The organism is Pseudoalteromonas rhizosphaerae, from assembly GCF_902498845.1.
GTDB classification, from domain to species: Bacteria; Pseudomonadota; Gammaproteobacteria; order Enterobacterales; family Alteromonadaceae; genus Pseudoalteromonas; species Pseudoalteromonas rhizosphaerae.
On the sequence record NZ_CABVLM010000001.1, the window covers coordinates 461,369 to 576,711 of the forward strand.

Annotated in this window: 92 protein-coding genes (2 of these 92 running past the window's edge); 49 read left to right on the forward strand and 43 right to left on the reverse strand. The window is 39.4% G+C overall.

What is annotated here, in order from left to right; all coding sequences use genetic code 11:
- Positions 1–1,981, forward strand: the 3' portion of a protein-coding gene (locus PSR9079_RS01880) for a TonB-dependent receptor (protein ID WP_179959134.1). 821 nt of this gene lie to the left of the window's left edge; 1,981 of the gene's 2,802 nt are visible here — the last part of the coding sequence; its start codon lies off the left edge, out of view; the stop codon is at positions 1,979–1,981.
- 180 nt (positions 1,982–2,161) lie between these two features.
- Here the strand turns inward: PSR9079_RS01880 and minE are convergent, their stop codons facing one another.
- The 3 genes from minE to minC are packed head-to-tail and all read right to left on the reverse strand — an operon-like array spanning position 2,162 to position 3,952.
- Complete coding sequence (gene minE / locus PSR9079_RS01885) at positions 2,162–2,431, reverse strand: cell division topological specificity factor MinE (RefSeq protein WP_145235646.1); 270 nt, start codon at positions 2,429–2,431, stop codon at positions 2,162–2,164.
- Between the two features lies 1 nt (position 2,432).
- Entirely contained in the window at positions 2,433–3,242 is an 810-nt protein-coding gene (gene minD, locus PSR9079_RS01890; protein WP_149980230.1) for a septum site-determining protein MinD, read from the reverse strand.
- A 5-nt stretch (positions 3,243–3,247) separates the two neighbouring features.
- A complete protein-coding gene (gene minC / locus PSR9079_RS01895; RefSeq protein WP_145235640.1) occupies positions 3,248–3,952 on the reverse strand; it encodes a septum site-determining protein MinC in 705 nt (234 codons plus the stop codon).
- A 169-nt stretch (positions 3,953–4,121) separates the two neighbouring features.
- On the opposite strand from minC, the gene PSR9079_RS01900 reads away from it, so the two are divergent.
- The 3 genes from PSR9079_RS01900 to PSR9079_RS01910 all read left to right on the forward strand — a co-directional run bounded on the left by PSR9079_RS01900 (position 4,122) and on the right by PSR9079_RS01910 (position 6,154).
- On the forward strand, positions 4,122–4,403 hold the full coding sequence (locus PSR9079_RS01900) for a YcgL domain-containing protein (RefSeq protein WP_145235637.1): 282 nt from the start codon (positions 4,122–4,124) through the stop codon (positions 4,401–4,403).
- Between the two features lie 4 nt (positions 4,404–4,407).
- On the forward strand, positions 4,408–5,424 hold the full coding sequence (locus PSR9079_RS01905) for a lytic murein transglycosylase (RefSeq protein ID WP_149980391.1): 1,017 nt from the start codon (positions 4,408–4,410) through the stop codon (positions 5,422–5,424).
- A 436-nt stretch (positions 5,425–5,860) separates the two neighbouring features.
- Positions 5,861–6,154 (forward strand): hypothetical protein, encoded by a 294-nt coding sequence (locus PSR9079_RS01910; protein WP_149980231.1) that lies wholly within the window; start codon positions 5,861–5,863, stop codon positions 6,152–6,154.
- A gap of 355 nt (positions 6,155–6,509) precedes the next feature.
- Here PSR9079_RS01910 and PSR9079_RS01915 read toward each other — a convergent pair whose 3' ends face one another.
- The 4 genes from PSR9079_RS01915 to PSR9079_RS01930 form a co-directional block, all read right to left on the reverse strand.
- The gene (locus tag PSR9079_RS01915) at positions 6,510–7,220 is read right to left on the reverse strand and encodes a hypothetical protein (protein ID WP_149980232.1); all 711 of its coding nucleotides are present in this window, start codon (positions 7,218–7,220) and stop codon (positions 6,510–6,512) included.
- Between the two features lie 30 nt (positions 7,221–7,250).
- On the reverse strand, positions 7,251–7,796 hold the full coding sequence (locus PSR9079_RS01920; RefSeq protein WP_342799424.1) for a DinB family protein: 546 nt from the start codon (positions 7,794–7,796) through the stop codon (positions 7,251–7,253).
- Positions 7,797–8,191: 395 nt separating this feature from the next.
- Positions 8,192–9,055 (reverse strand): DUF2971 domain-containing protein, encoded by an 864-nt coding sequence (locus tag PSR9079_RS01925; protein ID WP_149980234.1) that lies wholly within the window; start codon positions 9,053–9,055, stop codon positions 8,192–8,194.
- A 432-nt stretch (positions 9,056–9,487) separates the two neighbouring features.
- Entirely contained in the window at positions 9,488–10,096 is a 609-nt protein-coding gene (locus PSR9079_RS01930; protein ID WP_149980235.1) for a TetR/AcrR family transcriptional regulator, read from the reverse strand.
- Positions 10,097–10,190: 94 nt separating this feature from the next.
- Here PSR9079_RS01930 and PSR9079_RS01935 point away from each other — a divergent pair, with 94 nt between their 5' ends.
- A complete protein-coding gene (locus PSR9079_RS01935; RefSeq protein WP_149980236.1) occupies positions 10,191–11,072 on the forward strand; it encodes an SDR family oxidoreductase in 882 nt (293 codons plus the stop codon).
- Between the two features lie 508 nt (positions 11,073–11,580).
- Here PSR9079_RS01935 and PSR9079_RS01940 read toward each other — a convergent pair.
- On the reverse strand, positions 11,581–12,123 hold the full coding sequence (locus PSR9079_RS01940) for a GbsR/MarR family transcriptional regulator (protein ID WP_145235628.1): 543 nt from the start codon (positions 12,121–12,123) through the stop codon (positions 11,581–11,583).
- A gap of 285 nt (positions 12,124–12,408) precedes the next feature.
- Here PSR9079_RS01940 and adhP point away from each other — a divergent pair, with 285 nt between their 5' ends.
- Positions 12,409–13,419, forward strand: coding sequence for an alcohol dehydrogenase AdhP (adhP, locus tag PSR9079_RS01945; RefSeq protein WP_149980237.1), 1,011 nt, complete (start codon positions 12,409–12,411; stop codon positions 13,417–13,419).
- Positions 13,420–13,466: 47 nt separating this feature from the next.
- Here adhP and PSR9079_RS01950 read toward each other — a convergent pair whose 3' ends face one another.
- On the reverse strand, positions 13,467–15,881 hold the full coding sequence (locus PSR9079_RS01950; RefSeq protein WP_149980238.1) for a TonB-dependent receptor: 2,415 nt from the start codon (positions 15,879–15,881) through the stop codon (positions 13,467–13,469).
- A gap of 208 nt (positions 15,882–16,089) precedes the next feature.
- Positions 16,090–17,358, reverse strand: coding sequence for a Xaa-Pro dipeptidase (locus tag PSR9079_RS01955; protein WP_149980239.1), 1,269 nt, complete (start codon positions 17,356–17,358; stop codon positions 16,090–16,092).
- Between the two features lie 146 nt (positions 17,359–17,504).
- Between PSR9079_RS01955 and PSR9079_RS01960 the strand changes: the two genes are divergently transcribed.
- The 3 genes from PSR9079_RS01960 to PSR9079_RS01970 all read left to right on the forward strand — a co-directional run bounded on the left by PSR9079_RS01960 (position 17,505) and on the right by PSR9079_RS01970 (position 20,418).
- A complete protein-coding gene (locus PSR9079_RS01960; protein WP_149980240.1) occupies positions 17,505–19,325 on the forward strand; it encodes a DUF885 domain-containing protein in 1,821 nt (606 codons plus the stop codon).
- A 95-nt stretch (positions 19,326–19,420) separates the two neighbouring features.
- The gene (locus PSR9079_RS01965; RefSeq protein ID WP_149980241.1) at positions 19,421–19,918 is read left to right on the forward strand and encodes a YcgN family cysteine cluster protein; all 498 of its coding nucleotides are present in this window, start codon (positions 19,421–19,423) and stop codon (positions 19,916–19,918) included.
- Positions 19,918–20,418 carry an RNA methyltransferase gene (locus tag PSR9079_RS01970; protein ID WP_145235608.1) on the forward strand — a complete coding sequence of 167 codons (501 nt, stop codon included), beginning with the start codon at positions 19,918–19,920 and terminating at the stop codon, positions 20,416–20,418. Before PSR9079_RS01965 ends, PSR9079_RS01970 begins: the two co-directional genes overlap by 1 nt.
- A gap of 71 nt (positions 20,419–20,489) precedes the next feature.
- Here the strand turns inward: PSR9079_RS01970 and PSR9079_RS01975 are convergent, their stop codons facing one another.
- Positions 20,490–22,220: a hypothetical protein gene (locus tag PSR9079_RS01975; protein WP_149980242.1), complete on the reverse strand. Its 1,731-nt coding sequence runs from the start codon at positions 22,218–22,220 to the stop codon at positions 20,490–20,492.
- 600 nt (positions 22,221–22,820) lie between these two features.
- Between PSR9079_RS01975 and PSR9079_RS01980 the strand changes: the two genes are divergently transcribed.
- From PSR9079_RS01980 to PSR9079_RS02030, 11 genes are all read left to right on the forward strand, one after another.
- Entirely contained in the window at positions 22,821–24,092 is a 1,272-nt protein-coding gene (locus PSR9079_RS01980) for a sugar MFS transporter (protein ID WP_149980243.1), read from the forward strand.
- Positions 24,093–24,515: 423 nt separating this feature from the next.
- On the forward strand, positions 24,516–26,405 hold the full coding sequence (locus PSR9079_RS01985) for a methyl-accepting chemotaxis protein (protein WP_149980244.1): 1,890 nt from the start codon (positions 24,516–24,518) through the stop codon (positions 26,403–26,405).
- A 110-nt stretch (positions 26,406–26,515) separates the two neighbouring features.
- Positions 26,516–27,133 carry a DsbA family protein gene (locus tag PSR9079_RS01990; protein WP_149980245.1) on the forward strand — a complete coding sequence of 206 codons (618 nt, stop codon included), beginning with the start codon at positions 26,516–26,518 and terminating at the stop codon, positions 27,131–27,133.
- A 215-nt stretch (positions 27,134–27,348) separates the two neighbouring features.
- Positions 27,349–28,101 (forward strand): DUF3450 domain-containing protein, encoded by a 753-nt coding sequence (locus PSR9079_RS01995; RefSeq protein ID WP_149980246.1) that lies wholly within the window; start codon positions 27,349–27,351, stop codon positions 28,099–28,101.
- A gap of 9 nt (positions 28,102–28,110) precedes the next feature.
- The gene (locus PSR9079_RS02000; protein WP_149980247.1) at positions 28,111–29,478 is read left to right on the forward strand and encodes a MotA/TolQ/ExbB proton channel family protein; all 1,368 of its coding nucleotides are present in this window, start codon (positions 28,111–28,113) and stop codon (positions 29,476–29,478) included.
- Between the two features lie 3 nt (positions 29,479–29,481).
- Positions 29,482–30,009 (forward strand): MotA/TolQ/ExbB proton channel family protein, encoded by a 528-nt coding sequence (locus PSR9079_RS02005; RefSeq protein WP_145235579.1) that lies wholly within the window; start codon positions 29,482–29,484, stop codon positions 30,007–30,009.
- A gap of 50 nt (positions 30,010–30,059) precedes the next feature.
- Complete coding sequence (locus PSR9079_RS02010) at positions 30,060–30,470, forward strand: ExbD/TolR family protein (protein WP_145235576.1); 411 nt, start codon at positions 30,060–30,062, stop codon at positions 30,468–30,470.
- A gap of 10 nt (positions 30,471–30,480) precedes the next feature.
- On the forward strand, positions 30,481–31,086 hold the full coding sequence (locus PSR9079_RS02015) for an energy transducer TonB (protein ID WP_149980248.1): 606 nt from the start codon (positions 30,481–30,483) through the stop codon (positions 31,084–31,086).
- 33 nt (positions 31,087–31,119) lie between these two features.
- On the forward strand, positions 31,120–32,427 hold the full coding sequence (locus PSR9079_RS02020) for a tetratricopeptide repeat protein (protein ID WP_149980249.1): 1,308 nt from the start codon (positions 31,120–31,122) through the stop codon (positions 32,425–32,427).
- A gap of 312 nt (positions 32,428–32,739) precedes the next feature.
- Entirely contained in the window at positions 32,740–34,359 is a 1,620-nt protein-coding gene (locus PSR9079_RS02025) for a hypothetical protein (RefSeq protein WP_149980250.1), read from the forward strand.
- A 72-nt stretch (positions 34,360–34,431) separates the two neighbouring features.
- Positions 34,432–37,155 (forward strand): TonB-dependent receptor plug domain-containing protein, encoded by a 2,724-nt coding sequence (locus PSR9079_RS02030; RefSeq protein WP_149980251.1) that lies wholly within the window; start codon positions 34,432–34,434, stop codon positions 37,153–37,155.
- Positions 37,156–37,421: 266 nt separating this feature from the next.
- On the opposite strand, the gene PSR9079_RS02035 is transcribed toward PSR9079_RS02030, so the two are convergent.
- Positions 37,422–37,829: a hypothetical protein gene (locus PSR9079_RS02035; RefSeq protein ID WP_149980252.1), complete on the reverse strand. Its 408-nt coding sequence runs from the start codon at positions 37,827–37,829 to the stop codon at positions 37,422–37,424.
- A 354-nt stretch (positions 37,830–38,183) separates the two neighbouring features.
- Between PSR9079_RS02035 and asd the strand changes: the two genes are divergently transcribed.
- Entirely contained in the window at positions 38,184–39,326 is a 1,143-nt protein-coding gene (asd, locus tag PSR9079_RS02040; RefSeq protein WP_149980253.1) for an aspartate-semialdehyde dehydrogenase, read from the forward strand.
- A gap of 180 nt (positions 39,327–39,506) precedes the next feature.
- Positions 39,507–41,465 carry a methyl-accepting chemotaxis protein gene (locus PSR9079_RS02045; protein ID WP_149980254.1) on the forward strand — a complete coding sequence of 653 codons (1,959 nt, stop codon included), beginning with the start codon at positions 39,507–39,509 and terminating at the stop codon, positions 41,463–41,465.
- 105 nt (positions 41,466–41,570) lie between these two features.
- On the opposite strand, the gene PSR9079_RS02050 is transcribed toward PSR9079_RS02045, so the two are convergent.
- Together PSR9079_RS02050 and PSR9079_RS02055 are read right to left on the reverse strand one after the other, a co-directional pair.
- Entirely contained in the window at positions 41,571–43,631 is a 2,061-nt protein-coding gene (locus tag PSR9079_RS02050) for a putative bifunctional diguanylate cyclase/phosphodiesterase (RefSeq protein ID WP_310737076.1), read from the reverse strand.
- Positions 43,632–44,021: 390 nt separating this feature from the next.
- On the reverse strand, positions 44,022–44,828 hold the full coding sequence (locus PSR9079_RS02055; RefSeq protein ID WP_179959136.1) for an ion transporter: 807 nt from the start codon (positions 44,826–44,828) through the stop codon (positions 44,022–44,024).
- Between the two features lie 102 nt (positions 44,829–44,930).
- On the opposite strand from PSR9079_RS02055, the gene PSR9079_RS02060 reads away from it, so the two are divergent.
- From PSR9079_RS02060 to PSR9079_RS02085, 6 genes are all read left to right on the forward strand, one after another.
- Positions 44,931–45,176 carry a hypothetical protein gene (locus PSR9079_RS02060; protein ID WP_149980257.1) on the forward strand — a complete coding sequence of 82 codons (246 nt, stop codon included), beginning with the start codon at positions 44,931–44,933 and terminating at the stop codon, positions 45,174–45,176.
- On the forward strand, positions 45,169–45,447 hold the full coding sequence (locus PSR9079_RS02065; RefSeq protein ID WP_149980258.1) for a hypothetical protein: 279 nt from the start codon (positions 45,169–45,171) through the stop codon (positions 45,445–45,447). The genes PSR9079_RS02060 and PSR9079_RS02065 overlap by 8 nt, the downstream gene beginning before the upstream one ends.
- Positions 45,448–45,734: 287 nt before the next feature.
- Positions 45,735–47,624, forward strand: coding sequence for a putative bifunctional diguanylate cyclase/phosphodiesterase (locus PSR9079_RS02070; RefSeq protein ID WP_149980259.1), 1,890 nt, complete (start codon positions 45,735–45,737; stop codon positions 47,622–47,624).
- 154 nt (positions 47,625–47,778) lie between these two features.
- Positions 47,779–47,973, forward strand: a complete 195-nt coding sequence (locus PSR9079_RS02075; RefSeq protein WP_149980260.1) for a YwbE family protein — start codon at positions 47,779–47,781, stop codon at positions 47,971–47,973.
- Positions 47,970–48,488 (forward strand): DUF4240 domain-containing protein, encoded by a 519-nt coding sequence (locus PSR9079_RS02080; protein WP_149980261.1) that lies wholly within the window; start codon positions 47,970–47,972, stop codon positions 48,486–48,488. Before PSR9079_RS02075 ends, PSR9079_RS02080 begins: the two co-directional genes overlap by 4 nt.
- 106 nt (positions 48,489–48,594) lie before the next feature.
- The gene (locus PSR9079_RS02085; RefSeq protein WP_145239144.1) at positions 48,595–49,059 is read left to right on the forward strand and encodes a hypothetical protein; all 465 of its coding nucleotides are present in this window, start codon (positions 48,595–48,597) and stop codon (positions 49,057–49,059) included.
- Between the two features lie 22 nt (positions 49,060–49,081).
- On the opposite strand, the gene PSR9079_RS02090 is transcribed toward PSR9079_RS02085, so the two are convergent.
- The 3 genes from PSR9079_RS02090 to PSR9079_RS02100 form a co-directional block, all read right to left on the reverse strand.
- Positions 49,082–50,344 carry a Y-family DNA polymerase gene (locus PSR9079_RS02090; protein ID WP_149980262.1) on the reverse strand — a complete coding sequence of 421 codons (1,263 nt, stop codon included), beginning with the start codon at positions 50,342–50,344 and terminating at the stop codon, positions 49,082–49,084.
- The gene (locus PSR9079_RS02095; protein ID WP_145239137.1) at positions 50,332–50,745 is read right to left on the reverse strand and encodes a LexA family protein; all 414 of its coding nucleotides are present in this window, start codon (positions 50,743–50,745) and stop codon (positions 50,332–50,334) included. Before PSR9079_RS02095 ends, PSR9079_RS02090 begins: the two co-directional genes overlap by 13 nt.
- 82 nt (positions 50,746–50,827) lie before the next feature.
- Positions 50,828–51,247, reverse strand: coding sequence for a MarR family winged helix-turn-helix transcriptional regulator (locus PSR9079_RS02100; protein ID WP_149980263.1), 420 nt, complete (start codon positions 51,245–51,247; stop codon positions 50,828–50,830).
- Between the two features lie 110 nt (positions 51,248–51,357).
- Between PSR9079_RS02100 and PSR9079_RS02105 the strand changes: the two genes are divergently transcribed.
- On the forward strand, positions 51,358–52,110 hold the full coding sequence (locus PSR9079_RS02105; protein WP_149980264.1) for a siderophore-interacting protein: 753 nt from the start codon (positions 51,358–51,360) through the stop codon (positions 52,108–52,110).
- Positions 52,111–52,350: 240 nt separating this feature from the next.
- On the opposite strand, the gene PSR9079_RS02110 is transcribed toward PSR9079_RS02105, so the two are convergent.
- Genes PSR9079_RS02110 through PSR9079_RS02120 form a run of 3 tightly spaced genes read right to left on the reverse strand, consistent with a single transcriptional unit; the run spans position 52,351 to position 56,254 of the window.
- A complete protein-coding gene (locus PSR9079_RS02110; protein ID WP_149980265.1) occupies positions 52,351–53,307 on the reverse strand; it encodes a sugar kinase in 957 nt (318 codons plus the stop codon).
- Positions 53,308–54,795, reverse strand: coding sequence for a UxaA family hydrolase (locus PSR9079_RS02115; protein WP_149980266.1), 1,488 nt, complete (start codon positions 54,793–54,795; stop codon positions 53,308–53,310).
- A 1-nt stretch (position 54,796) separates the two neighbouring features.
- Positions 54,797–56,254, reverse strand: a complete 1,458-nt coding sequence (locus PSR9079_RS02120; protein ID WP_149980267.1) for a tagaturonate reductase — start codon at positions 56,252–56,254, stop codon at positions 54,797–54,799.
- A 185-nt stretch (positions 56,255–56,439) separates the two neighbouring features.
- Here PSR9079_RS02120 and PSR9079_RS02125 point away from each other — a divergent pair, with 185 nt between their 5' ends.
- The 6 genes from PSR9079_RS02125 (at position 56,440) to PSR9079_RS02150 (ending at position 62,098) form a co-directional block, all read left to right on the forward strand.
- Positions 56,440–57,204 carry an SDR family oxidoreductase gene (locus PSR9079_RS02125; protein ID WP_145239119.1) on the forward strand — a complete coding sequence of 255 codons (765 nt, stop codon included), beginning with the start codon at positions 56,440–56,442 and terminating at the stop codon, positions 57,202–57,204.
- A gap of 23 nt (positions 57,205–57,227) precedes the next feature.
- Positions 57,228–58,070 (forward strand): 5-dehydro-4-deoxy-D-glucuronate isomerase, encoded by an 843-nt coding sequence (kduI, locus tag PSR9079_RS02130; RefSeq protein WP_149980268.1) that lies wholly within the window; start codon positions 57,228–57,230, stop codon positions 58,068–58,070.
- A 41-nt stretch (positions 58,071–58,111) separates the two neighbouring features.
- Positions 58,112–59,089, forward strand: a complete 978-nt coding sequence (locus PSR9079_RS02135) for a TRAP transporter substrate-binding protein (protein WP_246175471.1) — start codon at positions 58,112–58,114, stop codon at positions 59,087–59,089.
- A 9-nt stretch (positions 59,090–59,098) separates the two neighbouring features.
- Positions 59,099–59,587 carry a TRAP transporter small permease gene (locus PSR9079_RS02140; RefSeq protein WP_145239113.1) on the forward strand — a complete coding sequence of 163 codons (489 nt, stop codon included), beginning with the start codon at positions 59,099–59,101 and terminating at the stop codon, positions 59,585–59,587.
- Entirely contained in the window at positions 59,587–60,888 is a 1,302-nt protein-coding gene (locus PSR9079_RS02145; RefSeq protein WP_145239111.1) for a TRAP transporter large permease, read from the forward strand. Before PSR9079_RS02140 ends, PSR9079_RS02145 begins: the two co-directional genes overlap by 1 nt.
- 190 nt (positions 60,889–61,078) lie before the next feature.
- The gene (locus PSR9079_RS02150; protein WP_145239108.1) at positions 61,079–62,098 is read left to right on the forward strand and encodes a LacI family DNA-binding transcriptional regulator; all 1,020 of its coding nucleotides are present in this window, start codon (positions 61,079–61,081) and stop codon (positions 62,096–62,098) included.
- 610 nt (positions 62,099–62,708) lie between these two features.
- Here the strand turns inward: PSR9079_RS02150 and PSR9079_RS02155 are convergent.
- Together PSR9079_RS02155 and PSR9079_RS02160 are read right to left on the reverse strand one after the other, a co-directional pair.
- On the reverse strand, positions 62,709–68,879 hold the full coding sequence (locus tag PSR9079_RS02155; RefSeq protein ID WP_149980269.1) for a pectinesterase family protein: 6,171 nt from the start codon (positions 68,877–68,879) through the stop codon (positions 62,709–62,711).
- A gap of 78 nt (positions 68,880–68,957) precedes the next feature.
- Complete coding sequence (locus PSR9079_RS02160) at positions 68,958–71,921, reverse strand: TonB-dependent receptor (protein WP_149980270.1); 2,964 nt, start codon at positions 71,919–71,921, stop codon at positions 68,958–68,960.
- 190 nt (positions 71,922–72,111) lie between these two features.
- Between PSR9079_RS02160 and PSR9079_RS02165 the strand changes: the two genes are divergently transcribed.
- The gene (locus PSR9079_RS02165) at positions 72,112–73,539 is read left to right on the forward strand and encodes a pectate lyase family protein (RefSeq protein ID WP_149980271.1); all 1,428 of its coding nucleotides are present in this window, start codon (positions 72,112–72,114) and stop codon (positions 73,537–73,539) included.
- A gap of 69 nt (positions 73,540–73,608) precedes the next feature.
- Here PSR9079_RS02165 and PSR9079_RS02170 read toward each other — a convergent pair whose 3' ends face one another.
- The 10 genes from PSR9079_RS02170 to PSR9079_RS02220 form a co-directional block, all read right to left on the reverse strand.
- On the reverse strand, positions 73,609–74,565 hold the full coding sequence (locus tag PSR9079_RS02170) for an alpha/beta hydrolase (RefSeq protein ID WP_149980272.1): 957 nt from the start codon (positions 74,563–74,565) through the stop codon (positions 73,609–73,611).
- A gap of 6 nt (positions 74,566–74,571) precedes the next feature.
- A complete protein-coding gene (locus PSR9079_RS02175) occupies positions 74,572–76,239 on the reverse strand; it encodes a glycoside hydrolase family 43 protein (RefSeq protein ID WP_149980273.1) in 1,668 nt (555 codons plus the stop codon).
- Between the two features lie 3 nt (positions 76,240–76,242).
- Positions 76,243–77,457 carry a glycoside hydrolase family 88/105 protein gene (locus PSR9079_RS02180; protein WP_246175472.1) on the reverse strand — a complete coding sequence of 405 codons (1,215 nt, stop codon included), beginning with the start codon at positions 77,455–77,457 and terminating at the stop codon, positions 76,243–76,245.
- A gap of 107 nt (positions 77,458–77,564) precedes the next feature.
- Positions 77,565–80,114 carry a glycoside hydrolase family 88 protein gene (locus tag PSR9079_RS02185; RefSeq protein WP_149980275.1) on the reverse strand — a complete coding sequence of 850 codons (2,550 nt, stop codon included), beginning with the start codon at positions 80,112–80,114 and terminating at the stop codon, positions 77,565–77,567.
- 49 nt (positions 80,115–80,163) lie between these two features.
- The gene (gene uxaC / locus PSR9079_RS02190) at positions 80,164–81,612 is read right to left on the reverse strand and encodes a glucuronate isomerase (RefSeq protein WP_149980276.1); all 1,449 of its coding nucleotides are present in this window, start codon (positions 81,610–81,612) and stop codon (positions 80,164–80,166) included.
- A 91-nt stretch (positions 81,613–81,703) separates the two neighbouring features.
- Positions 81,704–82,327, reverse strand: a complete 624-nt coding sequence (eda, locus tag PSR9079_RS02195) for a bifunctional 4-hydroxy-2-oxoglutarate aldolase/2-dehydro-3-deoxy-phosphogluconate aldolase (protein ID WP_149980277.1) — start codon at positions 82,325–82,327, stop codon at positions 81,704–81,706.
- Positions 82,328–82,349: 22 nt separating this feature from the next.
- Complete coding sequence (locus PSR9079_RS02200) at positions 82,350–83,819, reverse strand: glycoside hydrolase family 28 protein (RefSeq protein WP_149980278.1); 1,470 nt, start codon at positions 83,817–83,819, stop codon at positions 82,350–82,352.
- A gap of 326 nt (positions 83,820–84,145) precedes the next feature.
- A complete protein-coding gene (locus tag PSR9079_RS02205; RefSeq protein WP_179959135.1) occupies positions 84,146–85,966 on the reverse strand; it encodes a rhamnogalacturonan acetylesterase in 1,821 nt (606 codons plus the stop codon).
- A gap of 225 nt (positions 85,967–86,191) precedes the next feature.
- Positions 86,192–89,215, reverse strand: a complete 3,024-nt coding sequence (locus tag PSR9079_RS02215; protein WP_149980280.1) for a TonB-dependent receptor — start codon at positions 89,213–89,215, stop codon at positions 86,192–86,194.
- Positions 89,216–89,747: 532 nt separating this feature from the next.
- A complete protein-coding gene (locus tag PSR9079_RS02220) occupies positions 89,748–92,462 on the reverse strand; it encodes a TonB-dependent receptor (RefSeq protein WP_149980281.1) in 2,715 nt (904 codons plus the stop codon).
- 423 nt (positions 92,463–92,885) lie between these two features.
- Between PSR9079_RS02220 and PSR9079_RS02225 the strand changes: the two genes are divergently transcribed.
- From PSR9079_RS02225 to PSR9079_RS02235, 3 genes are all read left to right on the forward strand, one after another.
- Complete coding sequence (locus PSR9079_RS02225) at positions 92,886–93,644, forward strand: rhamnogalacturonan acetylesterase (RefSeq protein ID WP_149980282.1); 759 nt, start codon at positions 92,886–92,888, stop codon at positions 93,642–93,644.
- 258 nt (positions 93,645–93,902) lie between these two features.
- Positions 93,903–94,898, forward strand: a complete 996-nt coding sequence (locus tag PSR9079_RS02230) for an LLM class flavin-dependent oxidoreductase (protein WP_149980283.1) — start codon at positions 93,903–93,905, stop codon at positions 94,896–94,898.
- Positions 94,899–95,137: 239 nt separating this feature from the next.
- Positions 95,138–96,118, forward strand: a complete 981-nt coding sequence (locus PSR9079_RS02235; RefSeq protein ID WP_149980284.1) for a patatin-like phospholipase family protein — start codon at positions 95,138–95,140, stop codon at positions 96,116–96,118.
- 83 nt (positions 96,119–96,201) lie between these two features.
- Here PSR9079_RS02235 and PSR9079_RS02240 read toward each other — a convergent pair whose 3' ends face one another.
- Positions 96,202–97,068 carry a DMT family transporter gene (locus PSR9079_RS02240; protein ID WP_149980285.1) on the reverse strand — a complete coding sequence of 289 codons (867 nt, stop codon included), beginning with the start codon at positions 97,066–97,068 and terminating at the stop codon, positions 96,202–96,204.
- A gap of 50 nt (positions 97,069–97,118) precedes the next feature.
- Entirely contained in the window at positions 97,119–97,766 is a 648-nt protein-coding gene (locus PSR9079_RS02245) for a helix-turn-helix domain-containing protein (protein ID WP_246175474.1), read from the reverse strand.
- 296 nt (positions 97,767–98,062) lie between these two features.
- Here PSR9079_RS02245 and PSR9079_RS02250 point away from each other — a divergent pair, with 296 nt between their 5' ends.
- Both PSR9079_RS02250 and PSR9079_RS02255 read left to right on the forward strand, forming a co-directional pair.
- Positions 98,063–99,469, forward strand: a complete 1,407-nt coding sequence (locus PSR9079_RS02250) for an alanine/glycine:cation symporter family protein (protein ID WP_149980287.1) — start codon at positions 98,063–98,065, stop codon at positions 99,467–99,469.
- A 73-nt stretch (positions 99,470–99,542) separates the two neighbouring features.
- The gene (locus tag PSR9079_RS02255) at positions 99,543–100,589 is read left to right on the forward strand and encodes a patatin-like phospholipase family protein (protein ID WP_149980288.1); all 1,047 of its coding nucleotides are present in this window, start codon (positions 99,543–99,545) and stop codon (positions 100,587–100,589) included.
- A 147-nt stretch (positions 100,590–100,736) separates the two neighbouring features.
- On the opposite strand, the gene PSR9079_RS02260 is transcribed toward PSR9079_RS02255, so the two are convergent.
- The 5 genes from PSR9079_RS02260 to PSR9079_RS02280 form a co-directional block, all read right to left on the reverse strand.
- A complete protein-coding gene (locus PSR9079_RS02260; RefSeq protein ID WP_149980289.1) occupies positions 100,737–101,081 on the reverse strand; it encodes a hypothetical protein in 345 nt (114 codons plus the stop codon).
- Between the two features lie 404 nt (positions 101,082–101,485).
- The gene (locus PSR9079_RS02265) at positions 101,486–102,049 is read right to left on the reverse strand and encodes a lipid-binding SYLF domain-containing protein (RefSeq protein WP_149980290.1); all 564 of its coding nucleotides are present in this window, start codon (positions 102,047–102,049) and stop codon (positions 101,486–101,488) included.
- A 376-nt stretch (positions 102,050–102,425) separates the two neighbouring features.
- A protein-coding gene (locus PSR9079_RS02270) for an IS3 family transposase (RefSeq protein WP_138626444.1) occupies positions 102,426–103,576 on the reverse strand; the annotation gives its coding sequence in 2 pieces (ribosomal slippage) (positions 102,426–103,321 and positions 103,321–103,576; 1,152 coding nt in all).
- A gap of 117 nt (positions 103,577–103,693) precedes the next feature.
- Positions 103,694–105,091: a heavy metal sensor histidine kinase gene (locus PSR9079_RS02275; RefSeq protein ID WP_149980291.1), complete on the reverse strand. Its 1,398-nt coding sequence runs from the start codon at positions 105,089–105,091 to the stop codon at positions 103,694–103,696.
- Positions 105,081–105,767, reverse strand: a complete 687-nt coding sequence (locus tag PSR9079_RS02280) for a heavy metal response regulator transcription factor (RefSeq protein WP_024596891.1) — start codon at positions 105,765–105,767, stop codon at positions 105,081–105,083. Before PSR9079_RS02280 ends, PSR9079_RS02275 begins: the two co-directional genes overlap by 11 nt.
- Before the next feature lie 166 nt (positions 105,768–105,933).
- On the opposite strand from PSR9079_RS02280, the gene PSR9079_RS02285 reads away from it, so the two are divergent.
- The 8 genes from PSR9079_RS02285 to PSR9079_RS02320 all read left to right on the forward strand — a co-directional run bounded on the left by PSR9079_RS02285 (position 105,934) and on the right by PSR9079_RS02320 (position 112,415).
- Complete coding sequence (locus PSR9079_RS02285) at positions 105,934–107,748, forward strand: copper resistance system multicopper oxidase (RefSeq protein ID WP_149980292.1); 1,815 nt, start codon at positions 105,934–105,936, stop codon at positions 107,746–107,748.
- Entirely contained in the window at positions 107,745–108,608 is an 864-nt protein-coding gene (locus PSR9079_RS02290; protein ID WP_024606961.1) for a copper resistance protein B, read from the forward strand. Before PSR9079_RS02285 ends, PSR9079_RS02290 begins: the two co-directional genes overlap by 4 nt.
- Positions 108,609–108,630: 22 nt before the next feature.
- A complete protein-coding gene (locus tag PSR9079_RS02295; protein ID WP_016900194.1) occupies positions 108,631–109,038 on the forward strand; it encodes a copper resistance CopC family protein in 408 nt (135 codons plus the stop codon).
- An 11-nt stretch (positions 109,039–109,049) separates the two neighbouring features.
- Positions 109,050–109,955: a copper resistance D family protein gene (locus tag PSR9079_RS02300; RefSeq protein ID WP_029609993.1), complete on the forward strand. Its 906-nt coding sequence runs from the start codon at positions 109,050–109,052 to the stop codon at positions 109,953–109,955.
- A 20-nt stretch (positions 109,956–109,975) separates the two neighbouring features.
- Positions 109,976–110,464, forward strand: coding sequence for a YybH family protein (locus PSR9079_RS02305; protein ID WP_002963268.1), 489 nt, complete (start codon positions 109,976–109,978; stop codon positions 110,462–110,464).
- A 9-nt stretch (positions 110,465–110,473) separates the two neighbouring features.
- Positions 110,474–110,998, forward strand: coding sequence for a DUF411 domain-containing protein (locus PSR9079_RS02310; RefSeq protein ID WP_016900197.1), 525 nt, complete (start codon positions 110,474–110,476; stop codon positions 110,996–110,998).
- Between the two features lie 142 nt (positions 110,999–111,140).
- Positions 111,141–111,650, forward strand: coding sequence for a DUF305 domain-containing protein (locus tag PSR9079_RS02315; RefSeq protein ID WP_016900198.1), 510 nt, complete (start codon positions 111,141–111,143; stop codon positions 111,648–111,650).
- A 33-nt stretch (positions 111,651–111,683) separates the two neighbouring features.
- Complete coding sequence (locus PSR9079_RS02320; RefSeq protein WP_016900199.1) at positions 111,684–112,415, forward strand: MauE/DoxX family redox-associated membrane protein; 732 nt, start codon at positions 111,684–111,686, stop codon at positions 112,413–112,415.
- A gap of 216 nt (positions 112,416–112,631) precedes the next feature.
- On the opposite strand, the gene PSR9079_RS02325 is transcribed toward PSR9079_RS02320, so the two are convergent.
- The 4 genes in view from PSR9079_RS02325 to PSR9079_RS02340 are tightly spaced (at most 28 nt apart) and all read right to left on the reverse strand, a layout consistent with a single transcriptional unit that may run on beyond the window.
- On the reverse strand, positions 112,632–112,958 hold the full coding sequence (locus tag PSR9079_RS02325; protein ID WP_016900200.1) for a DUF6488 family protein: 327 nt from the start codon (positions 112,956–112,958) through the stop codon (positions 112,632–112,634).
- A gap of 28 nt (positions 112,959–112,986) precedes the next feature.
- Complete coding sequence (locus PSR9079_RS02330) at positions 112,987–113,514, reverse strand: hypothetical protein (protein ID WP_016900201.1); 528 nt, start codon at positions 113,512–113,514, stop codon at positions 112,987–112,989.
- Between the two features lie 13 nt (positions 113,515–113,527).
- Positions 113,528–114,223, reverse strand: coding sequence for a HupE/UreJ family protein (locus tag PSR9079_RS02335; protein WP_008467202.1), 696 nt, complete (start codon positions 114,221–114,223; stop codon positions 113,528–113,530).
- Positions 114,213–115,343, reverse strand: the 3' portion of a protein-coding gene (locus tag PSR9079_RS02340; RefSeq protein WP_016900202.1) for an efflux RND transporter permease subunit. The gene runs 2,013 nt beyond the window's last position; the window shows 1,131 of its 3,144 coding nt (coding positions 2,014–3,144); its start codon lies off the right edge, out of view — the gene reads right to left on this strand; the stop codon is at positions 114,213–114,215. Before PSR9079_RS02340 ends, PSR9079_RS02335 begins: the two co-directional genes overlap by 11 nt.

Here is a 115,343-nt window from a genome sequence, read left to right on the forward strand (position 1 = left end):
TGCAATGAGTGCAGGTAACTCAACAGAAGATCGCACACGCGATGGTTATCAAGTTGCTATTCAATGGATGCCTACAGATAAATTAGACTTAAACCTGAACTACTTTGGTGCAAAATTAGATTATGACTCATCGTCGCAGAGCGTATTGTTTGCGGAATGGAATGACAATCATAACCCCTATTACGGCGTTGTTTTAGACGGTGATACGGTCGTAGCTTACGGTAATGCAGATAATGGTTTACTTAATGACAATAACTGGGGAGATGCTGATGTCAATAATGGCGTAGCCGTTCGCCGTGGCTTATTGTCTCCTCAATTAACAGGGAGAGAAAGGATCGGTGGTTCTAAATCAGATAGTTTTGATTTTGAAGCCAAATATTATGGGGATATATTTACTGCTACTTTTAAAATCGGCCATACAGAGGCTGAAGGTGGAACTTCACGGGAAACTTATGCCAATATAGATGCACGCCAAGGATCTGTGAATAGCTGGTTGTGGTCAACCGTGGGTGGTAAACCAAGCTATGAAGTATCGACCGATCTAGCGTCTGATAAACAAGCTTATCAATATTATGACTGGTTTGATTCCTACTCTTCTGAAAATAAAGATACTGAAGATTACGCACAAGCTGATCTGCAATTTGATATCGATACAGGGATTTTTACTACCTTTTTTGTTGGGGCTAAATACCGCAATCATGAAATTAAGGGGATTAAAAATGATTTTCGTTGGGATGATGGCATCGCTGATAACGGCGGTTACCGTGGTTATTTGTCCGGAAACGAATGGTTTCATAACCCAGATTTTCATCCTGATCCAGAAACGTTAGTAAGCAATACCGTGATTGATAACAGTGCCGGAAACACTGGCGCTTTTAACTTTTTAGCATTTGATTTTGCTGCATTAGATAGCTATCTACGCAATAACTTTACGCAAACCGTTGTGCCATCTTTAGCTGGGACATATACACTAGAAGAAAATATTTGGTCTGTTTATGCGCAAAGTAATTTCCAGTGGCAGGACTTTCGCGGCAATCTCGGTGTACGCTATGTCAATACCGATTTAAGTACGCTTACGTATGATGATGTTATTGGTCAAGATAATAATGACACTACGCCTAATGAACGCAGCAGCGATGATGGTGAATTATTACCAAGCTTTAACCTTGCATGGGATGCGAATGAAGATGTTGTTGTTCGATTTGCTGCTGCCAGAACGATGTCTCGTGTAAGCTATTCTGACCTGAGCCAAGCCGAGTCATATGGTCCTCCTGTTAATATAAACTCACCAGACTCTTGGACAGGGCGAGGAACTGGTACATCTGTAAATACAGGCCTAGATCCAATGATTTCTGATCAGTTCGATCTAGGTATCGAATGGTATTACGGTGAAGGCTCAGCACTAGGTGCGACATACTTTACTAAAGATATTGCTAATTTGCCCATTTCTGCTGTTGAAATAGTTCAACGAGAGCATGATTGTTGTAATGGCCCCATAGAAGTTGAAATGAATACTAAAGTTGGCGGTGGTGACGCTCAATCACAAGGGGTTGAGTTGTTTTTTCAACACTCTTTCGAGAGTGGCTTTGGGGTGTTAGCTAACTATACTTTTACAGATACAAGTACCAGCCAAGTGTCAACGAATGGACAAAAAACAGATGCTGAAATCCCAGGAACAGCCAAACACCAATATAATCTTTCAGTGTATTTTGAAAATGATGACTTTAGTGTAAGGGCATCTTATAACTGGAAAGATGATCGTGCAAATGGCATCCATAAAGGTTACAACATGTATACGAAAGATTATGGCCAGTTAGATGTTAATGCGGCTTATAGTTTGACTGAGCAGTTGTCATTAACAGCCTCTGTGGTTAACTTAACTGAGGAAGTTGAGGAAGGTTATTGGAAACAAAGTAATCGCTTTACTTATAACCAGTATTCAGGACGACGCTTTTATTTAGGTGCTAATTATAGTTTCTAAAAATTATAATTTATAATATAAATTTAAAGGGTATTCTTTAGTTTGGATGCCTATTTTATTTAAATTGCAAGGTTTATTAATCAGACTTTAATTAAATAATAAAGCTAAGTAGTTAAAATAAACATTAGATTTTTTATGCTATTAAAATGTGAAAAGGGCGCTGTAATAGCGCCCTTTTAGTTATTTCTTTTCTTTCTCTTCGTCAGGTAAAGTGACGTTGAGTTCTAATACCGCTAAGTCATCTTCGTTTTGATCGAATTGGACTTGAACCGCGTCATTACTGATGTTGACGTATTTACGGATAACATCAAGAATATCCTGTTTCAATTGTGGCAAGTAATCAGGTGTACCACGCTGTGAGCGCTCATGCGCAACAATGATCTGCAATCGCTCTTTTGCTAGTGACGCTGTATTTTTCTTTTCTGAGCGGAAGTAGTCAAGTAGTGACACGTTAACCTCCAAATATCCGTTTGAACAAACCTTTCTTTTCTACATCTAAGAAGCGAAATTCGACTGTTTCACCTAATAAGCGATTAATTGCATCGGCATAAGCTTGTCCAGCATCAGACTCTGTATCTAATATAACTGGCTGGCCTGAGTTTGATGCACTTAATACCGCTTGTGATTCAGGTATTACACCTAACAATTCGATAGAAAGAATATCTTGCACATCTTCAACTGACAGCATTTCACCTCTGGCTACTCGCTCTGGGTTATAGCGAGTCAGTAATAAATGTTCTTTTATGTTTTCAAGTCCTTCTTCAGCACGTTTAGATTTGCTATGCAAAATACCTAAAATACGGTCTGAATCGCGAACTGATGATACTTCAGGGTTCGTTGTTACAATTGCTTCATCAGCAAAGTACATTGCCATCATAGCGCCGGCTTCAATCCCTGCTGGCGAATCACAGACGATATAATCAAAGTCTTTTTTCAGCTCGTTTAATACGCGTTCAACACCTTCGCGAGTTAAAGCATCTTTATCGCGAGTTTGTGAAGCAGGTAATAAAAATAATTTATCTACCCGTTTATCTTTGATAAGTGCTTGATTTAAATTTGCTTCACCGTTTATAACGTTAACAAAATCATAGACAACACGACGTTCACAGCCCATGATCAAATCAAGGTTACGTAAACCGATATCAAAATCTATAATGACTGTTTTATAGCCCTTAAGTGCTAAACCTGTGCCAATTGCAGCACTTGATGTAGTTTTACCTACACCACCTTTACCTGACGTAACGACAATGACTTTTGCCATAAGATTTATCCTTTAACCAAAGCTGAAATTTCTAATGATTCATTTTTTTGTTGGATTTGTGCAGCGTTGCCCCAGAACTCACCTTGCAGAGAATCGCTGATCCAGTAGTTGCCATTTATAGAAACAAGTTCTGCTTCTAATTTTTGGCAAAAAATACGTGCTTCGTTGTAACCTTGTGCGCCTGCTATTGCGCGACCACGTAATGTGCCATAAATATGTACATTGCCATCAGCAATCACTTCTGCACCATGGCTTACCGCACCAATAACGATTAAGTCACGGTCTTTAGCATACACTTGTTGACCAGAGCGCACTGTGCCATTGATAACTTGGGCAGGTAAGTAAACTGTTTTCTCAACAATTGAAGTATTACTCTGCTTTGTAACAGGTTCACTCTTAACGTCTTGTGAATAATTTAAAACTGAGAGCCCAGCGGCTTTGGCTTGCGTATGCTGCTCATCAGAGCCATTACAGACTCCAACAGCATTAAAGTTCATTCGTTCTAATAAAGACTTTAGATGAACAAAATCAACAAGATTATTTTTTATCTCAATTAAATTAACAACAATAGGAGCACCCTCAAAAAAACGAGGGGCTTGGGCAATTTTTATATACAGTTGCTCAGCTAACAGGTTTATATCAGTACTATAAAGATGTAAAACTGATAACGTAAAAAGATTCCCTTTTAGCTCAAAAGTTTGGTCCGACATACACGCTCAATTGAATAGTGTGATCAGAAATCAATTTTAGATAAACGCAGGCTGAATAAGGCCTGTGTTTATATGGATAAGGTGAAATTTCTAATCTAATTTTTCTAACTTATTATGACTCTCATGTTATAGTGTGCAGCACTGTTAAGCAAGATTTTATAGGGTCATAATGCTGACTGCGGTATATAAAAGTAAGAAAAAAGCGGATACCTTCCTTTTTGTAGAAAAAAGAGATGATTTTAGCAAGGTACCGGAACCTTTAATGGCTATGTTCGGTCAACCTCATTACGTAATGTTAATTAATTTAGCAAAACGAACGCATTTAGGCGGGGCTGATTTAAGTTTAGTTGAGAAATCATTAACTGATGTCGGGTTTTATCTCCAGTTACCGCCACCTGAAGCTAACTTACTAGCTGAGCATAGAAAACAAAATGGAGTTGATAGTGACTAAACATATAATGACTAAATTGGCTGCAATTTTATGTAGTGCCTGTATCAGTACATCGGCACTGGCCAAGACCCAAGCACAATTTGATGAATATGTTGCAGGTTTAAAACAAGAAGCAGCACAAAAAGGCTACGATAGTCAATTAATTGAAGATGCCTTCGCTACAGCACACTTTAAAGAAAAGGTAATTTCTGCTGATAAAAATCAGCCTGAAGTTAAAGAAACCTTAGAGACTTACTTACCAAAGCGTGTGCCACAATGGAAAATTGACCGTGCACGAAAGCTATATGCTGAAAATAAAGATATTTTAGAACAAATTGCAGCCGAGTACGGCGTGCAGGCACGCTTTATTGTTGCGTTATGGGGCCTTGAAAGTAATTTTGGTAAAATCCAAGGTGGTCACAACGTTATTTCATCTGTAGTCACGCTGGCTTTTGATGGCCGTCGCGAAACTATGTATAAAAACCAACTATGGGCCGCGCTTGATATTTTAAAGGAAGGGCACATTACTTTAGATAAATTCAATGGTTCATGGGCAGGTGCAATGGGGCAAACGCAATTTATGCCAACCTCATTTAATGCCTACGCGGTAGATTATGATAAAGATGGTCGAAAAGATATTTGGACCACCCAAGTTGATGCCTTTGCATCAATAGCTAACTATTTAAAGCAAGCTGGCTGGAATAGTGATCTTACTTGGGGTCGTCAAATTAAGTTACCACAGAGCTTCGAACCTAGCTATGTATTGCAACGTGGAACTAAAACACGTACTCAATGGTTAGAGTTTTGGGCTGATTCAGAGCGTTCACTAGCTGATTGGCAAGCTTTAGGTGTACGTAAAATGGATGGTACTGATTTACCAGCCGTAGATGTAACGGCGGCATTGGTTATGCCTGATGATATGAATGGCCGTATGTATTTAGCTTATGATAATTACAAAGCGTTAATGCATTGGAATCGCTCATATTACTTTGCCACCAGTGTTGGTTACTTGTCTGATCGCATTGGTTACCCAGCGATTTAATCGATGATAAGTTATTACAGGCGCTAGGTGCGTTCGTTTTAGGCGCGAGTTTATCTCGCGCTTGCGTTTGTAAAAAACATCAATGCAAAATATTTTTAAGTGAATTATTCACATCGAAGTTAAGATACGCTGCGCTATAGATAAGATATTAAACGTTTTGTGCAATAAGGGCAGGGTCAATTATTTTGATGTCTGAAGATAATATTTGACCTCTTTTGTTCTTTTAGGCTATCAATACTTTTGCAGAATCAGCTAACACCCCAAAGCAAAACTCTAAAAATATTCAATAAGGATATATATGGATGAAAATTTAATCGTACAAACAGTTGATCTGGCGCAGAATTTATTTGCAAAAAATTACTGTAACTTCATTAAAGAAAAAGAGAGAACTGTTACCGTATAAGGTGAAGAGTTTGAACTGTTAAGTTTTGAGAAGATGATTGAGTTAACTAACATAAATGACATGGAAGTTAGTGAAGTTCGCGCCTTAAAAGCATATGCAAACACATTAAAAGATGTTTTAGGCCCGACTGTTTATGATCAAAAAGGGCACGGTTGGTCCATGTTGATGTTATCTGCAAGTCTCACTATTGGTAAAAATACCGAAGGTGATTTGCTATTTTTAGATAGACACAATAGTAAAACGCTGTGTATTTTTCGTCACGATGATGCCAGCATATTTAAAACAAAAGTAACTTTGTATAAATTAATTAAAGCGTATTCTGAATAAATTCGTTCTCGTTTTTTAACAGACTCACACAATAAAGCTCATTTAAAATTATATCTGGGCTTTTATCAATACTGCATTCTCACATACATAATTATCAAGACGTAAGTAGCTACGCTTTGCTAAATCCCCCAGTGTCAGAATGTTGTCGCCTCTAACTTGAGGCGACAACTAACTTGAAAAACTCCGCTTTAGAGTAACATAGATTCTAGACTCACGAAGTAGGGGATATTATTACCCAATAGCCAATGCTTATCAGCCAACGACTCGCGCATGTGATATCACCAGTACCAAAAATAGGCGTTTAGAATCGAGTGGTCTAGAGGTTAGAGACCTCCGGCTAACCGATTATGTGCGGTTATTCGTCTAGCCATGGTGGCCTTACATAAACTACTTTACTTACGTAGTCTAAATCTTTAACCCAAAATCGATCTCTACAACCAAGCTTCCATAATTTAGCACCAGCATCCATTGTGCAAGGGGCTAGGTCTTTTTCGTTCGACAAAAAAGGCCACATTAAATAAGTTGCAACTTCGTCATACTTAGTAAGGTAGATCGCCCAGTTTTTTAAGACTTCATAATGCTCCCTGTCATAGGGGAAGTTATCAATCCAATACTCACCAATCGCTTCATAAAGGACACCAAATAGTTCGTTATCAGATATATCAGGGAATTTTATACCTGATGGAGCAATTTCAACTTGAAAGCCGCTATCAATAAAGGCAATAATTTCGGCATTATAGTCTTCCTCTAAAAGGATTGGTCGAAGACTCGATATGTGTAAGGAGACTAAATTCTTGAGTTCCTGATCATCACACCTAATCTGCTCACTCTTTGGTATTCTGTAACCCCACCTAGATATAGAGTCAGTTTCACTTACTATATTTAAAAGCCTATTCCTTATATCTTCGTGTTCATCAAAAACTCTCCATGCTTCATCGTGATCTTCTTCATTCTTAATTCCATCAAAGAAGAAATAATGATCGACCTCATTTTCAATATCAATTGAGTCAGGATCTTCGCTATTTCTCTTTAGGATTTCTTCCAATAGTCTTAATTCTTGATTCATCGCGGTGATCTCAAAAGTATGTTCGCTTTGTTATGCATGCGTTTCCTCCTGAATCTCAGCCAACAGGTCAGTAATCCCAATATCCACGCCTGCCTGCGATAGCAATGTAGAAACTTGGCCACGATGATGAGTCTGATGGTTAAAAAAATGAAGAACTAGACTCGAATATCGTTTGGTAGCGGAGATCCCCTTGGTGTTTTGGTAGCTGAGAATGAAATCCAGATCACTTTCAGATAGCTCGGCTGTCCAGTTGATAATTATCCGATCCAACCAAAACCGGTGCTCCGATAGGCTACCAATGTCATTGAAGGCTATGTGATCCAGGCTCTTTGGATTTGGAATATCAGCTACCTCCTGTAAAGACCGCAAGCAGGCTGGATGGGTAGCAAACCGTTTTAGCCAGATAGTATCACCAACAATGATGTGATTAAGAGTTCCGAGAATGGATCCAAAAAAGGCCCCACGGTCTTGGGCCAGATTAGTTGCACAGAGCTGACTCGAAGCCTCATACACCTTTAAATTCATCCGCTGATTATAGGCCGCCAGCAATTCAAAGTGATCTTTCAGGCTCATCATAGATCCTTATCATGGTTAACGAGTCTGTAGAATTACTCGTTTAAAATTTATTTTTATTGACACATTAACCATAGCCGAGTTGCTATTTTGATTCAATCGATAACTGACTTTCACGTAAAATATAAAAAGAGTGCTTGGTGTTGTTTTAATTGGTATTTTGCAAGGTATTACAGGTGTTTGAGTGGCTTATTTTAGTGGGAAAGGGCTCAAAAAAAGGAATTAACATTGGGCTAGGCAATGAGTACTTAGCTTCACAAGGTTTAGTGTCATTAAGAGATATTTGGATAATATTTATTACGGGAGATGAACCGCCCATTGCACTTCCTGTTAATTAAAAGCGCATGATGGGTGGTGTGGGGGCTGGAGGTTAGAGACCTCCGGCTACCCGATTATATTTACCATTTTGCCATGTTATCAAGAAGATCTTCATGCCCTTCTAATAACTCTGACTTGATTACAATTTGAGCTGGAATTGAATATTTATTACATATGGCAAGTATGCTAGAAACAAACGGTTCACCAGCAAATGGGGATATATAAATACCTTCTATCAAATCCATTGCAAGTGCTTGAACAAATTCTGGCTTAGCCTTGAAATTATTTACATTAGAAGGATCTATATTAGGAATAGTAAATAATCTTACTTCATTCTCATGACTAAAAGAGCTGCGTTTCAATAATGGGGATAAATATCCGTCAGTAACACAGTCTTTAGGGCAAATCTTATCATCATGAAAATCCAAATATTTAACCGCGCCAATTTGAATTAACAAATCCTGATCAAATTTTTCAATGGAGTTAACAAGCGAAGAAATACTAGTTTTAACCGCTATACCTTTGCCATTATCCGAATACAATTTCCACATAGCCTCTGATTCTGATGAATTAGCATGCCAGCAATTTACAGTTATTCCTTTGGTAACTGTTTTGAAAATTTGTTTAATGAGTTCTCTAAAGTCTGGAGTAACACTTTTGATTTTTGATAATTCATTGAGCAGGGCTTGGTTATTGCCAATTTTAACTTTTAATTGCTCTTGCGCATTTTCTAACTCTTTTACTTCAGAACCAAAAATATTTGAGTATGCCTCAAAAACAACTTTGGGCATGAAGCCTTCAAAGGGGTCTGAATTTTGATAACTTTCTAATGGGGTGAAAAATAGCTTGTTACCTTCTAGTAAACTAATCAACTTATCCAATGACATATAACGCCATAAAGGTGTATCAACATTTACGCTTTCACCAACTTTAACTTTTGCCAATTAGACACTCCCCTCTGAGGTAAATATAACAATTTTATAGTGCGCGAAGGGCGGATCTTTCTGCTCCGGCCACACTCATATGTATACTTTACACAGTTTTAACAAATTGCCTAAGATATTACTATTATTAAGTTTTCTAAAATCTAAAGCAAAGCTAAATGGAACAATATACGCGCGTCGCTCATATCATTGAATATCTGAGCAAACAACGTTTGACTACTTAATTAGCTATTATCAATAGCCGGATATTGCTCACAGCCGAACTTAGTTAGAGCACTATGAGTTCAAGTAGGCTTTGCTCTGAATATCAAATTTGACACTAACCAAAATAAATATACATACTGATGCGAATTATTGTGCTGATTTGAGTCAGAAAGTTCTCTTTTCAACCTTTGTTGAAAAAATGTCTTAAAACTGAACAAGCTGGCGTAGTCATTCCAGCACAGAAAAAGCGACTAATAATATCTTTTTCACCGTTTCAGGGGCCACACCTCGAGCTAGCTGTGTCGATGCATTGCTTAGCTGCGCGTCAATATAAGTAGCAGCAAATTCCGATGACATGTCCACAGAAAACTCTCCCTTAGTCTTTGAACGCTCTACCCATTTCTTGAAAAAAACTAATCCCTGCTTTTCAAGAAAATCTATTTGCGCTTGTGTTTCTTTTCCCAAATGTACTCGTGATTCGCGCATTTTTATAAAAAGACAGCCATTTGGAGATTCATCATGACAACTAACTGAAGTGGCAAACGATATAAGGTTATCAAGGGCCTCTTTAAATGGAACGTCACTATTTAGCATCTGCTGCACAGGCTCTAACACTTGCTCCTGATACCTAATCAGGACAGCTTTCATCAAGCCATCTTCATTAGAAAATTCACGGTAAAGACCCGGTTTAGATACACCCGATCTTCTGCAAATTTCATTAAGGGATAAATTACCTATATTGTCTTTCCAGTAAGAATCCATTGCCACATCTAAAACATGATCGCGGTCTAAGGTCTTTGGACGCCCTCTAACGGGCTTAACTGTATTTGAATTCATTTAGTACCACTCGGTATTTTAATTTGACAGGCTGCTCTTTACGGTTTATTGTACCGGCTGGTATTTAATTAGGCAAAGCAAATAGGAAAGAATAATGAACGAAACACAAAAAAGCATCGTTATCACAGGTAGCAGCAGTGGATTTGGTCAAAAGTCAGTAAAAGATTTTGCTGATAAAGGCTATCTAGTGTTCGCTACTATGCGCGGCCCTGAAGGCAAAAACGCTGCAGTTAAAGCCGAATTAGAAGCGTATAGCGATTCTATTCAGGTTGTTGATATGGATGTTACTAACGACGATTCTGTCAAAACCGCCATTGCGAGTGTGCTAGATAAAGCGGGAAAAATTGATGTGTTACTAAACAATGCTGGTGTAATGTATCTTGGCATTACAGAAGCATTTAGCATTGATCAAGCTCGCGAGCAGATGGAAACCAACTACTATGGCGCTATGCGTACTATTCTGGCAGTTTTGCCTGCGATGCGTGAAGCTAAGTCTGGCCTGATCATCAACACCTCATCAATGGTTGGCCAAATTTCAGCGCCTTATTTCTCTACTTACGCAGCGACAAAACATGCTTTAGAAGGCTACCTCCAAGGTTTACGCTACGAAGTAGCACCATTCGGCATCGATGTCGCCATCGTACAACCAGGGCCATTCCCTACAGGTCTAAGTGCATCAGGACAACAACCATCACGCACAGACATACTGGACAGCTACGGTGAATTGGCAAACATTCCTGCCGCTATGTTCGAGGAATTCGGTAAATTTATGCAGAGCGATCAAGCGCCTAATCCACAAATGGTGGTAGATGCCTATTTAGCGCTAGCAGACATGCCTAAAGGTAAACGCCCAACACGCACAGCAGTTGGTTTAGTTTGGGGTGTAGATGAAATAAACGCAGCTAAACAACCTATCCAAGATCGTGTTTTGACAGAAATGCAACTAGACAAGGTGCTAGGTGGTGCTGACGTATAATTTTAGTCATCAGGGGGCAAGTTGTTTTTGCCCCTTTGCTTATCAAGTTACAATTAAATGTACGATTAAATGAATTATTTATCTGCGAGCTTACAGGAACAACTTATCTATTTATTCACCACTGAGCACACAAAGACGCTTCGCGCTGCACAGAGTAAAAATTTTTGGACTTTTATTTACTTCTCGGTGAACTCGGTGTGCTCTGTGGTTAATTTCTTTAGTAACTAGCAACCTAACAAACCGCGTTTCAATAATGTAGTCAGGATTGTCAAAATGATGCCAACATGAGATTAAATTAGGTATTTGTCTGGCTCTAACTAGCACAACTTATCTTTTTATTCACCACAGAGAACACAGAGGCGCTTCGCGCTGCACAGAGAAAGAATCTTTGAACTATTATTCACTTCTCGGTGAACTCTGTGGTTAAATTTTCTTGAACCTTGAACCTTGAACCTTGAACCTAGAACCATAAAGCTCGCTAACTTTACTCTCGTCCCTCGCTAACTCTTCATTTCTTCAATATCTTATCTTTAAAGTCGAGTACTTTACCAATACCTGAGCCTAGCTTCATTAAGCTTTGTAGTTGTTCAGGGCTTAAGCGCTGTAGTTCTGAAGACCACTTAGTGACGGTTTCGAGTAGATCATGAATTTCATGCATTTGTTGCTGGGCAAACTTTTCATCGTCGTTGGTTGCAGGCTCTAACAAATTATCTCTGAGTAAACTTAGAGTAGGGTCAATCTCACGCTTTTTACGCTCTTCAAATACGCGGTTTGCCATATCCCAAATACTGCCAGCGGGTGCGTAGTATTCTTTTCTGTCACCTGGAATATGCTGCACTTTAATTAAGCGCCAAGATTGTAATTCTTTGATACCCATACTGACATTACCGCGAGATATACTCAGGGCGTCGGCGATTTCGTTCGCTGTCATTGGCTCTTTGGTTATGATCAATAAACCACACATTTGGCCGATTGTGCGATTAAAACCCCAACGACTGCCCATTTCGCCACAGTGCATTACAAAGGCAAAGTTCTTATCTGATAACGTCATTGCTTCTCAAGTTTCAATAAATAATGAAATTAATGCTAGCACGCTGAATATGTTTAGCAAGATTTACTGCGCAATACGCTGAATTTTCCTTGGCTGAAGCAAGCCTATGGGATTATGTGTTGGTACTAATAGTCGTTCTTAGTCGTTCAGAACAAGTTATATCACTAAAGTTTGATTTAGATTAATTTTTGCTCATCTAGAGTCGCGTAAGGTGTACACTAATTTACGACAACTAATTTCTTAACAACTACTCAATAACAACTTCGCAACAACAAGGAACGAGCAATGAAAGCAGCCGTTAATAGTACTTACAAAGGCAAATTAGAAATTTCAGATTTACCCATTCCAACCGTTGGAGTTAATGATGTTTTAGTTAAAATAGCCGCATGCGGTGTGTGTCATACTGATTTACATGCCTGTCATGGTGATTGGCCAGTAAAGCCAAAAATGCCGTTAGTTCCAGGGCATGAAGGTGTTGGAGTGATCGAACAGCTGGGTAGCAATATTACTCATTTAGAAATTGGTGATCGTGTTGGCATTCCTTGGCTATACAGTGCATGTGGTCATTGTGAATTTTGTTTAGAAGGTAAAGAGACCTTATGTCTTTCACAGCATAATACGGGTTACTCAGTTGATGGTAGTTACGCTGAATATTGCTTAGCTGATGGGAACTATGTTGTAAAGATCCCTGAAGGCTTAGGTTTTTCAGAAGCTGCGCCATTATTTTGTGCCGGTGTCACAACCTATAAAGCGCTAAAAGTGTCAGGTGCTAAGCCAGGACAATGGGTCGCTATTGTTGGTGTAGGTGGGCTTGGGCATCTTGCGGTGCAATATGCAAAGGCAATGGGCTTTAATGTAATTGCAGTGGATACTGGTGTTGAAAAACTGGCTTTAGCAAAAGAGTTAGGTGCAGATATCACCTTGGACTTTAAAGAATGTGTGCCTAGTGAGGCTATATTTGAGCAGGTAGGGGGCGCACATGCTGTGGTATGTACCGCTGTATCCAAGCCGGGGTTTGAGCAAGCTTATAAGAGTGTTCGCCGTGGTGGAAAATGCGTGTTAGTTGGTCTGCCTCCAGAGGATATGCCGTTGCCTATTTTTGATACTGTACTCAATGGCGTTTCTGTTGTTGGCTCAATTGTTGGCACACGTAGGGATTTACAAGAATGTTTAGAGTTTGCTGCACAGGGCAAAGTTAAAGCAATTATTGAAGAAAAACGTCTTGAAGATATCAATGACATATTTGACGATATGCTCAAAGGTGAAATTAATGGCCGTATAGTAGTCACTATGTAAAGGTAAAAAAGCGCACAAGCATTTTGTGCGCTTTTACAGCTTATAACTTAAAGCTTATAGCTCAAAGTTAGTTTCGCATTGCGTTCTTCGCCTGGCATACCACCTAAAAACATTGCTTTTGAGTAATAAACTTTATTAAACAAATTATTTAAATTTAGCTGTAAGCCCCATTTATCAGTGTTATAACTTAACGCAGCATCATAAATAGTATAGCTTGGTACATAACCATCAGGAATGCCGAATGATGACGAGTTAGTACTACGGTCATCCACGTACTTAACACCTGCACTTACTTTTAGTGGCTGGGCTAGTTCAAACCACTGAGCACTGTATGTTAACCATGTGCTTGCTGTTACATAAGGCACACCTTTTTGACGGGCAGCAAATGTGCTCACATTAGGGTTTTTCTGTTCACGCGCATCTTGATAAACACCATTGATATTGACCTTCCATTGATCATTTAAGTAGGCATTTAAATCAAGCTCAACACCACGAGTTTTTTCTTCACCATTAAAGTAATTTTTTGGGACCGATGGATCTGGCTTTGTATCATCATAGGCAGGGTTTGCATATTCTAAGTTAGTACGTGCAGTGTCAAATACCACGAATGAGGCGAGTACCTGATCATCAAAGGCTTTTACCCTTATACCTAAATCAGTACTAAGAGACTGCGCATCATCACGGTCAGCTTCATTGCCTAAAACAGAGCCTAAAACGCTATACGCAGTGCGACCCTTCGAATGGTTTATAAATATAGACAGGTCATCAGTCGGTTTGTATGTCGCGCCTAAATTATAGGTTAAACCATTATCCGAGGTACTTGCTTCTGGCGTTGCAGCAGCGGCACTGGCGCGGTAACGTGCATCAACACCTAAATGTTCATATTTTTGAGTAATTTCGTTGTATGCAACACCAATACGGGTTGTGAAGCTGTCATTGATATAAGCAACATGTTGCAGTCCTAAGCCCCATGCTTGCACTTTTTTACTATAGTTACTGGTTTTAAGCGGATCATAGTCGCTAAATTGCCCGTCTGACCAAACCGGTGTTCGAATATCTAGAATATAGGGTAAAGAGCCTTGATAGGTTATATCGCCATTTTTATCTTTGAGAATATAGTCTTTATCCCAAATAGAATACTGCGTGAAGCGTATATCGCGGTCTTCATAATTAGCATTGACCAAAAATTCGTTTTCTATATCACCTAAACTAAAGTCATAGCGTAAATCTGCAAAGTATTGCCATGACTTTTCATCGGCCTCTACTTGGCGATATTCTTGACGGCGTGCAGCAAATGGATAAAGTACATCATCAACTACCAATGGCGCACGAGGGTCTTGATTTATGACGCCATTTTTTTGCCGCCAATACACATAATTATAGGCACCTGTTTGTCTGGCAAAGCTCGATTCATAATTACGGTATTGCAGTTGTTGGTTTAAAAATAAATTGTCAGTTATATAGTAATTATGAGTGAGTTTAAAGCGTAACTCTTCACCTTCGTTGTCTTTTGCCATGGGTGAGATAATACCGCGATGACCAAATTTATACGGTGTTAAACCATCAGACGCTGCAAGTGAATTCGCTAATTGTTGGCGCTGCGCATCAGATAATTGCAGCCCAGCAGTGGTTGGATCATTGACTAAATCATCCGCAGTCACTTGGCCGGCGGTTTTGCCATTTACCGACTGCGCATTATAAATACGGATAGGGTGGCCAATTGAATCAACTGCAATGGCATCTTTAATATAAGCGGCTGAGATCATAATATTTTGGCGGTCATTAAACACATATTTTAATGCGCCGTAGATTTCATCGCGGTCATCTTTTAAATCACGGTAGCCATCACTACGTGCTGTTTTTGCATTAACTCGGTATGCTAGATTTTCGGTAATTGCATTGGTGCTATCAATTGATAATGAATAGGTATTCCATTGACCAATTTCCGCTTGTACGTTGTGCTGCTCGGTAAACTGTGGTTTTTTTTCAATCAAGTTAATTACGCCACCTGCGCTGCCCATGCCATATAAACCAGTGGCGGGGCCTTTTAATACTTCTACGGCCTCCACATTGGTTAGTGATCGAGTTGGATTGAATGTGTTTCCTAGGCCCGCACCGCCATACATACCATCATAAGTATAATTTGCACCAAGGCCACGGATCACTAAATTGTCGCCAATTCCGTAGTTATTACCTGCTTGGGTTACACCACTGATATTACGGGCTAAGTCTTGTAAGTTATCAACGCCTTGCGAGTTGATAAGCTCTTGATCGACGATAACGATAGGCGCAGGTGTTTCCATTAACGACATATCAGACTTTGTTGCTAAACCCGAATTTAATACAACATGATTTTGCTTTTGATAAACCGTGATGCGTTCAAGATCGGATTGTTCGGCCGCAGTTGCATTATATGCTGTTAAACAGGCTAGGGTAATTAGAGAGAATTTATGCGTTGTCATAGTCATTACCATTAAAAAATTTTCGTAATGATAATGTGTGGCATTTGTATTTCAAGTTTTAATTACCTAAAAAAGGCAATTATTTAAACCTACCCCAAGCTGCTTACCTTTTGCTTTCAAAATATTAATATATTAACAACGTATTTAGTTAGCTGTTAGTTTAACCCTTGCTTAATGATGGAGTTAGCTTAACGCTAACTCCACACATTTATTTATAAGAAACACCTGCTTTCATCACAAATGCTACATTTTCTAGCAAGGTTATGTCTTGCAGTGGATTGCCTTTGACTGCGATGATATCTGCGGCAAAGCCCGTTTTGAGTTGCCCTAACTGAGTGTCAACTTTCAACAATTTAGCACTGTTGATTGTTGCAGCTTGTATTGCTTGCAGAGGGGTCATACCAAACTCAACCATTCGCGAGAATTGTTTTGCATTATCACCATGTGGGTAAATTGCGGCATCGGTACCAAATACCATGTTAACACCCGCTTTTACGGCACGGCTAAAGCTGTCGCGTTGCTTTTTAGATACTTGACGTTCTTTTGCTAAGTTTTCTTCTGCTACACCATTTTGCTCACCAAACGTGAGGGTATATTCAGTGTTATAAATATCCATTGAAAACCAAGTGCCGTGTTTTTTTGCCAGTTTAATTGCTTCATCGTCAACAAAACTCACATGTTCAACACTGTCTACACCGGCTTTAATGGCTGCGGTAATACCACTGGTACCATGTGCATGTGCAGCAACCGTTAAACCGCGCATATGTGCTTCATCAACAATGGCAGTCATTTCTTCTAATGAATACTGTTGAATACCTACTTTTGTGCCCTTGGAAAATACTCCCCCAGTGGCGCAAAACTTAATAACATTGGCACCGTACTTAATGTTTTCGCGTACTTTTGCACGAACAGCCCATGGGCCATCAGCCACACCTTCGGCAGTGTATTTCATTTCAGGAGGTAGACGGTTGTTGTCACAGTGACCACCCGTTACACCCAAAGAGGGACCAGCAGCCCAGATGCGTGGGCCAATAATATCGCCTGCATTAATGCCGTCACGTACTGCAATGACACTGTAACCTTCGGCGCCCACGTTACGTAAAGTTGTAAAGCCCGCTTTTAAGGTTTTTTCTGCAAAATAGGCCGCTTTAATCGCTTTACGTGGCACTGACTGACCGATACGTTCACTACGAGGGACTGTTGGATCGCTGGTTAAGTGTACGTGCATATCCATCAGGCCAGGCAGAATGGTTAACTCGGGCAACTTAATATGGTCATCACCTTGTTGTAAGGTTGGCATGGTGCCACTACTGATTTTAGTAATGATACCGTCATCGATTTGAATAAGCGGTGCATTAATAAGCTTGCCATTATTTACGTCTAGCATTGCTTTAGCACTAACGTATGTTGTTGCTTGTGCGCTAAAAGCGCTGACACACAATAAGCCCAAAGGGACAGAAAGTGATAATTTATTCATTTATTTTCTAATTTTTGATTATTTAATATAGCAATGTAGCAAGCAGTTTTTAGGCTGTAAACAAAACGCGATAAGTATCGTATTTTCTTTATTTAGCGATTTGAAAGCTGCATACTTGCGCTAACTACTTATACTCAGGGATCATTATGAAAAAATTTAAGTTAACCTTGCTTGTCGCTGGTGTACTCAGCGCTTTGTCTGCGTGTTCAAATACGGCTAATAATAATTTAAACAAGCCACAATCAGCATTAACAAGTGAAACTGCCAGCGCAACAACACAACAATTAAATAGCTTGGTTGAGCAGTACTTTGTGGATTCGTTGCAATTTAGCCCTCTTGATGCAACTTATATTGGCTATAACCAATACAACAACCAATTTACAGCACCGATTACCGAGCAAAACCGAGCTCAGCAGCTTGCTTTTTATAAAGATTATCAGCAACGTTTAGCGGCGATTGACCAGCAGCAGTTAACCGGTCAAGCCTTATTAAGTTATGAAATACTGGCACGGGATTTAGCATTAACAATCGAAGGTTTTCAATTCCCGAGTTACTTATTACCAATTAACCAAATGTCTGGCGCTCACAATACGTTTGCAGGCTTTGGATCGGCGCAAAGTGCGCAGCCATTTGCAAGCTACCAAGATTATGAAAATTTCGTCGCGCGTGCTGAAGGTTTTGTAACTTGGTTAAGCAGTGTGCAAGATGCTATGCAGCAAGGGGTAAATGAAGGCATTGTTTTACCAAAGCCATTAGCTGAAAAGTTATTACCGCAATTTCAAGCGCATATAGTTACCAGTGCAGAACAATCTTTATTTTATAGTCCGATAAAGCAGCTTCCAGAGCAATTCACAGCAGCGCAAAAGCAACAACTCACTGACCAATATAGTGCACTTATTATGGATAAGTTGGTCCCAGCGTATACAAAAATGAGCGAGTTTTTAGCGACCACTTATATACCAAATAGCCGTGCAACAGTAGGTTATAGCGATTTACCAAATGGTAAAGCATGGTATGAATACCAAATAAAGAAAAACACCACCTTGAGTTTATCTGCTGATGAAATTCATGAAATTGGTTTAAAAGAAGTATCGCGTATCCTTAATGAGATGAAAACAGTAAAGGAAACCGTTGGTTTTAAAGGCAGTTTAAGTGAGTTTTTTACTCATTTACGGGATTCTGATGAGTTTTATTTTGATACACCTGAGCAATTAATTGCGGCCTATGAAGCCGTAAAGTTAAAAATTGACGCGCGTGTACCTAAATTATTTAACATTGCCCCCAAAGCTGATTACGTTGTAAAAGCGGTTGAAAATTTTCGTGCTGAGTCTGCAGCAGGAGCATCTTATCAATCACCAGCACCGGATGGCTCTCGTCCAGGAATTTTTTATATTAATACCTTTAATTTAAAAGCGCAGCCTAAGTTTCTACTCGAAACATTGTCAATCCATGAGGCAGCCCCAGGACACCATTTTCAAATCGCCTTACAGCAAGAAGTTCAGTCATTACCTGAGTTTCGAAAATTTGGTGGTTACACAGTGTTCGCCGAAGGTTGGGCATTATATGCTGAAAGCCTAGGTAAAGAATTGGGTTTATTTACCGACCCATATATGTGGTATGGCCGTTTATCTGATGAGCAATTACGCGCTATGCGATTAGTGCTCGATACAGGTTTTCATGCTAAAGGCTGGACTCGTCAACAAGGTATTGATTACATGCTGGCTAATTCCTCAATGGCTTTAAGTGATGTAACCGCAGAAGTTGAGCGCTATATAGCTTGGCCAGGACAAGCATTGTCGTATAAATTAGGGCAATTTAAAATTCAAGAGCTGCGAGATTATTGTAAACAAGCATTAGGTGATAAATTTGATATTAAAGAGTTTCATACGCAAATTTTAATTGATGGTGCTTTGCCGATGCCAATACTAGAAGCGAAAATTAAACGTTGGGTTGATACGCAGCGCTAACTTTTAAACTTGAAATAGCGCAAAGCTGAATGTAGCTTTGCGCGCGGTGCTCAATTAAGCTAAAATGCGCGCTATTAGGGGCACCGAGTTATACCATGTTTGAAAACCAATTTTGGCTTGAGAAATCACTTGAGCAAATGTCACAAAATGAGTGGGAAGCCATTTGCGATGGCTGTGGAAAATGCTGTTTAAATACCTTTATAGACAGCGAAGATGAAGATGAGTTTACCGCCACAGATCAACTTCGCGATGGTGAAGAACTCATTTTTACTAATATTGTTTGCCAATACTTAGATAATAATACGTGTGGTTGTAGTGAGTATGAAAATCGACAAACATTAGTCCCGTCATGTGTAAAATTAACTAAAGAAAACCTCGACAGCATTTTCTTCATGCCGCAAAGTTGTAGTTACCGCCGTTTACACGAAGGCCGTGGTTTAGCGTCTTGGCATCCACTAAATAACGGTGGCAGCAAAGAACTAATGCATACATTGGGTATTTCTGTAAAAGACAAAACAGTAAAAGATTGTGATGTAGCTCTAGATGACTTTGATCTGTATGAAGCTGATTGGCCAACGAGGGATTGCGATTAATGACTGCGAAGATTGGTTTGATCAATCCTAAAAGCCCCTCTAACGTTGGCGCAGTGTTAAGAGCTGCGGGTTGCTATGGGGCTGAACAAGTATTTTTTACAGGCACGCGTTATTTAAATGCTAAAAAGTTTCATACCGACACAAAAAATGTTGTTGAACGCATCCCACTGACTTGCGTTGACGATTTAGCAACAGCAAAGCCCGCAGGTGCGACTGTTGTGGTGATTGAACTAATAGAAGGTGCAACACCTTTGCCTGAGTTTGTTCATCCTGAAAACGCATTTTATATTTTTGGCCCTGAAGATGGCTCTATTAGCAAAGATGTACTGAACTGGTGCGATGAAGTGGTGTATATCCCCACAATCGGTTGTATGAATTTAGCAGCTACCTGTAATGTGGTTCTTTACGATCGACAAGCTAAACTCGGTGGAGTAGAAAGTTCTGATCAAACGATTATTCAAAGCCGCGACACCAATAATAAAATGATATGGCAGAAATAGTACAAACTGAATTGAACAATTGAAAAAGGGGCAATTAATGCCCCTTTTTTCGTTTAATTCCAAAAAAGTTATTACTTTTTAGTAATTTTGATCTCTGAATTAATAACAATCCCTTCATCTTTTATATCTGTTGCAAAATACACAGACATTGTTTGATTTTTTAATTGTTCAAGTTCTTCCGGGATCACTTGTCCTGTCATTTTAAATACTTCGATGACAGGAGTCATTAATGAGCTGAGGTCAACTGCGGAAGTTAAAAATCCATTTTTTTCAAGCTCTTGTTCTGATAATGTATTTGCAATAACCGCTGATTTTTCACCAGTGAATAAAACAATATGCTTTCCTTTTTTAGCTAATCTAATATCAAGGCCAGCAGGTAAAGGATAAGGAATTGCAGCATTGACACTAATTGCATCGCCGTTTTCTGGTATTTCAAGCTCCGCTAATGCAGGTAAAAATCCTTTAGCAGTAAAAAGTAAATTATCAGGATCTGTCGCAGAAAGTGTGATTAGCGCGTCTAAATCTTTGAGTTGTGGCAGTTGATTTGCATCGGCTTCTAAAGCAAGATCTTGAATACTTACACTGACACCTTGAATACCATTAGCCATAGCGGTCATCATTGATAGTGCAGCTAAATTTGAGTCTTGAGTTTGTTGCTGTAAGGCAACAATAGGTGCACACTCAAATTCAGCTTTTTTAAATGTACTTGAGAGTATATTTAAAAGCGGTGGAATTTTTGAAATATCCGCACCATAAGCAAAGCTTAGCATTTGCCCGTCAAGTTTAGTTGTATGCTTAGGAACAAAACCCCGCACAGATTTTAGTGTTTTAATAATATCTGTAGCAGTGCTTTGGAAAATAGCATCAGCTTTAAAATGAGCATCAGAGTTTGTTACTTGTATGTACGTGCTACCGGTTACTGATGCAGGCCAATAACTAACAAGATTGGTAATGTCATTTTGGCATTGTGGTGTTCTAGCTACCTCAAAAGCATTTGGATCACCCAATTCTTTTAATAGTTCATCAAGCATTTCACCTAGGCGTGATGGTGTTCTAGCGGTAATAGCATTAGCAATCTCAACATGGTCTATGTACGCAATAGAGTGGCCATCAAATGAATAATTAGTAATATAGTTTTCAAGTTTAGCGGTTTGCGTCAATGATTTTGTTGGTTTATCAATTGCTAAAGCAAGACGTAAATCTTTAATTGTATTAAGTTTTGTATCAAACGTGATGGTAGCCCAGTTATCTTTAACAGACACAATTAAGTTTAATGTAATGTCATTTTCAAGTACTAAAGGGTACGTGTTGTAGTCAACACCTTCGATGGTTTGTGTTGTGAAGTTAATTCCCGCTTTATCAGCTGAGCTATTAATTGTATTAAATAAAGCCGTTTCATCTTCAAGTTGATAGCGTAATACTGGCATTAGACCAATTGTATAGGCTAGAGCTTTATAATCATCGGCGAATCCCCAGGCTGCTTTTAGTGTTTCATAAGATGACAATGATGTTTGATATTGATCTAATAGAGACGCTAAAAACTGTGCATTGTTATCGTTACTTGCCGCTAAATTTTCGATCAATGGCGTAAAATCGTCTGTACCTTTCATTTGATCTGGAATCAAATTGAAATATTTACTATAGGGAAATGGTTTTAGCTGACCATAAAATAAAGCAGTATCAGCAGGGACGTAATCAAGTTGAGCAAGTTCTAATGAGGCTGTTGAACTGTCAGTTTGTGTATAGATTATTGCACCCGCCGCTACAGCAACTGCGCAACCAGCAAGTAGTTTGGTGTTCATTTGGAAATTCCTTTTTTGTATCAGTACCAAGTGGTACGTTCTGTAGTATTTATGTTTTGTAAAACGATATCATAAAAGTGCGTAGCCTAGCGAGGAAAAGCACTATTAGTGTTGGTTGTAGTGAGGGCACGGTATTATATAAATTATTAATTTTTACTGCGATAAACCGGCAACAGTTGGTTAAGATGCAGATGCACTAGCAAAGCCACTGTTAATCTCACCCAAATAGGCCATTGCATAGTTAAATATAAAACGTTTACAAGAGGCTAAGTGGCGCGTCTATTTATCAAAAAATCAAAAAATCAAAAAATCAAAAAATCAAAAATGGTGGCATCGCCTTTATGGAAGTGCTAAAAGCCTTCCTGATCTTGTTTATCAACACAATTTAGGTGCTAAAAATTTAAATTTGTTTTGATATGTTCTTGTAAAAAATCACTGCTTTGGAAATTAGCCAGCATCTATGTCCATTTCCAGTTAATTATATTCGTTAAATAGCGATACCATTGAATAAAAAGTATGGAACGGTCCAAATATTAGTTTGTGATCTTTTTATTGGACTGTGTAGAATCACACACAACTTGTTAATGGAGTGAAAATCACGTGAGTGAAATAAATATAAATAAAACGTTTGTCACTGAGCAGCCGCAGCAAAATAATAATTACCTGTTACCTTTGACTGCAATGACAACTCTATTTTTTTTATGGGGTTTTATCACAGTACTAAATGATGTACTGATCCCGCGTTTAAAAGGGGTGTTTGATCTTAGTTATACGGAAGCGATGTTAGTGCAGTTCTGCTTCTTTGGTGCTTACTTTATTGTTTCTTTACCCGCGGGGATATTGGTTAAGAAATTTGGTTATAAAAATGGTGTGCTTAGCGGTCTTATCGTGGCTTCTATCGGCTGTATGTTATTTTATCCTGCAGTGGTCGTACATGAATATTGGCTATTTTTAACCGCATTATTTGTACTAGCCGGTGGTGTCACCATTTTACAAGTATCGGCTAACCCTTATGTTGTGGCGCTTGGGCCTGAAAAAACAGCTTCGTCACGGTTAAATTTAGCGCAAGCACTTAATTCATTAGGAACGACTATTGGGCCCTATGTTGGTGGCATTTTGTTCTTTGGCGCAGCAGGCTCATTGACTGCATCTGCGGCGACAGCAGAATCGGTAAAAATTCCTTATTTAATGCTTGCTGCAGCACTGCTTACTATTGCTGTTGTGTTTGCATTTTTAAAATTACCTGAAATTAAATCACACAAAGAAGAACTCGATTGCAAAGCAAAAGGTCATTCTTTAACGCAAGCCCCGCATTTAGTTATGGGTGTGTTAGGTATCTTTTGTTATGTTGGTGGTGAAGTGGCAATAGGTAGCTTTTTAGTTAACTTTTTCGGTGAAGCTCATATTGCAGGGCTCGAAGAGCATACCGCTGCCGCATTAATTGCCTATTATTGGGGCGGGGCGATGGTAGGGCGCTTTATTGGCTCTGCTGCATTACAAAAAATTGCACCATCAAAAGCAATTGCTTTTAATGCATTTGCGGTCATTGCGTTACTTTTAATTACAATCTTCACTGAAGGTGACGTTGCTTTATATGCTGTGCTGTCGATTGGTTTATTTAATTCTATTTTGTTTCCGACAATTTTCTCAGTCGCTATTCAAGGGCTAGGTTCATTAACCAGTAAAGGATCTGGTTGGCTTTGTTTAGCGATTGTTGGTGGTGCATTAGTACCGTTAATTCAAGGCGTTGTTGCTGATGCAATGAATATTCAAGTTAGTTTTATTATCCCAGCACTTTGCTATTGTTTTATCGCTTGGTACGGGTTGAATGTTGTAAAACTTGCGAGCAAGTGGCAACAAAAAATAAACTAAGCTAATAGTAAAACCTCTTTAGATAAATGCATTTGCAGCACTGTAAATGCATTTATTTTCTTATTATTCTCAATGAATCAATCGCACTCTAAAGTAAAACCTCGCAGTTTAGTTCATTACAAAATAACGACGGATATGCACTGAATACGTATTCAATAGCTATTGTTTATAAAAATTACTGGAACCTTCCAATTTTGAGTTTGTTATTTTTTCGGTGCAATTACGACATTGACTGTCTTTACTTATCGATTAATTACTTTATGAATTTGTTATAGGAGTAAGCGCTAAACTAATTTTTTTACCATGCTTTATTATTGTTTTTGGCTATAACATAGCAACTGTTGGCGATAAGATAAGACAAATAGCGTTATTTTTGTTAAAAAGTAGTTAGCTAACAACGATAAAAAAATAAATAGGTGTGTCATGCAAAGCTCGCTAAAATTTACCACTAAGGTAACTATCGCAGCATCTGTGGTATTAGTGTTGGTGCTGGGGTTATTTACCATCAATAACTTTATTTCAATGCGCTCACAAACGCAGCAGCAACTGTCTCTAATATTACAAGAAAGCTCTCAATCGGTTTCACAAAATATTGCTAATTGGCTCAATAATAAATTAGCAATCGTTCAGTCTGTAGCGAAAACGCATCAGCAAAATGACACTAAGGAATTAACTCTTAGCCAACTCAATAGCGCAGAAATGGCAGGTAAGTTTAAAAACACCTATATAGGCAAACCTGATGGTACTTTTGTACTCAATGATCAAACAGTTGTATTACCTGCTGATTATGATGCCACAATCCGTCCTTGGTATAAGCTGGTAGAAAATAAAACCACCACAGCGTTTACGACTCCTTATATAGACGTAACCACCAATGAGCTAACTATTTCAGCGGTTGCGCCCATTTTAAATAATGGCCGTTTTAGTGGCGTCGCCGGCGCCGATATCGATATGCAAACCATCACTCAAATAGTCAACGAAATTGATTTTTTAGGTTTTGGTTATGGTTTTCTATTAGACAGTGACGGTCGCATTCTAAGCCATCCAGATATCAAATTAAACGATCAGAGTATGGCGAAGCTGTTTGGTAAAAACCTTGCTTTAAAAGCTGAGTTTGTGGAGCAAGAAATCGCTGGTATTGATCATCTTGTATCATTTACACATATCAAAGGTATTGAAAATGTAGATTGGTATTTAGGTGTGGTGATCAACAAAGATATTGCTTATTCATCAGTGGCTTCATTTAGAAATATGGCTGCGATATATATGTGTTTGGGAGTTATCGCGACGATATTAATGATGCAATTTTCATTGCGTTATTTGATGCGGCCTATGCAGCGTTTAAACGATGCAATTAAAGATATAGCCCAAGGTGAGGGGGATTTAACTCGTCGTTTAGAGATTGAAAACGATGACGAATTTGGTGAACTGTCAGGTTACTTTAATGCCTTTATAGATAAAATTCATACCTCAATTGACCAAGTAAAAACGACCACGGTTGAACTTGAACGTTCAGTGGAAAGCTTAGTTGAGCAAACAGAGTCGACGCTAACGATGTACAGTGACCAAACTAAACGCACAGACAGCGTTGCAACAGCGATTAATCAGCTGTCATCAAGTGCGATTGAAATATCAAGCAGCGCAAGTCATGCATCAACCCTTGCTACTGATGCGAATACACAGTCAGTACAAAGTCAAAGTACGTTAAATGATAATATCAATGCCATTGGTGTGTTATCGCAAAATATGGAACAAGCACAACAAATTATTAGTAGTGTTGCTGAACACTCTGCAAGTATTGGTCAAGTACTCGAAGTTATTAAAGGAGTCAGCGAGCAAACGAATTTACTTGCACTTAATGCCGCAATTGAAGCCGCTCGTGCCGGAGAGGCTGGTCGTGGGTTTGCCGTTGTTGCAGATGAAGTGCGCCAGTTAGCTCACCGTACTCAGCAATCAACCCAAGAAATTGAAAATACCGTTAGCCAATTACAGCAAGGTTCAGGCAGTGCCGTTGCGGTTATGAAAGCCAGTTTAGTTGAAAGCGAAAATACTGTAAAACAAGCGCAAGCAGCCGGTGAGCAAATGGCAGGAGTAACCAAAGCTATAAAAGCAATTGATGATGTAAATCATAGTGTTGCAAATGCGACCACTGAACAAAATCAGGTAATACACTCTTTAGATAATGATATTCATACAATTAGTGAGTTATCTCAACAAGGTCAGCTAAACTTAAATAACACTTTAGCTGAGTGTACTCGTTTAAAACTGCAATTTGATGAACTTGAAAAAATGGTGCTACGTTTTAAAGTCTAAATGCAATCAGCGATAACTAAAAAGATAAAATAAATGATGCCGGAATCACCTGTAAGCCAAGGATGAAGGGCTAAATAACGTTGTTTCCAGTGAACAGTAACAGGCCAATAATGAATAATAGTCAGCTTATATATGTGTACGACCCAATGTGCAGTTGGTGTTGGGGTTTTCAAAAGTGCTGGCAAAAAATCCAAGACGCCTTAGCGAATGAAGTTGATATTATTTATAAAGTAGGTGGCCTTGCTGCTGATTCCGAACAGCCAATGCCAGTAAGTATGCAACAGTTTTTACAACAAACTTGGCAGCGTATTGGCCAGCAAACCGGTGCTAAATTTAACTTTGATTTTTGGCAAAACTGTCAACCACGCCGCAGCACTTACCCTGCGTGTAGGGCGGTGATTGCAGCACGTTATTTTAATAAAGAGCGGGTTATGCTTGGTGCAATTCAGCAGGGTTATTATTTATCGGCACAAAACCCATCGGATCTTAATACACTCGTTAGCTGTGCACAGCAAATAGGTATTGCTGCTGATGAGTTTTTAGCTATATTGCAAAGTGAACAACTTGAACAGGCGTTTCAACAAGAGTTAGCGTATGTTCAGCAGTTACCTGTGCAGGGTTTTCCATCGTTAGTTCTTTGTCATAAACAGCAGTACTTTGCTATCGCCGTAAACTATACCAACGCAAATGCTGTGCTCAGCACCATTCATCGTATACTTGCCGATTAATTTATTTAATCTCACTTCACTCATCATTAAAGCGTACACGCTTGTTAAATATTAAAAACTATTGCTTTATCTAACGTAAAAAGTTGTATTTATGGCAGTTGTCATAAAAAGGACTTTTTAGCGCAACACCTCTGTCATTTTTCACCTATAGAATCTCGTTCATTGATATTAAGCAACTAGCAAATCCGCTAATTTAACGAGTAAAGGTGTATGCGATGAAAGGCGTTAAACCATTGATATTAGCTAGTATTGTAGCCATGAGTGCAACAGTGCAAGCAAATGATTTAAATAAGGTTATCGATAAAAGCAGTGAAATTAACCAATCAGCTGCGCAATCACAAACAAAAATAGACAAGATTGCAGACTCAATGCAGGGGCGTTTACAACAGTTTAAAACCCTCAATAAAGAAATTGATGGTTTAACGGTTTATAACGCACAACTAAGCAAACAGCTTAGTAACCAAATGAGTGAAATGGAAGCCATTAACTTATCTATGGATCAAGTGTCTATTATTGAACGTCAAATTACCCCATTAATGCTACGCATGATCACAGGCCTTGAGCAATTTGTTGCTCTTGATGTGCCGTTTCTAACCGATGAACGTGAAAAGCGTTTAGCGTCATTAAAAGACATGATGAACCGTGCTGACATTAATTCAAGTGAAAAATTCCGCCGTGTTTTAGAAGCGTACCAAGTTGAAGTTGATTACGGCCGTACCATCGAAGCCTATACCGCGTTATTAGATGTTGATGGTCAAGAGCGTGAAGTCGATTTCTTACGCATTGGTCGTTTAGAACTTATTTACCTTACTCGCGATGGTAAAAAAGCAGGCTCATGGGATACAACAAGCAAACAGTTTGTTGCCCTGGATGACTCAACAATCAGCCAAATTAGTAAAGGTTTACGTATTGCACGTAAGCAACTTGCCCCAGATATGTTAACACTGCCAGTACACGCTGCGGATTAAGAGGTTAAAATGAAACTTTTTACAAAAATGACCAAAATTGCTTTATTTGGTGCCACCCTTGGTTTTGCGGGCAACAGCTTTGCTGCTGAAGCAATGGATTTAGACTCGTTATTAAAAACACTTGAGCAAGGTAAAACACAGCAATCAGCACAAAATAAACAACGCGAGCAAGAATTTGCTGCACGTCAAAATGAACAAGTGCAAATGCTTAAAAACACTCAAGCAAAACGTAATCAAATGCTGGTTGAGTCTGAGCGTCTTGAAACACAGTTCGAAGAAAATGAAGTAAAACTTGCTAACCTAACCGATACATTATCTAAGCGTATGGGTTCATTGAAAGAACTTTTTGGTGTGCTGCAACAAGTGGCTGGCGATTCAAGTAATAAATTTGCAACGTCAGTAGTGTCTGCACAGCTACCTGGTCGTGGTGCTTTTATGGATGAATTGGCTCAAAAAATGGGCTCGACTTCTAAACTTGCATCAATCGAAGACATTGAAAAAGTATGGTTTGAACTGCAACGCGAAATGACTGAGCAAGGTAAAGTGTCACGTTTTACAACAGATGTAATTGTAGAAGGCGGCAACAAAGCTAAGCAAGAAGTTATGCGAGTGGGGGCTTTTAACTTAATTTCAGAAGGTAAGTATCTTGATTATAACACCAGCACTAATACGTTAAGCGAGCTTACCCGTCAGCCTGTTGGCCGTTACACCTCAACGGCGAATGATTTACAACAAGCTAAATCAGGCACTGTACAATTTGCGCTTGACCCAACCGGTGGCTCTATCCTTGGTTTATTGGTACAAGCACCTGATACTTCAGAGCAAGTACATCAAGGTGGTGCAGTAGGTTACGTTATTTTAGGTGTTGGCTTACTTGCTTTAATTATCGCTATTGAACGATTTGTTTCATTGATGCTAATGGGCAGCAAAATCCGTCGTCAACTTAAAGACTCGGTGCCACGTGATGACAATCCACTTGGTCGTGTAATGAAAGTCAAAGATCAATACCCAGATGTAGCATACGACACCTTAGAGCTTAAATTAAGTGAAGCGATTTTACGTGAAATGCCAAAAATCACCCGCAACTTAACGCTCATTAAGATTATCTCGGTCGTTGCTCCATTGTTAGGTCTTCTTGGTACGGTAACCGGTATGATCAATACCTTCCAAGCAATCACCTTGTTTGGTACAGGTGACCCTAAATTAATGGCTGGTGGTATTTCACAAGCGCTTGTTACTACGGTACTTGGCTTAGTTGTGGCAATCCCAACAGTATTTTTATACACCTTATTGAATACCCGCTCTAAAAACTTGCTGCTTATTTTGCAAGAACAAAGCGCAGGTATTATCGCTGAGCGTAGCGAAAAGGGAGCATAACCCATGGTGCTATTGATTGACTCAATCAATGCTATCCGTGATTTTCTCGACACTGGTGGCCAAGTTCTGTTGGTCATCGGAGTGTTAATCTTCGCGATGTGGTTATTGATACTCGAGCGATTTATTTATTTTTTTAATGGTTTTCGTAGTTACAAACATGCCATTAAAAGTAGTTGGACAGGGCGCGATGAGCGTAATAGCTGGAACGCTGAGCAAATCCGCCAAGCAACTATTTCACGCGCTGGGATGAAGTTAAACAACAACTTAGCGCTGATCAATGTGATGGTTGCCTTGTGTCCGCTGCTGGGGTTACTCGGTACGGTAACAGGTATGATAGAAGTGTTTGATGTGATGGCGATTACCGGAACGGGCAGTGCGCGTTCAATGGCATCAGGTGTGTCGAAAGCGACTATCCCGACAATGGCAGGCATGGTTGGTGCGTTATCTGGTGTATTTGCTTCTACGTACTTACAACGCAAAGCAAAGCGCGAAGTAGCCCTACTTGAAGACAGCATGGTTTTAGACCATTAAACAACAATTTTTAGTATGTGGCGAAAGCCACATACAATCAGGAGAATAAAATGAGAGCCCCATTAGGAAGCCTTTTTCAAGAAGATGAAGCTGAAGAAATAAACATGACCCCGATGCTTGATGTTGTGTTCATCATGCTTATTTTCTTCATTGTAACCGCCTCTTTTGTTAAAGAGTCAGGTATCGATGTAAATCGCCCAGAAGCGGCAACAGCCGTTAAGAAAGAGCGTGCAAATATTCTAGTTGCGATTTCAGATCAAGGTGAAATCTGGATCAATAAACGTCAAATAGATGTGCGTGCTGTGCAAGCAAACATTGAGCGTTTAAAAGCAGAAAATCCACAAGGTAGTGTCGTTATTCAGGCTGACAAAAAAGCCACTACAGATACCCTTATTAAAGTGATGGATGCAGCACGCGCCGCAGGTGTATTTGATGTGTCTATCGCGGCACAAGAAGCCTAAGGAAGCCATAATGCGTTATTTAGTAGCATTATTAGTTGCCGGTGTTGTGACCTTTATGTTGTTTTTGGGCATGCAAGCGCTTATCACCGGTGGTGAAGGGGCGATGACAGAGCCTGCTAAAGGTAATGTACTTGATTTTGTAAGGCTTAAAAAAGAAGAAACAGTACAAAAGAAAGAACGTAAACCACAAAAGCCGCCAACGCCGAAAGAGCCACCACCGCCAATGGATTCACCGCAAATGCAAAATAGTGATCCAAATGCAGCAGCGTCTAACTTTGACTTTGGTGCCAGTGTGGATGCTGACGTGAGTCTCAGTGGCGGGTTAGCACTTGATTCAAGCGACGGTGAATACTTACCGATTGTTAAAGTTGCACCTGTTTACCCACGTCGAGCATTGTCACGGGGCATTGAAGGCTATGTGATTGTTGAGTTTACAGTGACTAAGCAAGGTACTGTTCGTGATGCAAAGGTAGTAAAAGCTGAGCCTGAATCATTGTTTGATCAAGCAGCCATGGATGCCGCACTTAAATTTAAATATAAACCTCGCGTAGTAGACGGTGAAGCTGTTGAAGTTGCGGGTGTACAGAATAAAATTTCTTTCCAAATAAATGGTTAGCACTGAATAAATGGATAGAGAAACGAGGCGATTATGAAATTATTAAAAACAGCATTATTTTGCTCGTTAGCACTAAGTGCTAGTGTTGCTTTACCAAGCGTAGTAAGTATGTTGCCAGGTGTTAATTTAGCAACGGCCTATGCAGAGGAAGTAAAAACAAAGCGCGTGCCGGCACTGCGTGAAAAAGTATATAGCCAATTGGCTCGTGCGCAAAAGTTAGCTGATGATGGTGATGCAAAAGCGGGCCTTGCTGCGCTTGATAATATAAATGAACGTTCATCCAGTATGAACTCGTATGAAAAAGCCATGATGTATAATTTTTATGGTTTTATTTATTACAACGAGAATGATTTACCGAAAGCGATCGCGTCGTTTGAAAAAGTCGTTGCTGAAGAAGAGATCCCTGAGTCTTTACGATTAAGTACCAGCTTTAGTTTAGCGCAGCTTGCAATGGCGAATAGCGATTACAACAAAGTGTTAGACTTTTTAGCGCAATGGGATGCAATCAACACTAAGCCTAAAACGGATGCTTACTATGTGCTTAAGTCGCAAGCTTACTATCAGCTAAAAGATTACCAAAATGGTATTGATAACATTAACTTGGCTATCGCGCAAAGTGATAGTGAAGGCAAACAGCCAAAAGAGAACTGGTTAGTGTTACTGCGTGCTATGTATTATTCACTTAATCAAACTGAGAATGTAGTTGCTGTACTTGAACGTATGGTCAAACTTTACAATAAGCCTGAGTATTGGGTTCAGCTCGGTGGTATGTATGGCGAAACAGGTAAAGAAAAACAGCAGTTAGCAATACTCGAAGCCGCTTACCAGCAAGGTTTTTTGACTTCTAAATCAGACTTGCGTCAACTAGCACAAGTTTATTTATACAATGGTTTAGCTTTTAAAGCTGCCGATGTGATGAGTAAAGCTGTTGCATCTGGTATTGCGGAAAAGTCAGCTAAAAATTACGCATTTATTGCAGAAGCCATGATACAAGCAAAAGAAGATGAAAAATCTGTTAGTTATTTTGCAAAAGCAGCTGATCTTTCAAGCCATGGAAAGTACGAGCAACGTTTAGCCGAAGTGTATGTGAATCTTGAAAAGTATGAAGATGCAGCTGACGCAGCGCGTAAAGCGCTTGATAAAGGTTCACTAGATTTTGAATCAAATGCTTATGTTGCTTTAGGTATGGCGCAATATAGTTTACAAAACTTTGACGCGTCTATTTTAGCATTCGAACAAGCCGAAAAGCATAAAAAATCGCAGCGATTGGCTGAACAATGGATCAAATACGTGAAGCGTGAAAAATTGCATGCTGAAACATTACGCACCGCTTTGTTATAAGTAAATATGGCGTTAAAAAATGCCATTTTAACTTCAACGATTTTATTAAAAAACTCGTTTTATAATCGCAACACCAAAACCGCCTCAGGGCGGTTTTTTTCGTTCTAAATATTCCTAACAAATTGTTATTTAAATAAATTATATTGTCACTTTATGTTTATTAAAGTGTAACTGTATTGTCATACAGCTCCCGTATTGTAGTCCTCGTTCTAAAGCTCAAGTGACCTTAAAGCATGTTTTTCGTGTTTTAAAGTGACTTGAGTTTTACTTAATGCGCTAACAAAATAATTAAATACTTTAACGGAGTGAACAATGAAATTATCTGGTTTATTTAAAGTCAGCCTTGTGGCTACTGCAATTACACTCGCTGGCTGTGGCGGTGGTGATATTAATGTTACACCTACAACAGTTGATAACAGTGTAGATAATAGTGTAGACAACTCAGTGACTAACCCAGGTGGTGATAATGGTGGTGATACATTAAGTTGCGCTACATATACATTAGATGGAGCTACATTTACAGGTGAAGCAGAAGGTGTTAACTGTGTTTACAGTCAAGCATTTGCAAGTAATGCGAAAGAAATTACCAGCTCTTTTGTTATCCCTGCATTAAGCAATGGCGGCGCACATGTATTTGAAGGTGCATTATTTATTGGTGATGATGTAGACACATCAACAGGCGCTACAATTGATGGCAATGGTCCTACATTGTCTATTGAAGCTGGCGCGACGATAGCTTTTACTAAGCCTGAGAGTTTTATTCGTATTGCACGTGGTGCAAATATTGAAGCAATTGGTGAAGTAGATAAGCCAATTATTTTCACAAGCATCAAAGAAGTTGATGGCGATGATGCAACAACCGCACAAATTGGTGATTGGGGTGGCGTTCAGGTAAATGGCCGAGGCCATTCTATCCGTTGTACGGCTGCGGCTGCGGCACAAGATATGTGTAACCACGCTGCTGAAGGTATTGTATCGTATTATGGTGGTAATGATCCGCAAGATAGCAGCGGTATCCTTAAGCATATAGTTATAAAATATGCGGGTTTTGGTGTTGAAGGCGATGAGCTTAATGGTTTAACCCTTAATGCTGTAGGTTCAGGCACAACGATTGATTACGTGCATGTTCATAATGGTTTTGATGATGGTATAGAGCTTTTTGGTGGTAGCGTTAACCTTAAACATATTGTTATTACTGATACAGGTGATGATGGTATTGATTGGGATGAAGGCTGGAAAGGCTATGGACAATTTATTCTTGTACGTTCAAATGAATATGGAAACCATGGCTTTGAAACAGATGGCGCTAAGGTAGATCCATTATCAGCAGATGCACAAGATTTAGTAACAACTGTTTCTAATCCAACAATTGCTAATGCAACGGTTGTAACTACTGGCGACCAAGGTGCTGAAGGGCGTCGTACTGGTGCTGGTATGGAAATGAAAGAATGGGGTAAAGCGCAATTAGCGAATATGCTATTTGTAAACTCTTCATCTGTAGATGGTGCTGGTTGTCTTGATTTATATAATGAAAAAGACCAATCAGGGGATGCTGGTGTGCATGCGAATGCAAATAATGGCGATATCGCATTTATGAGCTCAATATTTGCGTGTGGTAAGAATTTTGAAGACGTAAATACACCTTTAACTGGCGCATTAGCAAGTTTTGATATTGCTTCTTGGTTTACTGGTGGCGAGAATAACCAGTTAATTGGTTTTGCTGATTTTGCAAATGTACTTGGTGCTGATGGTGTTTCAACAGCTGCAACTATTACTGATTCACAAGGCACTGCAGTAGCTACAACAGCTAAAGACATGAGTGAAGTTAACTCTTTCTTTACTAACGCAGGCTATATTGGTGCACTTAAAGACGGTGAATCAAGTGAGTGGGCTGATTTTGTTGCCGCATCTTTACAACGCGCTAGTAATTAATCTAGACCGGCTCTAATGATAAGGCGCTACGGCGCCTTTTTTAAGGGAATTTTAGGTTTAGAGGATATAAATATGAAACATCAAAAGCAGTTTAAAACCAATCTAATAACTTTATCTCTGCTCTCCCTTTTTTCTTCATTTCATTCTTTCGCTGATCAGGCACAAGAAATAATAAATGAAGACGCGATAGAAGAAGTTGTTGCAACAGGTACGCGCCTTAAAGGCAGTGCTAGTGCCGTAATTGATGAGCGTAAAAATCAGGCGTTTGTCGCTGATATAATGGGTTCAGAGCAAATATCTAGAACGGGTGATAGTGATGCAGCTTCGGCACTTCGCCGTGTTACAGGCTTATCATTAGTTAACGATAAGTTTATCTATGTCCGTGGCTTAGGTGAGCGTTACTCTAGCGTACGTTTAAATGGCGCGGTAGTTCCAAGCCCGGATCTAACACGAAATGTAATTCCACTTGATATCTTCCCATCAAGTATTATTGAATCCTTGGCTGTACAAAAAGCCTATTCACCAAATATGCCTGCGGCTTTTGGTGGTGGTGACGTTAATATCAGAACCAAGAGCATTCCAAATGATACTTTATTTAAAGTCGAAATTGGTGCCAGTTATAAAGATACAAACGACGAAGGCTATACATATAATGGTGGCAGTGATGATTGGTTAGGTAAAGATGATGGTACACGCGCATTACCTGGTTCAGTTAAGACTGCGTTAAATACCTATATCAATGGCCTGTCTGATATTTCATATAGAAATATCAGGGATGTAGAGTCAAGACGTCAGGGGGCTGATATTGGCCAAGCTGCCGCGATAGACTTAAATAAAAGTTTAGCAAAAGCATTGCCAAGAGATTTTGGCTTGGAAAAAGAAAGTTTAAATCCTGATGCCGGTATTAAAGCTGTGTATGGCGACCGTTTTGATAACTTATTTGGCTTAGACGGCTCGTTTGGTTTCTTAGCGTCAGTTGCCTATGAAAATGAATGGTCCAATGCTGAGAAGTTTAGCGCTGTACTTTCTTCTGTTGACGCATCTGAGTCCTCATGTTCACAAGATGACTTTACTTGTTACTCTGCAACAGAGAAAGAAGTGTCAACCAAGCATAATATAAAGTTAAATAGCTCTCTAAATTTAGGTTATAAAATTGGAGGCCATGATTTAACAGCAACTTATATGATGTTACGAGATTCTGAAGATGAAGCCTCTGTTGCGCTTTACCAAGAACCTTCAAAGTCATTAAGTATTGATGCTGGGCAGTTGCAGCGTAGTCACTTAACCTCTTTTGAGGAACGAGAACTTGAAATACTTCAGCTTCGTGGAATGCACAATTTAGATTGGGGTTTTCTTAAAGGTGTTGGTGTAGATTGGCAGTATACTGACTCAACAGCGACTACAAGTATACCTGGTGAGCTTAAAGTAACGGTTCGTGATGAGTACTTAGATGGCAAATATCAACGTACTTTTTACAATGGTAGCTTAGGTGGTAATCCTTATTTGTATCGATTTGTAGAGCTTGAAGACGATGTAGAAAACTGGGGCGTTAATGTAAACAAAGTTTTTTACTTTGATAACGCCGAAGTAGAAATTGCGGGTGGTGGTTATTTTGTTGAAAAAACACGTGATTACCGCACTGACTTTTTTAACTATCGTTTTAACCAAACTCAGTCTTTAGATCTAGCACAAAGTGAAGAAGAAGCACTGTCAATTGGTAGTTTTTTTGCTAACGATGCTGTTGTTGATTCAACGGATGTCGAGTTATTGTTCCAAGAACCAACAGCTGATGATTACTTAGCAGCGCAAATGATTGATGCTTATTACGGCTCTTTTGACGTAACGTTTGCTCAAGATTGGCGTTTAAGCGGTGGTGTGCGTTACGAGGACTTCCGCCAAGTTGCGCTTGCTTTTTCTCGCTCAGCATTCGATCCTGCTTTATTGGCTGATAAATTAAGTGCAGATGCGATAGAACAAGCAAGTGTGATGGAAGATGAGTATTTTACTTCGTTATCTATGACATATAGTCAGCAATCGTATCAAGTTCGTTTTGGTTATGGCAACACGGTTGTACGCCCTGATTTGCGAGAGCTAAGCCCTGTTCAATTCCAAGATCCGCTGACAGGTTATCGAACGCTTGGTAATCCATTCTTAGAATCTAGTTACCTAGATAACTTTGATGCACGTATCGAGTTTTATATGGACAATGGCGATAATTACTCAGTTGGCGCATTCTATAAAGATATCGATAAACCAATCGAAGCACTATTAACAGAAAGCGACGGCCGTTTTACTTTGCAGTTTGACAATGCAGAAACAGCCTATGTTTACGGTATTGAAGCTGAATGGTTAACTGAGTTGCACAGTGATTTATTAGGGGGCGCTTTTTTTACTTCTGGAAATATAACGCTCAGTGATTCAGAAGTTGAAATTGCAGAAGAACAGCGTGGCGATCTCACGAACCTAAAGCGACGTATGACGGGCCATTCAAAGTATGTTGCCAACTTGCAACTGAATTACGATTCACATGATGGCATGCATCAAGCATCTGTTATCTACAATGTATTTGGTGATCGTATTTTAGCTGCGGGTGTTAATAACTTTGATGACGCTTACGAACAACCTTTAAACTCGTTAGACATGGTTTATAGTTATTACCCAACGTTTAATACCACATTAACACTTAAAGTGAAAAATATGTTGGGACAAAACTTTGAAGTAGAACAAAATGATGTGCTAATTCGTTCTCAAGAAACGCCTAGAGAATTAAGCGTGAGCTTTAGCTACGAGTTTTAAAGTCATCTAATAAAGGCAAATTACATAAGTCTTTATTATCTCAGCCCTGCCAAATGCAGGGCTTTTTAATATCTGCTATTTGTAAAACTAATGGTTGTGTAATATCTGTGTTATTAAAGAAGTGATCATTTAATGCAAATTGATATAAGGCTATTATTTTAATGATGATATGTGATTAATGATGAGTTGAACTATGTTGATATTAATTGGAGGGATTTTTGCGCCATGGAATAAGAGCTCAGTTGTTACTGAGCTGTTTGTTTACGTTAGTTACCGCACTTTATACTAGCGTACAATGGATAACACTGATTTTTACTACCAGTATTTTTTGAAACCCATGCGCTACCATACCAGTCATATTCTGCATACTCATATTCATCCTCACCACACTTCACTGTGCTGCCAGTGATTTCTCGCTTATGACCTCGCTCTTTACAGAATTGATTTCCCGATATAAAACTGACAAAGAAGTTGCTATAACTACTATCAACTCTTACGGTAGGGTTGATGTAAGTTGCTGTAGATAAGCTTTTTGTTGAGCCCGATGTGTGTTCAACACTAGTTGTTGAACTGGCAAAAGAAGTATTCGATTCTACATTGATTTCGTTAACATTTGCAGATACTCCTAAAGATAGAAAAGTTGCAATTAGGCTAGAAAAGTATAATGTTTTCATTTGTTTGATTCCTTTTAATAAATAAAATAATACACAATACATCTGACTACAAAGTGCGAAATGATTATAAATCTTGTTTATTGCATTCTTATTAACTTACTTATGTACAGATAGTCAGTTTCATATTGCAAAAAAATAGCAACAGATGAATCAGTTGGATGTCAAAAACACCGGTCTTTTACAATGATGCACAATAATCATAACTATTAGAAATATGATTATTGACTCAAGATGAAAAAATTTTATGTTCTATGAGTAACACTGGTGTTGCCTCGATCACAGTGCTAGATTGTTCGTTCTAAAAATTAAATCTCACGCAATGAATTTTAATTTTTAACGTATTAGGTATTTCTTATGACTCAAACAGTGGAACAAACAATGAAAAAAGTAGGATTAGTCGGATGGCGGGGCATGGTTGGCTCAGTGTTATTAGAGCGTATGCAACAAGAAAATGATTTTACTCATATCGACACCACTTTTTTTACCACCTCACAAACCGGTCAGCTTGGTCCTGACTTAGCGGGTCCTGCAAAACCATTACTTAATGCAATGGATTTTGAATCGCTGGCAAACATGGATATTATTATCACCTGTCAAGGTGGTGACTACACTAAAGCTGTGTATCCACAATTACGTGAAGCAGGCTGGGACGGCTATTGGATTGATGCGGCATCAGCACTGCGTATGAGCGACGACAGTATTATTGTACTTGATCCGGTCAATAAAGATGTGATTGAACAAGGTCTTGAGCAAGGCGTAAAAACCTATGTGGGTGGTAACTGCACAGTGTCACTCATGTTATTAGCATTGGGTGGTTTATTTGAGCAAGACTTGATTGAGTGGGTAAGCCCAATGACTTATCAAGCTGCATCGGGTGCCGGTGCTCGCAATATGAAAGAGCTCATTGCGCAAATGGGCTCTATTCATGCAAGTGTGGCTGACAAGCTCGCTGATCCACAGGCCGCTATTTTAGAAATTGATAAACTAGTCACGCAGCAGATTGCCTCAAGCGATTTACCGCAAGAGCAATTTGGTGTGCCGTTAGCAGGCAGTCTTATCCCATGGATTGATGTGCCAATGCCATCAGGTCAATCTAAAGAAGAATGGAAAGCGCAAGTTGAAGCGAACAAAATTTTAGGTTCATCTAAACAGCCTGTGCCTATTGACGGTTTATGTGTACGCATTGGTGCAATGCGTTGTCACTCACAAGCAATGACGATTAAACTACGTGAAGATATTAGCGTCGAGAAAATAGAACAGATTTTAGCCTCACACAATGAGTGGGTTAAAGTTATCCCTAATGAGCGTGATATCACTGCTACAGATTTAACCCCAGTTAAAGTAACTGGTACATTAAGTATTCCTGTAGGGCGTATTCGTAAATTAGCCATGGGACCTAAATTCATTAGTGCTTTTACCGTTGGCGATCAATTATTATGGGGTGCTGCAGAGCCGCTACGTCGTATGCTACGCATTATTGTTGATAATAAACATTAGTTTATTGGCTGCCATTTATTACAGTTAATATGGAGGGCTGGCAATGTGCCAGCCCTTTTACTGTTGTCTTTTTGCACCGCTTTAGTTTTGTCACTGCTTAGTTAATTTAGTGAGATTGTTTCTTGCTGAATACTCAATAGCTTACTATCTTTATGGGAGTATCTATTTGGCCTCCTATATATGAATATATCAAAAAAATTAAAACTATCTTTTGCCTCCGCCATCGCCTTACCTCTTTTTATTATTGCAGCACTTGTTATCACGCAAACAAGAGAGCAAGCTATTGATAATTTTGCGCAAATGAGCGAAAGAGAAGCACGGCAAATAGATAATGGTATCGCTATATTTTTTGCCGAAATAGAAAAAAATGTTGATTATCTAGCTTCCCATCAAATGGTCTTAGCTGCCAAGCAAGATGTCAAAACTCATGTAGATACAAATAATTCGGTGATGCTAAAACATCTCCAAGGCAGCAGTGTTGAACGTGCCGCATTTCAACAGTTTGATCACTTCGGCCAAACTCACCCAGGGCTTGCTTATATTTATATGGGTAATGAACAAGGTGGTTATATTCAGTGGCCAGCGGGAGAAGTTAATGCTAATTATGACCCACGATCTCGACCTTGGTATTTAACAGGTAAATCTGCAAGTGGTAAAACGGTTCGCACTAGTGCTTATTATTGGGCAGCTGACGACATGGTTATAGTCTCTACTGTAAAAGCAATAAAAGATAATGGACAAATTATCGGTGTACAGGGAATGGATGTTTCTTTGCAAGGACTGACAGAAATTATTGCTAATATTAAGCTGGGTGAAACTGGTTACTTAATGCTGATCGAAGATACGGGAAACATACTTGTTGATGTTAAAAATGAAGATTTTCGTTTTAAACGTTTAACTGATATTGCGGGTGGGAAATACAAGCAGTTAGCGGCTAATACCCAAGGTCAGTTCGAAATTGTTATTAATGACAAAGATTTTATTGCCAATATTTATACTTCAGCTAAGTTAGGCTGGAAATTTATTGGCTTAGTTGAAAAGTCAGAGGTGATGAGCGCCGCAAACACCATGACCGTTACAATTTTAATTATTAGTGCGGTGCTAATTATTGTATTCATTTTAATCGCAAGTTATATCTCAAAAGTAATTTCTTCACCTATAGTTGAAGTCAGTGATGGCCTGGCTGAAATTGCGCAAGGCGGTGGTGACCTAACTCGACGGCTCACGATAAAAACTAAAGATGAGACGGCAAAGCTTGCCAATAGTTTTAACCTATTTTTAAACTTGATTGCTGATTTAGTAAGACAAATCAACGAGTGTGCATTAGATGTAAGCGGTACATCAGAGCAAACTTCTACACAAGCATCGCAATTAACTCGTTCTACCTCCCAACAACAACAAGCACTGGAAATGGCGGCAACTGCAATTAATCAAATGGCTGCGACAGCCAACGAAGTAGCTTCAAGTTGTGCTAATGCGGCAGATCTGGCTATGCAAACGCAACAGGCATCAGAGATAGGTCAAACAGTGATCACAGAGACCGTTCAAAGCGTGGTTGTTTTGAGCGAAGTGATAAGTAAAGCAACGGATGATATATCGCAACTTGACACTGAAAGTGAAAATATCATGTCAATTTTAGGCGTTATAAGAGGCATTGCTGAGCAAACTAATTTGCTTGCTTTAAATGCTGCAATAGAAGCTGCTAGAGCGGGGGATCATGGTCGTGGTTTTGCTGTCGTTGCAGATGAAGTACGTGCATTGTCGAAACGTACGTCTGAATCCACTGAAGAGATTGCTACGCAATTAGACAAATTACGTAGCATGTCTGGCCAAGTCACTACTGAAATGAAACGCAGTTTAGACAGCACTAATAAAACGGTTGAACTATCCCATGCTGCACAGCTGCAATTTACGGAAATAACAGCGTCTATTGTTAATATTAGTGACTTAAATACGCAGATAGCAACCGCTGCAGAAGAGCAGCAGCATGTCGCTGAAGATATAAATCGCAATGTTATAGAAATCAAAAATGCGGCTGATGATGTTAGTGAAATTGCTGCCAATACCAGTAATAATGGCGATAAATTAAAAACCTTATCACACGTTCTTACTGATCTAGTTGGAAAATTTAAAGTGTAGTAATAACAGTGGCTAAGAATAAAATACAAGCTGACAATACCGCTCATTAGTCTTCAATGCGAATACTCCAGTCAGCTTAATAGCCGATTCTATTTTTTTCCGGTATTAACTTGTTGGTATTTTTTGCGGATTAAAATTCAAACCTTGTTGTTTTATATGCTCGGTATAGTGGTAGGCCGATAATGGTTTTGAAAAATAAAAGCCTTGAAATTCTTTACATCCCATATTTGCCATAATTTCAACTTGTTGTTGTGTTTCAACTCCCTCAGATACGCATTTTATACCTAGCTCATCACACATGACGTGAATTGCTTTTACTAAGCTCTTTTGCCTTGTTGAGCTTGTAACTTGGCTTATTAGCGAGCGATCAAGTTTTAGCTTATTTATAGGATATTCGGCTAAGCGCGCAATATTTGAATAGCCCACACCAAAGTCATCAACAGAAATTGTGAATCCCCATGATTGTAGGTTTTGCATTAGCGCCAAGGAATATTCTTGGTTCGCTTCTAATGACGTTTCGGTCAGTTCTAATTCAATTTGACTTGGTTTGACATTAAAGTCCGCTAAGTATTTTACTAATTTTGACATGAAATCGCTTTGGCCAAAATCAAGCAATGATATATTTATTGCAACAGGTACTAGTGGAATTTCATCTTTGCTCCAAGTTGCAATTTGAGTACAGACTTTTTGAATTATGAGATCTGTGAGTCGGCTGATCATCCGGTATTCCTCTGCGATAGGAATAAACACCGCAGGTGATACAACACCAAGAGTTTTACTGTTCCAGCGTGCTAATGCTTCAAGTCCAATGCACTTGCCGTCATGTGTTACTTTAGGTTGATAGTGTAACTCTAACTCGGCGTTATGAAGTGCTTCGTCTAATAACATTGATATTTCATGTTTTTCTAAAAATGCTTGTGAGCGTTTTTCATCATAACCATTAATAGGGCGATGATTATCAGCAAGTTTTAATGCCTCTATTGCGTTGTTCAATACAGTAGCACTGCTTTTTCCTTGTCTTGGAAAGTTAGAAAAACCAAATAAAAACGACTGTTGGTATTTTCTGCCCCGCATTATATAAGGTTCATCAAGCGCATGTTTAACTTCGTTTAAAAGCTTATACTCTATTTTGTTAGCTGAGCTTGTAGTTATTATAAATGCTAATTTATTATTACCTACATGAGCGCACAGAACGAGGTCTTCATTAGAGTCTTTTAAGCGCTTATAAGCTGATACTAAATGTGCTTTTGCATCAGCTTTACTGTATTTGAGATTTAAATATTCATTATTTGCACTCTGGGTGATCACAATATAGAAATCACCTTGGTACTTTGCTACAAATCTTTCACACTGAAGCTCAAACCATTCTCTATTGGGAAGGTGTGTTTGACCATCGCTGTAACGTAAACGTTTGTTTTCTTGCTCCATTGCTAATAAGTTTTGTTTTATTTGATGTTGTTCAGTGCAGTCATCAAAGCGCAGCACACAATAATCAGAGTCAGTAACTTGCTGGTAATGTACAGTTTTATAGGTGTTTTTATATTTAAATACCTGGTTCTTTTGTGGGTTAGCTGCAATCACAAGATTAGGTAATAATTTATCGAGTTTAACGGTGCTGTTTTTAACTGTTGCTTTGAAATCAAATAACATTTTCGCTTGACTGTTAAAATCTATAACGGTGTTTTCACTATCGATAATTATTTTTGCAATACTTGATTCAGTAAAAAATGTTCTATAAAGCTCATTTTTTGCTGCTAGATGACTATTTGATTCTGCCATGGTTTGATTTAAACGTTTAGCTGCAACTATGGTGCGTGCAACCGCAAGGGGAATACAGATATTAAAGATTAAGAATAATAATCCTGATATATACCAGTCTGAATTTGGTAGTTGCGTATTTATGGAGGTAAGAGATGAAATATCAATGTTGTATATTATAAAATAAAAAGGCACGATATTTAGAATCGCATAACTTAGCGCGGTTCTCACACCTAATAGCATCAACGCAATGATAGGACAGGCATACATATACATAGAGCCTATTTTTGCAAGGTTGATATCTGTTAAAAAGAGATTAATTGAGATTGTTGCAGCAACAATACTGAGTAGCAGCGCATGGGCACATAAAGTAAAGCATTTACGGCTAGCTAGAAGTAAGATAGCCATTGTGACAAAAAAGCTCGCGCAAAGCACAATTACATGGATTAAGTTGAACTCAATTGCGGCGTTTAAAGTATCGCAAAGCACTGCAAAACATAGAATAACACCAGCTGCTAAAATAATGCGTAATGCACTGATACGCCAGTTAGGTATTATAACATTTGAATTAACGTGATCTGATAATAAAAAGTATCTTCTGAAGTAATGCATTATAATTGGTGTAAATTTATCATATTTTTATTAGACCATTGATAAATAGCTAAAAGCAATAATTTATTAGTTTTAGATTTTACACTAGGAATAAATGCTTGGTTTATAGGCTGACTACAGATGAACTTAGTTATAATTGCACTAGCACCTAAGCTTTTATATTCTTAGGTGCTAGTTTATCAATACTTAGTTTTTGGGCTTTAATAGTGTTTTTAGTTCTGCTATTTGTGCCTTCAGCTCATTGATTTGTCCTTGGGTTGCTGGCAAGGAATCTACATCGGCTTGCTCTTCACGGGCATTGCGATGCTCCTGTGACATAACTTCTAGAATAGCGCCTACCATCATGTTTAAAAATACGAAAGCAGTTAAGAATATAAAAGTAAGGTAGTAAATCCAACTTAGTTTATAGACAGCCATAGTTTCGTACATGACGTCGGTCCAATCTTCAAAGGTTGCTATTCTGAACAGAGTCAACATTGAGATTGATACATCTCCCCACAGAAATGGATTTATCTCAGAAAATAACATGCTGCCAGTTGCGGCATAAATATAGAAAATAACAAACATTAACAGCGCAATATAGCCCATTTGCGGTATGGCTTTTAATAGTGAATTAACCAACAAACGAAGTTCTGGCACCATAGAGACTAAACGTAGTACGCGGAATATTCGTAGTAAACGGGCTATAAAAATGGTCGAACCTGCAGCAGGATATAAACTGCCAATGACGATTATAAAGTCAAAGATATTCCAGCCTTTGCTAAAAAAGTCTTTTAAGCCTTTACTTGCAACATAGCGGATAATTAGTTCTATTAAGAAAAACACCGTGATGCCCACGTCCATCCAATGTAAAGCAAATTCAACAGTGGGGTGTAACGAATAGGTGTGTGCACCAACGGTGAGCGCTGATACAACAATAACGGCGATAACAAATGATTGAAATAGTTTACTTTTATCGATACGCTGGAACAGCTTTTGTAACTGCGACAACATCATAATTAGCCCTTAACGGTTATAGATATAAAACGTTTGCAATATACAGCAAAATCGTCATGGATGAATTACTTTTCCAGCTTAAAATGTAAGGAATTTTTAATGCTTTTCAATAGGCTCAAATGGGTTGTAAGTGCCTCAGCGGTACTGTTTTTAAACGGCTGTAGTTCAGATGCACGCTATCACGAAATTCAAGCTGCCCGTTTAGGTGAATGCAGCTACATGGCAGATAAAGAATATCATGAATGTATAAAGCGCCAAGAAGACGGTTACAAAAAATTTAAAAAGCAGCAAGACATAGTTCCAGAAAACGACTCAAGCCAAGAGCACACCAGTAAAAATGACTAAAACAGAAAAATTATTAGATAAAGCACTTCGTAATACTCTAACCATCGCTTGTGAAAATATAAAAGACAAGCACGCTGGTTTTAGTTACTTAACGCATACAGTCAATTTAAAAAAACCAAGTAATAGCTTGCATATAAGTTGTTTTTTTATTGATGAATTAGCACTATTAGAGGCAAACAATGAGCAACAATTGCCTTTAATTGAAGCGCAAATTAAGCAGCAGCTTGCGCTTATAAACATCAAGCCACAAGCAATTAATTTTTCAGCATAGTTTCGTTTTTAAGGTAAAGTAAGTTTTTTAAACACTGCTTTGCGTTAAGAAATAACCGATAGTAGCGATGACGCACTTGAAATTCAGGCTTTTCATTTGCGTAACTATTTGATCATTAACAGAGTTCACTTAGGAGCTAAGCGATGATGTGAAATGATATGTCAATAGTTGCAAAAAAGGCAATAACTCGGCGCGTATTTTTCGCTCTCGATTGATTTATTAATACTGTATTGATTGGTTATTTTAAGTAGAATGCTCAGTTTAGACAGGGTATGTGATTTAGTGTAATGGCGACTTATTCAAAAAATTTTATAGCTAAACGACTTAGTTTCGTTAGTTCCTATTTCAATTCAGCTATTATTATAAATCTTATAGTTGCTGTTTTTGTTATTTTTAGTGGCATTAATCAAAGTGACTCTGTAGGAAAGTTGTATTGGTTTTGTGTTCTTGTCTTCGTATCTTCACTGCGCATTTTAAATCATGTTTTTTTAAGTAATGACAATAATATAAAGTACCATTGTTACTTTATTGGTGTATTTTTAACTGGTTTGACTTGGGCTGTGTTCCCAATATTATTTTTTGAAGATATGCAGATGTCAGAGAAATTTGTCACGCTGGTTGTTTTTAGCTCATTAGCAGGGGGAGCTGTCAATGTTCTGTCCTCCGATATTCGCTCAGCCTTCAGCTATATTACTTTTTTGCTTATCCCATTTAGTATATTGCTTTTATTTCAACCAGACGATAATGAAAATGTTTTAGGCATATTGGGAATTGTATTGTGGTTTATTTTGTGTTTTGTCAGTGCAATACGCGCAGCTAAAGATGTAAAAACCTCAATTAATAATGAAATTAAACTCGATTTATTTATCCATAATCTAGAAAAAGAAGTGCAAGTTCGTACTGAGAAAATAATTAATTTAGAGCAACGTGATAATTTAACTCAATTATTTAACCGGGGGAGCTTTTTCTCTAATGTCGATCTCGATTTAGCTCAAAATATCAATAACATTAAAGCTGTTCTATTTTTAGATATGGATGACTTTAAAATACTTAATGATAAATATGGTCATGAGTTTGGAGATTTTGTTCTTGCTGAAACTGGAAAACGTTTATTATCGATAGAAAAAAAACGGGAAATGATTGCTTGTAGGTGGGGAGGGGACGAATTTATTCTTTATTCGTGTCACGCGAGTAAAGCTGAGCTGATAAGTAACACGACAAAGCTTGTTGATAATTTAACCCAGCCTGTCGTTAAAGATAACCTGAATATTAGACCCTCCTTTAAAGTGGGCTTGTTTTACACTCGCACAAACTTTGACCTTACTCAAGCTATCAAATATGCTGATGTTGCAATGTACGAAGGTAAAAAAAATCGCAATGAAATTTCAATATTTGATGAACGTATGATGCAAGCTCTTAATAGAGAAGAGATGTTACGTAGATCAATTAAAGAGAGTGTTGAACAAGGAGGCTTTCATCTTTGTTATCAGCCTATTGTTGATATAATCGATAATAAAATAATTACTTTCGAAGTGCTGTTACGTTGGCATTTAAATGATGAATTTATTCCCCCTTCAGAATTTATCGACATAGCAGAACGCTATGGCCAAATTAACTTTTTAGGGGAGTTTGTTTTAGAGCAAGCGATTGCAAGTTTGAGTAAGTTAAACAAACTCGACAATACGATTGCACTATCAATCAACGTATCTGTACTGCAACTTGAAAGTCATGATTTTATTATATTTTTAAAGAATTTATTAAATCGGCATTGTGTTAACACAAATAACATACATTTAGAAATTACAGAAACTATAATGATTAAAAATTTAGTCTATTTATCTAAAGTTATCACACAATTAAAAAGCATTGGCGTACGTATTTCTATTGATGACTTTGGCACTGGGTTTTCCTCGATTTCTGTTTTAAAAGAACTTTCTGTTGATTATATAAAGATAGATAAATCTTATGTTGATAATATTTGTGAGCACTCAAAAGATAAAAGTATTGTTTCAGCAGTGACTAAAATGTCGCATATGATTGGTTGTAAAGTGATAGCGGAAGGTGTGGAGCGTAACGATCAGTTAGCTTTATTAAAAGGTTTAGAAGTTGATAGCTATCAAGGTTATTTATTTAGTAAACCAGTTAAATTTGAACAGGCGCTTGAACTGCTTAGATGAACTTAGGCTTAAGTGATACCTATAAATTTACCAGCATGATTTTGCGGTTATTATCAGTGCAACTAAACCTGAAAAAATGATGATTACGGTGCTTTAGTTTGGTATCAAGATGACATACAGCTATAATCCAACAAAATAGTAAAAGAGATCCATTATGGCAGTTCCTAATCGTTCACAAATCACCCCTGGCACCGAAGTTAATATCGTTTTAAAACAAGATCAGCGTAGCGGCACATTAACGCAAGGTGTTGTTGAGCGCCTTTTGACTAAATCACCCAATCATCCGCATGGTATTAAAGTGCGCTTAGAGGATGGTCAAGTAGGGCGAGTGAAAGAGATTTTGTCATGAGTGCACTTACTTTAAGCGAATTCTGGCAATTAGTTACCGTTGCAGATAGAACCGCAGAGCCAGAATCAGTCAGTGAACGTTTAAAAGGTTTACTTACAGATTTAAGCGATGCACAGCTCATTGAATTTGATAAGCAATTTAGCCTTTGTATGCGCCAAAGTTATACTTGGGAGCTATTCGGTGCTGCGTTTGTAATGGCCGGTTGCAATGATGAATACGGTTTCTCAGAATTTCGTTGTTGGTTAATTTCTCGTGGTGAAGCAGCTTTTAATGCTGCGCTTGAAAATGCTGATTTTTTGGCTGATTGCACACCTGTTTATCATTTAAACGAGCAGCCTTATCCTTACTTAGATGAGTATGACTTGATCGCTGGTTTATTATATGAACAGCGTAATGAAGACGAATTACCCTTTGCTCCTTCAGGCCTTGATCAACCCAAAGGTAAGCGCTTTAAAGATAAGCCTAAATTTTTAAAGTTGGCATATCCGCAACTATTTGCTAAATATTGGCAGTAACATAATATTAAAAACCAACCATGACTCAGTATACTGGCTGGTTTTTATTTTAATCACCGTAGCTATGCTATGCTGAGTATATAAATCAATAAATGTCAGGTATTTAATGCGCTATCGTAAAGTATTACTGTGTTTAGTGTCGGTTTGTTTAACTACAGTTGTCAGTGCTAAAACTGAGCTGCCAAGTAATAAAAGTCAGTTTATTAATTTATTCAATACTAAGGTTGGTAGTTATCAATTGGTATCAGGTGAGGCTAAAATGTGTGCTGGTGGACAGTTAGCATGGCTTGATGCAAATGAGCCTGATCTTGGCTTTAAGCTCGGTGATGAAATTATTTTTAATAACTTACACCATGGCACACAAACGAATAAAGTCGCTAACTTTTGTTTGGTCACTACTAAGTATAAATACACCACGCAAAGCATTACCATGTCACTACGCCATACTCGCTGTGAAAACGAGACAGATAATTTAGACACGAGCCAAACGCTGCGTTTTATTTCGCCTACAACGCTTGCGTACAGTGTAGAGAGCAGTAATGTTCGTTGTCAGTTTGAACTACAACTTTAAATTTAACGATAATGTGAGTTTTTTATAAATCACAACTTATTTTCGGTAAATGCTGCCAACGCGTTGTGTACTGAGGCGATAAAAATGCACGCTTCATATGCCATGCTTGGCTTTGTTGTTGACTTGCCAGAGTTAGCGTATCGCAGCCGTATCGCTTATTAATTGAATCTAAACACTCCATTAGTTTTATGTTGTCTTGGCTAGGAGCAAATAGGTCGGGTTGTTGAAACTGTTGTGAACTAAGCTCGAGTGCACCCACACCACATTTATAAAAACGGACGTTGTGTTGATATAGCTGCGTAAATATTTCGCTAATTGCTTTAGCAAATACACGGCTATCTGCGCTAGATACGGGTAACTCATACACTAATGATTTTTTATAGTAATGTGACTCATGGGGCGAGCTTGCCACAAATAGTAACAGGCGTTTAGTTAAGGAGCGTTGCTGACGTAGTTTGCGAGCGACAATAATACTGTGATTGATCAACGCTGTTTTTAATGCAACCGGATCAGTTAAACGTTCACCAGAACTACGGGTCGAAAAAATTTCACGCTTATCTTGGCGTATACCATCCCAATTTAAACACACAATGCCATTTAGCTCATTAACTGTACGCTCAAGCACGACGCTAAATAAACGTTTCATACGTTGTGGTGTTTGTTTGGCTAAATCAAGCGCGCTGTTAATGTTAAGTAGTTTGAGTTTTTTAGCTAAACGTCTGCCAACGCCCCATACATCAGCTACATCCATCGCGGCTAAAATATGTTGTCGTGCTTGTTCGCTATCAATCACTGCAATTCCATTAAAACCTTTGAGCTTTTTAGCAGCATGATTTGCGGCTTTTGCCAATGTTGGTGTAGGGCCAAAGCCAACTCCAACAGGGAGTTTTGTTTCGCGCCAAACTGTGCGACGAATTAACTGGCCATACTGATGCCAGTCATTAATGAGTGGGGTAAAGCCGTTAAACTGCAAAAATGCTTCATCAATCGAATATACGTGTTGGGTGTCGCAAAAACGGCTGATCACATTCATCATTTTATCGCTTAGATCCGCGTACAACTCATAATTAGATGAGCGAATAACCACCTTATGTTTGGCCAGTAAATGTTTAACTTTAAAGTAGGGCTGAAACTTAGGGATATTTAAGCGCCGTGCGATAGGACATATCGCACAAATGCAGCCATCGTTATTGGTTAATACCACAACAGGTTTTGAGCGGATCGCTGGATCAAATACTTTTTCAGCGCTGGCGTAAAACGCCACTGCATCCACTAAGCAATACATTGGCGCAGCTCAGCACTAGAGCGATGTAATCGAATCGAACGAGTAACCACACCTTCTAATTGAAATTCATCACTATCAGTCAGTTGCACTGGGGGATATAAGTCCGATGCAGAGAGTAGCCGTGCATTAGTTTTATCTAATAATTTACAAACAAATAAACCATTTAAGTTAGCTACAATGACATCACCATTTTTAGCTTCTTCGGCGCGATCAACCAATAATAAATCGCCGTCAAAAATACCGACCTCTTGCATTGAGCAGCCGGATGCCACACCAATAAACGTCGCATCGGGGTGTTTGATCAATAGCTGATCCAGTGATAAACCAAGTTCTTTATACTGAGCAGCAGGTGATTCAAACCCGCATACGCCCGCTTCGATATAAATAGGAATAACAAACATAAATAATTAACCAAACACATGCACTGTATAAGTGTACAGTATATGTGTTTTAGTTAACTTATGCCAAGTAATGAAGTTGCGATCACTGCATATTTTTAATCATTTTTTGAGCAGTATCTAAAAAGTTATTGATTTGTTGAGAGTTTAAGTTTTTGCACATTTGCTCATTAACATGCTGTTCGGCGTTTAATAGTTTGTCATAAAGAGCATGACCTTCAGAGGTAAACGATAAGATAAAGCAACGCTTATCGTGCTCACTGGCATCTTTGTCAATCAGATTTAATGTAATTAATTCTTTAACTAAGCGTGCAATTTGCGCTTTATCGCGCTGGGTTTGATTCACAATATCGTTAGCAGTGCAGTGAGTTGTCGCTGCAATAATATGTAGACAACGCACATGCATTGCGTTTAACCCAAGCTCACCTGCATTAATGGCTTCGCGTATGGTAACGCGATAATTTTGCATTAAAGCAAATAATGTATTGGCCAATGAAGAGTTCATAATAAATCCATAATGGTTGACAATGTCAATTAAATTGCTATAGTTGATTTTATCAACCAATGGGGCGTTGTGCAATTAAACACGTAAATAAATCTTCTGAGGAGATCAAAATGAGTAGAAAAGTACGTCGTGCAACCGTAATAAGCACAACAGCGATAGCTCCGCATTTAAAGCGTCTGGTTGTTGGCTCAGATGAGTTTCATGATTTTCCTGCGGATCAACAAGGTGCGTACGTAAAAGTGCTATTACCACATGCTGGACAAGATGAGGTTGAAATTGACCTCAAAGCCGCTAACCCTGCACCTAAGCGCTCATATACAATCAGAGCTATAGATACTATTAACAATACAATTACGCTTGATTTTGTCGTCAATCAGCATCGTGGTATCGCAACTGATTGGGCTAAACAAGCAAAGCCTGGTGATAAACTCGCAATTGCAGGCCCTGGCCCTAAAAAGCTAGATGATTTTAGTCACTCGCAGTATTTGATGATTGCTGATTTAACCTCAGTTAATGCTATTAACGGGTATTTACAGCAACTACCTGCAACAGCTGATGTTGATGTGATCATTCATGTTACTGACTCGCAGGATGTTATCGAGCTCGATACAATCAAAGCACACAGCAAGCACACTATAAATTGGTTAATTACAATGCAGCCGCAAATAGATGTGGTTGATCAGGCTTCAGTGCCATTGAATCAATATACGCAAAAACCATTGATTTTCATGGCGCTAGAAGCTGCTATTGTGCGCACCATTAAAGATTTAGCGATTGATAAATATGCAATACCGCGTGAGAAGATTGTCTGCTCAGCGTATTGGAAGCAAGGTGTTGATGCAGATGGCAAGCTAACGGTTTAATCACATTATTAGCAGCAAGTAAGGGAATTAGAGTGCATACCCGTGAGAGGAAGTTTACTTAAACAAAATAAGCGTCTCACAGCACTTACTTTAGAATAAGTAAACTTAGGTATGCACTCAGGTTCGGTGTCGAGACGTTAAAGAGTGTTAGCCAATCGATTTAAATATTTAACCATTCTAGCGGGCTAAATAAAGCGCTCACTGTATTAGTAGTTTTTGATGTAGAGCAAGAAAAAATAGCTAAGCCTTTATTGTGTGTTTGATTGTCGCAATGTCTACCTCGACAATTGCTCCACGCTTTTGGATCACTTGGGCGGCCAGTAAATTACCTGCTTGTGCACATTGTTTTATAGGTTGCTCTGTGAGCCACTGCGCTAAAAAACCAGCATTAAATGAATCACCAGCAGCGGTGGTATCAACGACGTTTGCTATTTTTACAGTGCTAAACAGCTCAACTGAAATTGAATTATCAAGGTGTTTTTTACTGTATTGGCAGCCATCCGCGCCGAGTTTTACAACGACCTCGTGAGCGCCTTGTTGGTGCAAACGCTCGGTACATTGCGTAACATTACTATCTCCCCATAATTGTGCTTCATCGTCAAAGGTTACTAATGCTAAATCGGCTAGTGCGTATGCTTTATTATTGGCAAGGTGGCAGTGCATTTTGCTTGACCATAATGCAGGGCGATAGTTGCTATCATAAATAATTTTTATCCCTTGCTGTTTTAGTAACGCTAAATGGCTGAGTAAAGTATGGCAATCTTGCTCTGCTAAGATTGCCAGCGAGATCCCCGATAAATAAATAGCATCAACTTCGGCAAGGCTGGTTAGTACTTTTTTAAAATCAGTATGTTGCAATAAATATTTAGCGGCTGAGTCGCTACGCCAATACTGAAAAGTACGCTCCCCTGACACATCGTTTTGAATCATATACAAACCCGGTTGTTTGTTATGACTGAGCAGCACATTGTCAGTATTGATATGGTGAGCTTGCCATTTTTCAATCAGTGCACGACTTAGTGGATCAGTGCCCATTGCACTGACATAATTGACGTTTACCTCATTGCCAGCGAGTTTTTTTAAGTAAATGGCGGTATTCATGCTATCGCCGCCATAATTTTGTTGCATGGCAGTAAATGGTTGGCCGCTTAGCTCAACCATACACTCGCCAATAATTGCGATGGACTTAGGCGTCATTTATAACGTCACTCCTTTTTTCCAAATAGCGACTTCACGAATGTCGTTTATTTCATTGCAAGTTGGTTGGCCGTTTACGATGTTGACTAGCAGTTCAACAAATTCCCCGTGGACTTGCTCCATTGAGACATCGTTAATTAAAACGCCAGCGTCAAAATCTATCCAGCGTTTTTTCTTATTGGCAAGTTCTGAATTAGTAGCAATTTTTAACGTTGGCACAAATCCACCATAAGGCGTGCCGCGGCCAGTGGTAAATAACACCATGTGACAACCTGCAGCACCAAGTGCGCTGGTGGCAATAGGGTCGTTACCTGGTGCATCCAATAGATTTAATCCAGGTATTTGCAGGCGTTCACCATAGTGCAAAACCGCTTGTACTTTACTGGTGCCGGCTTTTTGCGTACACCCTAATGATTTATCTTCTAAGGTAGTGATCCCGCCTTTTTTATTACCTGGCGACGGATTTTCATAAATCGGTTGATTATGAGCTTTGTAATAACCTTTAAAGTTATTAACCATGCTAACTAATTTATTGAAGGTCTCTTCGTCTTTACAACGCGACATTAATAAAGTTTCAGCGCCAAACATTTCAGGTACTTCGGTTAATACCGTTGTACCACCTTGAGCAATTAAATAATCCGAAAAATAACCCAGCATCGGATTCGCCGTGATACCAGACAAACCATCGCTGCCACCACATTCAAGGCCAAACTTTACTTCAGATAAAGTACCCGGTTGACGTTTATCTTGTTTTACTTGGGCATAAATTTGTTCAAGTAGCGCAACGCCTTCTTCAATTTCGTCATCGGCTTGTTGGGTGATTAAAAACTTAATGCGGCCTTCATCGTAATCCCCTAAGCCATCACGAAATGCCGGTAATTGATTATTTTCACAGCCTAAGCCAACGACTAAAGCGCCACCCGCATTTGGATGCAGTGCCATGTTTTGTAGCAGTATCCGTGTTGTATCTAAATCATCACCGAGCTGAGAGCAGCCAAACTGGTGAGGAAACGCATAAATGCCATCAATTTCTAATTGTGGATGACGCAGTTTAAACTCTTTGATCATTTGGTTGATCATGCCATTGACGCAGCCTACCGTAGGGATCAACCAAATTTCATTACGAATACCGACTTCGCCATTTTGACGACGGTAAATATTAACAGCAGGTGAGGGTGTCGCTTCACTTTGTTCAATAAACTCAGGAACATACTGATAATCCAGTTCATCATTGAGGGTGGTTTTAACGCAATGGGTATGCACCCAACCGCCTTTTTGAATATTCTCTAGGGCAAAGCCAATGGGGGCACCGTATTTAATAACATTCTCTTGTTTATTAATATCACGCAGCGCCACTTTATGGCCTTTATCAATGTTCTCATTGACTAAGATCTCTTCGCCATCAACGGGCAATATTTCACCAGCGGTGATATTACGCATTGCAATGGCAACATCATCAGTTGGGTGTAGTTTAATTAATGGTTTCATATTATTGGCCTAACTGGTTAGTAAGCGTAGTAGCTACACCTTCAGTGAGCATATTACGTAGGTGAGCTGTAACGGTGGCAGTTAATTCAGGAAGTTCATTTAAATCACTTTCCCAATGCCATTGTGCCCCTAGTACTTGTTCAACAAGCGTGTTTAAGGATAGGGTGTTGTTATCAAAGTCATGCCACAGGGTATTAAATAGTTCTAGCCATTGTGGTGCATCGCTCAATTCAATTTGCTGCTCATTACGTAGGCCTTTATACATCAAAATTTGCCCTGCAATAGCCAATGCCATCATATTCGGTACGGCGTTATTTGTTTTCACATAGGTGTGCAACTGCGGCAAAATACGGGTCTTAAATTTAGTCATACTGTTGAGTGAAATAGCCAGTAATAAATGGCAAATATACGGATTTCTGAAGCGGTTCAGTACATCATTGGCAAAGCGCTTTAATTCATCTTCAGGTAAATCAAGAGTGGGAATAATTTCAGCAAAGATTAATTGTGTTAGGTATTTTTCAAACAAAGGATCGGCCAGCGCATCGCCCACAGAATCAATGTTCGCCATGTAAGCTAGTGGCACTAAAGCCGTATGAGCACCATTTAAAATACCGACTTTTTGTTGTTTGTAAGGTGAAATATCATCAACAATTTTTATATTTAGATCACTGTCTTGCAAGCATAATAATTCAGCTAGATGCTGCGGTCCTTGAATAACAAACAAGTGAAAGTACTCAGCGGTCACCATAAAGTTATCTAAATAACCTAACGATTCTTGTAGTTGTTGATGCTCATCACGGGGGAAGCCAGTGACAATACGGTCAACTAAGCTTGAGCAAAAGTGGTTAGCTTCATTCAACCAGCTTGAAAACGCCTCAGGTAGTTGCCAAAGTTGGCAGTATTGAAACACGATTTCTTTGAGTTTCTCGCCGTTGTAGTCAATTAACTCACAAGGGATGATCACCATGCCGCTGTCAGCTGAGCCGTTAAAGTGATTAAAGCGATGGAACAACCACTGCGTTAATTTAGCTGGGAATGCTTTAGCGGGAGCGTCATCGAGTCTATCAGTATCAATATATTCAATACCAGCTTCAGTGGTATTTGAAAAAATAATTTTCAGATCCGGATTCTCAGCTAATGCCATATAACGCGGAAAATCTTTATAGACAGGAATTTCTTCATTGATTGAACTAATAATACGGTGATCGGCGACGGTTTCACCTTGCTCGTTTAAGCCACGAATAATAGTGGTATACAAACCATCTTGAACATTAAGTAAAGGAATTGCGTCATAATCAATCGGGCGGATCACCGCAACGCCGGCGTTTAGATCACTTGTTTCATTGAGTTTATCAATTTGCCAATCGATAAATGCACGCAAGAAATTCCCCTCACCGTATTGCATTATTTTTGTTGGGTATTTGTTTTTATTAAAGTTTTTTCTATTCAGTGCTTGCATAATATGAACCTATAAACGTTATATGGGCTGATTGATATTTACATCTTAGCTATATTTGCCACCGGTGGCAAATAATATTTGACAAATTGCCACCGGTAGCGAAGAATGGGTATTAACAAGTTTAGTCAATTCAATTTACATTGAATTAGTAATTACGTAATAAACACTTTATACAGGAATTTAAAATGACAGCCACTTTGTTTGATCTAACTTCAAAAACGGCACTCGTCACCGGTGCAAGCCGCGGACTGGGTCAACAAATTGCACTGGGTTTAGCAGCTGCTGGCGCCAAGGTTATTTGCAGTAGTAGTAAAGAGCACGGCTGCCAAGCAACGTGTCAGATGATCAAAGAGCGCGGTGGTGAGGCGTATGATTATGCAGCTGATTTGAGTAATACGGATTCAGTGAATGCCTTAGCAGCTACAGCCTTAGCTAATCATGGCGGTATTGATATTTTGGTTAATGTTGGCGGCACAATATTTCGCAGCCCTGCGGTGGATTACCCGTATGAGCAATGGCAGAACGTGATGAAAGTAAACCTTGATGCCAGTTTTTTATTGGCCCAAGCGGTTGCGCCAAACATGATCAAACAAGGGTTTGGCAAAATAATTAATATTGCCTCAATGCTGTCATACAGCGGCGGTATGACAGTCCCAGCATATACCGCGAGCAAACATGCGGTAGCGGGTCTTACTAAAGCGCTGGCAAACGAATGGGCGCAACACAATATTCAAGTTAATGCTATTGCGCCAGGTTATTTTAGAACCGATAACACCCAAGCATTACAAGATGATGCCGCTCGTAATAGTGAAATTGAAAAGCGTATCCCTGCGGGGCGTTGGGGTGAAGCAGAAGACTTAATTGGTTCAGCCATATTTTTATCATCAACAGCCAGTGACTATGTCAATGGCCATATTCTCGCGGTTGATGGTGGCTGGTTAGCACGATAATTTTTAATTTTAGGTAGCATGTTATGAGCACACAAATAGAGTCACGTTATGCCGTTGGTCCAAATGAAGTTAAAGGCTATGACACCCAACAGTTAAGAGATGAGTTTTTGGTCGACAAACTCATGCAAGAGAACACCATTTATTGGTTATACACCCACTACGAGCGTTTTATGGTGGGCAGTGCGGTGCCAACCAGCGCACCGCTTAGGTTAGAAACGGTAGACAACTTAAAAGCAGCAAACTTTTTAACAGGTAGAGAGCTTGGTGTGATCAATGTTGGCGGCAGCGGCACGGTGACTGCTGATGGAGAAGATTTTCAGCTTGGCTATAAAGATGCCTTGTATTTAGGTAAAGATACCAATGAGGTGCTGTTTAGTAGTCATGAGAGTGGCAATCCTGCAAAATTTTATCTTAATTCTGCACCAGCTCACCACAAATATCCAAATAAGTTAGTGACGCGTAATGATGCCAATGTATTGCATTTAGGTGCGCTTGAAACCTCCAATGAGCGCAATATTAATCAGATGCTGATCAATACCGTAGTACAAACATGCCAACTACAAATGGGGCTAACGGAATTAAAACCAGGCAGCGTCTGGAATACCATGCCAGCTCATCAGCATGATCGTCGCAACGAAGTGTATTTTTATTTTGAAGTGCCAGAGCAGCAAGCTGTGTGTCACTTTATGGGCGAGCCGACTGAAACACGCCATATTTGGGTACATAACGAGCAAGCAGTGGTATCGCCACCGTGGTCAATTCACTCTGGTGCTGGCACACAAAACTACAGTTTTATTTGGGGCATGGCAGGCGAAAACCTCGATTATGATGATATGGATAAATATCAACCGGGCGAGCTGAGATAATCAGCTCTTTTATGATCATATAGCGATAAGAAGAAATAATAATGAATAGAAATCTTCTCATAAAGATAATGCTAGTTTTGTCGTTATTTTTGCTAACTAGTTGCACTGATGACAAAAAAACAGTGCGATTAACTTTGGCACATACATTAGACACCCGCCATGTGGTGCATCAAGCAATGGAATATATGGCTGAACGTTTGGCATTTTATTCAAATGGCACAATGGAAATTGTTATCTATCCAGGTGGTCAGTTGGGGTCTGAACGTGAACTCATTGAGTTGTTACAAATTGGAAGTTTATCAATCACTAAAGTATCGGCAAGCCCGCTGGAAGGCTTTGTACCTGAGATGAAAGTGTTTGGCATTCCGTATTTGTTTCGCGATAGTGAACATTTTTGGCGTGTACTTAAAAGCGATTTAGGCACCGAGCTACTAAATAAAGTAAGCACTGCAAGACTTAAAGGTTTGGGCTATTACGATGCAGGCAGCCGCAGCTTTTACACCACCAATGGCGCGATTAATACCCCAGATGATTTAATAGGTAAAAAAATTCGCGTGTTAAATAGCCCTACAGCAGTAGCAACAGTGCAGGCTTTAGGCGGCGCTGCAGCACCGATTGCATGGGGCGAATTATATGCCGCACTGCAACAAGGTGTAGTTGATGGCGCAGAGAACAATCCGCCAAGCTATTACTTATCTCGTCATTACGAAATCGCTAAATATTATTCGCTGGACGAACATACCTTTGTTCCAGATGTAATTTTAGCAAGCTTAGAAGTTTGGAACTCACTTAACAACGAACAACAACAGTGGTTAACCCAAGCGATGGCCGACTCTGTTGAGTACCAACGTTCATTGTGGCAAAACGCATCTGATGAGGCGCTTAAAGCAGTTATCGCAGAAGGCGTACAAGTGACCTACCCTGACAAACAAGCGTTTCAAGATAAAGTGGCTGATTTTCATGCTTCGTTCGCTGATACAGCGGTTGCAGCTCACATTAAAAAAATAAAAAGCATGTAGGAGCAAACAATGCGACAACTCAACACACACTTAAATCGCATCATAGAGCGATTACTGATTTTGGCCATGATAGCAATTGTAACCGTTGTTTGTTGGCAAGTATTTTCACGATTTATTTTACGTGCACCGAGCTCATACACCGAAGAGTTAGCGCGTTTTATCCTGATTTGGATTGGTGTCTTGGGCGCTTCGTATGCGTATCGTACTAAAGCACATTTAGGACTTGATCTGTTTTATCAAAAAATGATCCCGTCACTTAGGTATAAGTGTTCATTTGTAATCGAAATCTGCGTGCTGATCACAGCATTAAGTATTTTAGTGTATGGCGGCAGCCAATTGATGATGCTGAGCTTTGAATTAAAGCAAACGTCAGCGGCGCTTGAGATCAACATGGGTTATGTGTATATCGTTTTACCGCTGAGCGGGGTGTTGATTGTGATTAATTGCATTGAAAACCTGATCAATTATGCACAGCAAAAATTCACGGAGGAAGCATAATGGACTTAACAGCAATTGTTTTAATCGTTTGTTTTTTTGTATTGTTATTTATTAATGTACCTATTTCTTTGTGTATTGCGCTATCAACATTAGCAGCGCTATTAATGCACATTGATTTTACGCCTGCCACTACGACCATAGCCCAACAAATGGCCGGTGGCATTGATAGTTTCGCATTATTGGCAATCCCATTTTTTATCTTGTCTGGATTGATAATGGGTCAAGGCGGCATTGCTAAACGGCTGATTGAATGTGCTATGGCGATGATAGGCTTTTTACCCGGCGGCCTGGCACTCGTAAATGTAATGTCGTGCATGTTATTTGGTGCAATATCAGGCTCTGCCGTTGCAGCCACATCGGCGATTGGTAGTTTTATGGTGCCAGAAATGAAAAAACATGGTTACAGTGCCAGTTTTGCTGCGGCGGTTACCGCAAGTGCAGCCACTACGGGCATGTTAATACCACCGAGTAATATTTTAATTATCTATGCCATCGCCAGTGGTGGGGTGTCGATTGCGGCATTATTTATTGCCGGCTACTTACCGGGTATTTTAGTAGGGCTGGCATTGATGATTGTTTGCGCTATTTACTCGATTAAAAACAACTACCCAGTAACAGCAAGACTGCCATTTAACATTGTGATGAAAAAAATACTCGCAGCTTTGCCAAGCTTGTTGCTTATTTTTATTGTTATTGGCGGCATTATTGGTGGTGTATTTACCGCAACTGAAGCCGGCGCTATTGCCGTTATTTATGCTTTAATACTGTCGGTATTTATCTACAAAGAAATCAATATAGCTGAAATGCCTGCTATATTACTAAAAGCTTGTGAAACAACGGCTATTGTAATGCTGATCATTGCCGCGTCTTCGGGCATGTCGTGGTTATTGTCATACACACATATTCCACAGCTGGTCAGTGAGTTCTTTTTAACACTCAGTGATAATCCGATTTTAATCTTGCTGTTAATCAATCTGATTTTAATTTTGGTTGGCGCGTTTATTGATATGACGCCTGCGGTACTGATTTTTACACCGATCTTTTTACCGGTAGCTGAGCAATTTGGTATGTCGCCGATTCAATTTGGGATTATGATTGTATTAAACTTATCAATTGGCTTGGTGTCTCCGCCAGTTGGGAGTGTGCTGTTTGTCAGTTGTGCGGTGGCGAAAACATCGTTACATAAAATAATTAAGCCAATGATGCCGCTGTATGCTGTGATGTTTCTGGTATTGATGTTGGTTACATATGTACCGGCGATCAGTGAAACGTTACCGCGTTTATTTGGTTTAATCGAGTAACTAACCTGAACTTGGGATAATTTATTTGCCAGCGTTTAGGCCAACTTAATCAAACAAATCTGTGATGGAGCTCAACAGCTCCATTTTTCTTTTAAATCAAAGTAGTCAATGTATAACAAGAGCTGACTAACTACTTCTATGGATCTACGGTTAGTGTTAAACTTTGCAATCATCCTAAATAGGAACTTTTATGTCAGTAACGATTAATGATGTAGCTAAGCTGTGTGGTGTTTCAAAGCGCACAGTTTCACGTGTGATCAACCGCTCTCCCGCTGTGGGTGAAGCGACGCGAGAGCGAGTGCTTAAAATTATCAGCGAAGTTGGTTTTTCTCCTGACAAACAAGCTCGGGGGCTGGCATCAAGTCGTTCTTACTTATTAGGTTTAATTTATGATAACCCCGATGCATTGTATATTGATCAGGTGCAACGAGGTGCATTAAGCGTCTGCTCTGAACTTGGCTATGAATTGGTTGTTCATCCTAGTTACTCTAAAAGTGCTGAATTTATTGACGATTGCCTGTCATTTATCTCTCGCTCTAAGCTTGATGGCGTGATTATTTTACCGCCAGTATCTGAAAACAAAGAGTTGGCTGCAGCAATTCGTGAAGCAGGTTGTCCTTATGTGCGCTTAGCATCGGTAGATTTAGATGATGCTGATAATATTGTGGTCTCAGACGAACGCGCAGCAATGAAAGAAATGGCCAGCTACTTGGTTGAACTTGGCCATAAAGACATTGGTTTTATTTCTGGACCGCAAGTTTATCGTTCTTCAATCGAACGCTTAGCTGGATTTTTAGCTGAACTGCAACAATGTAATGTGCAACTGCCAGGAAATCGTATTATTGAAGGCAAAAATAGTTACGAAAGTGGTATTGAGTGCGCTATGACATTGTTAAGCACTGAACCAAGACCAACGGCCATTGTTGCTAACAACGACGAAATGGCGGCTGGGGTATTACGGGTTGCCAGTAATTTAAATATCAAAGTACCAGAACAGCTATCAGTAGCAGGTTTTGATGATAATATTTTGGCTTCACGGATCATTCCATCGCTAACGACTATTCGAAGACCTGTACAAAATATGGCATGTTTAGCGGTGCAAAAACTCATCAATAAAAGCCAATCGACACAAAGTGAAAAAATTAAATTAGATGACGTAGTCACTCCTTATTTAGTGAAGCGTGAATCTACTAACAGATGCGCTAAATAGTACCGATTACCCCCCCCATAATAACCTTTTTGTTACAGACATATAAAGCGCCTAACTGACAGTAGGGCGCTTACTTCTATCCGTAATCCAATATACTTTTTTGATTTAATTAATGAGTTAATTAAATTTGAGGAGCACCTTTGATAAAATAGCATGAAATATCGCTGTTAAACCAAACGGCCGATATGCTGCTTAAAGCGTAAAATGCATAGCGCTCGTTTTTAATACCTGGAACATTTTAAGCGCTGTAAGCCCCGGCTGATATCAATTGTATTAAGTTACTGACCATTTATAGCGACAGATAAATACAGTGATAACAAGGCAGAAATTTTGATAGGGTGTTCTTGGCAATTACTCCTGCATTGCTCTACCTCCTGCATCTATGCAGTCGTACTTGAAAAATTACTAACTCAATTTAATAACGTTAACTTCATGCCCTCGCTCTTTAACCGCAGCGCCTGTTAATCTCTTTGTGAATTATTAACTTGAAGATTTTGTTGCGCAAAGAGAAAGGAATGATATGGATAAAAAAATACCCTTGCTGTGCGGGGCAAGGGTATTGGTAACTATCAAATTGTCTTAAAGCAGCGCTTGGCTGCTCTCATTACAACTACTGAATGGTTATCTCATCCAATGTGATAGTTGCTTCACTTTCCGTTCTGAGAGTGATGAATGAGGTTGCTGTGGCTACCAACCCATCGACGGTGTACGTTTGACCAGGGACGAGCTCTTCAAGTTTTACTGAATAAAACTTTGAAGAGCCGCCATGGATCGAATTAGCGCTACCTGAGGTATTGTTATCTACATATATTTGGAAGCTTTTTGCGGTGTTACCTGCTACAGCCGCGACTTTAAAGCTCACTTGATAGTTGTTACTTAAATCAAGTAGACCCGTTGTGCTTGCATCCGCTGAGGTGGTATTCACCGCAGGGGTGGTATTGGCAATGCTAATACGTGCACCTGTCATGGTTAGTTGCCCAGCGGATACATCGATTGTGCCAGTGACACGATGAAACAGCGGGGTCCCCGTACCCGATAAACCTGATAGGTCGCGGTAGCTATTACTAAAAAATTCGTCAGCATTTGCTGCGGCAAAATTTTCAGTAAATGGTAAACCAAGCGGCTGTTGCACAGGTGGCTCACTTGGCGCTGCAATGTCTGGGATGTCTAAATCGCTTTGATCTATTTTACCAATACCGGCATGGGCAATAACATGCGCTTTAACGTCCATTACTGGAGTTAACTTATACTCGTAAGGTGCTTGGTATGAGCTGGTGGGTGTCATACCTGTAGCAGTAACCTCTGCTGCCACATCGCCGTCAGCCACATCACCCCAAGTAACGCCTTCACCTAGGTAGTTACCAGAGGTATTCCAATAACCAATTACTTTTGAGTAAAAAGAGACCACAGGATTTTTAGTATGCTCAAAGTAGTTATTCTCAATATGTAGCTCTGCGCCCATTCGTGAGTTAATCGCGCTAGAGGTGATATTGTTATAATAGTTGTTGAATATATGGCCTAGACCAAATCTAAACAACGGAACACGCGATATGATGTTTTCAAAGCGGTTATGGTGAAAGGTAATATGACGATTCTTGTTGCTGCTCGAGTCATCATCACTGTGACCATGGAGTGACGTTTTCCAGCTATCGTGAATATAGTTATATGAAATGGTAATGTTTTCAGCACCCGATTTAGAATCGATTAAACCATCATAATAATCTTGATCAACATTTAACGATGAATAGAGTTCGTTATGATCAATCCAGATATTCGCGGTAGGTTTATTTTCATCACCTTCAATCGAAATACCATCTTTACCGCCGGTAAGTACTTCATGGATTTTTAAGTTTTGGATAATGATGTTATTAGCACGACGAATAGCAATGCCGATACCACTTAGCTCACCACGATCTGCCACACCAATGATTGAGATATTATCCATATCTTTAATTTCGATAGAAGAATTATCGCCGCCACTGTTTGCATCAGTAATGACACCGTCGACATAAATAGTCACTGGAACACCTGATGATTTTGCTTGTGCTAAAGCCGACTTAAGCGCTGTGCCATTATCAACGGTCACGACTGTTCCACCTTCGCCACCGGTTAGGTTAAAATTATAACCAGCAAAACCCAGACTATTATTCACCGGTGTAATTGCAATTGGCTCATCTGGCAAGATTGGGATTGCTAGTGGTTCAGGTGTCCAACCTTGGCCATCATTAAAGCTTGCAAAAATAGCATTACGCTCAAGTAAGTTAACCACGTCGCTGTCTTGCATAATGTAACCGCCAACACGGGCACTTAAATCAAGGGCATTACCTGCTAAATCCATGCTGCCATACTCGCGCCAGCCACTGGTAGCCGTTGCAATTTCTGGATTTGGTGCAGGTTGACTGTTAACACCTTGCACAGCCCAACCTGAGGTTGCAATGTGGGTATCAAACTTATTATTGATAAGCGTTATGTTATCGAAATATGTGTCACTGCCACCACTGCGTGCAATATAGGTTGAATTATCTAACACATCATTGCCAATTGGTCCTGGGCCATGAGTAAAACTACTGTTTAAAAAGATAAAGCCAGGATCTGTTTGCACAGGTACGCGTGCTTGTAATACATAGCCTCCAGAGGTGTCTTTCGTTGGGTCATTGTCTTTAGAGTCACCTATAGTGCGTATTTCACTGCTTTCAAATAATGCGGTAACTGGGTAGCCCCAAATAAAGTCAACATTACCAGCAACTAAGCTGTTGTAGAACCAGCTATAACCTTTCAGTAATAGGGTATCTTGTTCGCTAATAAAGCTGGCATTATTAGCCACTAAACGACCATTACTATTAAAGTAAATTGTTTCAGCTTGGTTTGAATCAACCTTGTTACGCAAATGCGTGTTTTTCAATGTTAGGTTGTTGATCACTAACATATCCGCACCTTCAACTAAGAATACACCACGACCGCCACCCGGTGTGCCAGAACCTACAGGCGCACTGCCACCTGAGCCACCATTGAGTGTTTCGAAGTTTTCGTACTGAATAATAGTATTGTCTTGGCTTTGCCCTTGTATAGTTACGTTATTTTTATTACGTAAGAATAGCAGTTCATTATATACACCATCTTTGACTGAAATGGTGGTTTGCTCATCTTTAGCAAGATTTGCCATTGCAAAGTTAAGTGCACCTTGCACGGTTCTAAAGTCAGCTACACCGTCATCATCAACCAATAGTTGATTGCTTGCCGGCGTTGTCACTTTAGTGGTGAACGTCCATTGGCTATTATCACCGAGGCCAATAAAATCAGTACCGTTGAGTTGTGCGCCTAATACCACATCATCACCAATGACAACACGATAAGTATGGCCATATTCAAGCACATTATTATGCGGTTTAATGGTTAAGGTATTGCCTTCAATTGTGAGCGGGTAGTAGTACACAGAGCGGACTTTATCCTGGCCGGTGTAGCCTATCACATCGACATTTTTACCCACTTTGAGGGTATCAACTAGGGTGTTGTCGTTTTGCTTATAAATACGAACTTCACCTAAACTACCAAAGGTAGGGGCGTTATCAAAAGTAAGCGATAATTGGGTATCAACAAATTGGTTATCGCTAGCAATCGCTGGCATTACTTTAGCTGTTAAATCACCATAGTCAGCAGTTGGCATAACAAAGCCTTCTGCAACAGAGACTTTAATAGTACGGGTAATACTTGGGTCTGAATCCGATACAAATGTGATCGTTGCATCGCCTGCAGCAATCGGTGTAAGGGTGATCGTATTTGCATCGATTGTAACGCTCACCACTGCTTCATTGCTTGAAGTGACCGTGTAGGTGTCGGCTGTGATACCGTCGTTTTTAATCGCTGTAACGTTGATCAACAATGGATCCATACTGGTACTTGTGTCCCAATTAGGCTCTTTGTAATCAAGGGTTAACTGAATTGGCTTGATACTAGGGTCGCCCACTTTTACATCATCAATTTCAAACGAACGATTATTCGTAAACACACCAATTAAGCCACGCGCTGTATAGCTGGTATCAGTCGCAGAGCCCATTTTCTCACCATCTAAGTATACGGTAAGTTGATCATCAATCATCTCAAATCGAGTGGTGTACCAAACGCCGTCTTCTGTAGCGCCTTTTTCACCGAGTAAGATTGGTGATTTTGTTTGCACTGGACGCGCAATCGACCCTTCGCTACTAACGGCAACTTCCACTTGCGTACTGCTTGATGAGTTTTGCACATTTAAGCCACCGGCGTACCAATTACCGGCATTTAAATAGCGTGCCATCAAAAAGATCTGCTTATTGGCCGTGGTAGAGTTCTGGCGCGGGCGAATTTTCGCTTCAACAAAGTAGTTACCTGTCGAAGGCACGTTTGCCATAGCTTCTTCAGTGGCTAAAATTAGCTCGCCCCCAGCACCGCCTGCGGTGTATCGCATCATGTTATTACCCATGATATCAAGTACATCAAACTCACCCATTGGGGATTCAGTGTTATCTGGCTTGGCTAAAATTTGCCAATTATTTAAATCACCATTGGCAAAGTCATCACAAAAATACAGTTCAGGTGCATCCGTGCAGCTAAATACAGATGGATCTTTAACATACTCAACTCTGAGGTTATTGATAACCACAGTGCCGCCTGTTTCGGTACGTAACTGTAAAAATGAGTTTTTAGTCGCAAGCTTTCCGGGTACTGTTAAAGTTTGACCAGCAGTAAGCGAGTTGATCAATTCATTATAAAAACGTGAGTCATTACCATGGATTGATTTAGAACTGCTTGATGAGTTGTTATCCACATATATTTGGAATTTATTATCACCTTCAGGGTCACTTATACTGACAATATCCATCACCACTTGATAAGGACGAGACAAATCCAGCGCTCCACTGGTGGTGGTATCCGTTGCTGCTGTTTCAATACCTGGGGTGGTGTTACCTAATGTGAAACGACCTCCATTGAGTTCTAATCCAGTATCAATCACAGTGACTGAGCCGCCTGTTTTGCTAAACATGGGGATTTCATCGCCGTTTGCATCAATAATTTTTTGATGATCAACAGAGAAAATATCCGCAGTAAGTGCGGTAAAGTCAGTGGTAATTGGTAATTCTACTGTTGGGATCTCACCTTCCACAGGAGGATCAATCGGTGGTTCAACCGGCGGTTCAACATCTGGTACGTCGGTTGCCACTGTTTCAATGGTTAAGTTATCAATGACAATCATTGCCGCTGAATCAGTGCGTATTTGGAAATATGAATTTTTAATCTCAGGATTTAAAATACCGCGGGCATCGACATGAGTCAGATCAGGGCCAGTATTTACATCTTCGCCTGGAATGTAGGTATATGAAAACCGTTGACCTGCAGGGGTGTTGGTTTCGTTTATGTCTTTACCATAAAACTTTGAAGCACCGCCATGCACTGAATTACTTTGACTGGCAGTATTATTATCAATATAAAGCGATAATCCACCAGCACTATTATGAGAAACAACATCAAAGCTAATGGTAAACCCTTCGCTTAAATTATAAATCCCCACACCTGAGTTATCAGTCGCTGTTGATTCTTTGCCGGGCAGGGTATTACCGATGGTAATACGGTCGCCTTCAAGAATTAGTTGGCCTGCTACATCGTCAATTTTTGCACTACCGCCACTTTTAAAATATAACGGGCCGCTGCCTTGCTCATCCGATAAGCTTTTATAGCTCGATGAGAAAAATGTTTCAGTGTCAGTATCAAACTCTTCAATTAAGGCTAAACCAGCTTGCTGAGCTAAATCGTTGAGTTTGATTAACTCTTCTTGAGCTTGTTGTTCGGAGAACACTAAAATATTGTTTTTAGCATCATCATTACTATCACAAGTAAGCACCAGTGTTGCCAATGCACTTGGATCGCTGGTGGCACAAACACTATAGGTATTATTAACCGTATTATGGGAACGAGAAATTATATACTCTGTGGTAGCTGATTCGCCTTCACCTGAGGTCAGTGCAAGTACGCGGTTACCAAATAAAAACGAATAATTGCCTGTTACTGTTTCGCTACCATCCACTACTTGGCTGAATGTGCCACTAAGGTTTGCTTCATCAACGGGTGTTAATATCAACTGTGCAATACTTGCCTCACTGCCTTGTACTAATGGGTTATACAATGTTCCGCTAAAATCGGCAGTATTAAATGCTAAAGGTTGGGTGCTGTTGTATTGCTTAAAAATAAAATCAACAAAGTGCACAATCGCTTGATCAGCTGGAATTAAGGTATTATTAGCTGAGCCTGCATCAGCGAGCCACGCATTAACGTTTGCCTCAAACTCATCGCTACTAAAATAGTCCGTAATCGTTTGTCCTTCGGCTAAAGTCATAACGGCTGCTTGTGCTGCTTGCTCGCTGATAGTGATGCCATTGCTAGGATCACCATCAACATCTAGTGACTGTAATAAACGCAAACTATTAATAACAGCAGGATGAAACACGGTATCTGTCGAAAATAAAGCAAGTGGAGTTAATACATTGGCGGCAGAGACCGTAGGGAAGGTAAGTGCACCAATTGAGAAATCGATAGCTTCACCTCTAAAGTAATCGAATTGTCCATTTGCGTTTGTTACACCATTGCTTATTGATGGGCTGTTGTAGGTTAAACCAGCAACAGGGCTGTCAACAAATACCCCTTGCACTGGTGGTAACGGGGCTTCTTTGACATTGATAGAACTATCTTCACCGCAGCCTGCTAAGATCGCGGTGATCAGCAAACACGATGGTATTTTTATTGTATTATTCATGCATCCCTCCAAGGATGAAAGCGCGTCATTAACGCGTTAATTGTGTGTGAAATTAACGTTTTTCATTATTAGTAGCTGTTAATAAAATTTATAATTCATACCTAACTGGAACGTACGACCATAATCTTCACGTTGATAGAGGATTTCACCACCGGATAAATCATTACCTTTGAAATAACGTAAATCTGCTTCATCGGTTAAGTTAATCGCGTCAAAATACACGCTGAGGCTTTTCGTAAAATCATATTTCACTTTCATATCAAAGGTTAAGATATCGTCTTGGTATATATCAGCCCATGACTTACAGGTATGTGGGTCTGATACAGAAGCTGATACGGGACAAGAGCCAACCTCTTCAAGGATATCTGAGCGGTAATTACTAATTAGGCGTAACGAGAAAGTCTCATCTTCCCAACCAACAGCAATGTTACCGGTGATATCTGCTTGGCCTGGTAGCTGCATTTTGTCTTGACGAATAGTGGCGTCGAGTTCGGCTTCACTTTTTACAAAGGTCATATTACTTTGCCAAAATAAGCCATTTTCGAAGAACTGATTGTAACTAAGCTCAATCCCGTAGACTGTGGCTTTATCACCATTGAGGGTGATATCAACCTGATTTAGAGCAAGATCTTGAGGAATTGCAAAATCAGATACTTGGTTTACAGGTAAAGTAAGCGGGAGCTCATCTATGCTCATTTGAATACCGGTGACATCGACGATGAAGTTATCAATATTTTTGTAAAATACTGCAGCTTCCATAAATAACTCTTTTGATGGATACCAGCCAAACGAAGCGTCAAAGTTATCCGAAGTCATTGCCACCAAATTTGGGTTACCTACTTGTAACGCATTGTCTGGCCCTAAAATATAGCCTTGTAAATCAATTGCGCTTTGTCCATCTGGTGAGTTGTAGCATTCATTAGTCGTTGGATCACATAAACTAATATCACTATCAAAACGCGCATAACCACGCGCTTGCTTAAACGAAGGGCGGGTATAACTAGTCCACAGTGATGTACGAACCAACATTTCAGGATTTGGTTCGTAGCGTATATGCATACTTGGGAAAAATTCACTGTAGGTAATGGATGCCTCAGGTAAAGGTACCGAAATATCTAAGGTGTGATCACCGCCAAAATTCCAATCATCATTTGATAATGACATATAACCGGTTGATGAAAATTCGGTATGTGCATAGCGTACACCGGTAATAACACTGACCTGCTCTGATAGCTGCAGCTCAGTCATAATATAAGCTGCGTAGGTATCTTCGTATAAGGTATAGTCTTCTTTGGTGCTGTCAATTGACACCTCGCCACCGGTGGCACTGTCGCGCGTAATTTTAGTTGAGTCAACTATGTACTCAAGGTCTTCGTTGCTAACAAAAGGATAGGTAAATAAGCCACCCTCAGGAACCGCAAAGTTATAATCAGTAACATTTGAGTTGGCGACTGTAATACAGGTTTCATCCGTTCCACAATCGAGAGGGTTTATTGCATAGCTCCAGCGATCTTTATCACGGAAGTGTTCGCGTTCGTTATAAGTGCCACCAATTTTAATGAAATTAAGGTACTCAAAATCAAAGTCTTTTTGTAAGTTTAACTTGATACTAGTGACTTCATCAGTGCGGACACTGTCTTCCATAAATAAGTTGTCGTATTCCATATTTGATAAATCGCTGATATCACCATCGGCTTCACCGGCAAAAACATCATTATCTGGATCTAACGCAAAACCACCTAGGGCAGCAGCTTCTTCAGGAGTTAGCACCTGTGCAACAATATTGTTTTTAGTTGCTTGACCGTAAACGATATTCTCACGCTCACGAAACTGAACTCGGCGATCCCCCACTGATTTATCATCTGTTTTTGAATACGCATATTCATAATCTACGCGTAAAGTGTCGGTAATATAGTTTTCACCACCGATACTGTAATTGGTTGTAGTCGTTTCACCTTCCTGAATGAAAAATTGGTTATAAATATCGATATCAGACAGGGCAAACTCTTTTGTATCAGCATTTACATAAATAATTTCATCGGCTTGGTCGCCATTATAAAAGTTATAAAACTCTCTTTGTGCAACGTCATCATCAGTGTAATTAGAGTAGTTACCTCGTATGTAATAAAAACTGTCTGCGGTTGGCTTAAACTCAACATTTAAAGTTGCGGTGGTACGTGTTCGATCAGCAATTTCACGGCGGTTTTCGAGTTGCGCGGGGATCAATATTTCTGGTGCAACACCTAATTGCTCTTCACTGAGGCCAATGCCACCTTGTAAAAAGTTTAATTCTCGAGTGCTATGATGGCGTACCTCATCTACTTGAGTTTTCCTATCTTCATAAGAAAGTGCAAAACCAACGCCTATTTTTTCGTCTAAGAATAGCTGTGTGCCATCAAGGCTAAACTTTGGCGAGTGTTCTTCTCTGAGTTCACTGTATGAATCTTGCAGCTTCATTTTTAGGGTGTTTTTGCCACGGTCATATGCTGAGATAGCTTTGACGTTTACTGCGCCACCTATCGAATTTAGATTCATATCAGGGGTAAGGGTTTTAAATACTTCAATGGCTCCTAATGAATCACTAGTGATACCATCAAGGCCAATTTTACGTTCATCACCCGCACCAGATAGTTCTGCACCATTCATGCTCACCGATACGAATTTAGGACCTAACCCCCGTACTGCAATGTATTTTCCTTCACCTTCACTGCGCTCTAAAGTGACACCAGGAATACGGCGTAATGACTCTGCGACATTTTGATCAACAAAGTTACCCATATCATCCGTAGCAATCACTGAGCTAAACGCTTTAGCATCGCGCTCCATGGCACGTGCTTTTAAATCTGCTTGATAAACGCCTGTTACAGCAATGATTTCAATATCATCTTCAGCTTCTACGGTTTTTTTAGCTGCTGTTTTCTCGGCGCTTGTTGTTGGTTTGTCATTCTCTACCTTTGGCTGTGCAGGATCAGTTGTTTGCGCATAAAGTGGCATAGCTACCATTAATGCTGCTGCGATCGTGCTTAATCTCATGCTCTTCATCTTTGTTCCTTTTTCAGGCTTATAATTGTGTGTGCAAGATATGCGATTCCCGTTGATTCAAATCCCAACTTGCCACCGGTGGCAAAATGGAATAACATGAAGTTAACACTGTATTAATGAAACTGTCAATTTACATATTGACAATTTTTTATTTTAACCAGCATTAAAAACGAAATAGCCAAGGAACATTATGCAAGTTCTGAAGAATAATAATTTAAACTATCTCAATATCGTAATACTAAGCATCATTACTGTGTTGACGGTTTTTGTTTCGACTAATTTATACGCTGCACAAGTCAATACAACATTGGCTTTTCCAACGGCAAAAGGATTTGGTAAATACGCAACAGGGGGAGTTAATGGCACGCTTTATAGAGTGACTACATTGGAAGATAATTTAGATAAGCCCCAACCAGGCAGCCTTCGCTATGCAATTGTGCAAAAACATCCTCGCACTGTCGTATTTGCGGTATCAGGTGTGATCAAATTGGCAGGGGAACTTAAAATATCACATGGTAATATAACCATCGCGGGGCAAAGTTCGCCAGGTGGGATTGCCATTGTTGGTGCTCCTGTGACGGTCTCATCCGCAGATAATGTGATTATCCGCTATATGCGCTTTCGCTTAGGTACATTTGGCTATGCTGATGATTCATTAACGGTGCGTAACAGTGAGAATGTCATTATTGATCATTGTTCATTGAGTTGGTCAGTGGATGAAACTGCGAGTTTCTATAATAACCGTAACTTTACATTACAAAATTCCATTATTTCACATAGTTTAAGCCATTCAATTCACCCTAAAGGCGATCATGGCTATGGTGGCATTTGGGGCGGGGCAAATGCGAGCTTTATTAATAATATAATTGCCAATCATGCCAGTAGAACGCCTAGGCTCAATGGTCATAGACTTAAATCACCGTATGCACAAGATGAAGAGTTTGTTGAGCTTATCAATAATATTATTTTTAACTGGGGACATAATAATGTTTATGGATCAGAAAATGGTCGTTTTAACTTGATCAACAATTATTATAAACCAGGTAAAGCAAGTAAGATCATGCAGTTTGCTGATATTTGGTATTCCCCAGAGATCAAAGAAAATCAGGCATATATTATGGGAAATGTACTTGAGAATAACCCACAACTGACTGAGCATAATTATTTAGGTGTAAATTATCGCAAAGCAGTCAAAGCAAAACGCACTATCAGTGATGAAAATAGCCAGTGGTTAAGTGATAAACCAATCATTACATCACCCATGCAAACAACCATGGTTTATGTTAGTGCAAAGCAAGCATTTAGTGATGCCATTAAAGGGCAACATATAGGAGCAAGTCGTAATGCACATGGCTATTTCCATGACAGTATTGATACGCTTGTTTATCAACAGCTCGCTGATAGTGTCGCGATAAAGAAAAATGGTTTGATTGATCATGAGTTTGAGCTAATTGGTAATTGGGATGCATATAAACAGGAATTTACAGGGGTTCCTGCAATCGTTGATGCTAATGAAGATGGTGTTGCGGATGATTGGTTCAAACAGCATCAGCTGCAATTAAAAAATGCAACTACAGCGCAGGTTTTGCAGCAGTACTTAAATTCGCTTAGCGACTAACAAAGAAAGCCTTGATGACTTAAAATAACCATTAACTCATCAAGGCTTTAATTTTAACAACAATAATGATCAACGAGTTTTAGCAAATTGTGCTGTTAAAAAGTCATCAATAACACTGGTCGTAGGCGTTAACCACGGCTGGAATAACCAAAATGAATGCGGCGCATCATCAAACTGGTAAACTTCACTGGGTATATGCAACTGTTGCAACTTTTGTATTGCGCTGTCTCTACCTGCACGAAAGCGTGGCACTGAGCTATTAATGAAAAGTGTTGCAGGCGCGTTTTTATCAATATAGAAAATAGGCGATGCGTCGTGCCAACGCTGTGGGATAGTTTCATACCTACCCCCAAACCACTTGCTGGCTGAAGTGACGGATTTGGCTGAGTTGTTTTCAAAAGGTAGTGCTTCTGGAGACGTGAAATCACTTAAGCCATCTATATTGATCAGCGCTTGGACATTAAATCGCTTCGAGTTAGTGTCGCTGCTATCAACAATTCCGCCGCTGTAGGCTAACAGCGCGGCTAATTGGCCACCTGCAGAGCCGCCCGATAAAGCAATCTTAGTGCTGTCTATATTATACTGAGCAGCATTATTATTAAGCCAATGAAACGCACTAACTAAATCCTCAACTGCTGCAGGATAAGGCGCTTCGTCGCTGAGGCGGTAACTGGGTGTTGCAACAACATAACCACGTTCTACCAGCGCAATTGCAAGTGCTGTCATTAATGCGGGGGTGCCTGATTGCCAGCCACCACCGTGGATCAACATAATCAAAGGCGCCGTTTGTGTTTGCTGTGTTTGCTGATAAATATCTAAAGTCTGTGCACTGGTTTTAGTTTGTTTGTAAACCAGTGCTTTATGAGCGATTACAGAGTCAGGAAGTGTCGTTGCGGGCACCTGCATGTGTGGATAGTGTTTAATTAGTTTTTTATAAGTATTTTTAACGGTGTAATCAGCTGCTATGCATGGCTGAACACAGAGCAATAACACGGCAAAAATGCTGAACTTTTGATGTTTAAACATATTCATTTAATCCAAAGTGTCGTAACGGGCATAGTCAAAATCGGCATAGCTGCTAGCGCCAGGAGTTTGCGACAGGCTAAATAAGCCTAACTTAGCACCTACCCAGCGGCCTTTTTTAGCTTGGAAGTGTTCACCAATAATTTGAAACTCAGCACTTGCAGCGGTTCTATAACTAAAAATGGCTGTGGCGCCTGGTTGTAGAACGACTTTTAGTTCAAGATAGGGTTGTGTCAGTGGTTGTTGCTCTACGATACTTTCTTTACAGCCTTTTCTCGCATTAAAACAGTGCACATAGACTAGCTGTTGTTCGCCAGTAGAAGATGTTTTGATACCCATCCATGCATAGTCTTCACCAAATAAAATTAGTCCTGAGGAACTAGCTGAGCTTGTTTTGTTAACCTGCAATGTGGTCGTAAAAGCAAATTGCTCTGCGGGAATTTTTTGTAGTAACAATGAAGGCGTTGACCATAAATTAGTACTGTTTTGCGCTGTAATTGGTTGTGAGTATAAGCGTAAAAAGCCGGGGTTGTCTGTCAGTGAATACCAGCTGTTACTTGGATTTGCATTCCATTGCCATAATAAGCTTAGCTCAGCGCTGTTGAATTCATCATTGCTCACTATGCTGGTGGGCTGTGGGTTAATTTTGCTTCTAGGTTTAGTGTGCTGTAAAACCGGTTGCCCAGTTCCATTACCATTTTTATCTATGCCTATGATTGGCCAATCATTGTCCCAGCGCATAGGTTGTAAATGGGTGATTCGACCATACGCTTGTTTGCTTTGAAAGTGAATAAACCAGTCCTCATCAAATTGGGTGTGAACCCACGCACCTTGATGAGGACCGTTGATCACTGAATTACCTTGTGCCATAACAACCTTGGCTTCATAGGGACCGGTAATTTTTTTTGCTCTAAATACCGATTGCCAACCTAAATCTACCCCACCTGCAGGCGCAAAAATATAGTAGTAACCGTTACGTTTATAAAATTTAGGACCTTCAATGGTTCGATATCCAGGGTGATTTTTACCATCGACAATGTGTGTAAATTTGTCACTAACCCAACTTGCGTCATCTTTCATTTCACGCAGCGTCAGTACATTATTAAAGCCAGCACGACTTTTTGCCCATGCATGTATTAAGTAGGTTTTACCATTGTCGTCCCATAATGGTGCAGGGTCGATCAATCCTTTACCCGCTAAAATAAGCTGTGGGGTTGACCAAGCTCCAGCAGGATCATCTGTTGTAGTTACATAAATACCAAAATCAGGATCAGGATAAAAAATCCAAAATTTATTATCATGAAAACGGATTGTTGGCGCCCATACGCCGTTGCCATGTTGTACTTTTGCAAAGTGGGCTTGTGGCAGCTGTATTGGCAGCGCATAATTAATTAACTGCCAGTTGACTAAATCGGTAGAGTGTAAAATAGGCAAGCCAGGTGCAGAGTTGAAGCTAGATGCTGTCATGTAATAATCACCATTAACAGCAACCACATCCGGGTCGGAATAATCGGCATGCAGGATTGGGTTTTTATATTCGCCATTACCTAGATCTGCTTGCCACGGACTTTGAGAGTGTGTTGGCGATAGTAATTGCGACTCTTTTGCATAACACGGGTTGCTACTTAAGCAGACAACCAACAGCGCTAAAAAGAAATTGTATTTGTTGTTTAGCATCGGTTATTTCTCCATTTCTAAACTGGCAAGAATAAAAGGCCCGACTGCTTTAGGATCGTTCGCACGTACATTTTCACTGATGTAATAAGCAAAGCTGCCATCTCTATATGGTTTTCCGCCAAGCCCAGCCACTTCGCATACTTGTTTTATTGATAAGGTGTTATCTGCCTCACGTTTAATAAAGTTGCTAACTACAGCATTAAAGGTGGTTTTTGCAATTGCTTGGTAGCTATCAGGCAAGTAACCTTGATTAGCACCTCTTGCAATTGCATAGCTGAGCATCGCGCTGCCAGAGGATTCTAAATAATTACCGCGTAATTCACCTTTATCTGTAACTTGATACCATACAGCGGAGTCAGAACGCAGCTTTAACATGTTATCAATCAATGTATTAAAGCGCTGTGATAACCACGCTTTTTTAGGGTGATCATTCGGCAGTTGATCTAATACATCAACCATTGCCATGGCGTACCAACCGATAGAGCGCGACCAATGATTAGGTGATTGTCCGGTTTTTTTATCTGCCCATCGCTGTTGTTTAGATTCATCCCAGCCATGCACAGGTAGAGCGGTGTCACCGCGATAAGTATGCTGTTCAATCAATTCAAACTGTTTTATAACATCATCATATTGATCTACTGTTCCAAAGCGGCGGATATATTCGGCATAAAAGGGCGCTGCCATATATAAACCATCAAGCCACATTTGCGAGGTATAGCGTTTTTTATGCCAAAAGCCACCATCAATTGTGCGAGGTTGTAATTTGAACTGTGCATATAAAGTATCGAGGGCAAGACGATATTTACGATCTTTTGTTTCATCAAACATAAAAAACAGTAACTTGCCGGCATTGAGCATGTCGAGATTATATTTGCTCATTACGTAGGTTTTAATACTGCCATCTTCCATTACTAACGCGTCTACATATTCTTTAATGTAATTGAAATAGCGTTGTTCTGGTTGATGCTGATAGAGCTTGGCAAATGACAGTAACACTAAGCCATGGGTGTAATCCCAGCGCGGTTCACTGCGCCAATCAATGGTGTAGGCCTGTGGATTACGGATCATCTCAGAGTTAGCCATTTGCACGGCATAGCTCAGTGAGTTGTTATTATTTTGCGCAGACACATTCATTATTGAGCAGAATAAGCAGCAGAGCAAAAATGAAAAAATATTTTTATTTACGCTGTTTTTATTGATTTTGATTATACGCATCATAAATCCTTATGAGCTTAGTGTGCTGATGTTGTTGAAGGGAAGTGAGTTTTGGCCGGTAAGCAAAAATGCGATGGACTTTGCTTTCCGGCTGAATAATCTATGGCTGTTTAGTTGTTACCAGCTAGAAGCTTAGCTACTTCAAGGCTTGCTAGAATGAAGGGACCATTTCCTTTAGGATCATTTTTGCTGACCGGCTCGCTCATATAATAGTGATAACTACCATCACGACCAAAGCCAAGGCCTGCAACATAGCATTGGTTTGTCATACTTACCGTGCCATCGCTATGTACTAATGTAAATTGGTTAAGTAAACCTTGATACGCTGCAAGGGCAGTGTCTTGATAATCAGCATCGATATAGCCATTATTAAGTGCTTTGGCATAAAAGTAAGCAAACATGGCTGTTGCAGTTGATTCTTGGTAGTTACCTAAAGCCGTTGGTTTGTCTAAAACTTGCCACCATGTGCCGGTATCAGTATCTTGAACTTTGGCAATATCCGTGGCCAACTCTTTTACCATGGCGAGTAAGGTATCGCGTTGCTCTGTGTTTTTTGCTGGGATGTAATCGAGTACATCAACCACTGCCATAGCGAGCCACCCCATACCACGGCCCCAAAATTCTGCAGAAACACCCGTTTGTTTATCTGCCCATGCTTGCTGTTTAGATTCATCCCAACCGTGATAGTACAACCCTGTTTTTGGATCGCGTAGTGCTTCACGAGTGAGCTTAAATTCGTTTACAACCTCGGCGAAGGTTTCTTGTTGCTGATGGCCCGTTTCAAATAAGCTACCGTACTGGGCTAAAAACGGCATACCCATATAAACGCCATCTAGCCACACTTGATGTTGATATTTGTTTTTGTGCCAAAATGCGCCTTGTGATGTACGTGGCTGTAACTGTAATTGTGCACGTAAAGCTTTTGCGGCAGATAAATATTGTTGCTGCTGGGTATCTTGGTATAGCTGGATAAGATTACGCCCAGGCGGAATGTTATCAATGTTAAAATTGCTTTGTTTATAGGCGGTGATTTTGCCTTGTTGATCAATAAAGCTACCAGTAACTTGGGCAATCACATTCTTATAAGTTTGCTCATCAGTTGCCATCCCTAATTGGTAGTAAGCATACGGTTGTAAGCCAATAATATCGTATTCAAACTTTGGGCTGCGCTTACGGTTCACATCCCAGCCATTGGCATGATAGCCTAGTGTTTTTCTTTTCAGCTCTGAATCGGCAAGGGCGCGGGCCCATTCAAGGGCTAATTTATCATTAAGCGGTTGCGTCGTTTTTTTTGCTGTAACTGTGGTATGCAAAGTAATGCGTGGTTTAATTGTCAATCTTTCAGCTTGTTGATTCAGGTACTCAATAAAGCTTTCTTTATCGTTAATACCACTTTCAGGTTGCCAAACAGAGGCAAAATAGTAATCAGCATGCAGTGTATTTTGCCCTTTAGGTTTAAGCACTGCAAGGTAGTTATTTTTGTCTTGGCGTACATCAATAACATCACCTTTTTTAAAAAATACCGCCATACCTAAAGCTGATTTATCTAAACTCTGATTGCCCCAACTGGCAATATAGCTATAGCCATAATTACTCATTGCATCCAGATCACCTTGAATAAACTCAGTATCTGGGTGTTTGACCACACCGGCTACTAAATTAGGCAAATCTTTATCAGTGTTCAGTTCTACATGTGCCAAACGTGAGCCGCCGTGCATACTAATATTGGCTATTAAATCTTGCTGTTGATAGCTGTTTTGCCAGCCTTGAGACTCAATTTGTATACTGGCGCGTAAATCGCCATTTTCAATAATCCGCGCTGTACGTTTGCTAACATCAGATACATGTTCCAGCTCATCATTATTACCCATCAAACCAAATCCGCCAGCACCTAAAGACTTACCCACTTTAAGGATATCCATGCCCCAGTCTTGTTTGTCATGATACGAAGAATAACCATCAAGGCCGACAGTATGTAGCACAGGTTGTGTTGTTAATTTGCCGAAAATATCAAAACCATTACGCCAATCTAGATAAAAGCGGTAACCGACTTTATCCGACTCAATACCTGGGCCTTCATAACGGATCCAATTTGAATGATCGGTGTAATAATCTGGTGGTGTTAACTCATCAACATTTTTAAATTCACCGCCTACATACTCTTTTTTACCTGTGCCAACTTGGTGTTTTGGCGGACGAGAATGAGGCTGCCATTGACCTCCTTGTTTATGGGCAAGATCAGCTTGAACACGTTTTGTTTGTGCTGTGATTGATGGGCTACTTTGCTGTGTAATGGTGACTTCAATCGGTTTATCATTTAAATCGACAATAAAATACACACCATCAAGTTCACCGTCCGAGTTAATATCTACTGCTTGGCTAGGTAACACTTGCTGCGCTGTTTTTACAGTTAAAGCAGCAGTTTGGCTAAGACCTAAATCGTAATAGCTAAGATAGATTGGCTCGTCAGGGCGTTTAAACGAAGATGGATTAACAATGTCCACTTTAGCAACTAATGCGCTTCCAAGGGAGTTAGTTTCGCTCGCTTGCAGTGGTGTTTTAAGATCTGCATGTTCTTGGCATGCAATCAATAATAGGCTAGAGCTTAGAGCTGTTCCCATCAAAATGCGCTTTGATAACAGTGATGTTTTTAAAGTCATTGTGTGTCCTCAATGGTTGAGCCACTTAAATTAAGTGGCTCTATTATTGTTATTTATCGAGATTGTATGCTTTTTTCACTAGCCCATAGGTTAGTTGATAAGCCAGAGTCTGGGCAGTACTTTCGCTAATTTGATGATTTGCTACAAGCTCTGCTAAATAGCGACAATCAACGCGGCGTGCAACATCATGACGAGCTGGAATTGATAAAAATGCGCGGGTGTCATCATTAAAGCCAACCGTGTTATAAAAACCAGCTGTTTCAGTTGTTTGCTGTCTAAAACGAAGCATACCGGCGGGGCTGTCATGGAACCACCAAGCAGGACCTAACTTGAGGCTAGGGTAGTGACCCGCTAGTGGCGCAAGTTCTCGACTATAGGTCGTTTCATCTAATGTGAATAGGATGATTTTAAGATCCGGGTGATTTCCGTATTTACTCAATAGTGGTTTGAGTGCATTAACGTATTCAGTTTGGCTTGGAATATCACAGCCTTTATCACGGCCAAATTGATCAAATACCGCTTGGTTATGATTACGATGCGCGCCAGGGTGAATTTGCATCACTAAACCATCTTTAATGCTCATACCGGCAAGCTCAGTGAGCATTTGGCCACGGAATAATTCTTGCTCTTGCTCTGTTGAATGGCCTGTTCGACATTTTTCAAATAATGCTTCACATTCTGCGGTAGGTAAGTCAGCAGTTAATGCAGTAGGGTGGCCATGATCGGTTGCTGTTGCACGTCCTTCAATACGAAAGTAATCACGACGTATTTGAATTGCCGCTAAATAACCTTGCCAAGTCGTTGTATCTTGGTCGGTTATCTCACCAAGTTTAATTACGTTGTCGATAAAATCTTCACGGCTAGCATCAACCACATCATCAGGTCTAAAGGTGGTGATCACACGTTTTGCCATTGCAGAGCCTGCAATTGCGCGGTGGTGCGGGAGCTGATCAAGTGCACCTTCTGTTGTGGCAATTAGTTCAATATTAAAGCGGTCCATCAGTGCATGAGGCTTGAACTCTGGTGTTGCTAACGCAGCTGTAATTTTTTGATAATAGTGCTGACCATTTTCAGAGCAAAGTTTTTCTGTAAAACCAAACACATCACTAAATACCGCATCTAACCAATAGCCACTTGGCGTTCCGGCATACAGGTGATAGTTATCAGCAAAGATTTGCCATACTTTTTCAGGATCAGCTGCTTTTGAACGAGCCATATCGCCTTGCAGCCCATGCTCAGGTACTCCTAAATCAGTCATTGGGATCCCTTGACTATAGAGCATTCTAAATACGTAGTGATCGGGTTTTATAAATAGCTCAGTAGCATTGCCAAAGTTTTCATTTTCATTAAACCAACGAGGATCAGTGTGACCGTGCGGACTAATAATCGGTAAGTCTTTAATTGATTCATATAACTTTCTAGCGATAGCAACGACGCTAGGATCGCTTGAAAATAAACGATCTGGGTGCAATTCTAAAGGTTCGATATTGCTCGGCATTGAAGATTCCTTAACTGTTCTGCTTGTTTATTGCCACCGGTGGCATGCAAAGGTAAATTACACTGACAACGTATGGCAGTCAATATGTTAATTAGTTGTTGTTTAGTACCTGAAGGCAGGCTTGCGTGATTTTTTCATAGTCTTTACTTTGTACCCATTGTGATTGTGCAACCCAAGTTCCACCCACAGCCATCACATTATTAAGTGCTAAATAGTCTTTAAAGTTTTGTTCATTAATGCCACCTGTTGGGCAAAAGCGAATATCAGCAAATACGCTGCTGACTGCTTTTAAAAACTGCTCGCCACCACACAAAGAGGCAGGAAATAATTTTTGCTCAGTAAAGCCATATTCTTTAGCAAGTAAAATATCGGCGGTGTTTGAAACACCCGGCACAACGGGCACAGAAGATTGACTAAGGGCATCTAATAATCGTGGTGATACCGCAGGAGTAACAATAAAATCACTGCCGACGGCAAGACTTTTTGCAAGTAATGCTTGATCGGTAATCGTGCCGGCACCAACGCATAAATCGGGTAGTGCTTTTTTAATCGCGATTAATGCGTCAAGGGAAGCTGGCGTGCGCAGCACAACTTCAACTAAATGAATGCCAGCCTTGTACATGGCAGTGGCAATAGCCACACCTTCTTCACTACTGTTTGCTTGGATGATAGGCAATATAGGTTGGTTGCCTAATAATGTTGAAAACACGGTCATACAATTTTCCTATTAATACTTATTATTTTTGTAATTGAGCCATAGTTAACGGCTGTTTGTTTAAAGTGACATTGGTTAAGCTCATGTTATTCACATTAGCAACAATAGAATCATCACCCACTTGGTCAAAATGACAGTCGATAAAATGGATATCGTTCATTGGTGCGCGTGCAAAGCCATTGAGGTAAAAAGCCTTACTCAACACATTTTTACAATGTAGGTTTTCAATTTGAATATCACGAACTGTTGGGTCGAACTGTCCCGCATCGCCTTCTTCATAAAAAAAGTTGATCACAACAGCATTTTTAACCGTGCCAACTTCGATGTTACGTATGCGAATATGCTCGATCAAACCGCCACGTACTGAGTTAGTTTTGATACGAATAGCGCGCTCTAGGTGGGGGCTGTCCATGGTGCAGTTTTGCACAAAGACATTATTTACACCGCCAGATATCTCACTGCCGATCACAACACCACCATGGCCTTCTTTCATATGGCAGTTTTCAATAACAATGTTTTGCGATGCTACCCCAACACGGCGACCATCAGCATTTCGGCCCGATTTGATCGCGATACAATCATCACCGGTATCAAAGACACAGTTTTTAATGTGCACGTGGTCGCAACTTTCTGGATCACAGCCGTCTGAATTAGGACCATGGCTTGAAAAATTCACGTTATCAACCGTAACACTTTGGCATAAAACCGGGTTCACTAACCAAAAAGGTGAGTTTTTAATTGTTACGCCTTCGATTAAAATATTTTTACATTTATACGGTTGAATAAAAGGAGGGCGTAAATAGGCACCAGTACTGTATATACGTTGGCTGACAGGCACACCAGCTTCGGCATCAACCATCAACTGATCACGTGCTTCACGCTGGTGCAATACTTTACCTTGGCTATCTTTAATTAAATCCCAATGGCCTTCCTTGTGTGGTCCCTTCCAAGGCCACCAGGTTTGGTTATCACCATTTCCTTGCAGTGTTCCTTTACCTGTGATGGCAATGTTTTCTTGTTCATAAGCATAAATCAGTGGTGAGTAGCCCATCATTTCTAAGCCTTCCCAGCGAGTAAATACCTCTGGTAAGTAATGATTAGGATCAGTGCTGAAACTTAATATTGCCTTATCAGCCAAGTGTAAATGTACGTTAGAAAGTAAATGAATGGCACCGGTCAAGTAGGTGCCATTTGGAATGTAGACCTGACCACCTCCTTGTGCGTGGCAGGCTTCAATGGCGTTTTTAATGGCCAGTGTGCAATCATGTTGGCCATTTTCTTTTGCACCAAAGTCTTTAATATTAAATTGCTTAGCAGGGAAGGTTGGGACGACTATCTTAGCTTTTATATGTTCAGCCATTTGCCAATCGTCTGCGCTAATAGGCGCTTCAAAAACATTGAGCAAAGGCGCTGACTGACAGCCCATTAAAGTTGCTGTTACCAAAGTGCTAGAAGCTAATGCTTTGAGAAAATAGCGTCGTTGATTATTCATCTTGTATCCTGCTGCTGTAATTGGAATTATTATAATAAGCTAACATTAGCAGTTATTGCCACCGGTGGCAATGGTGTTTTATTATGAACTTTAAAATAGTTTGAATTTTATTATTTTATAAAAATTAACTTAGCTGAAACGAACAAAACGCAGTGTTTGCTTTGTAAAGGAAAGTATAAATACGGATTGTGAAAAGCAGATAATTAAAAAATAATAAACTAAAGATTTTGGTCAATTTAACCTCATTAACGTCACTGCTAAGTTAATGAGGTTATTATTGAATCACTCTCTACTAAATATTGTCGTAGATATCATTTTTTATTAACTTAATCACCAGAAAGTCCGGATACTTTCACATCGTATACTGCTAGGTATTTACCTGTTGTATCTGCACCAGCCGCATTGTATGGGTAAATCCGTATATACAGTTTGTTTTCAGCAAGTACTTGTATAGTGACATTATATTCAGTGAGTAACATGGTGTCTTTTGAGAACGAAATAGGATCCTCATTTAATGATACAGGGTTACTAAAGTCGCTATTAAATGAGTATTGTATATCTGCTTGTACCGTAGAACCCCCGCTGGTAGTCATCCATGCCGAAATAGTATCGATAGAAAATGTTTGGGTCGCGGCAGTTAGTGAAAACTCTAGATATTTATCAGCATTTTTAGAGACTAAATCAGGACCATAAACCCTAAATCTTGCAACTCCTGTGTCTTGTTCGTTAACAGCAAATGTTTTAACTGAGCCTGTATCTAAATTCACAACGCTTGCATCTTGTGCGGTAATTGGACCATCCGTTATTGCTGCTAATGCCCCTCCTTCAGTAAACCAACGGCTATAAGCGGGGAGACCATTACCAACAGCAACACCGTTACCTGAAACATTTACCGTGCCTAAATCAATCCCACCAGCAAAAAAACTAATACTATCATTGAAAGATTTTTCAGAATAAGGAGTGAACTGAACATACATTTTTTCAGTGAATGCACCATTTTCATAAGGAACGGTTAATATTGTTGTCCAGTTAGTTGAATCGGGAGCATCACTTAATAAAAATCCATCAGGTGCGGTTGCCACTAAATTACCCGTGTTAGGGCTTAAATCAAATGCTGATAACGTTAAAGTTTTCACATTAGCGACGCCAATATAACGATCGTTCCATTGCAGTGTTTCAGGACTAGAAATAAAAGAAGTCGCTTCAATAATATAATCAGCTAAGACCTCTTGCTGTTGCAAACTTTTCATGGCTTCTTTTGCTATTAAAGTCGCGAAAAGTACTTGAGGGTGGGTGCTGTCTGCTGAAATGTAGAGTGATTCAGTCGCAGCTTGCTCACCGTACTTTTCAACAATTTCCTTTGTTTGCGCGGTTAAATCAACCATAGGAACGTCTAATAATACCGCGACTTCCTTCATAGCCGCAGGGTAGTTACCGCGTGCAAAAAGCTCTCCAGTGTTAACCGTTTCAAGATTATGTAGTCCTGAGTATCTAATACTTTCTCCGCTAAAATATTTACGCACAATAGGGCTCATTAAAATGGGCACTGCGCCTAAGTCACGTGCTTCTTTTATATATTTTTTGAGGAATTGATAATAAGAGTGTTCGGTATCAAGGCAATCCTCACCATTGCTACTGCCATCACTACAGTATGCATAAGTGCCAAACTCTTCATAAGCATCCCCTAATTTTTGATCATTATGACCAAATTGAATAATTAGGTAATCACCCGTTTTTATTGTTTCTTTAACTAAGTTCCAAAGACCATCTTCGTAATAAAAACTACGAGAACTTCTGCCACCACGGGCCCAATTTCTAACGGTTGCTTTGTCACTCACGAACATAGGAACCTGTTCACCCCAGCCGGCTTGCGGTTTACGCGATTGGTCGTACTCAGTCATAGTCGAGTCACCAATCATATGAATGGTGATATCAGCAATAGGATCAACTGGATCCTCGGGGGCAACAGGCGGCTCAGGTTCAACAGGTGGCTCAGGTTCAACAGGCGGCTCAGGATCCACAGGGTCAGTAACCACAGGGTCAGTAACTATTGGATCTACAATAGTGGAGTCATCTGATGAACCTCCGCATGCACTTAAATAGAAGCATACTAAAAGTATGGATAATTGTTTGAGAAAAATTTTCATGTTTCTAATACCTTATTGTTATCAGCGCACTGTTAACTCAAATGGTTATCAAGCAAATTTAGTAAGCAAGATTTTCAGTTTCTTGTTCTTATCTTTATGAGTAGGGGCAAACTGAAAGTTTTGTTAAAATCAAGCCTATCAGCCTCAACTGAAAACCATCGATGATGCAGGGGAGACAATTAGAGAAGGCACAACCTCGTTAAATGAGGTTGTGCTTTTATAAAGTTAGAATGTACCTCTTAAACCCACTAAGAACTGGCGACCTGATGAAAGGTTTTCGTAAGGGCGTGGCGTGTAAATATCATTCCACATATCTTGTTTTTCATCTGTTAAATTAACGGCTTCAAATGAAACACTCATTTTCTCTGTTAACTTGTAGCGGGCAGAGAAATTAAGCTTCGCCTTTGCATCATAACCACGCACAAAGGTTGATTCATCTTTATATTCGTCTAAATATTGTTTGTTATAGCCACTTCGGTAGTTATAAGAAAAACGAGCCGACCAATCGTCTACTTGATAGTACAAGGTTATGTTGTATGTGTTCTTTGATGTTTCTTCTTCTACTAAGTTAAGTTGCGTGCCGTAAAATGGGTCTTCTATATCACGTGTATAATCAATATAGGTGTAGTTAGTTTGTAAACCTAAGGCATTAAATGGTTCAGGTAAGAAGGTAAAAGGCTGTTGATAAATAAATTCTGCGCCCCACATGCCTTCAGCATCGGTATTGACAAGTTGCGATACTTGCCAAGTCACAGTGCTAGGATCTGTGTCGCCAAGGTCGATACCAAGTCTATCAAGTTCGGTTTGTGATAAAACCTGCTCAGAACTTGCTTTTGTTAAACCCGAAATGTTTTTATAAAACAGTGATGTTGCAATCAGTGACTCTTCAGCAAAGTACCATTCCAAACCAACATCATATTGTTTCGCTTTATAAGGCTTGAGTGACGGGCCTGCACCCATCTTAATTGTCGCTGATGGATCATCAATACTCGGCGTATTAATACTGATTGAAGAACGTAGATCAGATAATTTTGGGCGAGTAATTGCGTGTGAATAACTAAAGCGACCGACTAAGTCCTCTGTAATATCGTAAGCAAGGTTAAAAGACGGTAGCCATTCATCACCTTCACTTACTGATTCACGCCAGCCATAACCTGCAGCATAGTTTGCACCGTCGCCACGTCCCGCAGTGAAACCATCTTTGTAAATATGATCTAAATTTACGATACGACTGGTGTTTTTGTTATCAACATAACGCACACCAACATTACCACGTAGCTCTTTATCAAATATGTAGTTTCTGAAATCTAACTGGACAAATGCTGTAGCAACTTCTTCTTTAATATAATAAGTGCGTCTAAAATCTTCTTTGGCTTGAAAAAAGTCTGCCCCAGCAAAGGCGTTGTACATGGCATTATAATCAGGTGCTAACCAAGTACTACTGTTAAGCGTTGATGAACCAGGAATTGAAGCGTTGTTACCAAAACTTACACCTTGTTTATCTAAAGTGGTATTGAACAAGCTGCCATCAATTTGGGCTGCATCTAGCGATATAACACGCTCTTCTGCTATTGCGCCTGATGTTTTGTTTGTTTCTTTATTGATGTCTTTCCAGTTATTTAAATTATAGTGTTGTTCTGTTTCAAAACTACGCTGACCCACACCAAACTTAACCGTATATTCATCGTTAATCTCGTATGTAAAATCAACTCTAATAGTTTTGTTTTCACTTTCAATTGTTTGCGAGCGATTACGTACTAAACCAGCGGTGTAATTAGTTGGATCTGTCATCACCGACGCTATTTCATCTTTACTATAATTCCCGCCAGGTGGCTGACCTGCTGCAAATGCAAATGATGGCATATTAGTGTTTAATTCACCGCTACCAATCGCTTGTCCGCCTGGGTTATTAATTAATGATAATGGGTCTATATTACTATCAAAACTATAGGCCACGGTAGATTGATTACTATCTAGGGCAAAGGTGGTCATATTCGGAATGTCTAAATCTGATTTACCCTGGCCTATTAGGAAGTTCATTTTAAAACGATCGTTAATAAACCAATTTCCAGTAAAGCTAACTTGATCAAAAGTTGATTCAGATGAATCCCGTCGTGTCTCTGAGCGAATAATGGAATTTGAATACGCACCTGCGACTATGGTGTTGTTGGCATCGACATAAATGTTTTCAGGGACGATATCTTTTTGATCTCGTAATAATACTTCGTAGTGATATTCTTCAGAATCATTATCCAAGCTTGCATGCAGCACATCTAAGTTGAATGAGAGGTCATCGGTAGGCGCATACTGAAAAGCAATTGTTGCACCAAGACGTTTTTGCTGTTTTGAATACAATGAATAGCGAGGAATTCGCGGTAAATATAGCCCATCTAAATTTTCATTGGTGTAATTCCCGTTTGGCATCAGTAATGTTTTAGGTGCTACGGTAAGATAATTTGAGCCGCCTTGACCAACAGGTAAACCATCTTCGACAAAACTGGGATTGTTTACAGTCCAACGTCCAGTTGAAGAACCTTCACTTTGTACTGTGCCATCAGAGTATGCAATAGAGGCAAGTACACCAAACTTATTATCCCAGTTATTACTGAGCATAAAAGAAGCACGAGGCGATACATCCTCATCAACATCACTATAACGAGCATTGACATTGTAAGCGCCTTTAAAGCCATCATATTGAAATGGACGCGCCGTTTGTAAGTTTACATTCCCTGAAATGCCGCCGTCTTCAAGTTCAGCAGAAACGGTTTTATTAATATCTATTTGGGTAAACAGTTCAGATGCGAATACGTTAAAATCAAAAGCACGAGAAGTATTAGAACCACCAGCCGCATCAGTAGCTGCACCAGCAGATGCTGATTCCATGCCATTAATTGTGGTTTTAACGTAACGAGAACCTAAACCGCGAATGGTAATTTGACGACCTTCACCCGCATCCTCCTCAATAGAGATACCAGGTACGCGTGAAAGAGAATCTGCCACATTTAAGTCAGGAAATTTACCAATATCTTCTGCAATGATGGTTTCACGGGTGCCTACGGCTTCACGCTTAGACATTAAAGCGGCATTGATACTACCGCGAAAACCTTTTACTTCGATCACTTCGAGTTGATCATCAGCAACAGCATCATCTTGAGGGGCTGCATATGCTAAGCCACTGGTCAATGCGCCACTGAGTATTAAATTGGTCATTAACTTACTAAGTTTAAAATTGTGTGTGCTGGTTGTCATAGTGGTTCCACGTTCTACTTATTGTTATTAAGTTAACATGACTTAAAAGAGAGTGTTTGTCATGTCCTTGTTCTGATTCTTATTGCACCTAACCTCATAATCCATAATGGGAAAAACAACGAGAAAGCAAGTAGCAAAGTGTTTTATGAAATGGCTTGCTACCGGTGGCACAAAATGAAAAATATAGCGTTATTGATGCGAAGTCAAATGAAAAACATAACATTATTCATCATTAATTTACATTTAGAACAGCGTACGAATACCATTCAAGTGCAACATTATCTATAAGTACTATGATTTAACTGATTATTTGCCACCGGTGGCATTGTATTTTAATTATAAATAATGGATGCGCTACTTTAGTCGTATAAAAACAATATAAGAATATTTTTGTTAGTATGTGAGTAATTTTTGATTATCAATTAAGAAAGGCAATTAACATTGAGTTGTTGGTATTGTGCGTAAAAAACAGCTTAATTAAAATGTTAATTAAGCTGTTTACCTTAGGGGAGTTTAAAATTTAAATACTGTTTTACAAGTTGTAGCGTATTCCTAAAAAGAACTGTCGGCCGGTATGATTATATTCACGCGGTAAATCTAAACTGCCATCACCTGTTGTATATAGGCGTTCATACTCATCGGTAAGGTTAATAGCTTCAAATGTTACAGTGACATTTTCATTAATATTATAAAAAGCAGATAGGTCAAAATGTGTTGGACCAGATGTCGCTTCTTCGGCATTACCATTGTTACCCGTGTAATCTGTGATGTAATTGTCGCGTTTATTTACTGAGGCACGAGCGCCATAGTTTTCTTCTTCATAATACAGGGTAAAGTTATAAGAATTTTTAGAAAGGCCGGTAATTTCACCTGCAGAGACATACGTATAGTTAGACACTAACCCCATATTTTTTAACAACCCAGGTAGGAATGAAAAAGGTTGCTGATAAATAAGTTCAAGCCCTTTGATCACAGTACCTTGTCCATTTACAGGGACGAAATGTGTGTAAGGGGTAGTTCTAGGATCGAGCGCACTTGATGGATCATATTGCGGATCATTATCAATAAAGGGTAAATAAGCAGGATCGACGAGTTTTTCTTCACTATCACTTTTTATAAAAGAGCCAATATCTTTGTAAAACGCTGTTGCTGCTAATAGCGACTCTTCTGCAAAGTACCATTCAACACCAACGTCTGTATTGGTAGAGGTGAAAGGGTCTAAGAATGGGTTACCCGCACTAACAGTGCCGTTTAAATAAGAAAACGATGGATTACCAGGATTGAGTGAACTCAAACTCGGGCGGGTCATGGTTTTAGATAAACCTAGCCTTACAATCACATCATCGGTTGCATCAAGGGCTAAATTTAGCACTGGTAAAACATTGTCATAGCTATTGTCGATTGATACCGCATCAGTTTGAATAAAACCTGTTGATGTGGTTTCAGTTTTTACATAGCGAACACCTGCATTAGTGCGTAGTAGCATATCGGAAATTTCATATTCAAAATTAGTTTCCACATAGGCAGCCATTGTTTCTTCTTCAACTTTCCAGCTTTGTGCACTGCGTGGCACCCACTCTTTAACTAAAAGCTGTGAATTTATTGCATCAAAATCAGCCACTATAAAGGGTGATAACGTGCCGTCATAACCGGTGCCAAAATCATCGTAGGGCATTAACTGAGAAAATCCAGCTGCAGAATCTTGATCAGGAAAACCGTTTATTTGTGATTCATCGTAACTAACCGTTCTGTCGTTATAGGCTATACCGCCTTTGATATTCATCATATCCATCTCGTATGATAAATCAATTTTAGCGGTGTCATTTTCGCGCAGTACATCTGTTGCACGTAAGCGCCCATCGGCTAAATCAAAAGAGTTGGCATCTAGAGTATCGTAATCGTAATTCATCACAGCGGTATTATTGCTGGTGCCAAAATCCATCGATACTCTATGAGGTGTGTTATTAGTCATGTTATAACGATACTGCTCAGAGCGAGCATCCGATTCAGCAGTGCCCACCATAGCGTCTAATCGAAGGTAATCAGATAAATGATATTTAGCTGAGAATACGTATTGTTGAAATTTTGTTTTTGAAATCTGCTGACGGCTTTCTACTCGAGATTTAACGCCGTTAAATGTCGCTGCTTGGATCTGTTTGCCATTTTCAGCCACGGTAATCGATTCAGGGGTAATTTCGCTGAATGTGTTTCTAAACATCTCGAAAAAGTTGTACATAGTACGATCATTATCGAGGGTTGAATGCAATGTATCTAGCGTAAGGACCAGATCATCGTTAGGAGCATATTGCAATGAACCGGTAAAGCCTAAACGGTCTTGTTCATTACCAAAAAAATCAGGGCGAGGCAGACGTGGCGTATATAAACAGTTAACAGCATCGACTGTTTGACCTTCGAACTCACACTCCCCAGTATTGGGTGTGCCAATAACTTCTGTATTAGAGGTGTCAGCATAAATACCGCCACCATCGAGTACGGGGGTGGTCCAGCGCACAGTCCCAAAGCCTTCTTGGCGCACAGTGCGTTCAGATTTTGCGACAGAGAATAAAGCCCCGATTGTATCATCAGCAAATGTGTTGCTGATCATAAATACCATCCGTGGGTCGACTTCTTCAGTGAGGTCGTTATAACCGGCTTGCGCAGACGCAGCAACATGAAAGCCTGTTGTGTCAAAAGGACGTGCAGAATACATATCAACAGTGCCCGCTATACCACCTTCTTCAGTTGCAGCTGTGGGCGTTTTTTGGATATCAACACGATTAAATAGTTCGGATGCAAATATATTAAAATCAAATGCACGGCCACCATTTACGCCGCCACCAGAGTCAGTGCCATCGGTACTTGCAGGTACTTCCATACCGTTTAAAGTAGTACGTGTAAATGCAGGACCTAAACCACGTAAGGTAATTTGCCTACCTTCACCACCTTCACGGGAAATTGCCACACCAGGAATACGTTGTAATGATTCGGCGATATTCAGATCAGGAAATTTACCAATATCTTCAGCCGCGATAGATTCTGTGGTATTTACTTCAAAACGTTTAGTTGCTAACGATTTATTTAATGATGATCTAAATCCTGTTACTTGAATTAACTCTATGTCATTTTGGGCTTTAGTTTCTGTTTGTGGCTGTTCATCGGCTGCGATTGCATACGATGTTGTGCCCAGTAATAAGGCACTAACAATGCAGTTAAGTGGCTTGAGAACGAACTTATTTGCAGTCTTCATTGTGTGTTCCTTTTTTATGCTGTTGATTTGAGTTTTTATTTTTATTACTTTATTTAGCCAGTAAAATATAAGTCTATGATTAAAGGTCATAAAAATATAATTTGAAACGGTAGCAATATCAGGGAAATATATTTGCTACCGGTGGCACACAAGTCAAACTATATCTAAAAAAGCATATTGTCAAACCTAAGAAATTACATTTTTTATGTTTTATTTACATTTATTTGGCAGTAAATGCACATTAAGTCTTGGTTTAATTTTATTCAGCACCATGATTTAACTTGTTATTTGCCACCGGTGGCAGTTGGTGGTATGTTTATAACGACAACCACAATTAAGTAAAATTATTTTTTCACTCAATTACAAAAGATAATTTTATAAAGAGCTAAACTGATTTTTTAAAAACAATAAAGAGCGAGTAGAATGGGAAAGTTAATAGCAGCAATATTTATCATAGTGAGTTTTTCAAGTATGTCAGCAACTACTAAAGTTCAGCTTTTTATGGCAGGGGATTCAACCATGTCAATTAAAGAAGTGAAGGATTACCCTGAAACAGGTTGGGGAATGCCCTTTAGTATCTTTTTTAATGACAGCATCGACGTTAAAAATCGTGCTAAAAATGGTCGTAGTACACGTACCTTTATCAGTGAAGGCTTGTGGGCGGGCATTATAAATGAACTTAATAAAGATGATTTTGTGATCATTCAATTTGGTCATAACGATCAGTCAAAACAGAAAGTAGACCGCTACACTACACCAGAGCAATATAAGCAAAACCTAGTTAATTTTATTGCTGAAGTAAGAGCAAAGCAGGCACAGCCATTACTGATGACCCCGGTAACGCGTCGTTATTTTGATGAAAAAGGTCAGATCAAGGACACCCATCCTATTTACGCTGATATAGTAAGAGATGTAGCTAAACAGACAGGGGTCGATTTTATTGACATGGAACGGGTGACCCAACAGTATTTTCAAAAGCTTGGTGGGATCAACTCACGCTTACGTTTTATGCATATAGCACCTAACTTACATCCAAATTACCCTATGGGCGTAGAAGACAATACCCATTTCAATGAACTTGGTGCTCGAGAAGTTGCTCAATTAGTATTAACTGAAATGAAAAAAATAAATCACCCACTCGTTAAACAATTACGCATACCTGATCCAAAACATTTAAAATAAAAGTAATTATCTATAAATTTTTCGGTTAAGCATGATGTAGCTAATAACGTATGTAGTTTATTTAGTGTAGTGTTATTGCATTGGATGGGTGTAAATACATTCAATGCAATAACTTCTGTGCACTTAGCTTAATCGACTGGATTAATTGATTAGCTAAAATTAATGATTGAATTACCCCCCAACAGACCCATTAATGTAATTATGGTTAAATTATTTTGATTATCTTTATCACTTAATTAAAGGCAATGAGGAGTACGCATGTCTGGGTTATCTGCAATACCGTTTTCTTTACTTGAGCTTAGCCCAATGAAAGAAGATGCCACCGTCTCAAGTACTCTTGCAAATAGTGTCGCTTATGCACAAAAAGCTGATGAACTCGGTTTTAACCGATTTTGGATGGCTGAACATCATAATATGCCGGGAATTGTCTGCGCGGCAACCTCTGTATTAATTGGCCACATAGCAGGGCAAACTAAAACTATACGAGTAGGTGCTGGTGGCGTTATGTTACCAAATCACCCGCCACTGATTGTTGCAGAGCAATACGGCACGTTAGAGAGTTTATACCCTGGGCGTATTGATTTAGGTTTAGGTCGCGCACCAGGTAGCGATCATATAACCAGTCGTGCTCTGCGCCGAGATGAACGACGCGCTGAAAACTTTGCCGATGAAGTCACTGAACTGCAAACTTTATTAGGCCCTTACGATGGTAGTCACCCTGTTCGCGCTATTCCTGGCGAGAATACCAATGTACCTATTTGGTTACTTGGTTCCAGTTTATATAGTGCGCAACTAGCAGCTAAAAAAGGCCTCCCTTATGTGTTTGCTGGCCACTTTGCACCGCGTTTTGTTTATGATGCAATCGCTTTATACCGCCGTGAATTTCAACCTTCTGATGTGTTAGACAAACCGTATGTAATGCTTGGCTTACCGATTGTTGCAGCAGATAGCGATGAACATGGACAGTTTTTAGCAACCACGTCAAAACAGCGTATCTTAGCACTGTTACGTGGTGATCCTTTATGGCTAAAAGCTCCCGTTAAAAGCATGGCTGGATTATGGAATGAGCAAGAGCAGGCTCAAGTTGAAAACTTTTTAGGATTATCTGTGGTAGGGAGTCCAGTGACCATTGCTCATAAGCTAAATATGATAGTCAAAGAGCTTGGTGTCGATGAATTCATTTTTACCAATGATCTTTACCAAAGTAGCGACCGTCATCACGCGTTGGAGATTTTACGGTCAATAAAAGCATAACCACTGAAAATTAAGCTAAGGTACACTTAACTCCCGTTACAATACAGAAACTAGCTAATACACAAAGTTTACTAGTTTCTGAACTCTACTTAAAAGTGCAAAACACAGCACTAATCTTATTTAAGCTTGCGTTCTGTTTTTATAATCAATTCGATTTATATAATCAATTTTAACGTTTGATTTAAACACATTAAAATGAAGGTATAAACCAGTAAATTAATTACAAAGGAAGGCATATTTTGAAACCTCAAGACCCCAAAATCACAAATACTTTCGATAAAACAGCATTGATCGCGGAAGGTGGTGGGCAACGAGGGATCTTCACCGCAGGTGTACTCGATGCATGGCTTGAACATGAATATGACCCATTCGATTTATTTATTGGTACTTCAGCAGGTTCACAAAACCTTACTAGCTATTTAGCTCGCCAAAAAGGGTATGCCAAACGCTTAATAAGAGGGCTTTCGCGTCACAAACGATTTTTTCAATTAGGCCGTGGTTTAGTAGGTAAACATATAGTCGACTTAGACTGGTACTTTGATAAAACTACCGAAGTTAACAGAGCACTTGATTTTAAAACTGCAAAAGCCAGTTTGGGTGAACGGGAGTTACTTATTACCGCCACTAATGCCCGTGATCGAAAACCTTATTTTTTATCACCAACCGGTGAAGGCCAGCAATGGCGAGATCTATTGAAAGCGTCAAGTGCACTGCCATTTTTATATAAACAAGGTGTAAAACTCACGCCATGGTTAAATGCATTAGCTGCTAATGAAATAGATAAAACCGACGTACACGCTGAGTCAGACTTTTACCTAGATGGTGGCCTTGCTGCGCCACTACCAGTGCGCGAAGCCTACAATCGTGGTGCACGTAAAATTGTGGTGATCCGCACAGTTGATCAAGACTTTCAAGCGCAATCGGCATGGGTAAACAAGTTAAAAGCGTTTGTTTGTGCATCAGGATATTGCCCAAAAACCTTAGATTACTTATTACAACACGAACAAGCGTATGAGGATGAGTTAGCATTTATTGCCAATCCTCCGAAAGATGTAGAAATAATACAAATTTTTGCAAACCAAAAGCTTTCGAGCAAATTACTTGGTAGTTCAACCAGTGATCTACGTCATGATTATAAATTAGGTTTATTGGCAGGTAATAACTATTTTACTGAGCAATACCCAGCAAACAGTACCCACCCTGTTGCTGTGGCTAACTAATTGGTGTTGATGAATTTATTCCGATCAGTTGTATGTGAGTTGGATAAGTATCCTGTGTTGTTAGTTTGTAATTAATAAGCGAGTCATAAATGGCTCGCATTAACGCTCCGAGGCCTGCATTTATAATTACTGATCGCTTCGCCAATTAAAACAAATGCCAATGCAATTAAAATTGCCCATGAAAAATGTATTTGTTGAGCCATAACCAGTAACACGGTAGAAAGTAACGGTGTTAAAAAACTCAAAGAGGCAAGTAACGTTTTATTACCTCTTTTTAAAGCGATGTCCCATAAGTAAAATGCGCCACCGACAGGTCCTAACCCTAACAAAAAAATACCTACAGTCTGCGTTAATGAAAAACGCGTGACTGTTTGTTCAAAATATATATGTGCCAATAAGGCCAAAATAGCTACATAAAGAGAAAGCCAACCAATATCATCAACGTGATTATCAAAGCGAGTCATGAACAATGAATAACTCGACCATAATAGCGCACAACTCGCAGCAAATAGGTAGCCTAAAAAGTACTGGCTATTGATAGTAAAACCACTGCCATCACTAATTAAAAACACGATCCCTATAAAACTAACCAGCCCGCCTATAATCGCATTTATTTTGTTTTCAGACCGTGCGACAAAAACACCCAATAACAATGGCCATAAATATACAATCAGGCTAACTTCAATCAATGGTGCATATTTAAGTGCCATAAAATAACAAAAATGAAAACCAAATAAGCCAACTATACCAATAATTGTTTGCGCCTTACCAAGTGTCGGCAGAGCTAACAAAGGCTGCTTGGTAACAAGCCGTTTAATAAACAGCAATAAGAACGACACAAAGAAGCACATAAATAGTAATTGAAAAGCCGGTAATGCTTTAGTTAAATTACCCAACAGTACTAATGCACCCCATAAAAAAATAGCTAATACGCCGAAAATTGTAGACATAGCAAACATTTAATTAAAAATTAATTGATAAAGGTAGTTTATCAATTTTACTATCTAACACTGTGCTTAAAAGGCGATATTGTTGACGTTAAAGCTGCTTTTTTAAGTCTCGTGGGGGATTGTTTGAAGTAGCAAGTTAAGGCGCGACTAAAAGCTGATGGGTCGTTATAACCAACCTGTTCACCAATTACTGCTATAGGTAAATCAGAGTAACAAAGTAAGGAACGCGCATGTTCCATTCTTAATTGCGTGTGATGTTTAACCGGGCTGGTGTGCATACATTGCTTAAAAACCGCTTTGAATTGAGTAACACTTAAATATGCAACCGCTGCCATATCATTCAATGTATAGTCTATCGATAAATCTTTTTTTATTAATAACAAAACGTTATTTATCCGCGGATCAATAGTCGCATTGGTAGTTTGTTGCCTGAGTAACACCAAAAATAAATTAAAACATAACGCTGCTTCATCTATGTTAGTTACACCTTGCAACTGCTTTTGGGTAAAACTTAGATAGCTCATTAATTTATCGTCAATACTGAAACAGGGGGCATTCATCGTCGTTAAGTTATTTGGGAGCTCTAATAAATCGGCCACTATAAAACGTGCATTTTCATCTGATTTAAACGCATGTAGAGTATTTTTAGGGATCACAACACATTGACCAACACCAACAGGCGCCGCGAAATTATTCATTTCAAGTTCTATATAGCCACAAAGTGGTAAAACAAGTTGATGATAGTGGTGCTGGTGGCTGTGGATTTTTCGTGTGTAGTATCGAATCGATAAGCTATTCATCTATTAAATTTAATAATTGCTACTGACAAACAATCATGAAGGGAGTTGTAGGGTGTTGTAAATAACTTTTTGTTATTTTAATACACTCAATACTTGCTAATTTATAACAGCACGATAAAGTATTGCTAACTAAATATTCTTAAATTCAGCATATGTATTCTATTTCGTGTTGAAAAATAATAACAAGGGCAAACATGTTTGATTTAATCGTAGGCAGTATAAATAACCTGCTTTGGGGTGAAGGACAAATACTGATCTACATTTTACTGTTTACAGGTATTTGGTTTTCAGTACGCTTAAAACTGATTCAAATTTTTAAATTTAAACACATGTTCAGCCTTCTCAAAGGCAGTAGCAAATGCAATAAAAACGACATTAGTTCGTTTCAAGCACTGTGCACCGGATTAAGTGCGCGGGTTGGAACTGGTAATTTAGCAGGTGTTGCTGTTGCGATATCATTAGGAGGCAGTGGCGCCATATTTTGGATGTGGGTGATTGCCATACTGGGCATGGCGACCGGTTTTGCAGAAAGCGTACTTGGCCAAGTGTATAAAGTACGCGATAGCCAAGGCGAATTTAGAGGTGGCCCCGCTTATTATATTCAACAAGGAATAGGCAGCCGTAGTCTCGCTATCGCGTTTGCGTTGTGTTTGTTCTTAGGTTACGGCTTTACTTTTAGCGCGATGCAAACCAACACCATTACTGATGCGCTTAATTTCGCTTTTGAAATTCCAACCTTATATTCAGGCATAGTCATAACCCTACTTGCAGGCTCTATTATACTCGGTGGCTTTAAAGCTATTGCCCGCTTTGCTGAGCGAGTAGTGCCGGTGATGGGCATTGTATTTGTACTGGCAGCTGTGATTATTACCTTGATTAACTTCACCCAAGTGCCTGCTATGTTGAAGGATATATTCTTATCTGCTTTTGGGCTGCAAGAAGCCGGTGCAGGCGCAATGGGCGCGGCAATCAAAAACGGTATTCAACGTGGTTTATATTCTAATGAGGCCGGTGCAGGTAGTGTGCCGCATGCATCAGCAAGTGCGTCGCCTATTCCAAATCACCCAGTAACGCAAGGGTATATTCAAATGCTCGGGGTGTTTTTTGATACTATCGTGTTGTGTAGTTGTACCGCAGTGATCATATTACTGGCTGATATTGATATCAGTGGTGAGATGGCAGGCATTCGCTTAACACAAGCGGCAATGACCGCACACTTAGCACAAGGGGGAGTGTACTTTGTAGCAGCAGCCATTACTTTATTTGCCTTTACCTCGGTAGTGGCTAATTACGCTTACGCCGAAAGTAACCTACATTTATTTAAGCTCGATAATAAAGTAGGGCGCGGCATTTACACATTTTTATATCTATCAATGATGATGTGGGGGGCGTCTGCCACATTAAAAGAAGTATGGGATTTAGCCGATATTGCTCTTGGCTTGATGACAGTTGTCAATGTAATTGCCATAATACTGCTCACCCCGACTATTTTAAATGTCACAGACGATTATAATAGGCAACGAGCTGAAGGTATTGAGCCTGAATTTAATGCAAAAAATGTGCTCATTCAAGGTAAAACCGAGCAGGGTATTTGGCACTAAACATGACTATTGTCGCGAGGTTTTTTGCATAAGTATTCACCTTGCTGGTTGTTGAAAATGATTAAGTATTTTTATGATTGATATATATGCAGGTAAAACTGCGGCAAAAATAATTACAGAACAATGTTTTAAGCCCGACCTTTTTAATGCCTTTTTAGGTGCATCCGGTGGCCCTAAATGGTTTACTTTATTTGGTTTAGATAAGTATATTTTTGGTGAGTTTTTTAAAAACCGATCATCGCAACTCAATTTAATTGGATCATCGGCTGGCGCTTTTCGCGCTGCGTGTTTTTCACAAAATGATCCCGTTGCCGCCATTACGCGGTTAGCAAAATCATACAGTGAAACTCGTTACTCGAGTAATAAACCAACACCGCAAGAAATAACAACTAAAGCCCGTGCGTTACTAGAAGATGTATTTGGCGACAATGGTGTTGCTGAAATAATTAATAATCCAGTTTTCAAATCACATTTTATTGTTGCTAAATCAAATGGCTTAGTAGCCAGTGAGCAAAAAGCGTTGCAACTGCTTGGGCTGACAAAAAGCTATTTAAGTAATCGAGTTAACCGTCGATTTTTGACAAAGCAATTTGAGCGGTTTATATATCAAGCTCCAAACAGTAACTTTCAACTTGAAGATAATTATAAATTTAAAACCACCCAACTAGACTTAACAACGGATAACTTAAAGGATGCGTTACTCGCATCGGGCTCAATACCACTTGTTATGCAAGGCATTAAAAATATAGCTGGATCGCCGCCTGGTATGTATCGCGATGGTGGTATTGTTGATTACCACTTTGATTTTAAAATTAACAATCCTGGACTTATTCTATATCCACATTTCAATTCAGATCCAAAAGCAGGGTGGTTTGATAAAAGCTTAAAACGTAAAGTCGCCGCTGAAAATTACGATAACGTGGTTATGATCACACCCTCTAAAAAATTCATCGCCAGCTTACCTTACGGAAAAATCCCCGACAGAAACGACTTTACAGATCTCGATGCGGATACACGTATAAAATATTGGCGAACAGTATTTAGCGAGACTGAAAAACTAGCCGTTGATTTTGATAAAAAACTCAATAGCGAAAATATTGAGCTGAAAATAATTGAATGATCTAATCTATCAAGTAATGTAGGTTAACAACGCAAAAATTACGGTACGTAATATAAAGAAAAGGGCGAAAGCCCTCTTTTATTAGTAATTAAGTTAACTGTCAGGTGTGACAGTTTGACTTTTGTGATACATAGGGACAAGCCTTAATTAAGTTTTATTTACTTCAATAGCTATTCCAACGATAAACATTAAAAGAGCAATAATTATATAAATAATAAGAGGGCCTTGATTACCATTCTTAGACTCTGCTGCTATATGTGCATGAAAGGCTTTTCTACTTTGCCTTCTAGTATGCTGAGTAGAGCGGTTAGGCTCTTTAGATTCAATTGTTCCTGTAGTAACATACTCTTTGGCAATTGAAAGTGTAGGTAAAGGCCCAAAATCATTATTACCATCTTCTTGGAGAACATACCAACTAGAGCCACTTTTGACTATAAACCTACCGTCTGAAACGGAATATTTACCTGATTCTATTCGCGTTACTTTATTCATTAACTCACCTTTTATATTAAGTTAATTTTGTCCTTTAGGATCTCTTACTAGTAATTCTAAGTAATTGGCCATGTCGCTCTTAATGAGATTTATCTTATATTTTGTTATGCGATTTTAGTATTTTATACATAATTTAGGACTCTCTTAATGACCATATATATCTGTGTGATAATTATACATCAGAAAGATTAGTGTTTCCTCAAGGCGTGTTTATAATGTTGTCATGATAATGGGCCAGTTGGAGGTAGCCCCGATACATAATTGAGATTTGGTTTGGCCGACGCGTTTGAAAATTATAGCTATTAACTAATAACCCATAAATTACGTTATGTTAAATAGGCTGAAATGAATTAAAGTGGGCGTAATTATACAAACTAGCCCACTTTTAGCAGGGTTTTACTGGCTTAATTTAGCTCAGAATCTACCCAGAATTTAGTGCCTTTTAGTACGGCTTGTAATGCAAGGCCATTTTCGGTTAATGAATAAACAGTTACTTGATCTGCAATGGCTTCGGCAACAAGTGCACCGCCTTTATCTTGGTATTTTGCCGCTGCATCGGCATTGCCACCGAAGGCCCAACCATTTTCAATAAAACGATTTAACGCAGCTTGATTATGAAAAACCATTACAACGTTAAAGTCTTTAACACCTAAACCAAGTCCTAAACCAGCTTCACCCATATTCATAAAAGTGGATTTACCCGTCAAATTATTTTTAACCACACCATAGCCGCCACCAAAGCTGGCTAAAACAACATTGACATTAGCATTATCAAATACTGCATAACCAGCGGCATTTTTAATTTGCTCTTTAACATCTGGTTTTTCTTTGTATAATTTACTGAGTGTATCTGCTCGCATATTTTGCACTAGATTACGCTTTTCAGTTGGAGAAGCACTACCTGTTGTAGCACAACCAGACAGGACTAATGTAAGTGCAACTAAACTTAAAACTATTAACTTTTTCATATGCCTTCCTTAAACCAGCAACATTGCCTTGGTATTATCTGATTAGCTTAACAATATAATTATTCACTAAGTCCAATACTTTACATAATATATAGTGATTACTGTGTACTTTCTATTTTTTAATATTATAACAATAAGTTATAATTTAAATTGAGATACACATTGTGTATCTCAATTTTCCTAATCTATGTACTTATTTTACAACAACTATAATGAACACTAACCAAATGGATTCTAATTTTTTAATAATCGTTAATACGTAAAAATAGGAATATACGAAAATATTAGGTTAGAAGCTTAATGCTTCTCCCCTATTCAAGTGTATTTGCTGTCTTTTTTTATTAAGTGATCTGAACCATCATTAGTGGACACTTCGTTAAGCGACATTTAGTTGTTCAAATTTCTCGGGGCTTAAATAGCCTAACGCACTATGCCTTCTCTTTTTGTTGTAATCAATTTCTATATATTCAAATACATGCTGCCTCATGGTTTCTCGGTTCATAATAGGCTCATATTGGATGGCTTCGACCTTGAGTGAATGGAAGAAGCTTTCCACACACGCATTATCCCAGCAGTTGCCTTTACGACTCATACTTTGCATTAAATGATGTTCGCTTAATAAATCACGATAAGCATGGGAAGCATATTGGCTGCCTCTATCACTATGTACAATGACATCTTTAGGTCTACCTCGGCGCCAGATAGCCATTTGCAGGGCGTCACACACCAAAGATGATGTCATGCGTGTACTCATTGACCAACCAATCACTGAGCGCGAGTACAGGTCGATAATCACAGCGAGGTAAAGCCATCCTTCGCTGGTCATTAGATACGTGATATCACCTGCCCATTTTTGGTTGGGCTTATCGGCGGTAAAGTTCTGCTCAAGTAAATTAGGGGCCACAGGTAAATTGTGTTTACTGTCGGTGGTCGACTTGAATTTACGAGCTGCTTTAGCTACTAAACCCTGACGTCCCATGCTTCTGTTGATGGTTTTTACATCATGTTTATTCCCTTGCTCCGCCAGCTCGACTTGGATACGTCTCGCACCGTCTCGCTCTTTACTGTCAACAAATACGGCTTTGACCTGAGTATCTAACATTTGCTGTTGTTGTTTGCGCTTACACACGTGCTCACATGATTTTATCCATGCATAAAACCCACTTGGCGATACACAAAGTACCTTAGCCATTCTGATAACGCTGAATGTGCTTCGGTAGCTTTGCATAAATTCAAATCGTGTTATTTTTGATTTTTCGCGAAGTAGGTGGCGGCTGTTTTTAATATGTCTAGCTCCTCTGCTTGCACCGCTAGTTGGCGTTTCAAACGAGCATTCTCGGTAGCTAACGTACTTTCTCTATCTGATGTAGATGCCTTTTTCAGAGCAGCAGTTAGCCAATAGTAAAGCTGGGACTCTGCGACACTTAATTCTCTGGCAGCTTGAGCAAAACCTACTTTACTCGCCAGCTTTAGTGCTTCTTCTTTGAATTCTTCTGAATAGGATTTACGTTTGGTCTTAGTTGTCATGTTTCACCTCTATGAGTTAGTTTACTCACTTAATGAGGTGTCCAAAACTATTGGTTCAGATCAAGTTAAACTTCGCCAAAATGCTGAGAGCAAACATTGAGTTATTAATTTTAATAATTAGCTTTTAGCTAAATTAAAAAAAACTTTAAAGCTGGTAGTTTGATTATTTGAACTGACCTCTACATCACCACTGTTTGCTTGCGCTAGAGCTTTAACTATTGCAAGCCCTAAACCGGCTCCATCACTATGGCGTTGCCGAGACTTATCTGGTCGATAAAAGCGGTCAAATAAATAAGGTAAATGTGCAGAAGGTATTTTCTCACCGGTATTACTCACACAGATACATACTTTTTCAACAGATGTTATTTCACTACTTACCGTAATTGATGACCCCTTCGGTGCATATCTTATAGCATTCGATAACAGGTTTGATAACAATTGACGAAAATGTAGTTTATCACAATAAAAACTGATGTTTTCACCTGCTTTATTAAGTATCAACGATGATTCTTCAGCTAAAGCATCAAAATATTCAAACAGCGCTTCAATTTCTTCATGGCTGGATAAAATGTCTTGGGTTGGTTGAATTAGGCCGTTTTGGGTTTTTGCCAGCCAAAGCATGTCACTAACCATCTTAGTTAGTCGTTCCAACTCTTCTAGATTAGAAAATAATAACTCTTGGTACTCTTCGGATTGCCTTTTTTTAGATAGGCCAACCTGCGTTTGAGTTATTATATTGGTAAGAGGTGTGCGTAGTTCATGAGCAATATCACTAGAAAAATTTGATAGCCGGATAAATTCACCTTGAAGCCTGTCTAGCATTAAATTGAAAGATTGCACCATATTAACAAGTTCAATAGGCACTTTATTTTCATCAGGCCTTACATCCATTTTATTAGTTTGGATATCATGCATTTTCTGACTTACACCTCGTAAAGGGTTTAATCCTTGATGTATAGCAAACCAAGCCACCAATAAAATGAGTACCGCTGAACCAAACATAATAGCCCAAAGGCTTTGCTGAAATTGATTGAGAAAGTGTAAATGAAAGCTCATGTCTATCGCTGTAGTAATCTTGTATTGCTGTTGCCCAGTACTTAAATTATTCACCAGAGCTCGGTAGGTGTGAGTACCATTTTGCCATGAGATAATGTTGTTACTGTTAAAGCCAGTTGAAGCCTTTGCACTCATTGCAAAATCACTAAAATCTCGTTCAGAGCTTTGAAAAATGAGATCTCCTTTTGCAGTATTTACCTGATAGTAAACACCGTGATGACCCGCAACAGCGTTAGATAATTCATTTTTAAGCTTCAGGTTTGATTTATACTGTTGTGTTAAAACAAATTCAATAGATTGATTAATAACATGTAGTTCACTGCTATCTTGCTGAAAAAAATGATGCTTTATTGAACTATTTATTAAAAAAGCAACTAAAGTTAAGCACGCAATAACGGTTACAGCCACAAACAACACAACACGCATCGTAAGTGATAAAGGTCGTGACTTAATAGTCATCAGTTTCAACCTCTAATTTATAGCCCATACCACGAACTGTATGAATTAATTTAACAGTAAAGTCATCATCAACTTTTGCTCTTAGTCTACGAATGGCAACATCAATCACATTGGTGTCACTATCAAAATTCATATCCCATACTTGAGAAGCAATTAACGAACGTGGCAATACTTCACCTTCGCGCCGTAACAATAGTTCAAGTAAGCTAAACTCTTTATTACTCAATAAAATACGCTTGCCTGCACGTTGTATTTTTCGCTTTGGAATATCCATTTCTAAATCAGCAACGATCAGTATATCGTCAACTGTTTGCACTGCACGACGGCGAATAAGAGTACGTACTCTTGCTAAAACTTCAGCAAAAGCAAAAGGCTTTATTAAATAGTCATCAGCACCAAGTTCGAGCCCCTTTACTCTATCGTCTATGCTATCGCGAGCAGATAAAAATAGTACTGGGGTTTTGTTATCTGCTTCACGTAGCGACTGTAAAATTTTCCAACCTGATACGTCAGGTAACATAACATCAAGTATTATTACATCAAACAATTCGGTCATTGCTAGGTGATGACCGTCAAGACCATTGCGCGTCAAAGAAACCTGAAAACCAGCTTCACTGAGTCCCTGTTTTAAATAATCTCCCGTTTTTGCTTCATCTTCAACAACTAATAAGCGCATACTATTCCTTCATTAAAGTCCTAACAACTACCTCTGCAAATATTATGCAGTATCTGTCACTACAGCAACATGACACCAAGATTACAACTTTGTAATGTTCGCGTCATGTTAAAGACAGGTCTATTTTCTATACTCAATACATATTCTGCTATGAAGGAGTAAGGAAATGGGGTTTAAAAAGTCATCACAACAGGTTAGCACACCACGAAGACGATTTGTTCAAGGCTTAATTGCAGGAGGTGTACTTGCGGCTTTTCCGAGTGTATTACATGCTGCATCATCTTTAGTAGCAGGAACAATAACAGGCACTGTGCCCGAACTTAGCGGCGAAGTAATTGATCTGGTTATAGATGAATCGCCGGTTAACTTTACTGGCGTAATACGTATGGCGACAACTATCAATGGATCTATACCCGCCCCTACCTTGCGCCTCAAAGAAGGCGATGATGTTACTATTAGAGTAACAAATAAGTTATCAGTACCGAGTTCAATTCATTGGCATGGCATTATTTTACCGTATCAAATGGATGGCGTGCCAGGTATCAGTTTTAAAGGCATTATGCCGGGCGAAACCTTTATTTATAAATTTAAGCTACAGCAAAGCGGTACATATTGGTATCACTCCCACAGTGGTTTTCAAGAAATGACAGGGATGTACGGTGCATTAATTATTGAACCGCGAGAAAACGATATTATTAGTGCAGATAACGAACATGTTATTCAATTATCTGATTGGACTGATGATGACCCTATGGCGCTGTTCCGTAAATTAAAAGTACAGAGTGATGTATTTAACTTCAATCAACCTACTGTTCCAGAGTTTTTCGATGACGTTTCAAGCAGCAGTATTTCAAATGCTCTACAGCGCCGAAAAATGTGGAATCAGATGCGAATGAACCCTACAGACTTAGCTGATTTATCTGCATCAGCAATGACTTTTTTAATGAACGGTAGTACTCCAATGGCAAACTGGCGTGGATTATTTAAAGTCGGTGAAAAGCTTAGGTTAAGGTTTATTAATGGCTCTAGTAATAGCTTTTTTGACGTGCGTATCCCCGAGCTAAAACTGACGGTTGTACAAGCAGATGGGCAAAACGTTGAACCAGTGACAGTTGATGAATTTAGATTCGGCCCTGGTGAAACCTATGACGTGATTGTTGAGCCAAAAAATGATGCGTATACGATTTTTGCTCAAAGCATGGACCGCTCAGGTTACGCAAAAGGAACTTTATCAACGGCACCTAATATTGATGCGCCAATACCTGCTCTGGATCCTGTTGAGTGGTTAACGATGACCGATATGATGGGCAATATGACCCACGGCGGTGAGCATTCTGCAATGGCTGGTATGTCAGGCATGAACTCTAAAAAAATGGATCATAGCGCAATGGGCCACGGTGCAATGGCGATGGATCATAGCAAACATGGTATGTCTGAAAACCCATTGGCGGTTGCCAGCTCTAAAGTGCGTCATGCAAAAACGGAGTATGGAGCCTCAGTTGATATGCGCGTTGATATGCCTAGAACAAATCTTGATGATCCCGGTATTGGTTTACGTAAAAATGGTCGCCGTGTTTTAACACTTGCAGATTTACACTCACTTGAAGGGATCACTAACCAGCAAGAGCCAGAAGCTGAAATTGAGCTGCATTTAACCGGCAACATGGAGCGTTATAGCTGGTCATTTGATGGCTTAGAATTTGGTAAAAGCACGCCAGTGCATATGAAGCATAACCAACGTTTAAGAGTTATTTTACAAAACGATACCATGATGACACATCCTATGCATTTGCATGGTATGTGGAGTGATTTAGAAAACGAGCAAGGTGATGTGCAAGTGCGACGTCATACGATACCTGTTCAACCCGCACAAAGAATCAGCTTCTTAACCACCCCTCACGATGTAGGGCGCTGGGCTTGGCATTGTCATTTATTATTCCATATGGATGCCGGCATGTTTAGAGAGGTAGTCGTATCATGAAACAATTAAAACTATCTAAATCATTAGGTTTATTAATGTTAACTGGGGCTTCATTAATTAGCTTCCCTTTATTAGCGCAAAGTGAAATGGCACAAAAGAGTAGCGCTAAGATGCAACCACAAGGGGGAGATGCACCTAAAGATGCAAGAGACCCTCATGCTTACTCTGCGGGAACAACTTTAACAGAAGGCCCATATGTGCTTGAGGGCAATGAGCGATTAACACTCGCTGATGAGCATCCATTTTACGCATTACTAGGCGATCGTCTTGAATATAATGAGCAAGCAAATGCAGGTGTATTTGACTTACAAGCATGGTACGGCACTACCTTTGATCGATTGGTAGTTAAAACTGAGGGGGATTTCAGCGAAGGAAGCCTTGAGGAAAACCAAACCGATATTTTATGGGGTCACGCCGTATCAGCATATTGGGATACTCAAGCAGGTGTTCGTCTTGATTACAATAAAGAAGGTGAAAATCGGCAATGGTTGGCTTTTGGCTTACAAGGTTTAGCCCCTTACTGGTTTGAACTTGATATGACAGCGTACGTAGGTGAGCGAGGCAGTACCGCATTTACGTTAGAGGCAGAGTACGAACTACTACTCACGCAAAAGTTAATTATACAACCGCGAGCCGAAATTACACTTTATGGCAAAAACGATAAACAAAACGAACTTGGAAGTGGCCTATCAAGCAGCGCGATTGGCTTTAGGGTTCGTTATGAGTTTACACGCCAGTTTGCGCCCTATATTGGCGTTGAATGGAGCAATAAATTTGGCAGTACCGCCGACTATGCCACATCAAGTGGACAAAGTAGCAATAACACCGCATTTGTTGCGGGTATTAAATTTTGGTTTTAATCATTTTAAATAAGAGGTAATTATGAAGTTATTTAATTCTGCAGTAGTTATTTTAGGTTTAGTGCTTACATTTTCCGCATCAGCACATATATCACTCAAGCAATCAACACCTGCGCAAGAAGCCATGTTAATGAAAAGCCCAGAGCAACTTTCGTTAACTTTTGGTGGTGAAGTAAGGCTAGCAAAAGTCATCATCAAAGATGAAAAAAATAAATCAATAAACTTTGATTTCAAACCTAGCTCCACCCCAAGCACAGACTTTAATTGGTCGCTGCCGAGTTTAGCACATGGTACCTACACGGTTAAATGGACAGTACTTGGGGGGGATGGACATAAAATGTCAGATTCGTTTTCTTTTATGGTACATCAAAGTGAGTCAAGTAATATGATGCAAGAACAATCTAATGCCCACAGCAAACACAATCATTAAGTAGCAGCATGATACAAGTAAGTGAATGGTCAGTACTTTTACTATTATTAAAGCTAGCAAGCTATAGTGCTTTGGCCGCACTTGCTGGTACTTTTTTAATTCGTTTTATTATCGCCAGTAATTTATCTGGTCATCACTTTATAAGTTTCTCTCAGTATTTAAAGCGCTGGCAAATTCAATGTGTGGCATTGGGTTTTATTGCTGTCATTTTACAAGTACCAATTGAAGCTGGTGCAATTGCAGAATCTGGTGTAGCGGGAATGCTAGACCCTTTTATGCAAGAGATTGTTTGGCAATCAGTTATAGGAGAACAAGCTCTTTTCAGAGGCGCAGCGCTTTTTGTGGCTATGATTGTTGCACTTAATTGGCGCATTAACATAAAGCACCGTTTTGCAGTGGTTATAAATAATACAGTTATGTTGGTTTTGCTTATATCTATTGCATATAGCTTCACTTTCACAGGTCACAGTGCAAATGAAAATGGGTTAGTAAAAAGCATGTTAACTTTTCACCTTCTTGCAATAGCAAGTTGGGTGGGGTCACTGTGGCCACTATATAAAAGCTGTACCATATTATCTGTTCATGAAGTTAAGAAGGTAATGCACCTGTTTGGGCACTTAGCCATCATCGTTGTATTTGTGCTGCTTATTTCAGGTTTAGCGCTTTTGCTTAATTACCTGCATTCGTTATCAGCGCTGTTCACGTCAAGTTATGGGCAATTAATTTTGCTAAAACTGCTACTAGTGAGCGCGATGCTTATGATGGGGGCTTGGCACAAACTAATTTTAGTTCCGAGAATCACCCAAAAACAGCATGTAGGTACACTAAAACGTTCCATCAGTGTAGAAATGCTGATAGCTGCTTTTGTACTTATTACAACAAGCGTGTTCACCACACTTGTTGGTCCCCCAAATTAATTTAATAAAAAGAGAGCAACATGTTTAATAACTCTGCAAAAATAATCATAACATCGCTATTACTTTTTGGCGCATTGAACTCACTAGCTGTAAGCGCACACAAGAATGAGGAACATGCAAATGAGCGTGTGTTATTTGTTGGTACCGATACCCCAGCTGCGCAAGCAGTAAGTGCCTTTCACCAAGCATTAAATCAAAGTGATCAAAAAAAAGCTCGCTCATTATTAGCTGATAACGTCATTATTTTTGAAGGCGGAGGCGTTGAGCGTTCTGCCGATGAATATGCAAATCACCACATGCTAGCGGATATGAAATACCTCAGTTCGGTTAATAGCAAACTATTAGAACATCAGGTTTATATAAGTGGTGATATCGCTTACTCCATTTCGCGAAGTGAAACGATGGGCAGCTACAAAGGTAAAGCCATTAACACAACGGGTATGGAGTCAATGACTCTAAAAAAGACCCGCAATGGCTGGAAAATCACACATATTCATTGGTCAAATTAAGGAAGTAACATGCGATTAACGTACATAACAACTGCACTTTCAGTGATGTTGGCGGTGTCTATATCAGTAAAAAGTATGGAAAACCCACACAGTGTATTGCCAGTCCAAGAGGCCATAGAAAAAGATAAAACAGAGATTGAGTTGACAGTTTATAAAAGTAAAAACTGTGGGTGCTGTAAAAAATGGATTGAGCATATTAATGAAAGTGGCATTAAAACAAAAGCAATAGATGTTGCTGATATGGGGCTAATTAAAGCTCAATATCAAATAAAGCCAAATATGCGCTCATGCCATAGCGCTGTTTCAGCCGATGGGTATGTTTTTGAAGGGCACGTGCCAGCTAAATATATAAAGCAGTTTTTAGCTGAACAACACCCTCAGAAAACGATCGGGCTGACAGTTCCGGCAATGCCTGTTGGCACGCCAGGTATGGAGATGGGCAATCGTTTTCATAAATATAATATTGAAGTACTTACTCAAGATTCACAGCAACATACTTATAAGCATATCAGCAAATACGCAGTGCAGTTTTAACTCTTATGGCATAGTTATTGAGTTAGCCGTAAGTATTGATGCGATGATTAAATATATAGTGGGCTTACGCCTTATAAATTGTAAGTAATACCCCTTAGTATAAATAAAATACAAGTTGAACAACTGAAAAGGAGCCATTGTAATGTCACAGTATTTAAAATTTTTCTTAATGATAGCCACATCAACATTAGTCATGTTTGTACTAATGTATTTGAATAGTTATCAGCTAAGCCATGTGTTTTTTAGTGAAACGCGTACCTATATGGCTATTTATATGGGGGCTGCAATGGCGGTAGTTATGCTGTTGTTTATGCTAAATATGTATAAGGATAAAAAGAAAAACAGCGTAGTTTTAGGGATCAGCATTATTAGCTTTGTAGGCGCATTATTTTTAGTACGTTCGCAAATAACGGTCAACGATCAGTCTTGGATGTCAGCCATGATACCGCATCATTCAATCGCTATACTGACTAGTGATAGAGCTAATATCAAAGACAAGCGCGTCCAAGAGCTTGCAACAAATATTATTGAAGCACAGCGTCGTGAGATTAAAGAGATGCAGTGGTTACTGAACGATATAGAAAAAAATGGCCTAGCAGAAACTCAGGAACAAGCACAATCTAGAGCTGTACCGGATTTTAATGCTAAGTAAAATTTTATAAGAATACGTAAAAGGGAGCTAAACATGAGTAAATCAGCAGAGCTTTATAGAATGGCAACAGATGAGCATATTTGCCCATTTGGCTTAAAGTCAAAAGACCTTCTAGAACGCGAGGGTTATGATGTTAATGATCACTTATTATCTTCTCGTGAACAAACAGATAAATTTAAAGCAAAGCACAACGTAGAGACCACACCACAAACATTTATTGCTGATAAACGTATCGGTGGTTATGACGACTTACGTGATTACTTTGATAAGCCAAAAGCTGGACAGCAAGGTACAACTTACACCCCGGTTATTGCAATCTTCGCGGTCGCATTTTTACTAAGTTTGGCATTTAGTTTTGCAATGGGTCATGGATTAATTTCCATGAAAACCGTGGAGCTATTTGTTGCGTTAACTATGGCTGTGTTGGCAATACAAAAACTTCAAGATTTATTTAGTTTCTCAAATTCATTTATCACTTATGACTTAGTGGCGATGAAAGTAGTGAGGTATGCCTATGTTTACCCATTTTTAGAAGCGTTTGTTGGTATTGGAATGATAGCTGGGTTGCCAGCATATAGTATTGCTCCTATTTCATTATTTATTGGTGGTGTTGGTGCTGTTTCTGTTTTTAAAGCCGTATATATAGATAAGCGGGAACTCAAATGTGCATGTGTAGGCGGTGATAGTAATGTACCGTTAGGCTTTATTTCACTTACAGAAAACCTGTTTATGATCGCTGCTGGGATATGGATGCTTGCCAGGTAGAAGATAAAGTATTTAATTTAAAAATATAATGAACAGTTTATTTATGGGGGTACCTGACTCAGTCTAAAGTCTGAATTATCTCTTTGAGTCCAGCATCAATCTGTTCTGACACTTCGAAGACCTCACCAACTTCGATTGCTAATTAGCTAAAAGTGTTTTTGACGATAAATAGTTAATTGGCACTGTAAAAACTCACAGTGCCAATTAACAATTAGATTAGAAATCGTTCTTCGATTTTACATCTACAAGCTGACCATTTTTAGCTATTTTGAAATAAACTTGTTCACTATCATTTGATGCTTGGATAATATAAGTATCATCGCTCTCGTTTACGACAGTAAATGCTTCTGAAGAAATACCTTTCCAAGAATCATTTAGTTTTCCAACCTCAAAACCATAGTCTTTAAAGGCCAATTTCTTTATTGATTTAGCTGCAATACTAATAGCTTGTTGATCGCTAACGTGACCATGATCACTATGTGCTAGAACACCAGTACTCATTAATGAAATACAAACTAATGCTATTGGAATTAATCTATTCATTGTTTTCTCCTATTAAGTTTTAAGTTTATTATTTTAAGCCAATTACTTTATATTGTCCTTTTACTAAAAGCTGTATAGCTACGGGGTTATCTGAGTTGTTTTTCCAGTACCAGCCATGTGAGCCCCCAAATGGGGCGGTAAAGCTGCCCTTCATTTCGCTTAAATTGGCAATTGCATAGCTTTCGAAGTAACCGGTTGTGTCTCCTGCTGGCTCTCCGTGTAAATCAAAATGTAAAGAAGCGCCATCGGTCATCCATTCGTAGGTCATTTTTTCATATTGTTGCATCTCAAATTTATATTCAACCCCGCGATTTGCAGGGATAGTGACTTCAATTGTTTGAAACTCATCACTGCCCACTTGCAATGAATCTGATGTTTTAAGTGGTTTTTGCGCTGATGCCTGAGCTATTTTAGTAACGCCCAGTTGTTTACCGAGTCCGGTTGGATCAATGTTATATTCTGCCGGAAGGATAAATAGCACAAAGGCGATTATCGCAACTAATGAAGCGGTGATACTGGCTTTTATAAGTGTTTTTGAACTAACTGTATGTTGCATATATTTCTCTAAATTAATTAATTATATAGCCGGTTAATTGAAGGCCGACTAGCATTAAGCCGGCACTCATTAACGCACCGTTGATAAATGTTGAAAAACGATGAAATGACGGCCGTTTACGCCACACATTAATGGCAATTAAAATAACTGCGAGCGCTAAAAATTGGCCAAGCTCTACGCCAATATTAAAGGCGATTAGGTTTGTCAGTAATCCATCTTCGGGTAATTGAAACTCTTGTAACTTGGTTGCTAGACCAAAGCCATGAAACAAACCAAAAATAAGCACCGCCATTTTTGTATTTGGCTGCCAATTAAAACAACGCTTAAACCCACCTAAGTTATCAAAGCCCTTATAAATAACTGAAAAACCAATAATAGCGTCAATTAAATAGGCATTAATCTGAATATCGCCAAGCACACCTAATAGTAACGTTGTGCTGTGGCCGATGGTGAACATGGTGACATACAGCAAAACCTCTTTACTGCGATACAAAAAGAAGATAACACCGATTAAAAACAATATATGGTCGTAACCGGTGATCATGTGCTTTGCACCAATATAAATAAATGGCACAAACTGTACGCCTTGGTTTTGCTCTAAAAAAGCGCGAGTGCTGTCATCAACTCCATGGGCCAAGGTCTCAAAGCTAAGAAAAGCCAAAACAAGCACCATAATCATTATGCTAACGTTTATTATTTTAGTTGACATCATGTTGCTCCAACGTTTCACTTTCAGTCAAAATAGACTCCTTTTCATTGTGTAAAAGTCGATACAGTGCGGGGATCACAAATAATGTTAGTAAGGTCGACGAAATAATGCCGCCAATTACCACGGTTGCTAAAGGCCGCTGTACTTCTGAGCCAATCCCTGTATTAAGCGCCATAGGAATAAACCCTAATGATGCAACCAATGCAGTGGTTATAACAGGACGGAGACGTGTTAACGCTCCTTCTGTTATCGCTTGATTAATCCCTATTCCTGAGCTGCGTAATTCGCGAATGAACGATACCATCACCAAGCCGTTTAATATTGCAATGCCAGATAAAGCAATAAAACCGACCGCAGCAGATATTGAAAATGGTATATCACGTAACAGCAGTGCTGCGATTCCGCCCGTAAGCGCTAAAGGCACACCGGTAAAAATAATAGCGGCATCTTTGAGTGAATTTAACGCTAAAATAAGCAAGCCTATAATCATTAATAGTGTCACGGGTACTACAATAGTTAAACGCTCAGAGGCTGATTGTAGCTTTTGGTAGGTACCACCGTATTCAACCCAGTAGCCAGTAGGAATATCTACCTTACTTTTAACCACTTTCTGAATCTCAGCTACAAAACTTCCTAAGTCTCGCCCCCTCACATTGGTGGTTACTACAATACGACGTTTGGCATTCTCACGATTTATTTGATTTGCACCATTAGTTAGCTTGATGGTAGCTAATTCTTGCAATGGGATAGAGCTTCCACTAGGTAGGCTAATAGGTAAATAACCCAACTTTTCAACATTATTTCTCTGTGTCTCGTCTAAGCGAACAACAATATCAGAGCGAATATCGCCTTGATAATATTTACCTGCGATAGTTCCTCCTAATGCGGTAGCTAACTGTGACTGAATTTGTGCTTTGCTTATACCAAACTGACTTAGCTTTTCAGTATTGGGTATAATTTCAAGCATTGGCAACCCGCTTGTTTGCTCAACCATTAAATCGGCAATACCGTCAACATTTCCAATAGCAGATTCAATCTCTTTACCTAACGCAGCAAGTGTTTCAAAGTCATCACCAAACACTTTAATTGCCAGCTCAGCGCGTACACCTGCTAATAATTC

What these genes read in the sequence shown, in the direction of transcription:
- PSR9079_RS02165 (WP_149980271.1), top strand. Translation starts at nt 72,112, where the DNA reads ATGCAAGTTCTGAAGAATAATAATTTAAACTATCTCAATATCGTAATA.
- PSR9079_RS02140 (WP_145239113.1), top strand. Translation starts at nt 59,099, where the DNA reads ATGCGACAACTCAACACACACTTAAATCGCATCATAGAGCGATTACTG.
- PSR9079_RS02330 (WP_016900201.1), bottom strand. Translation starts at nt 113,514, where the DNA reads ATGCAACATACAGTTAGTTCAAAAACACTTATAAAAGCCAGTATCACC.
- PSR9079_RS02080 (WP_149980261.1), top strand. Translation starts at nt 47,970, where the DNA reads ATGAGTGCACTTACTTTAAGCGAATTCTGGCAATTAGTTACCGTTGCA.
- asd (WP_149980253.1), top strand. Translation starts at nt 38,184, where the DNA reads ATGACTCAAACAGTGGAACAAACAATGAAAAAAGTAGGATTAGTCGGA.
- PSR9079_RS01900 (WP_145235637.1), top strand. Translation starts at nt 4,122, where the DNA reads ATGCTGACTGCGGTATATAAAAGTAAGAAAAAAGCGGATACCTTCCTT.
- PSR9079_RS02085 (WP_145239144.1), top strand. Translation starts at nt 48,595, where the DNA reads ATGCGCTATCGTAAAGTATTACTGTGTTTAGTGTCGGTTTGTTTAACT.
- PSR9079_RS02240 (WP_149980285.1), bottom strand. Translation starts at nt 97,068, where the DNA reads ATGTCTACAATTTTCGGCGTATTAGCTATTTTTTTATGGGGTGCATTA.
- PSR9079_RS01930 (WP_149980235.1), bottom strand. Translation starts at nt 10,096, where the DNA reads ATGAATTCAAATACAGTTAAGCCCGTTAGAGGGCGTCCAAAGACCTTA.
- PSR9079_RS01960 (WP_149980240.1), top strand. Translation starts at nt 17,505, where the DNA reads ATGAAAAAATTTAAGTTAACCTTGCTTGTCGCTGGTGTACTCAGCGCT.
- PSR9079_RS02025 (WP_149980250.1), top strand. Translation starts at nt 32,740, where the DNA reads ATGAAATTATCTGGTTTATTTAAAGTCAGCCTTGTGGCTACTGCAATT.
- PSR9079_RS02110 (WP_149980265.1), bottom strand. Translation starts at nt 53,307, where the DNA reads ATGACGCCTAAGTCCATCGCAATTATTGGCGAGTGTATGGTTGAGCTA.
- PSR9079_RS02255 (WP_149980288.1), top strand. Translation starts at nt 99,543, where the DNA reads ATGATTGATATATATGCAGGTAAAACTGCGGCAAAAATAATTACAGAA.
- PSR9079_RS01935 (WP_149980236.1), top strand. Translation starts at nt 10,191, where the DNA reads ATGAACGAAACACAAAAAAGCATCGTTATCACAGGTAGCAGCAGTGGA.
- minC (WP_145235640.1), bottom strand. Translation starts at nt 3,952, where the DNA reads ATGTCGGACCAAACTTTTGAGCTAAAAGGGAATCTTTTTACGTTATCA.
- PSR9079_RS01950 (WP_149980238.1), bottom strand. Translation starts at nt 15,881, where the DNA reads ATGACAACGCATAAATTCTCTCTAATTACCCTAGCCTGTTTAACAGCA.
- PSR9079_RS02250 (WP_149980287.1), top strand. Translation starts at nt 98,063, where the DNA reads ATGTTTGATTTAATCGTAGGCAGTATAAATAACCTGCTTTGGGGTGAA.
- PSR9079_RS02090 (WP_149980262.1), bottom strand. Translation starts at nt 50,344, where the DNA reads ATGTATTGCTTAGTGGATGCAGTGGCGTTTTACGCCAGCGCTGAAAAA.
- PSR9079_RS02160 (WP_149980270.1), bottom strand. Translation starts at nt 71,921, where the DNA reads ATGAAGAGCATGAGATTAAGCACGATCGCAGCAGCATTAATGGTAGCT.
- PSR9079_RS02055 (WP_179959136.1), bottom strand. Translation starts at nt 44,828, where the DNA reads ATGTTGTCGCAGTTACAAAAGCTGTTCCAGCGTATCGATAAAAGTAAA.
- adhP (WP_149980237.1), top strand. Translation starts at nt 12,409, where the DNA reads ATGAAAGCAGCCGTTAATAGTACTTACAAAGGCAAATTAGAAATTTCA.
- PSR9079_RS02115 (WP_149980266.1), bottom strand. Translation starts at nt 54,795, where the DNA reads ATGAAACCATTAATTAAACTACACCCAACTGATGATGTTGCCATTGCA.
- PSR9079_RS02120 (WP_149980267.1), bottom strand. Translation starts at nt 56,254, where the DNA reads ATGCAAGCACTGAATAGAAAAAACTTTAATAAAAACAAATACCCAACA.
- PSR9079_RS02285 (WP_149980292.1), top strand. Translation starts at nt 105,934, where the DNA reads ATGGGGTTTAAAAAGTCATCACAACAGGTTAGCACACCACGAAGACGA.
- PSR9079_RS02045 (WP_149980254.1), top strand. Translation starts at nt 39,507, where the DNA reads ATGAATATATCAAAAAAATTAAAACTATCTTTTGCCTCCGCCATCGCC.
- eda (WP_149980277.1), bottom strand. Translation starts at nt 82,327, where the DNA reads ATGACCGTGTTTTCAACATTATTAGGCAACCAACCTATATTGCCTATC.
- PSR9079_RS02065 (WP_149980258.1), top strand. Translation starts at nt 45,169, where the DNA reads ATGACTAAAACAGAAAAATTATTAGATAAAGCACTTCGTAATACTCTA.
- PSR9079_RS02205 (WP_179959135.1), bottom strand. Translation starts at nt 85,966, where the DNA reads ATGAAAATTTTTCTCAAACAATTATCCATACTTTTAGTATGCTTCTAT.
- PSR9079_RS02280 (WP_024596891.1), bottom strand. Translation starts at nt 105,767, where the DNA reads ATGCGCTTATTAGTTGTTGAAGATGAAGCAAAAACGGGAGATTATTTA.
- PSR9079_RS02010 (WP_145235576.1), top strand. Translation starts at nt 30,060, where the DNA reads ATGAGAGCCCCATTAGGAAGCCTTTTTCAAGAAGATGAAGCTGAAGAA.
- PSR9079_RS02060 (WP_149980257.1), top strand. Translation starts at nt 44,931, where the DNA reads ATGCTTTTCAATAGGCTCAAATGGGTTGTAAGTGCCTCAGCGGTACTG.
- PSR9079_RS02335 (WP_008467202.1), bottom strand. Translation starts at nt 114,223, where the DNA reads ATGTCAACTAAAATAATAAACGTTAGCATAATGATTATGGTGCTTGTT.
- kduI (WP_149980268.1), top strand. Translation starts at nt 57,228, where the DNA reads ATGAGCACACAAATAGAGTCACGTTATGCCGTTGGTCCAAATGAAGTT.
- uxaC (WP_149980276.1), bottom strand. Translation starts at nt 81,612, where the DNA reads ATGCCGAGCAATATCGAACCTTTAGAATTGCACCCAGATCGTTTATTT.
- PSR9079_RS02220 (WP_149980281.1), bottom strand. Translation starts at nt 92,462, where the DNA reads ATGAAGACTGCAAATAAGTTCGTTCTCAAGCCACTTAACTGCATTGTT.
- PSR9079_RS01970 (WP_145235608.1), top strand. Translation starts at nt 19,918, where the DNA reads ATGACTGCGAAGATTGGTTTGATCAATCCTAAAAGCCCCTCTAACGTT.
- PSR9079_RS01910 (WP_149980231.1), top strand. Translation starts at nt 5,861, where the DNA reads ATGATTGAGTTAACTAACATAAATGACATGGAAGTTAGTGAAGTTCGC.
- PSR9079_RS01915 (WP_149980232.1), bottom strand. Translation starts at nt 7,220, where the DNA reads ATGAATCAAGAATTAAGACTATTGGAAGAAATCCTAAAGAGAAATAGC.
- PSR9079_RS02305 (WP_002963268.1), top strand. Translation starts at nt 109,976, where the DNA reads ATGTTTAATAACTCTGCAAAAATAATCATAACATCGCTATTACTTTTT.
- PSR9079_RS01965 (WP_149980241.1), top strand. Translation starts at nt 19,421, where the DNA reads ATGTTTGAAAACCAATTTTGGCTTGAGAAATCACTTGAGCAAATGTCA.
- PSR9079_RS02230 (WP_149980283.1), top strand. Translation starts at nt 93,903, where the DNA reads ATGTCTGGGTTATCTGCAATACCGTTTTCTTTACTTGAGCTTAGCCCA.
- PSR9079_RS02225 (WP_149980282.1), top strand. Translation starts at nt 92,886, where the DNA reads ATGGGAAAGTTAATAGCAGCAATATTTATCATAGTGAGTTTTTCAAGT.
- PSR9079_RS02290 (WP_024606961.1), top strand. Translation starts at nt 107,745, where the DNA reads ATGAAACAATTAAAACTATCTAAATCATTAGGTTTATTAATGTTAACT.
- PSR9079_RS02315 (WP_016900198.1), top strand. Translation starts at nt 111,141, where the DNA reads ATGTCACAGTATTTAAAATTTTTCTTAATGATAGCCACATCAACATTA.
- PSR9079_RS02000 (WP_149980247.1), top strand. Translation starts at nt 28,111, where the DNA reads ATGAAACTTTTTACAAAAATGACCAAAATTGCTTTATTTGGTGCCACC.
- PSR9079_RS02295 (WP_016900194.1), top strand. Translation starts at nt 108,631, where the DNA reads ATGAAGTTATTTAATTCTGCAGTAGTTATTTTAGGTTTAGTGCTTACA.
- PSR9079_RS02260 (WP_149980289.1), bottom strand. Translation starts at nt 101,081, where the DNA reads ATGAATAAAGTAACGCGAATAGAATCAGGTAAATATTCCGTTTCAGAC.
- PSR9079_RS02150 (WP_145239108.1), top strand. Translation starts at nt 61,079, where the DNA reads ATGTCAGTAACGATTAATGATGTAGCTAAGCTGTGTGGTGTTTCAAAG.
- PSR9079_RS02275 (WP_149980291.1), bottom strand. Translation starts at nt 105,091, where the DNA reads ATGACTATTAAGTCACGACCTTTATCACTTACGATGCGTGTTGTGTTG.
- PSR9079_RS02020 (WP_149980249.1), top strand. Translation starts at nt 31,120, where the DNA reads ATGAAATTATTAAAAACAGCATTATTTTGCTCGTTAGCACTAAGTGCT.
- PSR9079_RS01985 (WP_149980244.1), top strand. Translation starts at nt 24,516, where the DNA reads ATGCAAAGCTCGCTAAAATTTACCACTAAGGTAACTATCGCAGCATCT.
- PSR9079_RS02050 (WP_310737076.1), bottom strand. Translation starts at nt 43,631, where the DNA reads ATGGCTATCTTACTTCTAGCTAGCCGTAAATGCTTTACTTTATGTGCC.
- PSR9079_RS02325 (WP_016900200.1), bottom strand. Translation starts at nt 112,958, where the DNA reads ATGAATAGATTAATTCCAATAGCATTAGTTTGTATTTCATTAATGAGT.
- PSR9079_RS01955 (WP_149980239.1), bottom strand. Translation starts at nt 17,358, where the DNA reads ATGAATAAATTATCACTTTCTGTCCCTTTGGGCTTATTGTGTGTCAGC.
- PSR9079_RS01940 (WP_145235628.1), bottom strand. Translation starts at nt 12,123, where the DNA reads ATGACGTTATCAGATAAGAACTTTGCCTTTGTAATGCACTGTGGCGAA.
- PSR9079_RS02310 (WP_016900197.1), top strand. Translation starts at nt 110,474, where the DNA reads ATGCGATTAACGTACATAACAACTGCACTTTCAGTGATGTTGGCGGTG.
- PSR9079_RS02135 (WP_246175471.1), top strand. Translation starts at nt 58,112, where the DNA reads ATGAATAGAAATCTTCTCATAAAGATAATGCTAGTTTTGTCGTTATTT.
- PSR9079_RS01995 (WP_149980246.1), top strand. Translation starts at nt 27,349, where the DNA reads ATGAAAGGCGTTAAACCATTGATATTAGCTAGTATTGTAGCCATGAGT.
- minD (WP_149980230.1), bottom strand. Translation starts at nt 3,242, where the DNA reads ATGGCAAAAGTCATTGTCGTTACGTCAGGTAAAGGTGGTGTAGGTAAA.
- PSR9079_RS02035 (WP_149980252.1), bottom strand. Translation starts at nt 37,829, where the DNA reads ATGAAAACATTATACTTTTCTAGCCTAATTGCAACTTTTCTATCTTTA.
- PSR9079_RS02125 (WP_145239119.1), top strand. Translation starts at nt 56,440, where the DNA reads ATGACAGCCACTTTGTTTGATCTAACTTCAAAAACGGCACTCGTCACC.
- PSR9079_RS02180 (WP_246175472.1), bottom strand. Translation starts at nt 77,457, where the DNA reads ATGATGCGTATAATCAAAATCAATAAAAACAGCGTAAATAAAAATATT.
- PSR9079_RS02030 (WP_149980251.1), top strand. Translation starts at nt 34,432, where the DNA reads ATGAAACATCAAAAGCAGTTTAAAACCAATCTAATAACTTTATCTCTG.
- PSR9079_RS02200 (WP_149980278.1), bottom strand. Translation starts at nt 83,819, where the DNA reads ATGAATAATCAACGACGCTATTTTCTCAAAGCATTAGCTTCTAGCACT.
- PSR9079_RS02155 (WP_149980269.1), bottom strand. Translation starts at nt 68,879, where the DNA reads ATGAATAATACAATAAAAATACCATCGTGTTTGCTGATCACCGCGATC.
- PSR9079_RS02070 (WP_149980259.1), top strand. Translation starts at nt 45,735, where the DNA reads ATGGCGACTTATTCAAAAAATTTTATAGCTAAACGACTTAGTTTCGTT.
- PSR9079_RS01920 (WP_342799424.1), bottom strand. Translation starts at nt 7,796, where the DNA reads ATGATGAGCCTGAAAGATCACTTTGAATTGCTGGCGGCCTATAATCAG.
- PSR9079_RS02100 (WP_149980263.1), bottom strand. Translation starts at nt 51,247, where the DNA reads ATGAACTCTTCATTGGCCAATACATTATTTGCTTTAATGCAAAATTAT.
- PSR9079_RS01990 (WP_149980245.1), top strand. Translation starts at nt 26,516, where the DNA reads ATGAATAATAGTCAGCTTATATATGTGTACGACCCAATGTGCAGTTGG.
- PSR9079_RS02245 (WP_246175474.1), bottom strand. Translation starts at nt 97,766, where the DNA reads ATGAATAATTTCGCGGCGCCTGTTGGTGTTGGTCAATGTGTTGTGATC.
- PSR9079_RS02320 (WP_016900199.1), top strand. Translation starts at nt 111,684, where the DNA reads ATGAGTAAATCAGCAGAGCTTTATAGAATGGCAACAGATGAGCATATT.
- PSR9079_RS02170 (WP_149980272.1), bottom strand. Translation starts at nt 74,565, where the DNA reads ATGTTTAAACATCAAAAGTTCAGCATTTTTGCCGTGTTATTGCTCTGT.
- PSR9079_RS02095 (WP_145239137.1), bottom strand. Translation starts at nt 50,745, where the DNA reads ATGTTTGTTATTCCTATTTATATCGAAGCGGGCGTATGCGGGTTTGAA.
- PSR9079_RS02005 (WP_145235579.1), top strand. Translation starts at nt 29,482, where the DNA reads ATGGTGCTATTGATTGACTCAATCAATGCTATCCGTGATTTTCTCGAC.
- PSR9079_RS02075 (WP_149980260.1), top strand. Translation starts at nt 47,779, where the DNA reads ATGGCAGTTCCTAATCGTTCACAAATCACCCCTGGCACCGAAGTTAAT.
- PSR9079_RS01975 (WP_149980242.1), bottom strand. Translation starts at nt 22,220, where the DNA reads ATGAACACCAAACTACTTGCTGGTTGCGCAGTTGCTGTAGCGGCGGGT.
- PSR9079_RS02015 (WP_149980248.1), top strand. Translation starts at nt 30,481, where the DNA reads ATGCGTTATTTAGTAGCATTATTAGTTGCCGGTGTTGTGACCTTTATG.
- PSR9079_RS02175 (WP_149980273.1), bottom strand. Translation starts at nt 76,239, where the DNA reads ATGCTAAACAACAAATACAATTTCTTTTTAGCGCTGTTGGTTGTCTGC.
- PSR9079_RS02145 (WP_145239111.1), top strand. Translation starts at nt 59,587, where the DNA reads ATGGACTTAACAGCAATTGTTTTAATCGTTTGTTTTTTTGTATTGTTA.
- PSR9079_RS02105 (WP_149980264.1), top strand. Translation starts at nt 51,358, where the DNA reads ATGAGTAGAAAAGTACGTCGTGCAACCGTAATAAGCACAACAGCGATA.
- PSR9079_RS02215 (WP_149980280.1), bottom strand. Translation starts at nt 89,215, where the DNA reads ATGACAACCAGCACACACAATTTTAAACTTAGTAAGTTAATGACCAAT.
- PSR9079_RS02185 (WP_149980275.1), bottom strand. Translation starts at nt 80,114, where the DNA reads ATGACTTTAAAAACATCACTGTTATCAAAGCGCATTTTGATGGGAACA.
- PSR9079_RS02265 (WP_149980290.1), bottom strand. Translation starts at nt 102,049, where the DNA reads ATGAAAAAGTTAATAGTTTTAAGTTTAGTTGCACTTACATTAGTCCTG.